Source organism: Micavibrio sp. TMED2 (assembly GCA_002168225.1).
In the GTDB taxonomy this organism is placed as follows: domain Bacteria; phylum Pseudomonadota; class Alphaproteobacteria; order TMED2; family TMED2; genus TMED2.
This window is the reverse complement of record NHBH01000001.1, coordinates 1-113152: the sequence shown is the minus strand read 5'-3', so window position 1 is coordinate 113152 and position 113152 is coordinate 1. Positions and strand designations below refer to the sequence as shown.

Here is a 113152-nt window from a genome sequence, read left to right as displayed (position 1 = left end):
GCAGTTCATCAGCTGCGTTAGCAACCGGGGTCAGCGCAAGGCTGGCGGCCATGAATCCGCCAATAGCGAATGCAGCCATGCCCTTGGCTTTCAAAGTCTTGGTAAGATGGGTCATTATTGCTTCCTTTTAAAATTTATAGGGCTGAACCGGTGGGTTCAGGTCGTTCTGTTGCTGGTCTGAAGTTGATCCCTCTGGCTGTGGCACGTCTTCGTGGATCATCGGTCATCCTGATCTGGCCGCAGACCAAAGTCGGCGATCAGGTTATTCCTTGGTTATCGGCTCAGGTCGCCGGTTTGGCGGCACCTGTATCGGGAGTCGCATCCTTGCCTTCATCGATCACCTTGTTACGCATCAGCAGCAGACGCCCGATAAACTCGACCGGATCCCAGCGCGATGGCGTGCGGTTCAACTCGCCCATGCCCTGGGTGATGCGATCGAGAATGATGGCGAGCAGTACGATGCCGAGACCACCGACGGTGGCGGCACCGATATCGAGGCGGCCAATGCCCTGAAATACCCGCAGGCCGAGGCCGCCGGCACCAATCAGGGCCGCAATCACGACCATGGACAGGGACATCATCAGGGTTTGGTTCAATCCGGCCATAATGGAAGGCCAGGCAAGCGGCAGCTGGATATCGACCAGCATCTGGTGCGGTTTGGCACCGAAGGCGCGACCGGCCTCGACAATCTCGTTGGGCACCTGCCGAATGCCGAGCGTCGTGAGGCGCACCAGCGGTGGCAGGGCAAAGATGATGGTGGCGATCACACCGGGCACGAGGCCGACGCTGAACAGCATTACGACCGGCACCAGATAGACAAAGGCCGGGGTAGTCTGCATGACGTCGAGGATCGGGCGCAGGATGCGGTCAAATGTTTTGGACCGGGCCGCTGCAACCCCGAGCGGGATGCCGATGATGGCGCAGAACAGCACCGAGGTCAGGACCATGGCCAGTGTGGTCATGGTCTCGTCCCAGACGCCCATCATTTCGATGGCACAAAGTGCGATGGCGGTGAAAATGGCCGTGCCGACGCTGGCATAGCGCAGGGCGAGCAGGACCAGAATGATGGTGAAGGCCAGAAACGGTGTGGCCAGTAAGCCGTCATTGAGGGTCGTCAACACCCAATCAATCGGCTTTTTCATTTCCTGAAAGACATAGCGGTAGTCACGGACAAGGCCGCGCACGGCATCCTGCACCACATCATCGACGGGGAGGCGTCCGAACAGTTCGGACGGCCGGTATAGGAGTTGATCAGCCATTTTGGCTCCAGTTGGTTATGCTCGTTCTGTGTCTGCGTGCTGAGGCCTGCATCAATCAGGCGGCCAGTTCTGGGTCGCTCTCTTCCAGCTCGGCCAAGCGCTGGAACAGCTCGAACGGCTTGACGATGCCGCGCATGGTGCCGTCCGGGTCGGCCAGCACAATCGGCCGGTCATCCCGGCAATGGGCAAACAGGTCGACGAGCAGGGCGTTGCAGTCCACAGGGTCAATATCTGTCTTCATGACCTCGGCAACAGGCGCAGCCATGTTGGCACCGCTGTCATGGACGGTTCGTTTCTCAACCACGCCGATCGGCTTGTTATCCGCATCGGTGACATAGGCACCGGTCGCGCTCAGTCCGTCGATTACCTCACGAGCCTGACCGGCGGTCATGTCCGGGGTCAGTGTCGGCTGGTCCTTGTGCAGGGTCCATGCCTTCAGCACCCGGGCGCGGTCCACATCCTTCACAAAGTCGGCCACATAAGGGTCTTTGGGTTTGGAGACGATGTCTTCCGGTGTGCCGATCTGAACGAAGCGGCCTTCTTTCATGATCGCGATACGGTCACCCAGTTTCAGCGCCTCGAGCAGGTCATGGGTAATGAAGATGATGGTCTTCCGCAGTTTCTTCTGCAGGTCGATCATCATGTCCTGCATATCGCGGCGGATCAGGGGGTCAAGCGCACCAAACGGTTCATCCATCAGCAGGATTTCACTGTCGATGGCAAGGGCACGGGCAATGCCGACCCGTTGTTTCATGCCGCCGCTGAGATTGGACGGCTTCACATCGGCCCAGCCGGTCAGGCCAACCTCGTCGATTGCCTTCTCGGCCCGTGCATAGCGCTCTTCCTTGGAGATGCCCATGACGTGCAGGCCATAGGCAACGTTGTCACGCACGGTCTTGTGCGGCAACAGGGCGAAATGTTGGAACACCATGCCGAGCTTTTGCTGACGCAGGTCACGCAGGCGCTGAGTTGAGGCGGTAACGATATCTTCGCCATCAAGCGCGATCGAGCCCTGGGTCGGCATGATCAGGCGGTTGATACAGCGGATCAGGGTGGATTTGCCGGAGCCGGAAAGGCCCATCACGACAAAGGTCTCGGCCTCGTCTACTTCAAAGCTGACTTGATTAACGCCAATAACGCAATCTGTCTTCTGCAATACTTCTTCGCGAGAATAGCCGCTATTTAAATATTCCAGAGCTTTTTGTGGCTCTTTGCCGAATATCTTGACGATTCCTTCGGCCTTGATTTTTGGTTCAGGCTTTTGCGGCATGTTTCCATATATTTGTGATTATCTTTGAGGTTTGCGAACAATATATGTTCGCTGGTTGCTAATACAACCCCGTATGTCCGGTATGCCGCAAAAAAGACAAAATTTTATTAACGTAAGCGTATGAAATTATTGCTCACGGCAGCCGTTTGTACCCGCTGTTTTAGGGGCTGCGGGCAGCAGGGAATGGCGCTCTGATCGGCGGATTTAGCGGAACAGCAGGACCGGCACGAGGCAGGCGCGGATCATTTCCGTGGTGGTCGATCCGATCAGCAGGTTACGGATGCGGGAATGGCCATAGGCGCCCATGACCAGCAGGTCGAAACCCTGCTCATCGACAACGCGGGCAATGGTCTTGTCCGGGATGCCGGGGATGATCTCGCCGCTCGCCTTGTGGCCACCGGCCTCGATCAGTGCCTTGGCGTCGGCGAGACGCTGCTGGTTCTGTTTGCTGTCCTCGCCAACGATCAGGATGTGACATTCGAGATTGGCGAAGAGCTTGGAGCGACCGATATGGTCCACTGCCTTCATGGCACTTGGTCCACCATCATAGGCAATCAGGCAGCGCTTGACCGGTTTGAAGGCGCGGGATGCGACAAAGACCGGCTTCTTGCTGTGCCGGGCGATGCGTTCGAGATTTGAACCCAGATGCAGCTTGGCGAAATCGGCTGCCTCACCGCGCTTGCCAATCACCAGCAGGTCGGCATCGGCTTCGGTTTCGGTAACCGCCTCGACCACATCCTCGATCCGCAGCTTGGTGGAGACGTTCTCGATACCGGCCTCATCCATCACCGCCTTCGCATCCTCAAGGATCGCGCGGCCATGGAGCTGGGCGAGGCGTGAGCGTTGCTCGTCAAGGTTGGAGAGTTCCTCCAGCAGCGCAGAACGGGCACCGAGGGAAATGCTGCCACTGAGGTCGCTCGGTGGGCTTGCCAGCTTGCGCCGGTCAATCACATGCAACAGCTCGACCGAGGCACCGGTATGTCTGGCAATCCAGGCGGCATGATCGCAGACACTGCGCGAATAGACCGAGCCATCGACAAACACCACGAGTTTCGGCGCATAGGCTGGGGTATCGGTAGTTGTGGCTGTGGTCATGGCGGGCATTTCCTTCGGGCGGGATCGGCGGCTTGATGCCTTGTTGTTCTAGTGGTTCAGCAATGCGTCCATTGCACCGGGTTTATCATGGATGGCAAGTTTGTCGACGATAGTTTCGCTGGCTTTGTTCAGGCCGATCAATTCGACCTGTGCACCATCCCGGCGGAATTTCAGGACGATCATATCAAGGGCGGCAACGCTGGAAATATCCCAGATATGCGCCCGGCTGACATCGATGGTGACCTGCTCCAGCGCTTCCTTGAAATCAAAGGCGGCGGTGAAGGCCTCGGCTGAGGCGAAGAACACCTGACCCTCGACCACATAGGTACGTGACTTGCCATCCTCGGACAGGGTCGAAGACACGCGCATGATCTGGGCGATTTTCCAGGCGAAGAAGATCGCCGAGAGCAGGACACCGATCAGCACGCCGATGGCCAGATTGTGGGTCAGGACGACACCGACAACGGTGGCGACCATGACGATGGAGGAAGAGCGGGGATGCTCGCGCAGGTTCTTGATCGAGGACCAGCTGAAGGTACCGACCGAAACCATGATCATGATCGCGACCAGCGCCGGCATCGGGATGCGGGCAACCAGATCGCCCATCACCACGATCAGGAACAGCAGCAGCACCCCGGCAATGAAGCAGGACAGACGACCGCGACCGCCTGACTTCACGTTGATCATGGACTGGCCGATCATGGCGCAACCGGCCATGCCGCCGATAAAGCCGGTGGCGAAATTGGCCAGACCCTGACCGATGCACTCCTGATTCTTGCTGCTAGTGGTGTCGGTGAGGTCATCGACGAGGTTCTGGGTCATCAGGCTCTCGAGCAGACCGACTGCGGCAACGGCGGCGGAATAGGGCAGGATGATCATCAGGGTTTCGAGGTTGAACGGCACCTGCGGCAGCAGGAACACCGGGAAGCTCGATGGCAATTCGCCCATATCGCCCACCGTGCGCACGTCAAAGCCGAAATACACGCTGAGCGAGGTCAGCACGATGATGCAGACCAACGGCGAGGGGATCGCCTTGGTGATATAGGGGAACAGATAGATAATCGCGAGACCGGCGGCGACCAGCACATAGGTCAGCCAGGTCACATTGATCAGTTCCGGCAGCTGGGCCATGAAAATCAGGATCGCGAGCGCGTTTACAAAGCCGGTCATGACCGAGCGCGAGACAAAGCGCATGACGGCGCCCAGTCGCAACAACCCAGCGGCAACCTGCAACACCCCGGCCAGAATGGTGGCGGCCAGCAGGTACTCTAGGCCGTATTCCTTGACCAGCGTGACCATGAGAACCGCCGTCGCGGCGGTGGCGGCAGAAATCATGCCCGGACGTCCGCCGGTAATCGCCGTGATCACCGCGATGGAGAACGATGCATAGAGCCCGACCTTGGGGTCAACCCCGGCGATGATCGAGAAGGCGATTGCTTCCGGGATCAGGGCCAGTGCCACAACGAGGCCGGAAAGAAGATCGCGGCGGACATTGCCGAACCACTGGTCGCGATAGGTCGTGTAAAAATCCATGGCGGTACTGCCAGTTACGGTAAGCCGATTGTCATGAGGATTGCCCGTCACTGACAGGCGCGCGCTTTCATACCCTGTTGCGCCGCAAAAAAACAGGGCTGCCGCCTATAAAACTGCGTGCCGGACATATCCGGTCAGCCGGTTATGCTTGTGTTGAAACTGATTGCAGCTACACTTTACCCGGATTTTCACACGGTATCTTGGATGCTGCATCACAGGCGGGGAAAGTGAAATGCTTGATATCTTTGTTATTCTGGTCGTTGCGTCGAATTTTCTTACAGGCCCGCAGATGGAACATTGGGCAGGCGAACCCTCTGCCTTTACCTCGCTTGAGGCCTGTGAGACTGAACTGAACCGCCGGATCGCAATCGAGGTCGAGCGCTGGCCGGATGCACAGGAGGCGATCGACAAGAAGGCGGTGGTCTTCAACTGTGTCCGTCTTTCCGATGCCGATCTGGACTGGGCGCGCAAATACCCCTATCCCGGCGACATGCCGATGGAAGAGGGTGAAGAGAAGCAGGACTGATCAGAACATATCCTGATCGATAGAACCTTTACTGACTGGTACCGGCATGAAGAACATTGCCCTCGAGCTCGATGATGACGAGTACGAAGATCTGGAGGCGGCGGCGAAGATTGCCGAGCGCGACATTGATGATTTTATCCTTGAGGAAATCCTCTCGCTGGCCCGGATCATCAACCTGCACGGCAATCTGTCGGCGGTGAAGCTCGACCGGCACCGTCAGTCAAAAAACCGCGCTTTGCTCGATGCGGTGCGCCGGGCCGGTGAGGGCGATACCGCCATTCAGGACTGGGCGCGCGCCAATCCTGATCTGGATACAAAGGAATAGACGGCTGAATAAGCCGCTTTTGGTAAAATTTTTTGACTAAAAAATCTTGTGATTCAAACCCCGTCGGGTACTCTTGTTAAAGGGAACAAGGGATATGGGGTAATTTATGGTCGATCCCAAAGGGTTTGACGTTAGTGAAATAAGGTATGAAGAGCTCTCGAAAAAGCATGATCGCGAGGGTTTCTCATCTGGCAATGACCGGATCGACAACTGGCTGAAAAAGACCGCCAGACAATCCGCAACACGCGGTGACAGCATCACCTTCGTCGCGGTCCGGGACAATCCAGACCAATCGAAAACCAAACCGGAAATTCTCGGCTATGTGACCATGGTGCCGGGTGCCGAATACCGGGAAGGCAGCGCGCCTGCCGAGCTGCTCGGTGTTGAGGGCCGCGATGCCAAGGGTTTCCTCGTGGCCCAGATGGGTGTCGATGAGAAATATGCCGGCAAGGGGCTGGGCAGTGCCCTGCTCGCCTCGGCCATGCACCGCGCCAAGGGAATGGGTCAGCAGATCGACGGCATGACCATTGATCCGCAGGACAATCAGGGACATCTGCGCAAGCTCTATGGCAACGCGCAATTCGAGAGCAGCCCGACCGTGGATCAGGCCGACAAGGAAAGCTGGACCATGGCGATCAAGCGGGACGATATCGGCCCGGCGCTGGACAAGATGGCTGCCAAGCAGCATGTGGTCGATCTGGGAGGCTGGCGTGCCGCCCATCAGGCCAAAACCGCCGCGACGGCAGAGGTGACCCAGGAAGCAAAGACAGAGCAGGCCGGGCCAAGTATTGTCCGCAAACTTTAACCGGGATGCTATTTCTGTTGTGTTGTCTTTCGGATAGTATGGGTATCAACCAGATTGTCCCCGGTCACGGGTAAGGCTTTCGATACTCTCCCACCCCACGCATGAATAGCTGAATGAAAAAGCTGACCATCACATTATCGGATGAGGATCATCAGGCGCTTCAGGAAGCGGCTGAGCTTGCCGGTCGCAAGCCGGAGGAGTTCTTCGCCGAGGAGATGCTCGATCTCGCCCGCCGGATCCAGCTTCGTGGCTCGACCGCCGGTATCTCGCTTGCCGGTGATCGTGCCAAACAGCGCCGCTCGCTGATCGAACAGGTGCGCAAGGGCGGTGATGCCGATCATGCAGTGGCCGACTGGGCTGCTGGTCGGCCATTGGGCGGCGGCAATGCCGGGCAGATCCCGCAACTGCCGCTAATGTCCCTGCCATCAGGGCCGCGCAGTCTGGTTGACCTCAGTAACCGTGATGGCGATCGCCGCACCGCACCGCGTCGTGCCATCGGCGATCCACGCCCCACCGAAACCCGCAAACCGCCGCGCTGACCCGCGCCTATTCCTCGCCCCGGCGATCGGGGAGGAGGACGTCGCGTTTGCCCACATGGTTGGCGGCAGAGACCATGCCCTGTTTTTCCATATCCTCGATGATCCGCGCGGCACGGTTGTAGCCGATCTGCAAATGACGCTGGATAAAGCTGGTTGATGCCTTGCGCTCACGGGCGACGAGGTCAACCGCGCGGTCGAACAGCTCGTCACCGCTGTTGCCATCATCACCGCCGCTGCCCTCACCGATGGCGGCGGCGAGCATTTCACTGTCCTCGAAACCGCTGTCATCGGTAACCGCATCGATGTAATCAGCCGGGCCGAGCATCTTCAGATGCTTCACGATGGCCTCGACCTCTTCATCCTTGACGAACGGGCCATGGACCCGGTTGATCCGGCCACCGGCCGCCATGTAGAGCATATCGCCCATACCGAGCAGCTGTTCCGCACCCTGCTCGCCGAGGATGGTGCGGCTGTCGATCTTGGACGTGACCGCGAAGGAAATCCGGGTCGGGAAGTTCGCCTTGATGGTACCGGTGATCACGTCGACCGATGGGCGCTGGGTTGCCATGATCAGATGGATACCGGCGGCACGGGCCATCTGGGCCAGACGCTGGATCGCCGCCTCGATCTCCTTGCCTGCGACCAGCATCAGGTCGGCAAATTCGTCGACGATCACGACGATATAGGGCAGCTCGTCGAGGGCGATTGGTTCCTCTTCGATCACCGGTTTGCCGGTATCGGGGTCAAAGCCGGTCTGTACCTTGCGGGTCAGCACCTCGCCCTTCTTGCGGGCTTCGGTCACGCGCTGGTTATAGCCGTCGATATTGCGCACCGACAGCTTGGACATGGCGCGATAGCGGTCCTCCATCTCGCGCACCACCCATTTGAGCGCGACCACGGCTTTCTTCGGCTCGGTCACGACCGGGCAGAGCAGATGCGGAATATCGCCATAGATGGAGAGTTCCAGCATCTTCGGGTCGATCATGATGAAGCGGCACTGCTCCGGCGACAGCTTGTAGAGCAGGGACAGGATCATGGTGTTGACCGCGACCGACTTACCGGAACCGGTGGTACCGGCGACCAGCAGGTGCGGCATACGCGCGAGGTCGGCAATAACCGGCGCGCCGCCGATATCCTTGCCAAGCGCCAGTGGCAGCTTGCATTTGGTGCCCTGATAGCTGCGGTCGGCGAGGACTTCGTGCAGCCAGACGGTCTGGCGCGTCTCGTTCGGCAGCTCGATACCAATGGCGTTCTTGCCGGGCACCACCGCGACACGGGCGGAAATGGCCGACATGGAGCGGGCAATATCATCGGCGATGCCGATAACCCGCTGGGATTTGGTGCCGGGGGCCGGTTCCAGCTCATAGAGCGTGACCACCGGGCCGGGGCGTACCTTCTGGATCTCGCCCTTCACACTGAAATCGGCGAGCACACCTTCAAGCAGACCGGCATTGGCCTGCAGCGCATCCTCGGTCGGCTGGTCGGCGAGTTCCTCAGCGGTCGGGGCATAGAGCAGGGACAGCGACGGTTCCTCATAATCGCTGTTACTGTTGTTGCCGCTGTTGCCACTGCCTTTCAGGCCAAGGCTCGGCTGGGCGGTCTGACGTGCTTTTGCCTGACGTTTGGGCGCTTCATTGGCGTCGATTTCGATAGCGGCAGGCTTCTTGCCGGGCAGGTCGAGCCGTGGGCCGCGCGGGCTGGTGGCTGCCGGTTCCTCAACCATGTCCTCATCGTGGTCGATATCCATGCAGGTGTCGGCATCGGCATCGTCCTGCGCTTCCGCGTCTGCCTCGTCGCGGTCCGGGCGGCGGAAGCGGCTGATGATACCGGCACCGGCACTGCCGATACCGCCAAGAACCGGCTGCAGATAGGCCAGATGATGATGGCGGAAGCCGAGCAGACCGACAAAGCCGACAACACCGATCAGGGTCATGAGGATGGCAAGGCCGGTAAGACCGTAGCCACCGAGCAGGCCATTGACAAATGGTGCGATACTGGCGGCGACAACCTGCCATGGTGCGCCCAGTGACAGGCTGCGCGAGGAGATCAGCTCAGCCGGTTCCATGAGCGCCACGCCAATCGCGGTCAGCAGTGCCAGCACGGTAAACAGCGGCAGCACCAGCGCCATGCGTGACGGGGTCTCCGGCTTGCGGCGGATATGGCGGAAACCGGCAACGATAATGCCGAGGCCGACCATCCAGCTCGCCGCTGCACCCAGCCACTGCATCGCCAGATCGGCAATCAGGGCACCGAAGCCGCCGAGCCAGTTCTGGATTGCCAGCGCGGCATTGCCATTATCGCTGACTGAAGTGTTGATCGACGGGTCATTGGGATTGTAGCTGAACAGTGCCAATACCAGCGCCAGGCCGAACAGCATGATCACCAGCCCCTGAACCCAGACGCCGAGGCGTTTCAGATGCGCCACCAATGCCGGTGGCAACAGCGGAAGGCGGGGTTCATCAATGGTTGCCCGATTGCGGACTGAAAACTGCACCATGGCGTCAATATCACTCTCGACAGAACGACCGGATAATCTCTTTTTGCGAGGCCACAGTATAGGCCGATTTGGCAAGCCCATGCGCGCAGATTTCGTATCAGCGGTAAAACCGGTCCCGCGATGATGCCTATTGGCCAATTATTTGAATTTTTGCGGTTACTGAAAATGCAATAGCAAAAACTAATATTTTCGCCTGAAACATGGCGCAACTGGTGGTACGATTTCAGTCATGGGAAGTGCATTGATCATTGATCTGGCCGCCCATCGACGCCTGCAACGTGTCGCTGCGGTTGGGCCATCGGGTGCCGCTCTCCGATCCGGAACGGAACGGCTCGACGCGGCACGGGTCTGGTCGAGCGTGATGCGGCAGAGCCTGCATAATCCGCTCGATTTCATGGCCGCCACCCAGATGGGTGAGGATATAACCCATAATGACGAACTGACCCGTGCCTTGCACAAGCTGGTCGCCGGTGATGAACAGGCGGCGGGGATTGCGACGGACCTCGTCACCAACCTGTCACTGGTTACCGGTTTCGAGGATGTGGATGCCGTACCCTATCTGCAGTTGCTGCAGGTATCGGTGACGGCGAGCCGCCTCTGGTATCTCCATGATTGGGTTTGCAAGGGCGATCTGGTCAGTCTGATCGGCTGGCTTGAGGGCGTGTTCTGGGGGCTGGTGCAGCCGGAAGAGTTGGAGCTTGCCTCACGTATCGGCAGCAGCCGGACCGAGGAGATACTGGCCGAGTTGCGGATCATCAATCCGCGTTTCGGCATGGTTGATGCCAAACAGCTGGTACGCCAGGGCGATCTTGCCCGCTCGCGGAGATGAGTTACAGCCCGTGCTGCATATTGGTGGCCGGGGCAATAATGTCCTTGCCGATGGCATCCTGATAATGCTGCAGGGCCCATGAGACCGTTGGGAAGGCAAGGTCTTCCCACGGTATGTCATCCCAGTCGAACAGCCTGACCTCCTGACTTTCCGGGCCGGGGGCAATGTCCGGATCGGTCAGTGTGGCGCGATAGATCAGCTGTACCTGACTGACATGGGCGATGCTGTAGATCGCCAGCAGGTCTTGCGTTTCAATTCTGGCGCGGGCTTCCTCCCATGCCTCACGCGCCGCACCGGCATCCGGTGTTTCGCCCAGCTCCATATAGCCAGCGGGCAGGGTCCAGTAACCGATCCGCGGTGCAATCGCGCGTTTGCACAACAGGATTTTATCCTGCCAGGTGGTGACGGATCCGACCACGATCTTGGGGTTTTCGTAATAGATGAAGCCGCAATCGTCACAGACCAGACGCTCAAGCTCGTCGCCATCGGGCACCCGGCGGTTGACGGGGCCTTGCGCAGCTTTACCTGTTGCTGGTCGGGTATCGGGTGTGTCGGTCATGATGATCCATCAATAGACCAGAACAGGTCCATGACCAATAGCCGTGAGCCGTGGCGTACAGTCATCCACTCGGGTATTTCGGGTATCAGATCACCACATTGACGAAGGTGCCGCGCGGAACAACCCGGTTTTCGGCGAGCAGTGCCTGAATGACTGATTCATCTGAATCATTGTATAGCCGCTCAGGGCGGAACTGGGTCTCGCTCTGGTCCCGTTTGGCGCGGGCATTAGGGCGATCGTCATTCTTGACCTCGCCGACGGCAATATCGAGCAGCCGTTTGACGGGTGCAGCAGGGCCGGTAAAGTTTGAGGCCTCACCACGCACATCACCGGTACGACCGCTGTTCGGACCGCTGGGTGTTACGCCCTGTCCGGTAGCTGCGACCTGATTTTGCGATGGTTGTACAACCATGACCGTTTTGATCCCGATGGTTTTTCAGTGACTTTTCTGTCGTTATCTAACCCTTAATATAACGCGTTCGGGGCCAGATTCCCATGATTTGTCAGTATTATTCTCCAGTATAGCGGATCTGCCAGATTTCCCCGCCGGTATCATCGGAAACCAGCAGGCTGCCGTCAGTGGCTACGGCAATGCCGGTTGGGCGGCCCCAGACCCGTGCGCGCTGGTCGCCCGACTGCCACCAGCCGCTGGCGAAGGTTTCATAGCTGCCGGTCGGCTGCCCGCCGGAGAACGGCACAAACACCACCTTGTAACCGGTCGGCGTTGCCTTGTTCCATGACCCGCGTAGGGTCACAAAGGCCCCGCCCTGATAGCGGTCAGGAAACTGGTCGCCAGTGTAGAAGGTAAGGCCGATCGGTGCCGAATGGGCCTCGAACATCAGGTCGGGAATTTTGCTGGCGGCGACCAGATCAGGCCGTTTCTCAGCAAAGCCGGGTTGCGGATTCGATCCGCTATAGGCATAGGGCCAGCCGTAGAAGTCATCCTGCGCCACCCCGGTCAGGTAGTCGGGCACCAGCCCGTCGCCGAGGCCATCGCGTTCATTGACCACGGTAAACAACCGGTCACTGCCCGGATAGAAGGCAATGCCGACCGGATTGCGCAGGCCGCTGGCGAAGGTCTGCTGGCCGCTGCCATCAGCATTGAACTGCTGGATCGTGGCGCGGGGCACCGGTTCCTCACCGATATTGCCTGCCGAGCCGATGGAGACATAGAAATGCTCGCCATCCGGGGCAAAAACCACATTCCTGGTCCAGTGGCCATTTTCCGGGCCAAGGGCACCGCGCTCGGTTATCGCTACTGGTCGACTGATGCGGGGTGACCCGTCAATCATCGGCAGACGCCAGACATTGCGCATATCGGCGATATAGAGGTCGCCGTCATGGAAGGTCAGCCCATGGGGGCGGTGCAGCCCGGTGGCGATTTCGGCCTTCCGGTCGGCCCGGCCATCACCGTCGCTATCCCGCAGGACGATGACCCGCCCGGCGCGGCTTTCGGCAACATAGACATCGCCGCTCTCCCCGACCGCCAGATACCGCGGGTTGTTCAGGCCAGTGGCGAAACTGATCGCCTCAAACCCCTCCGGCACCGCCAGCGTCGCGCGCAGGGGCCGGTCGATTTTCAGCGGTGAATTGCTGACACTCGGGCTGGCATAGGGGGCGGGCAGATCATTGGGCGTTATCCGATGGACGCTGCCCGGTCTTTGCGCCTCACGGGCGGATTGCGCCAGTGCTGCAGATGGCAGTATCAGGCAAATAATGGCAGCCATGATGATTGCGTGCGGGAATATGCGGTCTTTTGCCATATGTCGTGCCATCTCATTGATTTTTTTGGGCATTGGCACCAACATAGTGCCTGAGGTGGGGAATCCTAGATTTTTAACTGATATATTCTGAATACTTGTATCTGCAACCAATCTCGGAGTAGGTATCCCTGCCTTTTTTGGTTAGGATGTGCCGGGTCGTTATTCGGCGATCATCATATTGCATTATGCTAGGCTGGCCCTGCCTGCCTCTACGGGTTGAGTTACATGCAAGTTCTTCGCGAGTTTCAGTTGCTGCACGAGATGGCGCGTGACCGGACGGTCGAGGGCCGTCTGAAACTCCTGAAAAGCTGTTCCGACTTGCTGGATAAGACGCTCAATGATGCTGAGCGTGAGCTGATCGCCGATATTCTGGTCTCGCTGCTGGATCAGGTGGATTTGCCTGAACGTCAGTCACTGGCCGGTCGCATTGCCGCCAATTCCGTCGCCCCCCATCGTCTGGTTGTGGCGCTGGCCCATGACAAGATCGATGTGGCGCGTCCGATCCTGTCTCTAAGCAAACGCCTGACCGATCAGGACCTGATCTATGTGATCGAGCATCGCTCGACCGACCACCGCAAGATCATTGCCCGGCGGCCCGATCTGACCACTGCCATTGCCTCCGCCATTGTCGATACCGGTGATGCCGATGCGGTGGCGAGCCTGCTGTACAACCCGCAGATACAGATTCCGGAGAAGCTGCTGACCAAGGCTGCTGATCTGGCCAAGGATCAACCGATTGTACAGCGCCCGCTGCTGCAGCGGCAGGAAGTGCCGCCGGACCTCGCGCTTGATCTCTACTGGTGGGTGTCGAGCGAGCTGCGCAACCATATCCATCGCCGGTTCGAGATACCGGATGAGGTGCTCGACCGGGCACTTGAGCAGACCTTTACCGAGATTTCCAAGCGTCGGAACGGGGCCAATACCGTTGATCTCGACGATCTCGCCAAGCGGTTGTCGGAAACTGGCAAACTGTCGCCGGGCATGCTGATCATGACCCTGCGCAACTACAATCTGACCGCCTTTACCGCGCTGTTCATGCAGCTGACCGGGCTCAATCATGATGCGGTGACGGCACTGATCAACCATGAGAGTGCCCGCAACATGGCGATTGCCAGCAAGGCAACTTCGCTCGATCGGGAATCCTTCTCCACCATCCTGATGCTGACCCGTTCTTCACGGTCCGGGGAGAATCTCAGCAATCCCAAGGAACTGGCCAATGCGCTTGAGTTCTATGAGATGCTGAAACCGGAAACGGCAAAGCATATCCTGGCCAACTGGCAGCAGGACCCAAGCTTCCTCATGGGTGGATCAAATCCGGTGGCGGAAGCCGCCCGCGGGCATCACTGATTATTGTAATTGCCGTGGCAGGCCGGTTCAGGCCGCGTCCTGCAGCGCCTTGACGCCAGGCAGTTCCTTGCCCTCGAGCCATTCGAGGAACGCACCACCTGCAGCCGAGACATAGGAAATGTCGTCCTCGATCCCGGCATGGGCGAGGGCGGCAACCGTATCGCCGCCACCGGCAACGCTGAGGATGCTGCCATCCTTGGTCAGGGCGGCGACGGTCTTGCCGACCCCGATGGTGCCCTGATCGAACGGTTCCATCTCGAACGCGCCCATCGGACCGTTCCAGACCACGGTTTTGCAGCCTTTGATGGCCTCGCTGATCTCGGCAATGCTGTCCGGGCCAATATCGAGCATCATCAGACCGTCGCCGATATTGTCGCTCGGACCGGTTGTGGTTTCCGGGTTGGCGGCGAACTCGGCTGACATGATGCCATCGCTCGGCAGCAGGATGCGGCAGCCGCTGGCCTCTGCAGCCTTTTCCACCTCACGGGCGGCATCCAGCTTGTCCGGCTCATACAGCGAGGCGCCGACGCTGCCGCCACGGGCGGCCACGAAGGTATTGGCCATACCGCCGCCGAGTACGAGAATATCCACCTTGGTCACCAGATTGGCGAGCAGGTCGAGCTTGGTCGAAACCTTGGCCCCGCCAACCAGCGCCAGCACCGGACGTTTCGGCTCTTCCAATGCTTTGGCGAGCGCGATCAGCTCGGCAGCCATCAGGCGACCGGCATAGGCTGGCAGGCGCTGGGCAAGGGCGGTGGTTGAGGCATGGGCGCGGTGGGCGGCGGAGAAGGCGTCATTGACATAGATGTCGCCGAGGGCGGCCAGTTGGTTGGCAAAGCCATCATCATTGTCGGTCTCGCCCGCATGGAAACGCAGGTTCTCCAGCACGATGATGTCGCCAGCCGCCATGTCGGCAATTGCCTGTTCGGCAGCGCTGCCAATGCAATCAGTGGCAAAGCCGACCGGACGGTTCATGGTCTTGCCGAGGGCTTCGGCAACCGGGCGCAGGCTCTGCTCGGGATCAACCTTGCCCTTGGGGCGACCGAAATGCGACATGACCACGACCTTGGCACCGGCACTGGCCAGTTCGCTCAGGGTCGGTGCTAGGCGGGTCAGGCGGGTGGCATCGGTGACCGCGCCATCCTTCATCGGGACGTTCAGGTCACCGCGCACGAGTACGGTCTTGCCGGCGAGGCCATGAGTATAGGCCAGCAGGTCATCAAGGGTTTTGAAGGCTGTCATAATTGATCCGCTGCCACTCTTGTGGTGGCTTCAGCTTAGAAGATTGATCCGTCGAGCGGGATGTTCAGATAGAACGTAACATGTTCGGTGCCGGGATTGCGATCACCGATGCTGGCATTCGACATGTGGTGCAGGGCGAGACCGGCCTGAACCTTGTTGTCGAAGCGATAGGCCAGCTCGATACCGGAGCGGAATTCGATTGCATGGCCGAGATCACGCCCGTCGCCGCCATCGGTATAGAGACCGACCGCGGTGTTCGGCATGATGATGAAATGATCGTCGATCACAAACTCAAGACCGAAACCGACATAGCCATAGGCGCTGCTGTCGGCACCGACATAACCGCCGACAAAGGGTGCGACACCGAAGTCGAAGCCGTCATTGTCGGTATAGCTCAGATAGCGGTGGCCCGGACGGTATTCGATGTTGAACAGGACGGTTTCCTCACCATCTGCTTCCGCCAGAACCGGGGAATTGCCATAGGCGATACCGAAGGCGAGTTGATCAACGCCGCTGGTGGAGCGGACGGTTTCGAAACCGCTGCTGTCGGCAATCTGTACCGGTTCCAGCTCGATGCCGATCAGGTCATCTTCTGCGTGGGCGACGGGTTGAACGGCAGCAATCATCATGATGATGCCGAGGGCGGTCGTCAGGGGGCGGGCACCCAGACCATTGAAAATGTTGCGAAAAATCTGTGTCATGATGCCGAGCCGGTAGTCTGGTCAGGTGATGGATGCCATCGCCTGAGATGTTGTTGCCGTCGTATCCTGCTGTTGCAGAACGTTATTTCAGTGCAAGCTCATACAGTGACAAACCGCTAATGTGAAGCATCAACCGCCCTGAGAGCGATTTTCTTATAATGATTTGAACATTTCGGTTGCGGCGACAAGTGACGCGCGTATCCCCGGCTCCATGGCCGAGTGGCCGGCATCGGGCACGATGGTGAACAGGGCTTCCGGCCATGCCTCATGCAACGCATGGGCCGTGACAGGCGGGCAGATCACATCATAGCGGCCCTGAATGATATGGCTCGGGATATGCCGGATTCTGTCGACTCCTTTGAGCAGGGCATCTTCCGGCTCGAACAGGTTGTGCAGGAAATAATGCGCCTCGATCCGGGCAAGGCCGAGGGCATGGGCCTCATCAATCAGGCTGAGGGCTGCATCATCGGCTGGCAGCAGGGTCGAACACACGCTCTCATATTTGCTCCATGCGCGGGCGGCGGGCAGCCAGATGCGCCGGTCGCTATCGGTCAGGCGGCGGTAATAGGACCCGAGAATATCCGCCCGCTCATCGACCGGCAGAAATCCGGTGAATTCCTGCCAGTGCTCGGGGAAAATTGCGCGCATGCCGTTGAGGAACCAGTCAATTTCCCCGCGGGTCATCAGGAAGATACCGCGCAGGACCAGACTGATCACCTGATCCGCATGGGCCTGGGCATAGGCAAGGGCCAGCGTCGATCCCCATGATCCACCGAATACATGCCAGCGGTCGATATGCAGGCGTTTGCGCAGAGCTTCGATATCGGCGACCAGATCGGCGGGCGTGTTGTCGAGCAGCTCGCCGAGCGGGCGCGATCGGCCGGAGCCGCGCTGGTCAAAGATGATGATGCGGTAATGTTCGGGATCAAAGAACCGGCGGTGATTGGGTGAGGCACCGGCCCCCGGCCCGCCATGCAGGAATACCACCGGCACGCCGTCGGGATTGCCGGACTGTTCCCAGTAAATCCGGTGCCGGGTGACATCGGGTGTTTTCTGGCCATCACCGGCGGTTTCGGTATAGAGATCACGGCCAACATCAAGGAACCCGGTTTCATAGGGTTCAATCGGCGGAAACAAATCGGGTTTTATCCGGTCGCGGGGCACGGGTGTGGCTGTACTCTTGAATTCTGTAAATGACTGTTGATTCTAGGCTAGGCCGGATTGCACATACAAGGCCAAAGGCTTTCACCCGACCGGGAATTTAACGCGCATGACATCATCCCATCCATGGCATAACCGCCGCAGTTTCATGAGCGCGGCACTGGCAGCCGGGGTTATGGCAGGGCCGGGTATTACAGGCTCAGGTATCGCGAGGGCTCAGGACATGTCGGGTAATCAGGAAGCTGCGGTCGGCATGGTCGAGCCGCCGGAAGACCTGCAGATCGTCGGTGAGGCCGAGGTGATCAAGGTCATCGACGGCGATACGGTCCGGTTGAGCACCGGACAGGAAGTTCGCCTCGTCGGCATTCAGGCGCCGAAGCTCAGCCTCGGGCGCAGGGAGGTGGCGGACTGGCCCTATGGCAATCAGTCACGCGAGGCGCTGCTCTTTGACCTGATCAATCGCAATGTGCGCTATGGCCATGCGGGTAATCTGATGGACCGGCACGGGCGCGGGCTGGCGCATCTGGTGCGCGACGATGGCAACTGGGTACAGGGCTGGATGATCGCCAATGGCCATGCCCGGGTGTACAGCTTTCCCGACAACCGGCTGTTTGTCCGTCGTTTGCAGGAGCTGGAGATTGCCGCGCGGGCAGCGCGTCGCGGGTTATGGGCGCTCAACCTCTATGCCATCCGTCAGGCAACGGACAAATCCATCAAACCCTATTCGTTTTTCCATCTGATCGAGGGGCAGGTGCAGGCCACGGGTGATGCGCGGGGCTGGCGCTACCTCAATTTCGGGCCGGATTGGAAAACCGATTTCACCGTTGCCATCAAGGCCGACGACCAGCGCCGTTTCAGGGATGAATGGCCGGATTGGGAAACGCTGGTCAACCGTCAGGTGCGGGTGCGCGGCTGGGTCTATTACCACAACGGTCCGGCCATCGATGTGACCCATCCGGAGCAGATCGAGGTGATCGGCTAGCTGGCACCGTTTTCCAGCAGCAGGTCGGTATGCCGGTTCACATGCTGTTCGATGGAGGCGCGGATTTTCAGCATGGCACGATGTTCGAGCTGACGCACACGTTCCTTGCTGACCCCCAGCTCGGTGCCGAGCTGTTCCAGCGTCGCGCCATTATCGACGAGGCGGCGCTTGCGGATGATCCGCCGCTCGCGCTCCGAGAGGTCGCTCAATGCCTTGGCCAGCCAGCGGGAGCGGGTCTCGGCATCGCGCAGGCCGATCACCACGGTTTCCGGGCTGGACCGGTCATCGGACAGGAAATCCTGCCACTGATCGTCACCGCTCTCACCGACCGGCGCGTTCAGTGACTGGTCATTGCCGGACAGGCGCTGTTCCATATCCTGCACATCTTTCAGTGAGACGCCGAGCTCATCGGCGACCATCTCGCGCCCGGCATCGGTCAGCCCGTCGGTCGCCATGGCCTTCTCGATCTTCGAGCGCAGGCGACGCAGGTTGAAGAACAGTGATTTCTGGGCGGCGGTGGTACCGGTGCGGACAATCGACCAGTTGCGCAGGACATAATCCTGCATGGCCGAGCGGATCCACCATGTTGCATAGGTGGAGAACCGGACCTCGCGGTCAGGCTCGAACCGTTCCGCCGCTTGCATCAGCCCGACATTGCCTTCCTGGATCAGATCGCCGAGGGGCAGACCGTAATTGCGGAACTTGGAAGCGGTTGCGACCACCAGCCGGGTGTAGGAGCGGACAAATTCATGCAGCGCGTCCTCGTCATGCTCGTCGCGCCATTTGCGCGCCAGCATTTGTTCATGATCGCGGCTGAGCAGCGGCTCACTCATCGACGCCTTGATATAGGCGAGGTTGGCACGCTGGGTCTGGGGGTCATCGAGATGGGCCATGGGGGTACGTCCTACTCGCTGTAAAATTCTGCGCTTACGATCAATTAACGCGTGATTGTGCTAAAAGTTACGTAGCGATCCGGGGATTTGGATCACCAATTCGTGATTTATCCGAGGCAGGGGTAATATTCTGCTTGACGTATTGGAATATAATCCTATTATTTGCTCATCAACTCCCGAATTGTGCCCGGTTCAGATAGTGACCGGGTCATGGTTCCGGCGGCTCCTTCCTCCCTTGCTGCAATCCTGTCCTGATCCGTTCGGCGGCCCGTGTTTTCCGGATATACCGCTATTCTCATGGATCGCATCGGGTTGCCGGATAAAGGTCGAGCCTCGTCCGTAATTGCTGGCGGCGTCATGCCATAACCTGTGGATCGGACCACATCCCGGTGCGGGGATTACCCTGCACAATCATCAAAATTAGGAATGAGGTCTTAAATCAATGGTCACAACCATCGATCAGGCGTTCGTGCGTCAATTCGAACGCGAAGTTCATGCCGGTTATCAGCGCATGGGCTCGAAACTGCGCCAGACAGTTCGCAGCAAAGGCAATGTGGAAGGGGCGAGCACCGTCTTCCAGAAGGTCGGCAAGGGCATCGCCGCCACCAAGGCCCGCAACGGGCAGGTGCCGGTCATGGATCTCGCCCATGACAACGAGACCTGTTACCTCGAAGACTTCTACGCCGGTGACTGGATCGACAAGCTCGACGAACTGAAAACCAATATCGACGAGCGGCAGGTGATTGCCAATGCCGGTGCCTATGCCCTCGGTCGCAAGACCGATGAGCTGATCATCCGCGAACTCGACAAATCCACCAATTATGCCGGCGGCAACACCACCGGTCTCGATCTGGAAAAGGTACTCGAAGCCTTCGAGGCGCTGGGTGACAAGGACGTGCCCGATGACGGCCAGCGCTTTGCCATTGTCGGCTGGAAGCAATGGACTGAGCTGCTCGCGGTCAAGGAATTCGCCAGTGCCGATTATGTCGGTGCCGAGGATCTGCCGTTCCGGGGCACACAGGCCAAACGCTGGCTCGGTACCACCTGGATTCCGCATTCCGGGCTGACCCTGACCAGCGGCGATGTCCGCCTCTGTCACTGGTATCACAAATCCGCCATCGGCCATGCCGCCGGGTCGGATGTGGAAACCGATATCAGCTGGCACGGCGATCGCGCCGCCCATTTCGTCAACAACATGATGAGCCAGGGCGCGATCATTATCGATCCCGAAGGCATCGTCACCATGCGTTGCGACGAAAGCCCGGCTGAATAACCGCCAACACGTAACCCCTCTATCACATCCATAATCCAAGGAGACTGACGATGGCCCTCGAAGCCACCGATTGCAGCGTGCTGGCCTATTCCAACGGCTTCACGCTCTGGCACTACACAACCACCGACGCCAGTGTCACCAGCAATGACTACTTCAACAATGCGTCACCGATGATGAAGGTTGGTGATCTGATCATCGCCAATATCGATACCGATGGCACGCCGTCTACGGACCTGCTCTCGGTCACCGATATCACCGATGGCGATGTCACCGTGGCCAGCCTGCTGTCGTCATAAGCCGACGGCAACCAACCAACCCGATACCACCGGCGATATGCCCGCCCGCGCTATCCCCTCATAGCCCGGTTCCCTCGTCGCCGGTGGTGATCGGCTGACCGCCAACAGCCGATCCCTGCCGCCCGCGACAGCACTCATGCGCCTCCTCCCGCTGCCGACTGCTGTCGCGGGCATCCGGCGGGCACGTCCTTGTTTCCAACCTTTCAGTCAGGAGTACCCCACATGGCGCTTTCCGCCGTCGATATTGCCAGCCGTGCGCTGATGCGCCTTGGTGCCGCCTCAATCAACGGTTTCGATGATGGCTCGACCGAGGCCGCCCTCGCCGGGACGCTCTATGCCACTGCCCGTGATGCGCTGTTATCTGCCCATCCATGGAGTTTCGCGACGGCGCAATCGGCGCTCTCGCTCCTGACCGATCAGCCGATGGCGGATTTTGCCCATGCGTTTCAGCTGCCGGGTGATTTCCTGCGCGGTCTCAGCGCCGGTCAGGCCGGACGCGGGCGCGGCCTGCGCTATCGCATCACCGGTCAGCAGTTGCACAGCGATGCCGAGACCCTGACCCTGACCTATATCTTCCGCCCGGATGAGGCGGCGATCCCGCCATTCTTCGATCAGGCGCTGATTGCCCGGCTGGCTGCCGAACTGTGTATCCCGATCACTGAAAGTTCGAGCCGGGCCGACCTGATGTTCCGCCTTGCCGAGGATGAATTCCGGCGGGCCAAATCCATCGACGCCCAGCAGGACACACCAACCCGGTTCGAGGATTTCAGCCTGATAAAGGCACGCCGATGACCCGGATCACCCAGACCAAAACCAACTTCACCTCCGGCGAGGTCAGCCCGGACCTGCACGGTCGCGGTGATCTGCGCGCCTATGAGAACGGTGCCAGCAATCTGACCAATCTGTTCATCCACCCGACCGGTGGCGTCACTCGCCGCGCCGGTCTCTATCACCTCGCGCCGGTTGCCGGGGCCGGGCGGCTGGTGCCGTTCGAGTTCAATACCGAACAGGCCTATCTGCTGGTCTTCACCGATCGCCTCGTCACCATCTTCCGCGACGGGGTCGAGCGCGCCAGTATCGATACGCCGTGGACCACGGCATTGCTCGGCCAGATCGCCTGGACCCAGAGCGCGGATACGCTGCTGATCTGTCACCCGGATATCGAGCCGCGGGTGATCCTGCGGCAGGGCGATACCGACTGGTCGATCGAGACATGGCCATTTGTGGTCGAGGATGATGCCGAACGCGCACCTTTCTACCGCTATGCCGGGCCGGATGTGACCCTGACCCCGTCGGCCACCACGGGGAGTGTCACCCTGACCGCTTCCGCCGATATCTTCGTACCCGACCATGAGGGCGCACGGTTCCGCATTACCGGCAAGCAGGTCGAAATTACCGCCGTGGTCAGTGCCACCGAGGCGACCGCGCTGGTGCATGAGGAACTGGCCGGCACAGATGCCACAAAGAGCTGGTCCGAGGCCGCCTTCTCCGATGCGCGTGGCTGGCCGATTGCGGCGGCGTTCCATCAGGACCGACTGGTGATCGGCGGGTCTAAATCCCTGCCGAACCGGCTGTGGCTGTCGAAAAGTGGCGATATCTGGAACTTCGATCTGGGCGATGGTCTGGATGATGAAGCCATCGAGTTTGCCATCCTGTCAGATCAGGTGAATGCGATCCGGGCGCTGTTCTCCGGTCGTCACCTGCAGGTCTTTACCTCTGGTGGTGAGTGGATGGTGACCGGTGATCCGCTGACCCCGACCACGCTGCAGATCCGGCGCCAGACCCGGGTGGGCAGCGCCACCGACCGCTGGGTCTCACCGGTCGATGTGGATGGTGCCACCCTGTTTGCCGCCCGCAATGGCCGGGAGATACGGGAGTTTCTCTATACCGATATCGAGCAGGCCTATCAGTCCAATGATCTGGCGCTGGTTTCCCGTCATCTGGTCAACCAGCCATCCTCGCTGGTGTTTGATCAGCGTCGCCGCCTGCTGTTCTGCGCCATGGCCGATGGATCGCTGGCAGCACTCACGGTCTACCGTTCGGAACAGGTGGCAGCATGGACCCGGCAGGCGACCAGCGGCAAGGTGCTGTCGGTGGCAGTGGTCGGCGATGATGTCTTTGTCCTGACCGAACGTGACGGTGCCCATGCCATTGAGATGTTCGATGATACGGTGTCGAGCGATGCCGCCCTGACCGGCACCGACAGCACGCCGCGCGCCACATGGTCGGGCCTCGATCACCTCACCGGACAGTCGGTGGTGGTCAAGGCCGATGATGTGGTGCTGCCTGCCATCACGGTCAGCGAGGGCCAGATTACCATTGATCCGCCCGCGACTGCGATCGAGGTCGGGCTGCCCTTTACCCATGTGATCGAACCCCTGCCGCCGAGTGCCATGACCAATGTCGGTGCCGGGCGGGCCTATCGGGTGGTGGAGGCAACCTACCGTCTGCAATCAACCCGGAGCCTGCGGGTCGATCTCGGTCAGGGCCTGCGCGAGGTGCCGTTGCGTGATCTCGACCCCGGTGCCGTACTCGGCGAATTGCCGCCGCCGGTATCGGGCGATGTGCGGGTTCGCGCCCATGGCTGGCGGCGGGATTTCTCAATCCCGCCCTGGCGTATCGAGCAGTCGGCACCGCTGCCGTTCACACTGCTTTCCGTTTCCCTCGAGATAAAGGTGAATAACTGATGGGTTCGCTCGTTTCCGCCGCAGACATCATCCCGACCGTAACCACCGGCGTCGGTCTCTATCAGGACATCCGACAGCAGGAGCAGGAGAATGCCTATCAGCAGGCGCGCTACCAGCAACAGCAGCAACAGGCGGACCTCGCCTATCAGCAGGCATTGCAGCAACGCGAATGGGAGTTGCAGCGCCGCGCGCTGGAGGAACAGTACCGCCAGCAGGAACTGGCTCAGCAGCAGGCGCGGCAACAGCAGGAATACCAGTTCGCGCTCCAGCAACAGCAATGGGAGCTGGAGCAGCGCGCCTATGAGGAACGCCTGCGCGACTGGGAACTGAACCGCCTCGCGCTGGAACAGCAGAACAGCTACGACGCGCTGGTCGCGCAGCAGGACCTCGGTTTCTCGCAGGCCCAGCAGGAATTGGCCCAGCAGCAGGCCGAATGGCAGCAGAGCAGTGCGATGGCCGAGGAAGAGCGCCGCAATGATCTACGCCGGGCGCTGGCGAGCCAGCGGGTCAGCCTTGGCGCGCGCGGTGTCGATACCGCCAGCGGCTCCGGGCAGGCGGTCTTGCGCGGGCTGATCGAGGAGAGTGAGAGCGAGGGCGAAACCCGCCGCCGTACCGATGCGATCCGTGAGGCCGGGCTGACCCAGGACCTCGCCAATTTGCGCCAGAACAACCTGCTTGAACGCACCCGTCTGGCCGAGGCCCAGCGCTTCCAGCTGCTGACCTATCTCGGCTGATCCATCGCCGTCACCCGCGTCATTCCTTCACCCATAGTCAGAGCAAATCCATGTCCGACAGCCATATCAAGCTGAGCGGTGTCTCGCCGCGCATCCAGTATGCCGCCGATGGTATCCAGACCAGCTTCACCTATCCTTTCGCCATCTTTGAGGCCGCCGACCTGTCTGTGGCGCTCAACGGTGCGCCGCAGGTCACCGGCTTTACCGTCACCGGTGCCGGGAACAGCAATGGCGGCACGGTGGTATTCGATGCGGTGCCGGACGGGGGGACGCTGGTGACCCTTGAACGACGCCTGCCGATTGCCCGGGTCACGGATTTTCAGGAGGGCGGAGACTTCGCCGCCCGGACCCTGAATAACGAGCTTGATTACCTGACGGCCTGTATCCAGCAGGTCGATGCCGGGGCGAAACGGGCGCTGAGCTATGACAGCACCGACAGCCCGGCATCGAGCGCCCTGCCGGGTCGCGAACAGCGTGCGGGCAAGCTGCTCGGTTTCGACAGTGGCGGCAATCCGGCGATCTATGACCCCGCAGTTGGCGGCGAGGGTGGCAGCGGGGGTGGTGCGCCCGAAACCGTTACCGCCGATGGTGCCGGTGCCGTGTCCCGCGATCTGACCGACAAGCTCAAGGACTGGGTTTCGGCGCGCGATTTCGGGGCCAAGGGCGACGGCGTGACCAACGACACGCTGGCGATACAGGCGGCACTCGCCAGCCACAAATCGGTGCTGCTGCCTGCCGGTACTTACATCATCACCTCGACCATCGAGGTCAGCGACAATCGCGGTCTGTTCGGCATGGGGCAGGGCACGATCATCAAGGCCACCACCAACAGCTTCCCGCTGATCGAGATGCCGGGCAATTACGCCACCGTCGCCGATCTGCAGCTTGATGGCGGGTCGGCGGGTATCGTGATGCGGGGCCGGGTCAGCCCCTGCGTGCAGAATGCCGTGCGCGATGTGACGATCTGGAACGCCACAGATGGCCTCGTCCTCGATGGCTATACCGACAGTGGCAAGCCCTGCTACTGGAACAATTTCGCCCGTGTGCTGGTGGTCCGGCATGGCCGTCACGGCATCCACCTGCTCAAATCCGGTGCCGGTGATACGCCCAATGCCAACCGGTTCAGCCAGTGCCGGGTCTATGCCCTCGGGGCCGGATCGACCGGCTACGGCCTCTATCTGGAGGCCGGGCGGTTCAACAACAGCTTCACCGATTTCGAGGTCAATCTGGGACCAGAGGGGGCGGGCTGTATCCGCATTGGTGCCGATACCGACAAGACGCTGCTGGTGAATTGCTATACCGAGGCATCGGGCGGTCTCTCGAACATCATCCTCGATGACGGGTCGGTGGAGACCTCTATCGTCAACCTGCTATCGGCCAGTGACGGTGCGGCGATCGAGGATCACAGTGGCGGCGAATACACCGCCTATAACGCCGGCTACCCGGACAAGAACCGCATCGGCAAGACCCGGATTACCGATCTCACCACCGAATTGCTGCGCTTTGATACCGAGTTCCGGGAGTTTGCCGACAGCGCTACGTTCGATGTCGATCTGAGCACCTCAATGTATCTGGTCAGTGCCTTCAACGGCGAGGTGACGGCGCGGCTGCCCGCTGCCGTCGATGCCAATGGCGCGGTGGTGACGATCAAGAAAACCGATGCCTCGCCCAACCAGATCGTTATCAGCGAACTCGGCGGTCCCGGCCCCGATGGCCGGGTGCTGCGTCTCGGTGCCCGTTATGATTACGCGACGGTGGTGTCGAACGGTGCCGACTGGTGGGTCATTGCCCATAACAATATGGCGGCTAATGCCGATTTCCATGGCGATCCCGGTGTCTTTACCCCGGACCTGACCCGCCGCCTCTATCTGGTTGATGCCTATAGCGGCGATGTGGAGGTGCGCCTACCCGCGCCCTCGGCGATCTCTGCCGTTGGGCGGCTTGTCACCATCAAGCGCAATGACAATTCCGGCAATGACCTGACGGTGACCAAGGAAGGTGGCAGCGGGCCGGACAATCAGGTGATCAGCCTGACCGGCAAGGGCCATGCGCTCACCGTCATGTCGAACGGTGCCGGGTGGCAGATCATCAGCCAGCACAGCTGATCACGATTTCAAAACAGAACAGACAGACGGGATACGGGACTTCGTTTATGCGGAACAGCGTTCTTCTTGCGGCACGTCAGGAATTGCTCGCGGCCCTGCCGCAGGCGATCCAGCGCGCGCTGGAATCATATACGGATTTTGCCAGCAATCCGGGTGATGATGCGGCGGGTGATGCCAAATCCTATGCCGCCCATCATGCCGGGCTGAAAGCGGCGATCTCGCATCTCGAGGCACTGCTGAAACTCGGTCGGTTGGTCATGGCCGAGGATCAGGCGGATCAGGATCGGATCGATGACGGTGCCGATACCCTGCCGAGCCTGATCGAGAAGGCACAGGCGACATTGCAGGTGCTGGATCAGGACAGTCCGCCGGTTACCGATGCTGATAGCGGCAACTACGCCACATGATCCCGCTCGACCTGTTCATCGCCACCTGGAACGAGGTACAGGCGCAGCAGACACCGGCCATTCACCGCGATATTGCTCGCTGGCTCAACGAGCGTCTGGTTCAGGGCGACCGCCGCTTGCTGATCATGGCATTCCGTGGCTGCGGCAAGTCCACGCTCACCGGCCTCTATTGCGCATGGCGGCTGGCGCTCGACAACAATCTGCGCATCCTCGTGCTGTCGGCGGATGAGGCGCTGGCCGGCAAGATGGTGCGCAATATCCGCCGGGTAATCGAACGCCACCCCCTGACCGCCGACCTGATGCCGGTGGGATCGCGCGATCAATGGGCCAATGACCGGTTCACCATCCGCCGCGAACTGGAATTGCGCGACCCCTCGGTCATGGCGCGCGGAATCGAGGCCAATATCACCGGCAGCCGGGCCGATCTGGTTATCTGCGACGATGTGGAGGTACCCAACACGGCGGCGACGGCAGAACAGCGCGAACGTCTGCGCGAGCGGCTGGCGGAAATCGACTTCGTGCTGACGCCCGGCGGTACCCAGCTCTATCTTGGCACGCCGCATCACCGGGACAGCCTCTATACCGATGCCGGTGAGGACGGGTTTCTGGCCCGGTTCAAGCGGCTGGTGCGTCCGATTGTGACCGCTGAGGGCAACAGCGTCTGGCCCGAGCGGTTCCCGGCAGCGGCGATTGAGGCATTGCGGCGCAAGGCCGGTCCGGCACGGTTTGCCGCGCAGATGCTGCTGCGACCGCTGACCATTGAGGCCGGACACCTGAACCCGGCGCAGCTCAAACGCTACGACACCGAACTGGCCTATCAGGAAGCCCATGGCCGCCCGGTTCTGCGGCTCGGTGAACAGCGGCTGGTGTCGGCTGCCTGCTGGTGGGACCCGGCCTTCGGTCAGGCGGTATCCGATGATCTGTTGCGCACACGGGCCAAACGTGACCGCAGCGTGGTCGCCTGTGTCTTTACCGGCGAGGACGGTCATTACTGGCTGCACCGTATCCGCTATCTGACCATTGCGCCGGGTGACCAGACCGATGAGGCGACCCAGCAATGCCGACAGGTGGCGGGCTTCCTAGCCGACCATCACTTGCCCGCCGTATATCTGGAGATCAACGGCATCGGGCGGTTCCTGCCCGGCTTGTTGCGACAGGTTTTACGCGAACAGGGGATCGAGGCTGCCGTGGTGGAGGTTTCCAGCCGCAAGCCGAAGGATCAGCGGATCATGGAGGCCTTCGACGCCGTGCTCGCCGCCGGTGCCCTCTCGGCCCATGGGCAGGTGCTGGCCAGCCCGTTCATGGATGAACTGACCGACTGGCGACCGGGCATCACCGGCCCGGCCCGCGATGACGGTCTCGACGCCGTTGCCGGATGCCTGTCGGTGGAACCGGTCCGCTTCATCCGTCCGACCCGCAAGACCAAACCAACCCGCCCGCGCCCCGACTGGCAGGGCGGTTAGTGCCGGAGTACCTGACCATGACTTTTTCCGATGACCTGATCTGGTGGATCACCATTGTCGAACTACCCGCCCTGACGGCGCTGGCGGTGCTGATCTGGCGCAACCGTCTGGATGCACACCGGGCCAATAGCGACACCGCCGACCGGGCCAAGAACATGCTCGACGAACTGCGTGCCGAACTGGCCGGGTTCAAGTTTGATGTGGCCCGATCCTATGCCTCGGTGGCGCTGCTGAAGGATACCGAAAAGCGCCTGACCCACCACCTGCTGCGGATCGAGGCCAAGCTCGACAGCAGTGTGTTCCAGCGTGCCGAAGACAACCTGCAACTGAAAGGCTGAGCCGATGATTACCAAACCAAGACTGGTGCCCGTTGATGGTGCCGCATCCCCTCCCGAAACCGCTGATGTCGCGCCTGCATCGGATGTTCATGTCAGCCACGCGGTCGATACCCTTGCGCGCACTCTCTGGGGGGAGGCGCGGGGCGAGGGCAGGCTCGGCATGGCGGCGGTGGCAGCGGTGATCATGAACCGCGTGGCGGTGGCCCGGCAGCATGGCAACCGTTTCTGGTGGGGCCATGATGTCACCAGCGTCTGTCGCAAGCCGTGGCAGTTCTCCTGTTGGAACGAGGATGATCCGAACCGGGCGAAACTGGCGGCGGTGACCGCGGATGATCCGGCCTTCGATACGGCGCTGCAGATTGCCCGGCAGGCGGTGAACGGCATGCTGCGCGATCTGACCGCACCACCCGATGCGCTCGGCGCCACCCATTACCACGCGCAGGGCATCACGCCGGGCTGGGCGGTTGGTCAGCGCCCGATAGCCGCCATCGGTCGGCACCTGTTCTACCGGCTTGCGGCGTAGGGGAATGTGGTCATGATCCCGGCAATACTGGCGCAACTCGGCATTCCCCTGCTCATCAAGCTCGTGGGTGAGGGCTTGCGCAAACTCGATAACCCGATAGCTGACGGGGCCGCCGATGCCCTGTCACAGGTGGATGACGCGATCACCGCTGGCAAGATCACGCCCGAACGGGTGGCCGAGGCCAACCGCCATACCGAGCGCATGGCGCAGATTGCAGCGGATGAATACCGCACCACCATCGCCGAGGTGAATGCCAGCCTGCGGACCGAGGTTGCCTCTGGTGATGCCTATGTTCGCCGTATGCGGCCAACCTTTGGCTATGTGATGGCGCTGACATGGGCCGGGCAGATGGGCGCGATCGCCTATGTCATCGTCACCGATCCGGGCAAGGCCGGTGCGGTAATCGCCGCCATGGCGTCACTGGGCACGATCTGGACGGTCGGCCTCTCGGTGCTTGGCATCTATGTCTATAAACGTAGTCAGGAAAAGCAGACGCTGGTTAGCGACAGCACGGGTTTTGCCACCGGCACCGACCTGCTCAACCGCCTGTTCCGCGCCGACAGCGCGCCGATACCGGGGCGCAAACCCGGCTCCTGATGACAGTTTAAAAATCACCTATGCACAGGAAATGCCCGCCCCGTGGTCTTGCGACATCCGGTTGACCATCGTATCAGGGATGAAACAGAGGATTTCAGGGTGGTTTATGCAGCAGGAAGATTGGTGGCGCGGCGCGGTGATCTATCAGGTCTATCCGCGGTCCTATCAGGATAGCAACGGAGACGGTGTCGGCGATCTGCCGGGCATCATTGAGCGGCTGGATTATATTGCCAGTCTCGGCGTCGATGCTGTGTGGGTTTCGCCATTCTTTGCCTCGCCGATGGATGATTTCGGCTATGACGTTGCCGATTACCGGCAGGTCGATCCGCTGTTCGGCAGCAATGATGATGCCGACCGGCTGATTGTCGAGGCACGCCAGCGCGGGCTTGGTGTGGTGCTCGACATGGTGCTGTCCCATACCTCGGACCAGCATGCCTGGTTCATCGAGAGTGCATCGAGCCGCGATAATCCACGGGCCGACTGGTATGTCTGGCATGACGGCAAGCGCGGTGCCGATGGCACGATGCAGCCGCCCAACAACTGGCAGAGCGTGTTCGGTGGCAGTTCGTGGCAATGGCATGAACCGCGCCAGCAGTTCTATCTGCACAATTTCGTGGTCGGGCAGCCGGACCTCAACATGCACAATCCGGACGTACAGGATGCCGTGCTGGCCGAGGTCGAATTCTGGCTCGCCAAGGGCATCAGCGGCCTGCGCCTCGATGCCATCAACTATGCCTTCCATAACGAGGCCTTCCCCGATGCGCCGCTGAAGCCCGGCACCGATGGCAGCTTTTACGAGGACCTGATCCACGTCTATGACAAGAGCCAGCCGGAAGTACTCGATTTCCTCCGTCGCTTGCGGGCACTGACTGACCGCTATCCCGGCACCTTCATGGTTGGTGAGGTGCATGACGAGAACGACATGGCGCTCGCCAAGCAATACAGCGCCGACGAGACCCTGCTGCATACCGCCTATAATTTCGCCCTGTTCGCGCGACCGCAAAGTGCCGCCACCCTGCAGGCGATTTTCCAGACCTATGACAATCTGCCCGGTGACTGCTGGCCGTCATGGGCGATGTCGAACCATGATGTGAGCCGGACGGTCAGCCGCTGGTCCACCGATGGCGACCGCTATATCGCCGACCCCGAACGGGCCAAGCAGCTCAATGCCCTGCTGGCGCTGCTGCCGGGTTCCGTATTCCTGTATCAGGGCGAGGAGCTGGGCCTGCCGGATGGGCCGATCCCCGATGACCGGATTGTTGATCCGGCGGTCGGGCGTGGCTCGGTGGTTGAGGGACGCGATCCGTGCCGGGTGCCGATGCCATGGGAAGCGGACAGACCGCAGGCCGGTTTCACCGCTGCCGATGATGCCTGGCTGCCGATCCCTGACAGCTATCCGCCACTCAGTGTCGACCGACAGGAGGATGATGCCTTCTCCACCCTCAATGTTACCCGCGCGCTGATTGCCTGGCGCAAACTCAACCTTGATCTGACCCGTCAGCCGCTGGAATTTTTCGAGCTGCTGCCAGACCCGTTATTTGCCTTCCGTCGCAGTGACGGACACAGGCAACTGACGGCATTGTTCAACCTGTCGGATACCAGGATCAGCCTGCAGATCGACGATGCCGGATTGCTCGCTGCACTTGGCCATGGTCCGGATGAGAGTGCGCTTCTCACCATGCCTGCCTATGGCGTGCTGGTGCTGGGTGATGACTACTCACCATTCCCGAGCTGGGGTGAGGCAACCGAGGGCTGGCACTGGGTCAATGCGGCAGAAGTGCTGGCCTAACCCTGCTTGGGAGCTTTCTTGCCCATCCTCTATTCTCCATTGTCATAAAAATGAAACCTGAAGACAGGTTCCCGGCGGCGAATTGTTGCCGGTTAAAAAACACTGGAGGAACCTACCCTTGGCGGCTCAAGAGTCCGGCAATTCAACGCCCGTCCCTGCATCCGATAGTTCATTCGATCCCGACTGGTGGCGTGGTGCCATGCTCTACCAGATTTACCCGCGCTCGTTTCAGGACAGCAATGGCGACGGTGTCGGTGACCTGCCCGGTATTATCGAGCGGTTGGATTATGTGAAGGGCCTCGGCGTCGAGGGCATCTGGATTTCCCCGTTCTTCGCCTCGCCTATGGCCGATTTCGGCTATGACGTATCCGATTATCGCAAGGTCGACCCGATCTTCGGCAATAATGACGATGCCGACCGGCTGATTGCCGAGGCGGACAAGCGCGGCCTGCCGGTGATTGTCGATATGGTCATGTCCCATACCTCGGACCGCCACAAATGGTTCGAGGAGAGTGCGTCGAGCCGCGATAACCCGAAGGCCGACTGGTATGTCTGGGCCGATCCCGAACTCGGTGAGGATGGCGAGCGGCAACCGCCGAACAACTGGAAGAGCGTGTTCGGGGGCAGCTCATGGCAATGGCATGAGGGCCGCCAGCAATATTATCTGCACAATTTCGACAAGGCCCAGCCGGACCTCAACATGCACAATCCCGATGTGCAGGAAGCGATGCTGGGCGAGGTAGAATACTGGCTGAAGAAGGGGGTCAAGGGGCTGCGCCTCGATGCCATCAACTTCCTTTGCCATGATCTCGAACTGCGTGACTGTCCGGTCAAATCCGGTACGGCTGGCAACAGCTACAGCGAGCTTGAGCATATCTATGACAAGAACCGGCCAGAGACGCTCGACTTCATACGGCGTTTGCGCAAGCTGACGGATCAGTATCCGGGTGCCTTCATGGTCGGTGAGATCGGCGACGATAACGGCATGGGAATCGCCAAATCCTATACCAATGGTGATGACCTGCTGCACACCGCCTATAATTTCTCGCTGTTCGATCGCAGCCTCAGCGCCGGATATATCAAGGGCGTGTTTGAATATTATGACGGCCTGCCGGGCGATGGTTATGCCTCATGGGCGATCTCGAACCATGATGTGCCGCGCGCTGCGAGCCGCTGGGGCGGGCCTGATCCCGATTCGGCGCGGGCCAAGCAGCTGAATGCCCTGCTGGCGCTGCTACCGGGCACCGTCTTCATGTATCAGGGTGAGGAGCTGGGCCTGCCCGATGCCCCGATCCCCGAGGATCGCCGCGTTGATCCGGCAGCCGAGCGTGGTTCGCTGATGGAGGGACGCGACCCGAGCCGGGTGCCGATGCCATGGGAGAAGGATGCCAATCAGGCCGGTTTCTCGACCGCCGATGACAGCTGGCTGCCGATCCCCGAGAGCTATCACGAGCGCGCGGTATCGGTGCAGGACCCCGATCCGGATTCCACTCTCAACTATACCCGCCGGGTCAATGCCTGGCGCAAGGCCAACCGCGACCTCGCCGATGCACCGATCGAGTTCTACCAGAAGCTCGATGAGCCGCTGCTGGCGTTCAAGCGTGGCAAGGGCGACAATCAGGTAACCGCGCTGTTCAATACCACCGGCGATGAGGTGACCTACAAGATCAGCAATTACGATCTGGTCGAGGATATTACCGGCAACCGCCTGCTCGGTCCCGGTGAGTTCGTCGAGGTCACGTTGCCGCCCTATGGCATGTTGGTGAAGTCCGGCAAGGACAAGGCGCCGTTCCCGCTGCCATCAGGTGATCAGGGGCACTGGCTCAAGACCGATGGCAAGCCCGTGATGCCAAAATCATCCGGCCCGAACCCGAACTGGGGTATGACTGCCAAACGCTTGCTTGGTGATACGGGCGAACAGCGCCTGCCGAAACTGCGGGTACCGCCGAATGCAAAACCGGACAGCCCCGGCGCTGGCGGCTTACGCCTCTGACGGGACGGTTGCCGGCAGGGCTGATGGCCCGCGGTCGATCAGGGTGTCGATCGAGATAAAGCTCTCGGTCCGTACCACGCCGCGTATGGCGAACAGCCGTTTCAGGAATGCGCCCAGCTCATCGGCATTGCGCACCCGCACCTTCAGGATCATGCAGGTCGAACCGGCAATGGCGTGGGCTTCCTCAACCGCCGGTTCGCCGCGCAGCACGTCGGCGATCTCTTCCTTGTTCCAGCCGCCCTCCGGCGGGGTGCTGGTATCCACATGAATGAAGCTGCACAGGCCGTAGCCAAGCGCATCGGTATCCATCTCGATGGTGGTGCGTTTGATGACGCCGCGCGCCTTCAGCTTCTTGACCCGCTCATGCAGTGCCGGGGCCGACAGGCCGAGCCGTTCGGCGAGATCGGCATAGCGCTGGCCCGCATCCTCCTGCAGTGCGGCTAATAATTTTCGGTCCAGATCATCCATCGCCAGCCCTCCTCGCAGGTTTCGCCGAATGTCATTGGTTTTTGAATGAAACCGTAAAAAATTACAATACAGCCGTATAAAATTCGGTCAATTTCCATATATCAGAATTTTGTATTGATTGAGCGATGGTGCGGTATGAGCGATTTTCACACGGTTATAGCCCATGATCGGCAGGCTGCGTGGTTGGATACGGTCCAGCGGCTGAAGCCTGCCTTTGACCTCACCATACTGGTGCTCACCGTCGCGATTGTCGGCTCACAGTCGCTGATGATGTCGCCCCTGATCCCCGATCTTGCCAAGGGCTTGTCGGTGGGTGCGGGCGAGATTGGGATCGCCATTGGTGCCTATGGCGGGGCGACTGGGTTGTCGGCGGTGTTGCTCGGCCCGCGCCTCGATGGCTTTGCCCGCCGCCGGGTGCTGACCCTTGGCCTGCTGGTACTGGCCGTCGCTCTTGCCCTCGGTTCGCAGGCCGATCACTGGCTGCTGTTTGCGCTGGCACAGGTCATGGGCGGTATGGCGGCGGGGGTATTGCTGCCAATCACCTATGCCGCTGCCGGTGATATGGCCCCGGTCGGTCGCAATGCCGCCTTCATGGGCAAGGTGCTGATGGGCTGGTCGATTGCCATGATTGCCGGTGTGCCGCTCGGCGGCTGGCTTGGTGACTGGTTCGGCTGGCGCGGTGCCTTGCAGGTTATGGCCGGTCTGGCGCTGGTGATTGCCATCGGCACCTCATGCCTGACCCGTCATCGTAAGGGCATGGTCGCCGAAACCCGCAAGACCATGGGGCTGGCACAGCTGCGGGCAGCGCTCGCCGTGCCGATGGTCCGGCCACTGCTGGCGATCTGCTTCTGTATCATGCTGGCCTTCTATGCCGCCTATGGCTTCCTCGGTGCCCATGCCCGCGCGCTTCACGGCGGCGGTTCCGGCACGGTCAGTATGCTGGCGCTTTGCTATGGCATCGGTTTTGCCATTACCGGGCTGGTCAGCGGTGTGATCGACCGCCTCGGCACCGCGCGCAGCAGTGTGTTCAGCAATATCGTGATTACCGCGGTCTATCTCGCCATGCCGGTGATGGCGGCGCTTGGCATGATGCCGCTCGCCGGGCTGATGGTGGTGTTCGGCCTGCTCAACCATATGGCACTGAATGCCGTGGTCTCCGGCCTCAGCGGTGTCGATCCGTCCCGGCGTGGCACCATCCTGTCGATCAATACCGGCGTTACCTATGGCGGTTTTATGGTCGGTTCGGCCCTCGGTGGCGCACTGTTCGACAGTCTGGGGTATGGCGCGGTATCGGTGTTGAGTGCGTCGGCGCTGGTTGTCGCCATCGGGGTTGGTATCCGCCTGTTGCCACGTCGCTGAACCGGCTATCACCGTACATGACTGGCATTCCTGTTACATTCGCATCATTTGGAGTATGGTGACGCCAATCAATCCGGCGGAGATCGGATGACACAGGAGCACGACAACGATGAGTACCACACCGAAGCCGATTTCAGGCACGGCCCGACCACGGCGCATGACCATCCCGGATATCCGGTCGATGAAGGGCACGGCACCGATTGCATGCCTGACCGCCTATACCGCGCCGGTGGCCAAACTGCTCGACCCGCATGTTGATCTGCTGCTGGTCGGCGACAGCCTTGGTATGGTCATCTATGGTGAGGAGACCACGCTCGGCGTTGATCTCGATACCATGATCCGTCATGGCCGGGCGGTGGTGAATGCCTCCAGCCAGGCGCTTGTCGTCGTCGATATGCCGTTTGCCAGCTATCAGGAAAGCCGGGCACAGGCATTCCGCAATGCCGCACGGGTTATGGCCGAAACCGGCTGTGCCGCGGTCAAGGTAGAGGGCGGGGCCGAACTCGCCGACACCATCCGCTATCTCACCAGTAACGGTATTCCGGTCATGGGCCATGTGGGCCTGATGCCCCAGCGCCTGCACGCCATGGGCGGGTTCAAGGCACAGGGCCGCGATGACGAGGTGGCCGAGAGTATCCGCGCCGATGCGGTTGCCGTGGCCGCCGCCGGTGCCTTCTCCATCGTGATTGAGGGCACCGTTGAGCCGCTCGCCGCTGCCCTGACCGAGGAACTGCCGGTGCCGACCATCGGCATTGGTGCTTCGCCGAAATGTGACGGGCAGATATTGGTGATCGACGATATTCTCGGCGTGTTTCAGGATTTCACCCCGCGTTTCGTCAAACGCTATGCCGATCTCGCGGACCAGATTTCCGATGCTGCCGCCACTTATGCCGATGAGGTGCGCCGCGGGCTGTTCCCGACCACCGAGCACACCTTCGGCGGCAAGCCGAAACCCGCGGGCACCGGAACCGGCACTGGCGGTTGATCGCCCTGCCGGTTACAGTTCAGGTCTTTCGTTTTACCATTACCCTCAATACCTTGGGCCGATACTGCCATGACCGAGATTCAGTCGCTGTTTGTCACCCGCCTGTACCGGGCGGCGCTGGCCGAGTTCAAACCGCATATTGACGGTGACGAGCTTGAGGCCTCCTGCCTGTCAATCGCCGAGGATGACGAGGCCGGGCAGGAATGGTGCGAGCAGAACGACTATCCGGGCTATACCAGCTATGCCTCGCTCACCGATCTCGACTGGCGGTTTCCGATCTTCAAGGATCTGATCGCCGCGCTCGATAAGCATGTCGCAGCCTTTGTCGAGGATCTGGAATTTGACCTCGCGGGCAAGAAGATCGCGCTGGACTCGCTCTGGATCAATATCCTCGAGCCGGGCGGGGTCCATACCTCGCATCTGCACCCGCACAGCGTGATCAGCGGCACCACCTATGTCACCATGCCCGAGGGCGCGAGTGCCATCAAATACGAGGACCCGCGCCTGCCGATGATGATGGCGGCACCGGGGCGCAAATCCGATGTGCGGCCCGAGCTGCGCAACTTCATCTATGTGACGCCGGAGGCCGGTGACGTGCTGCTCTGGGAGAGCTGGCTGCGCCATGAGGTGCCGATGAATATGGCAGATGAAGAGCGGATCAGCGTCAGCTTCAACTACAGCTGGGTCTAGGCGGGCAGGGCGATACCATCCATGCAGCCCGGCGATACCATCACCGTCCATGTGACACCCAAGGCCTCACGCGCCCGCATAATCGAGGGGCCGGAGGGCTTGCGGGTCTATGTCACCGTGGTGCCGGAGAACGGTAAGGCCAATGCCGAGGTACAGAAACTGCTCGCCAAACATCTGGGCGTGCCGAAATCATCCCTCACCCTGATCCGCGGCGACAAAAGCCGGGACAAGACGTTTCAGTTCGGGTGAGTTCCGTATATTTCTTTTATATATTTTATAAAATTTTCAGTTCCGGGGAATACACTATGTGGCTTGATGCCCAATGTCTCTAGTTGTTCTAAAATTTTTTGTTTATTTTTTATTGTTATTTTTTTTACTTCCATTTGTTCTTGCTCTTCTGGGGAGATGAATGCGTCTTTTCCAAAAATAAAAAATGCCCCAGATTGTGATGATATTCTATCATTCTGATTTCTCCCCCTTGTCGGTATGACTTTTTCTATATCATTTGGGTCTATAATTTCTTTAAAGTATGGTTTTTCGTTTTTAATTAAGTGATTAAGCTTTTTTATTGGCTCTGATTCATTAAACTTTTCTTTACTTAATCTGGTTTCTATTTTTTCTTTGTCTTTGTGCGGCAGCATTGATAAATTTGCAATGCAGCTGACAGTGTCTGAATTATAGAATTTAATACTATCTTTTCTTATATTGAAAATTATAATTTCTCCGTCTTCATCTTTTTCTTTATAGCAGCTAAAATATAAAGCAATTAATGGGCTTGATGTTATGTCTAGTAGTCGGGTTGGCATCCCGTAATGTTGCATTCTTACTAATTTATCAATTGTATATTTGTCATTTGAAAAATCATGTGGATTTTCTGTTAAAAGTTCTTGTATCATTAAGTCTTCATTTATTAAATAAACTGGAGATGAGTTAGTATGTTTTCGAAATATTGATGGCTCTAAGTCATATCCTTTTTTATCGTGTCCTCTATAGTATGATGTGTGAGTATTTTCTATTTTTAATCTGTATTCATTTATTTTTTTAATGAATTCTGATATATCATTTATTTCTACTTGTGTATTTTCTTCTTTTTGTATTTTTAATTTATCATTTTTTTCAATTTTATTTATTTTGAAAATTTTTGTTATTTCTGATATTTCTTTATTTTTAATCGCCCAGTGTGTCCTGTTTAACTCCCATTCGTGCAATCCAAAAATTTCATTAATTTCTTCATTTTTGTTAAATTCGTATCGTCCATGTTTTGACATCAATTTTGGTTTGTATATAATATTATTTTTATTTAATTCTACATATTCTATTTTGTATATATCAAAATTAATATAATAATTTTTTGATTTTGCTCGACTTTTTTCGCTCATTATTATGCATGGAATTTCTGTTAATATTTTAAGTGATTTTTCATCTTTTGGTTTTAACTGTTTGATTGTGGCTTCGTCTGTGTACTCCAGAAATCGCGCCATTGGGAATTCATAAGTCTCTTCTTGATTGAACTCAGTGTTTTCGTAGTGTTGTATCATTAATAAGCTATACATTATTAATGCTCTAATTTTTTACTGTGAGAGATTTGGCTGCTGTGGGGTGCCGGTGGCGGGTGCGGTGGTGCCGTGCGTGCTGATTGTGACCGGGCCGCAGGCCAGTATGGAGGCGCCGCTCGGCAGCTTGAATGCTGGCGGGTGCCCGGCGGTACGTTCTGCCGCGCGCTGGGCGGCGATCTTTTCGGCCACTGCGTCGGGGCCGCTTTTCAACCGGACGGCGTTGCGCAGGCGGGGCATGGCATCATCGCGCTTGCGTGCCTGAGCTTGTCGATCGGCCGGATGCCGGTAATTGCCGGTTGGGTTGCCCCTTGAATTGCCGGCTGACTGTCCGGTTTCGCCTGCTATTGCCGTCTGGCTCATATCATCCCTTTTGCTGCGTCACCCGGATATGGTGACGGGATCAGGGTGTCATATCAAGCGTAAAAACTATTTGATCCGCGATAATTAGCCATGTGGCGATGATTTCGGCATTGCCAGCAGCGGTCCAGATGGTGCAGATGTTGCGCGCTGCCTGTTCTTAGTCGTCTGCCCTTAGCCATCTGTTCTTAACAGTGTCCGCAAAACCCCCAATGTCCGAGATGAGCATTCCCCCAATCACCGATGATCCGCGCGATCTGCGCAGCCGTATTGCCGATTGGCGACGGGCCGGTGAGCGTATCGCGCTGGTTCCAACCATGGGCGCGCTCCATGCCGGGCATCTGGCGCTGGTCGAGGAAGCGGCGAAGCATGGCGAGCGCGTAGTGGTCAGCATCTTCGTCAATCCGACCCAATTCGCACCGCATGAGGATTTCGACCAGTATCCCCGCGATCTCGAGGGTGATGCGGCCAAGCTCGGCACCATCGGCGTCGATCTGATCTATGCCCCGACCATTGATGCGATGTACCCGACCGGCCACCAAACCACGGTATCGGTCAAGGGGCTGACCCAGCCGATGGAGGGCGCGCATCGCCCGCATTTCTTCGATGGTGTCACGACCATTGTGTCCAAGCTGTTCATTCAGGTAGCGCCCGATGTGGCGGTATTCGGTCAGAAGGACTACCAGCAGTTGCTGGTGATCGGCCAGATGGCCCGCGACCTCGATCTGCCGGTTGAGGTGATTGGCCTGCCGACCGTGCGCGAGGCGGATGGTCTCGCCCTGTCATCGCGCAATGCCTATCTGAGTGAGGATGAGCGCCGGATTGCGGTTGAATTGTCCCGTACGCTGATCGGTATTTCTGACCGTCTCGCCGGTGGTGCGGCATTTGGTGAACTGGGTGAGGCGGCGAAAGCGCGGCTTGAAACGCTCGGCTTCGATGCGCCGGACTATCTCGATTTCCGGGATGCGGAGACATTGCAACCAATGGAACGGGCCGATCGTCCGGGGCGTCTGCTGGTCGCGGCCCGGCTCGGCAAGACCCGGCTGATCGACAATATGCCGGTGCCGGTTGCGGTTTGAAAAACCTAGAAAATTCTCACATTCGCTGAAAACCCGTGCTAGGCTTTCCCAATGAGTAAAGGGATGCCGTAACGACTGCGTGACTGATGGGGTTTGATCGCGAGAAAATTACACCGGAGCTGATGGAACTGGCACGGCGCATGGGCGACCGTCTGGCCGAGCACCGGCTGCTATCCCCGACCTGGCAAACCGACCATGGTTTCCTTGCCTTTCTGTCCGAAACACTGCCGTTTTACCCCGGTGCGCGGCTGCTGATTTTTCCCATGGCCGGTGCCCGTCTGGGCCAGCCGCAGGAACGCACGGTCATCGAACATAATGATTTCCTCTATATCCTCGCCGGTGGCCTCGCCCCGGTGATGGAGGCCAATGCCGCGGTACCGCTGGCGCTCAACAAGGGCAATGTCGCCGATTATCTGCGCTTCTACCTCACCTATGTCAGCGACAAGGCGGGTGGCATCAAGCTGGTCGAGGAGCCGTATCAGATCCCGTGGATCGAGGCCGAGGGCGAGTATCAGGAACCGGCGGTGAACAAGCTGGTCCGTCCGCTGCGTCTGATCGATACCGATGATGACGGCTATGTGCTGAACGGCACCGGGCTGTATCAGGACGCCATGTTCCGCGCCACCTTCCGGGTCGGCTATGACGGCACGCTGATTATCGAGGATGAGGAGCAGATCGCCAGCGACCTCAATATCCGCCATGCGGGCAATATCCCGCAGCCCTTTGCAACAACGGGTTGAGGGGCAGTATGGCAGGTTATCTCGACCGGATTTCACGCAATGGCGGCCAGGGGCTGCGGGATGACTTGCGCAGTGATCTGGCCGGGTCCGGCTATACCGGCGAGCACCACACCAACACGCAAATGAGCTTCCGCTCCCAGCGGCGGCTGAATACCACGGTGAATTTCGGCCTGCGCGACTTTGTTGCCAGTACCCCGTGGGAGAACCCGGGCCGTATCGCCAGCGGCATTGCCGATGGGCAGGCGCCGGATGCCTATCTGACCAATATGGCGCGCTCACAGGCGCGGGCCATTGTCGCGATTCAGGACGAGGTCTCGAAAAGCCAGCTCGGTCGCAAGATGATGCGCCTTGCCCATCAGGGCGGGGTGCAGTTCAGCTTTGGCATGCTGCCCGAGGAGGGCATGGTGGCGGGCTATCTCAACCGTCAGCGGCAGGTGGTCTACAACATCAATGGCGATCTGCTTAATGCCCCGGACAGCAAGCGGTTTCTCGCCAATGCCGCCGTTGATACCGCCCATGAGCTTGGTCATGTGGTACAGGACAAGGCGGTCGGGTCGGATTTCGACATCGGTGACTACACGATCAGCCATCAGGACCGGCTGCTCTCGCTCCGCCATTTCGAGGCCGGGGCAACCGCCGCCTCTATTCAGGTGGCATGGGAGATCGGTCAGAACGGCAATGATGGCGCATGGCAGGCCATAAGCACCGAGGGGCCGGATACCGATTGCGCCGCCGCCTTCGCCGCGATGGCGGAGGCTGACCCGGCCTCGGTCCGTGACGGCCGGGCCAGACGCGCTGCCCATGATGCGTGGTTTGCCAATGCCGGACGCCTGAACGATTACGATGATTCCATCACCAGTTCCTATCGCCAGATACTTGTCTGCCTTGCCGAACAGCAGGCAGTCGGGTTCCCGCGCAAGGATGCGGCCATGCTGGTCGGCAAGCTCGGTCATGACACATTGCCCGATGAGCGGTTGCTGGCGGCAGCCGAGACGCCGGACGGGATCAACCATTTGACCCTGCCCGGTCACCTGCCGGTACGGGCACCGGCCTATGCCGCAACCGCCAATCCACGGATTGCGGAGCAGATCGCGTTTCTGGACGGTATCGCCGACCGGTTCCGCAAGGGCGAGACGATCTCGCCATTCATGCTCAACGGCTATGACCAGATTGCCGCCCGATATGACGGCACGCCCCATGCGCAGGATTATGATATCCAGCCGATCGGCGACGGGGTTCCCGGTGAACCTGACAATCCGCTCGACCGGATCAGCAAGCGTGGGCTGCTGGGCAAGTGGCGGGACGAGCGCGGTGCGGCGGCTGAACCAACCGCACAGCAACAGCAAAAACCGGCCCCCGGCCCGTCACCCTTGCGGCGGATGGGGTGACGCGAATGGCTTATACCGGTATCGATTTCAGCGATCTGAAGAACAGCATCTTCTACCAGCAGGCGCGTGGGGAGAAGATCGGCTTTGAGCTGCGGCGGTTCACCGACCCCGGCAACTGGAACAACCCCGGCGGTATCCTGAGCAATATCGGCCCCGATGGTCTGGTCAATGGCCAGCAGCCCTACCTACAGCGGATGCCGCGTGAGCAGGCAACGGCGGTGCGGGCGATCCGGGACAAACTGGCGCAGAGCCGCCTCGGTCGCCAGTTGCTGATCATTGCCGATCAGGGTCATGTGCAGTTCGGGTTCAAGGCTGCGGGCAAGGGCGAATACGAAGCCGCCTATTACAGCGGTTACCGTCAGGTTGCCTTCAACACCGATGCACAACTGTTCGAGACCAAGTCGGCACGGGATTTCATCGCGCGCGCTAGCCTGTTCGGTGCCCATGAGCTCGGTCATGTGCTGCAGGACTATACCTTCGGTGAGGGTGAGGGCTATATGCAGCTCGATACCACCACCTCGTTGCAGGACCGGATGCTGGCGGTGCGCCATATGGAGGCGGCGGCGGTTGCCTGTTCCATTCAGGTTGCCTGGGATGTGCGACAGGCCGGTGATGACAGCCTCTGGGGTATCGCACTCAAGACATCGGGGGAAACCGCGGCGGCGCTGGCGTTCGGGCGGATGGCCTATGCCGATCCGGATGCTGTTGCCGATGGGCGTGCGCGCCGGGCGGCCCATGACAGCTGGTTCAACGATCACGGACGCATGGCGGCCTATGACGAGAGCAGCGTCGAGCGCTTCAAGCGGGAGCTTACAATGCTCGCCCGGCAACAGGCGTCGGCTTTTCCCGATCCCGATGCCCGGATTGTTGCCAGCAATGCCGGACGCATGATGATCGGCAGTGCCGCCATGATGGATTATGCCTCGATGCCCGATGGTACCGAGCATATGCGCCTGCCCGGCGGTAAGGACATCTGGGACGAACATTATTGCGCTCTGCCCAACCAGCGGATTGCGGCACAGATGGCGCATCTGCAGAAGGTGGCGAAGAAGTTCCGGGAGAATGAGCCGGTTACCCAAGCGGATTTTGACCGCTATGACCAGATCGGTGCCATGTTCGAGGGCACGAAAGATGCCAAGCCGCGTCTGCAGCAGGATGATAACGGCCATCCGGTCGGTGCTGTCTCTGCGCTCGGCAGCTGGCGCAGCAAGCGTGAAGGCACTGCCCCCAAACCGGTGGCCAGACTACAGATGTAGCAACGGCATTCGTGCTTTCGTCTCTAGGTCATATCATCAAATTGACTATCTGATACCCCATCAATGCGTGGGGGTGGCAAGCGGCTTTGAAGGGGCGTCACTTGGGCTTCGGTCAGGCGGAATACCAGCAGTTGCTCGACAGTATCGAGACGCAGCGACAGACGCGCAGTCTGTCGTACCTGCCTGCGCGCCATTTCGAGACGCCGCATAAATGGGCCAATCCGGGACAGGCCGCGGGGCATGTTGTCGGCAATCGGCTGGTAACAACGCCACCACCACGCGCGCCGCGTATCCAGCAGGAAGCCATCCGCGCGATCCGCGATTATATCCGCAAGACCGAGATCGGGCGCAGCCTGCTTGGCGTTGCGGATCGCGGGAAGATTGCTGCCGGTTTTGAGATCAGCGACCGCGATGGCACGCAGGCGAGCTATTACTACACCCGTCGTGATATCCTGTTTAATGGTAACAGCGCCCTGCTGCGAACACCGGATGTCGAGACTTTTATCAGCCGCGCTGCCTATTACGGCATTCACGAACTCGGCCATGTGGCGCAGGACCAGAAATGCGGGCGCAATTTCTGCAATCTGGACCTGACCGTACCCCTGTCGCAACGGATCATGGCGGTTCGGCATTTCGAGGCTGCTGCCGATGCCATTGCCATTCAGGCGGCATGGGAGGCGAAGCAGGCGGGTGATCCCGCGCTCTGGGAAATCGCCAACAGCCCCATGGGTGATCCACCACTGGCGCAGGCCTTTGAGCGGTCGGTGCGTCGCAGGCCTGACAATGCCCAGAATGGCAAGGCGCGCCGGGCAGCCCATGATGCCTGGTTCAAGGCCGGTGATGGTGTGCACCGTTATGATCAGGCGACGATTGACCGCCACCGCCTCGAGCTTGACTGTCTCGCCGTGCAACAGGCCGAGGGCTATCCCGATCCCACCGCACGGCTGCTTGCCACCGATGCCGGCAAGCGCAAGTTCCGGCTCAACGACTTCCGCGATTTCGGTGTCATGCCCGATGGCGGCGATCATTTGCGTCTGCAGGGCCATGCCGATGTGCTCGACCCTCGCTATACCGCACCTTCCAGTGATGCCATCACCCGTCAGGTCAAATATATCGAGGCGCTGGTCGAGCGGGTCTCGGAGGGTCTGGTCATTCATGCTGCCGACTTTGATAATCTCGACAAGCTCAAAGCTGGGGCGGTCTTGCCCAATAGTGCGCTTGATACTGATGAAGATATGTTTGAGCCGTTGGTAACCAGCAGCACTGTGGGACATTGGCGCGCGGAGCGCCGTTTGTCTGGTGATCCTGATGCTCACAGGCCATCACCCGCACCGTAACCCGGTTGATTGAACGCGGTCGGGCGGGGTTATTTTATTGCTCCCGGCTCAGTGGTTTTTGAAAGATTTTTCCGCTGCTTTCGTTTGTTTGTGTGAGAATGATAGTGTTCAATTCAAAGCTGAAAGGGTCTATTGTTGTCATCCATTAAACGATTGCTTGCGATTTCTGCCGGGGTCACGCTGGCTGTTTCCTCATGTAAGTCTGATTGGGGAAAGGCGGGTGACGAGTTCGAGGATGATGATGATCCCAATCGCACGACAGTGGTTGTTGATGATCCCGATGCCGAGGTTGATCTCGGTGTTGTGGATTTCAACGAATGGCGGCGGCAACGGGCTCAAAAAACGCTCCATGTGGCGGAGGAGCCGGATAGCCCCGATGAATTCCGTATGGCGGAAATTCGCGACAAGCTGAAGTCGATCGATCTTGGGCGTCGTCTTTTCAATGATCTGTCCGATACCCAGACCACCATGGGTGGAGGCAGCGCGTTGGAGATCACGGATGAGAGCGTTCTTGCTGCCTATCTCTATAACATTGATGCAGTCATTCTGCGTGATGACGCGCCGCCCGGTCGGTTGTTGCTACATGCGGCCCATGAATTACGTCATGCCTGGCAGGACCGCGCTGGTCTGATCAGTGATGGCAAGGACATGACCTTGCAGAACCATGCTGCCAACCTGTTTATGTCGGAAGCCGATGCCCGTGCATTTGCCGTGGCGGTGGCGTGGCAATTCAAGCAGGCTGGTGACAGCTCGGTCTGGGATGCTGCCAAGAACTTTCCGCCATACAGATTGTCGGTTGAGCGGTTTGAAGACCGGATGAAAACGCTGGAAATTCTCGACGGTACCGATCTGGCAAATTCGGATGATGGACTGCGCAGTGCCATGAATGCAGCCTATACCGCGTGGTTTGAGCCAGAGGATGTACGCGCTCCGTATGTTCAGGGCATCATTATTGACATACTTCGCAATGGCGGCAGCTGGTCTGGTGATGGCGATATGCCAACGGATATTGCCGGTCGCCTCGGTCGTCTGCCGGGTGAGGGGCTTGACGGCGCGGATAAGAGTTATCTTGGTGGTCTCGATATCGGATTGGCAAAGTTCTATGCCAAAAACAGTTTTCCAACGCTTGAGCAGTTGCGGAAACTGAAGGCGGCCGCTCAGGAAGCGGCGCTTGGGAATGCGGCCAATAACAACGAGGAACCAGCCTCTGTGCCGCAAACATCACCAGCCGTGACACGTCGGGCCATGCGTCCGTAGCGATGCACAAAATTTGTGCAAACAACATATTTGCCCTGAAATTAACGGCAGCAAGCCTTACTCATTGCATTGAACGCATGTCGGCTATGCAATATCACATGCCTTAAATTTGCGCACTTTCGTCAAGCGGGATTACCAGTGGTTGGCATCCGGACGGTCACCCTGATTGACCGTTCCCCATGAACGAAAGGCTCTCCCCATGGCACCAGTTCAGCAACCCCAAACGACGCCGGATGCTCCCCAATCCGGTAAATCCCGGACCGGACTGATTTTAGGTGGTCTCGCTGCCACTGCCGGCATTGCCGGTATCGGCGCGCTGGTGCTCTCAAGTGGTCCTGACACGCCTGCTCAGGATCGCACACCAATTGTCAGCGTCAATCCGCTGGCAGCCAACGCGCCGGTACAACAACTGGGTGATGCCGCGCCGGAAGGGTCGTGGCAGCGCGGTCTGGTGACCTTGTATAGCTTCACCAATCCTGTCGAGTTTCCGCCCCTGCGGATCGAGGCGGCGGATATTGAGACCGGGCGTTATACCTATCCGGGTGAGTTGACCATTGCCGGTGACCTGACCACACCGGGTGTCGAGATCACTGCCGGTGCCCTTACGGTCGATGGCTCGATCACAGCTGATCACGTGACCCTCGGTACCGATTTTGCCGCACCGGAACAGCGCGACCATCAGGTGATGATCATCAGTGGCCTCGATCATCGCGAATTCCTGATTGCCTTTGAACAGTATTACGCCCGTGGCGACCTGTCGGTTACCGGTGGTGTTAGCGGCGAAAACATTGCCCTGTCCGGTGGTCAGGTAGAGATCGGCGGCGATGTCAGCGGTGGTGTCACCATCACCGGTGCGACCGGTGAGGTCGCCCGTGCCTCGATGAAGCATGAATATTACGATGTCTACCGCTTCCCCGGCGACTGGCGCGACGGCGTACCAGCCGAAGCCTTCAACGAGAAAGAGCGCACACTCGCCCCTGCCGGTGATCAGCCGCAGGTGCGCATCGCCGGTCAGGTCGGCCCGACCGTAGTTCTGGAAGAGCGCGCGGCAGTGCCTGAAGTGGCGGCGACACCAGCCCAACTGCATCGATAACCAGATCAGACCAGACAGGACCCGGATATGCCTGAGAAAAAATACGTCACCGACATGTTCGATAACCCTGATCAGAAGTCACCTCGTGGCGGTCTGATCGCCGGTGGTCTGGTGGCGGTTGCTGGTATTGCCGGGATCGGTGCGCTGGTGCTGACCAGCGGGCCGGAGGCACCGCGTCAGGAGGCCGCCAATGATACTTCTGTATCCGTGGTTGATCCATCGGTGGTGGCGCCCGATGCACCGGTTTATGAACTCGGTGTCGGTGAGGATGGCGACTGGCGTCGCGGGACACAGACCCGTTTCGTGGTCGGTAATTCCAAGTCCCGCCCGGAAATTCAGATCCCGGCGGCGGATTTCGAGCCGGGCCGTTATCACTATGATGGTGATCTGGTCATCACCGGCGATTTCGCCCAACCCTATGTGGAGATTACTGCGGGCAGCATCACGGTCACCGGCAGCATCAATGCCGATAATGTCTGGCTGAACGGCATCGAGCAGGCAGCCGAGCGCAAGGAGCCGGACTTCCTGTTCATGGCGCGCGATACCATTGTCGTGCTCACCGGCTGGGAACATCATTACGAACGCGGCGATATCGCGGTGCGCGGCTCGGTCCGTGGCGACAATATCAACATGGTGGCTGGCGAGATCAGCATTGCCGGTGATGTGACGGGCGCGGTCACCCTCTCCGCATCCGGCGGCGAGGAGGCCGATGTGATCGTTGGTTCTGCCCATGGTCAGGTTATCGAAAGCCTCGGCGATTGGCGGAGCGATGCCATCACCCCGGACATGTACCGCGAGACGGTGCGCTATCCGCTGATGAAGCCGGATGAGGCAATCTCGATCACCGGCATGGTCGGCCCGGCGGTGGTGCAGCAATCCACCCGCGATCTCGCCCGCCAGATCGAACGCGATGCCTTTGCCGCCAGAATCCGCGAACGCCAACCGGCAGAAGATGGCGCAACCCCGCCCCGTCCGTGATTGCATGGGCCGATGGCCTCTATCAGCAGTTGTTGATATAAGTGCCTGATTCATCAAGCGCCGTGGCGCTTTCAAGCTGGGGGTGTATCGTCAATTTGCTTGATCCCGAAGGCATTGTTTCGTGGCCGTTGCCGCCGCTCGAAGTCCGGGACAGGTGATTTGACCAGGATACAGCACCGGAACCGCAGGATCAGATAATGTTGATGGGACTTCGCAAGCATCGGGATTTGCAACTGGCAATCGGTGCTCTGCTGTCTCTCGGTGCTTCTGCCTGTGGTCCCAGGCCGGATGATGCCAACCTCACCAATCAATCAGCGCAGACGCAGGATGCCGACCTTGTCGAGGCCTTGCGCAATGGCACTCTGTCCAGTTTTCGCAAGGGGCACGCCGAACAGTGCCTGACCATGCGCGAAGCGCCGTCGAATAATGTTGAGCAGCATCTGGCCCGGTATCGGGAAATCTTTCGCAGCAGCAGCCTCGGTGCGCGAACCGTTCAGGCGATTGAGGATCAGGGGGTCTCGATCTGTGATCCCTGCAGCGGCATTCTCTCCAGCGTGACCCAGGCTGGCGTGTTCCGCGGTGGTGACCGCACCATCGGGTATGGTGCGGGCCTGCGTGAGGGCGTGCGACAGGTAGCAATTGCCCATGAACTGCGCCACGCATGGCAGAACAGCCATGGTCTGCTGAACAGCTCCGGTCTGTCAAAAGAAGCGCGGGCTGCCCGTGTCTTCATGACCGAGGCTGACTCACGAACCTTTACCGTTGCCTGGTCATGGCAACAGAAACAGGTCGGCAATGCACTGCCATGGAATGCGGTAACCTCCATGTGGACCTACCAGCCGATTGCCGAGGCGTTTGAAAACCGGATGAATGAACGGCAGGCTGCCGGGCTGTCGACAAGCAGTGATCAGGCACTGTCGGATGCCATGGGGCATGCCTTCAAGGGCTGGTTTGCCGACCCACGTATTCGCGGCGGCTATATCGACGGTATTGAGGATCTGTATCGCAATGCCGGTGACAACTGGACCGGCGAGAATGCGTTACCGGCCAATTTTACTGACCGTCTTGGTGGTATTCCCCATTCGGATCTGCCGCGTGGCAGCAGCTATCTGAACCAGCAGGCGGTACGCGATGTGCTGGCGATTGTCCGCGCAGATGTGAACTTCAATCCCGATCCAATCCCGACCGGCCCCGGTATTGAACCGCCACGCCGACATCAGCGGCCTTCGACACCCGCCTGCGCCCTGCCTGCACCGGCATAGGCTTTTGTACCGGCGCTGACGGATGTGCTAGGTTGAGCAAGGGTAATCAAGGGGCTGGGCGATATTGGATAAGCAACAGGAAGCAGGTACAGGCGGAAAGTCGGGCATTGCCTGGCTGAGTCTTCTGGCCTTGCCGGTTATTGCCGTGGTCCTGCTGTTTGCGGCGGTGCTATTTTATCAGCCGATCATTCTGGATCCGCTCGGGTTTCAGGTCTGGGCCGCCCGGCCTTGGCTGATGCAGCCGATTGCCGTTGCCATGGGTGTGCTGGCGCTGCTTGCCCTGTTCCGCCTGCCATGGCGTCGTCGCTCACCGCAAACCACATGGGGCATGTTGCCCGCCGCCCTGATACTGCTGCTCGCCTGCGGTGTTGGCTATGGCGGTGCAACACTCAGCTATGGTGCCACGCCGTATACGCTGAACTATTGGCAGCTGGCCTATCTCAATTCGCTCAGTACGAATATGACGGCATCTGCGATGTCCTCGCTGTATGCGCGGGAATGTATCAATGAGCATTTGAGCGGGCTGCCGGATGACAACGCAGCCGGGGTGACGGATTTTGAGCGCTACCGGTCTGTCGTGCAATCAAATTGCGCCTGTCCGACGGCCAATGCTGCAGACAGTATCGCGCTCTGGATGCAGCGCGACCAAGCGCTCACACGCGGCGATCTGGCGCTCGACTGGCGGGTGGTGGATTGCGAACATATCGCGCTTGATGTCAGTTTCAATTCGGCTGCCGCTTGTGCCTATCTGATCTATCGGCGGGTTGATGCGCTCGATATCAGGCTGCAGCGTGGGGAGGTTGCACTGGATCCGGCAAGCAATCCCGATGGTATCCGCGAGTTCTGTTACCGCGATGATCTGCCAGACGCATTCTCCATGATTCATCCAGTGAGAACCCTGTCATGAGTACAAAGGCGCGTCCTGTCTGGCCCCGCCGGCTTCTGACCTTGGCCATATTGGCGGTAATTGTGGGCGGAAGTCTGTGGTCGATCCGCCAGCTGGCGCTGTATTGGGTCATTGAGCGCATAAACTATATGACCAATCTCCATGCGGATTATGAGGCCGTGGAGATGTTGGCGGGCAGGTTGTCCTATGAGGTGTATCTGGAGCGGCTGCCAACGGAAATGTATGATGCGGCTGATGGATCAGGGCGTGGCTATGATCATGCCGGGGCGCTGTATGACAGGCAGGTTGATGCCCTGTTGTATAATCGCGCCATGAATTTTGAAGTTTCAACATCGGCCCCTGATACCTACAGCCTGACGATTGAAATGCTGCGCGATCGTGATTGTGCGCCAGTGTTGAATGTCCTGCTCTATGAGGAGACCGATTTCAGCATGATCGGGCAGGTTGCGCGGCCAGCGCTGAGTGATTTGTTCCAGCCGCTTGATCTTGATTACAACTTTATCTCCGGTCCGCGACTTGCCGAATTGCAGGCGCTTTCGCTCGACGGTCAGGTGATTGATATTTCGACCGGTAATGATGCCGCACCGTTCGATGCTTGTGCTGCATTGCTTGACGGGCGCGGCCAAGCGCGCCGCAGTGGCCATAATCAGGAGCCGATCGAGGTTGTTGCCCGGTTCTCGGCTCTCGATGAGTTGCCGGGATCTGTGCGCGATCTCTGGGCGCATCTGGTCGAGAGAAAGCAGCGTTCCGGTCCGGCTCCGGTGCAATGACGGGCGTTCCCTGCCTGTTTATTTCACGCCGCTAATAAAAACCTTGCCGGAAATTGCGAAGTTCATGTTGCGGCGCAAAAAGCTGTTGGCGGAAAGCAAAAGCGCTGGCAGCCTCGAAATTGTGCTGGCGCGATTGCCAGCAGCTTTGCAACTCGAACGCAACCGACAACAGAAACTGATGAGGAGAGTGTTGATGCTAGTCACTGTATCACCCTTTAAGCCCTCCACCGGTTTCGGTTCGGTCCCATCCTCAGCGATAAAATATCGCCATTGACGATGGTTCCGGTCCGACCTGGAAGGCGAAACGACCAACCGGGTTTGGATTATCTCTTGGGCACCCAGTCAATATGCCCGCACCATAAGAGAGCTTCGGCAGCGTTCGGTTACTTACCGAATTTGCGATCATAACAATCAGTACAACAGGCCATTTCTGCGCCTGTGCGCCGGGTACATCTGTGCCCGGAATATGTCGCAAAACCGCTTTTCGAAAACCCATTCCCGGCCATGGAACAGCCCGCAAACTGCGCTCTGTATGACCCGTAAGGGTATCCATGGTCACGGTCGAGCCCGCGATCCCACACCGTTTTCCGGCCTTAGGAGCGGACAACTCCACGATAAGGCAGGTGCGGCATGGTTCGTGTTTAATCAATTATATTGACGACATATAGAATGGAGTACGGCCAGTCCCTTGATAAAAGTGCAGGCGGACCGGCCGTTAAAAATCATGAACGAGGATTTTCAAAACCAGAATACCAATACCGGCCAGCGTCGTGCGACCCACGACAAAGGCCGCCAATCGGCCCGGCTCTACGCCAGAACCTGGGCCTATTCATGGAACTACTGGCGCCGCCACCCGAAACTGGTGATAGGTGTTCTGGCAGCTTCCTGCCTGATGATCGCGGCTGATGCGATCTCGCCCTGGCTCGCCGGGCGGGTCGTCGATGCGATTACCGTGGAGAAGAGCTTTACCGCCGGTCTCTGGGGTGTCGCTGGCTATGTCGCCATCATGGCGATGTTCCATGCCTCGAAGCACGTGACGGAACAGTTATGGATCCGTCTGGCGCCGAAATGCATGGAACAGATCGTCAATGACGCGTTCCGCCGGGTCCAGCGTTTCTCCTCCGACTGGCATGCCAACAGCTTTGCCGGTGCGGTGGTGCGCAAGATCACCCGGGGCAAATGGGGTTTCGACCTGTATGGCGATACCCTGCTCTGGGGCGTGTTTCCGGCCTCGGTCATCCTGATCGGCTGCAGCGCCATGCTGTTGGTCCAGTGGTGGCAGGTCGGCCTGTTTGTGGCGGTGATGGGCAGTGTCTATGTCGGTGTCAGCATCCTGCTGGCGACCAACTGGATCGGTCCCGCCAACCAGAAACAGGTGGCACAGGACAGCAAGATCAGTGCCCTGCTCGCTGATGCGCTCAGCTGTAATGCCGTGGTCAAGGCCTTCGGGTCCGAGACGCGGGAGGATCAGCGGATCGCCAAGGCGGCGCGGCTCTGGCACCTCCGGGCGCGTCGCTCCTGGGGGCGGGCTGTCGGGTCAGGCGGCTTTCAGGGTGTCATGGTGACGGTCATGATGGCCGGTGCCCTGACGCTGGCGATGTGGCTCTGGCATACGGGTCAGGCCACGACCGGTGATGTGGTGGTGATCATGTCGACCATCCATGTGGTCAACGCCTATCTGCGCTTTGTCGGCCAGCATGCCGAACAGTTGCAGAAGTCGGTGAACGAGATGGAAGACATCATCAACTTCATGGATCAGGAGATTACCATCCGTGACGTACCGAACGCGCCGCCTTTCCAGGCCGCTGTCAATGACAGTCTGGACGGCGCTGCCAACGGTGCCCGCGGTGGTATCGCCGGTGGTATCGCCGGTGGTGGGCGAGGAGGCGATATCCGGTTCGAGAATGTCACCTTCCGCTATGGCGGGCAGAAACGCGCACTCTATCGCGACTTCAATCTGGAGATCGCACCGGGTGAGCGGATCGGTCTCGTCGGGCCTTCCGGTTCTGGCAAGTCGACCTTCGTGAAGCTGCTGCAACGGCTTTACGATCTGGATGAGGGGCGGATTCTGATCGATGGTCAGGATATCGCGCTGGTCCAGCAGTCGAGCCTCCGTCGGGCGCTGGCGATGGTGCCGCAGGAGCCGATCCTGTTCCACCGCTCGCTCGCCGAGAACATTGCCTATGGCCGGCCCGGTGCCAGCCGCAGTGCAATCGTCGAGGCGGCGAAGGAGGCACTGGCCCATGACTTCATCATGCGCCTGCCGGACGGGTATAATACCCTGGTCGGCGAGCGCGGCGTGAAGCTCTCGGGCGGGGAGCGGCAGCGGGTCGCCATTGCGCGGGCCCTGCTGGCCGATGCCCCGGTCCTGATCCTGGATGAAGCCACGGCGGCACTCGACAGTATCGCCGAGGCGGAAATCCAGCGGGCACTCGATCGCCTGATGGCCGGACGTACCACGCTCGTGGTCGCCCACCGTCTGGCAACGGTTCAGAACATGGACCGGATTCTGGTGTTCGATCAGGGTCGCATTGTCGAGGAAGGCAGCCATACCCAGCTGCTGCAACGTGAGGACGGCCATTATCGCGCCCTCTTCGCCGAGCAGGCGCTGGGCCTGATGGATGGCCTCGACGAGGCCCAGAAAGCCGCCCTGCTCGCCGCCAAGGAGGCGGGCATCCAGAGCGGCAAGGTCGCCAGACTAAACAACGGCGCCGCGTGATAAGGCGTGGTCGTTAAATTGAAAGCGGCTCCTTGCAAAAGGGGCCGCTTTTATTTTGAGTTTATCAGCGATGATAGCAAAATTTTGCTGTGAGATCCTGAAACTATAGACTGTTTATATATTTTTAGATTTATTTTTCTTATGTAGTCGTCAGTATGTGGTGGGAGTATTGTGATTTTGTTATTGCTATGCAAATATGTTATGCAGTATTTTGGTGAGATTGGAACCCAAAAACCAAGTCCATTTCCGTATATTATTTCAGCTATTGGTTGGCTTCCTATAATATAAGATTTATTGTTTTTTATAATAGGTGATATTCCAACAGACATTCGATTAAAAAGTTTGACCGTCATGCTGTTTTTTTGGCTTCTAGCTTGAACTTTTGCATTTTGCTGAATCCGTTTTTTGGTTTTTTCGCTCTTAATTTCGGCCTCTTCCAAATCGCTTATTTCAATGCCACTTTCTCTATCTGCTTGAATGCTATCATCAATAAATTTTTCATATACATTATCGGTTAAAAGATCATCAAAGGCCTCTGGTGCTCTTGATCGTTGTTGATACATAAATAAATCGAGTGATTTTTTTTGTTGGTCTGATATTTCTGGGGTCAGCCCTTTTTCCATATTTGGTATAATTATTTTATTGAATATGATGGAAATTTCGTCATCCAGCGTTGCAAATTCATGCTCTAAAGAGTGATCTTTATTTTCATGATCATCAATGTAAGAATTTAAATAATTTTGTGAAAATGCTTCTGTTATTGAATAATCTCTTATTTCATTTAATGCATCCCTTTTGTTCCATAAAAATATTTTTTCTGAATTATTTGTAAAATTTTTTAGCCAAAATTTGGGTATATAATGTTGTTTTTTAGGGGTATTCATTGTAAATTTACTTATTGCGAAGTTGGGATAAAGGGTTGTTCAGCAATTTTGCCTTCGGGCACTTTGATTCAAGCAGCACTCGTCAACGGTGTCACATTCTCTGCATCTGATGCCGCATCCCGCGCCAGTTCGAGTTCATAGCTTTTTTGCAGGTTCATCCAGAATTCGGGGGTGGTGCCGAGGGCGGCGGCGAGGCGGAGGGCGGTGTCGCCGGTGATGCCGCGATCGCCCTTGACGATGGCAGAGATGCGATTGCCCGGCACGCCGATATGTTTGGCGAGGGCATTGGCGCTGAGGTCCAGCGGTTCCAGAAACTCGGCATAGAGGATTTCGCCCGGATGGATCGGGGCGATATGGCTGCCGCCTGTCTTATGCGCGGTCTTGCGGCTCTTTTCAGTGGTAGTCGCAGATTTCGACATCGTGGGCATCTCTTTCTATCCAGCGAAAACAAATCCGGTACTGGTCATTGATGCGGATCGAATGCTGTCCGACGCGGTCGCCTTTCAGCGCTTCCAGCCGATTGCCGGGCGGCACCCGCAAATCATCCAGCACATGCGCCGCCTTGATCATCTCCAGTTTCCGCAGCGCAATCCGCTTGACATGCCGATATTTCCTGACCCGTTCACGCGCGGCGAGTTTCCCGGTATCCCTGTCGGCATAGCTGCGTATCATATCTTATACGTATAACGTATTAGATGCTTTTTCACAATATGGCGTGCGCTGCTTGATCTTCAAGCTGAAAGCTGCTGCTCTCACCCCCAACCATGATTGGAAGAGGAAACCCCATGACCATCAAACTCTATGACCTTGCGGGTGAGGATGCGGCGTTGCGGTTCAGTCCGTTTTGCTGGCGGACCAAGATGGCGCTGAAGCACAAGGGGCTGCCGTTCGAGACCGAGGCTTGGCATATCACCGAGAAGGAAGCGATTGCTGATAGCGGGCAGGGGCGCGTGCCGGTGATTGTCGACGGCAACCGGTCACCGGCGCCGTGGGTGTCTGATAGCTGGCAGATTGCGGAATATCTCGACGCGACCTACCCGGATCGGCCAATGCTGTTCGCGTCGGATGCGGTCAAGGCGCATATCCGGTTTCTGAGTTTCTGGGTTGATCGCTCACTGTTTCCGGCCATGGCGCCGCCGGTGATCCTGCACCTCATCGAGGTGATGACCGAGGCGGACCGCGCCTATTTCCGGGAGAGCCGGGAGGCGCTGTTCGGCTGTACGCTGGAGGAGTTTGCGGCCCGTGACGGTGGCTCGCTCAAAAAATTCAATGCGGTGCTGGAGCCGCTCCGGCAGACCCTGTGTAAGCAGGCTTTCATTGGCGGCGATGCGCCGGATTACGGCGACTACCTGACCTTTGGCGTGTTCCAGTGGGCTCGCTGTGCCGCGCCCGATGATCTGCTTGAGCCGGGTGATGCGGTCTATGACTGGCGGGCGCGGATGCTCGATCTGTTCGACGGCTATGCCCGTGCCGCGCCCTGCCGTTGTGCGGCCTGAGTATAGAACAGATCAGCAGGCGCAGGCCGGTTGCAGCAGGCGCTGTTTGCGCTCGAGCAGGAACATAACCAGCCAGATGGCGAGACCGCCGAGGCTCAGCATGACGCCAACCAGACCCGGAGCACCCCAGCCCCAGCCTGCCGCGAGGGCGAGACCGGCAAGCCATGGCCCGAAGGCATTGGCGAAGTTGAAGGCGGCGTGGTTCATGGCGGCGGCCAGTGTCTGGGCATCGCCTGCCACATCCATCAACCGGGTCTGCAGCGGTACGCACATGCCACCGCCTAGGCCCATGAAGAACAGCACGGCAGCCATGGCGATCGGATCTCCGACAGCCGCGGCATAGAGACCGGCACCAACGCCGAGAATGATCTGGAACAGGGCGGCGGTGGCGAGCAGACGACCGCTGGCAATCAGGCCCGATGCCCAGTTGCCGATGGTGCCGCCGAGGCCGAACAGGATCAGGGTCGCCGAGACGCCCCATTCCGGTGCATTGGTGGCTTCCAGATAGGCGGCGCTGAAATAGCCATAGACAGCAAACATACCGCCGAAACCGATGGCTCCCATGGCCAGCGTCAGCAGTACATCACGGTTCTTGAGCGCGCCCAGCTCGGCCAGCGGGTTTGCATTCGGGAATGGTCCCCGATAGGGTGCGGTACGCCAGATCATGGCAATGGTCAGGAAAGCAAGCAGGGTGACGATGGCAAAGCCGACACGCCAGCCGAGTATCTGGCTGATTGCGCTTGCCGCCGGAACCCCGATCACCGTGGCGATGGCAATGCCGAGCAGCACCTGGCTCACCGCCTTCGCACGCTTGCCCTTACCGGCAATATCGGCGGCAAACAGCATAGCGATACCGAGATAGGCACCGTGGGGCAGGCCGGACATGAAGCGTGCGGTATTCATCAGCCACATGGAGGGGGCGATGGCGGTCAGCAGGTTGCCGAGGGCAAACACGGCCATCAGGACCAGCAGCACATATTTGCGTGGAAAGCGGGAGGCGAAGACGGCAATCACCGGCGCACCGACCACCACACCGAGGGCATAGGCGCTGATTGCATGTCCGGCGACCGAGCTGGTCACGCCGAACTCGGCGGCGAAATAGGGCAGCAGGCTCATGGCGGCGAATTCGCTGACGCCGATGGCAAAGGCACCGGAGGCAAGCCAGAAGGTAATCACGGCAAGGCTGTGGCTTCGCGGCGCTGCTGTGTCGTCCGTCATCGAGGGTGCATCGGTCATGGAATATCCCCGGAAGGCCACGCGCATATCGCGACGGCCCGTGGTTATGGGTCAGGATTGCTGACTAACATGGGCACTTGTTTGCGTCCATACAAGATGCTGCACTTGCGAAATTTATCTCGCTGCTGCACAACGCCCGGCACTGCGGGCGGCTGAAGACTATCTGGAAGCGCTGCGTCAGGAGGGGCCGTTCATCGCTGTCGACCGGGTTGAGTAACTGGTGCGCGCGGCATTTCACAAGGGCTGGATGGTGCGCCACGAACTCCGGGCACCGGATGAGAATGATGTGGCCAATGACTGGGTTGTCTCAAAAGCGCGCAAGACGCTGACCGCTATGCTCGATTAGTCGTGCTGGATATTGTGTTCGCAGGTCAGGCGGCGACGGACTGGCTCAGTGTCTGGACCCGCTCCAGCAGCTTCTTGGATGACAGGGGCTTGGTCAGCAGGGATGAAATCCCGGTATCACGGGCATTCTGCACCAGCTCCGGAGATGGCGATCCGGTCAGGCCGATAATCGCCAGCCGCTGGTGGCGGCCATCCTCACGCAACTGACGCACTACGTTGAAGGCCGGGAAGGTTTTGGCGTCCAGATCGATGATGATCAGGATGCGTTTGCGCTCTCCGGTATTGAGGACGATGGTCTGACGCACGGATTCAGACACGGTGGAACGATATTCCACATTGCGGCAGCCGGCATCGCGAAGGCGATCTTTCAGGGGACGCAGAATAGCGCTTGCCTCCCCGATGATCAGGATATTGTCGAAGTTGCTGGGCATCAAAGCCTGTTCTGAGAAGTTTATACGTCTACCAACCAAGCCTAATCATAACGGCAGAAGCTGCCAAGCATATTAGTAAATTGCCGTGACAAAGTGACTTTGGGTTCTGAGTACTGGCCGTGTGCCTATCCCTGCATCTGGGCCTGAAAGATCGCGACATTGACGAGCAGGCCGGGCAACAGCCACTGGAACAGCCGGACCGTATCGGTGATCTGTTCTTTGGCACCATCGGCCTCGGCGGCGGCAATCAGCGCGGCGGAGGTCAGTCCGTTCGGATTGGGCAGGCTCTCGATCAGGCTGACGGTTTTCGCATGGACGGTTGCGACAGCGGCGGTGTGATCGGGTGTATCTACCTGGTCGCGCAAGGCGCCCCAGGCGGCATCGAAATAACTCGGCCAGCGGGCCAGCGCCCGGTAGTCGGTATTGACGAAAGGCAGGCCGAGGGTCGCCTCGATGTCATCATAGAGCGCATGAATGCCCGCATTGCCGTGATGGCGCTCCATCAGCACCAGTTTGGTCAACGGCTCCGGCCCGTGGGTTGTGGTGTTCGGTGTTACGCTGCTGCCGGTGCCGATCTCATGGCCCTCAAGCAGCAGCCGGGCTGCTGTGGCGATCAGGATATAGGGCATGTTGCCATGGGAGAAAATCTCGATCATGGCATTGATCTGGTCGATCTCTACCGGGCCATAGCCCATGTCGCGGAATTGTTGCAGCAGGCTCGGCTGATCCGCGATTGCCGCCTCGGTGACGTCGCGCAGATCGGCACAGGCAGCGACAAATTCCGCACTGGCGCAGAGCGGGCGCAGCCCCTGCCATAGGGTTCGGTAGAAGGTCGGGTAGTGGGAAAACGCCATGGTGACCACACCCATCCACGGCACCTGCAGCACGGCTTTTGTATCCTCATACATCTCCAGCCGCTCGCCCGTCGCATCACGCTCGGGCAGGGGGAAGATGGCGGGCACGGGGTCGGGCTTCCGCCGCGCAATGGTGGGCGTCAGGTCTGCCATGACGGGTCGTTTCCTCTGATGTTGGTTAGATGGTTTTTGTTTTTGGTTGGGCTGATATGGCGGGCATGGGGCCACCGGTCGCGGGCAGGTCAGCCATGGCGCGCCGGTGTCTGAGTGTGTTGCCGGTATCGGCGATGAGTGCAGCCGCCTGATCCGGCGGTGTGTCATTTGCAGCGGGCCTGCCAAGCAACTGATCGAATGCGCCATCCCTGAAAGCGGTAGGTTGGTTGGCGCCGTGATGACCGCGCCGGGGATCAGGCGCCGCGTATTTCTGCAAGATACGGCTGCTGTCACTATAGCTGACATTGGCTTCGAGCGCGGCGGCTTGAACGCGGTTCATGCTGTAGCGTTCCGGCCGGTCGGTGATGGTCCGGATGCCATGGCGTATTTTCTGTTCATGGAACTGGTCACCAGCCGCCGGGTGCCGGGCTGTATCCCGCCAGACCGATTGTGTCGGCATCGCGCCGGGTTTCTCATCCGCCCAACTCAGGGTCAGATCCCGGAGCGCGGTTGCCTTGACCCCCGGCAGCTTGTTGCCGACACCGATGGCGGACTCGGCGATACAGTGATCGGACATACCGCCCATGAGCAGGATTTCCGACGGCTTCTGATCTTGTACATACCGGGTCAGGGTCTTGCCCGGAAAGGCGCCGGGTTCGGGCACCGGATGCGCATTGCCGAACTGTTCCTGTATGGTGCTTTTGAGCGCGGGTTTATCGGCATAATCCTCCGGCTCCATGAACGGGTCCTTGAAGTACTTCACATGCATCGCTTCATTGGTGCGCGGGCCGTGATCACGGAGAAAGTCGGTAAAGATTTTCAGCCGCTCGTCATCGACAGAGCCTTCGGCATGATTGAGGAAGCCTGCTGACTTAAGGTCGTGTTCGGATCGGGCACTGGCAACCTTGTTTACCGGCTCGAACAGACGGCTGTTTCGACCCATGGTTTCCCATACGACCGGTATGCCACTGGCGCGCATGTCATCAAGGCGCTGGCCCAGCTGGGTGAAATAGGCACGGGCATCGCCGGAAGCCATTTTCGGCAACTCGGCGGATTGCAGATCAATGACCATGGCCATGGGCTGGCTAGCAGCTTTGCCAGCCTGCGCCGTGGCGGCGGCATTGCTGCTTGCTGCATTCCCGTGCGCTATGCCCGATCCCGCATCCTTCATGGGGACACATATTATTGGATTGTGGCCCGATGGTCGAGTAACGGCTGCTTGATGTTATTGCGGCAGTCGTGCGGTCTGGTCGACGATTGTGCTGATCGAGCTGGCAACAAGGGTGCTGTCCTCGAACAGCCCGTCCTCGAGATTGCCCGATACCTTCACAAAATCGCCCTGTCTGATCCGCATATAGCCTTTGTCGTCGAGCGGGTTGTATGCCAGCTCAGAGACATTAACTGCGACCTCGTCATAACCGGTATCGACGGTAAATTCCTCATCATCCACCTCGGTGACAACACCGGTCATGGTCAGCATGGCCGGGGCATCGGCGATGGTCAAAACCTCGTAGTCGCGGGTTTCCTCATCATCGGCGCTGGCCTCGAAATAGGCATTCAGCTCCTGCACAAACACGGTTTCCGCCTCAATCGAACCGGCCTCGTACTCATCATGGTCGATCAGGCCGAATACGGTCACATGATCCCCGTCCATGAGGGCACGGGCTTCGGGGTAGCTGTCCCAGTCATCCATCTCCACGACAATCTTGCCAGGACCATAATTGAGGACAAAGAGATCATCCGATGCCTGTTCGACAATGCCGCTGATCTGGATGGCGCTGCCATTCATTGCGGGTGTTGTGTTCTGTGCCATGGCTGCCACCGGCAGGCTCAGTGCCAGTGTTGATCCAAGCAGGGCCGATCCAAGCAGTGCTGAACGCAGTGAGTACATCATTTCAAGCCTCCTTCGGCTTACCGTGTCTGGCAATCGCCTATCCCCGCGGATTGCTTTGCTGTTGCGTAAATAACGTTCCTGCTGCCGGTTTGTTCATTTTATGCCGATACCATGATGAAAAACCGCACAAATGAGCCGTTTTTGATTGCCTCTTCCGGTTTGGCGCTTCTAAATGACTGTTGATTGTCACGGGTTCGTGATCGGTGATCCGGGTAGGGTCATTGCCGGTCGGCATGTGGCAATGCGTATTGGGGCAAAAATCAGGGGGCGGTATGGGCCCGTTTCGTCGCGTGGTTTTCGGGATCACGGTTGAGTGGCCAACCTGGCTGGCGCTGTTCTGCTGCTATGCTGCATGGGTGGCGCTGACGCTCGGTTATCATGTGATCGGACCGTGGCTGTTCATGCCGCTGGCGGCCTATGTGGTCGGTCTGCATTCTTCACTCCAGCATGAGGCCCTGCACGGGCATCCGACCAGAAACCGGCGGATCAATGAGGCGCTGGTATTCCTGCCGATCGGGCTGTTCTATCCCTATCGTCGGTTCCGTGACACCCATCTGGCCCATCACCGCGACGAGCGGCTGACCGACCCTTACGAAGATCCCGAGAGCTGGTATCTGGCAGAAGGCGACTGGTTTGCCATGTCCGGGCCGGTGCGCCTGCTGCGCAAGTTCAATGCCACCCTGCTTGGTCGTCTGCTGATTGGTCCGGCCATCGGTTTTGTCGGCTTTGTCCGCCATGATTTCGGCCTGATCCGGGCGGGCGATAAACGGGTGGCAAAGGCGTGGTTCCTGCACCTGATCGGGCTGGCCATGGTGCTGGGCTGGGTTCAGGCTGTCGCCGGGATCAACCCTTTTGCCTATCTGATGCTGGCCGCCTATCCCGGTGCCAGCCTGCTGATGATCCGTACCTATGCCGAGCATCGCGCGGTAGAGGAGGTCGATGGCCGCACGGCGATCATCGAGAGTGGCCCGGTGTTCAGCCTGCTGTTCCTGAATAACAATCTCCATGCCGTGCATCACAAGCGGCCACGCCTGCCATGGTATCGACTGCCCCGGCATTTCCGGGAACAGCGCGCGCTGTTTGCCGATCAGGTCGGTGTCGATCTGGTGCCCGGCTACGGCACGATCTTCCGGCAATACCTGCTGCGTGCGCGTGAGCCGATCGTGCATCCCTTCATGCAGCGCAAGGAGTCAGGTGACTGACGGGGCAGGCAGCAGGGTTTTCAGTGGCTTGCTGCGGATATGCTCGGCCAACTGGCTATATTCATCGGCGCGGGCCGATCCCTGCCGCCAGACCAGCATCAACGTCCGGTACGAGTTCGGGCCGTCATAAGGCACCAGCACGATATCGGTGCCACGGGTGACACCGGCCTTGGCGGCGATGCTCGGCAGCAGGGTAGCGCCGAGACCGAAATCCACCATCTGCACCAGCGTAATCAGGCTGGTTGCCAGCACATCGTCCTGTCCCTGAATTGGTCCGACCGCTGAGATCACGTGGTTGCGCAGGCAGTGGCCAGATTCCAGCAGCAGGATATGCTCATGCTCAAGGTCTTTGGCACTGACCCGTTTGCGGCCTGCCAGCGGATGTCCCGACTTGACCGCGAGCAGGAACGGGTCTTTGCCCACCGATACCCCGGTGATGCCGTCGAGGCTGTAGGGATGGGCGATCAGGGCCACATCGAGCTTGCCTTCCTGCAGCCCGTCAATCAGCCGTCGGGTCAGGCCCTCGCGCAGGCACAGGCGCAGTTCCGGGTAGCTCTCACCGATGCTCGGGATAAGTCGGGATAGGACGAAGGGCGCGATTGACGGGATCACGCCCATGCGCAGCTTCGAGGTCAGGGGCTGACCGGCATCGCTGACCAGTTCCGGCATGGCGCTGACAGTGGCAACCACCTCCTGCGCCTTGGCCCGGATTGCCTCACCTGCGGGGAGCAGGCCGGCGCGTCTGCTGCTGCGGTCGATCAGCAGCGTGCCGAGCTCGTTTTCCAGTGCCGAGATGGCAGCGCTCAGGGTCGATTGCGTAACGCCGACACGCTCTGCCGCCCGGGAAAACGAACCGGTATCGGCGAGGGCCAGCAGGTATTGCAATTGGCGGATCGAGATATTGGCCATGGCGATGATCGTTGCGGTTTTTCTATCGATAAAATCGATAAGATTGTACAGCAATAATCGGTTGGAACAATCGGTATGGAGTCTATATCTTGCCCTTATCAGGACATGGTGCGTTGCAGCAATTTTCGTGTCCGCCCCTGTTTTCAACCATATTTCACAAGGATCGATCAGACATGCTCGGCATTGGCGATAAACTCCCCGAATTCTCCGTCACCGGCGTTAAACCAGGCTTCATGGAGCACGAAGAGAACGGCGTCAGCGCGTTCGAAGAACTCACTGAAAAGAGCTTTGAAGGCAAGTGGAAGATCATCTTCTTCTATCCAAAAGACTTCACCTTCGTCTGCCCGACCGAGATCGCTGAATTTGCCCGTCTCGCCGATGAGTTTGAAGATCGCGATGCTGTTGTCATGGGTGGTTCCACCGATAACGAGTTCTGCAAACTCGCATGGCGCCGCAGCCACCCCGATCTGGCGAAGCTGAACATGTGGTCATTCGCCGATACCAACGGTTCACTCGTTGATGGCCTCGGTGTTCGCTCACCAGCCGGTGTTGCTTTCCGCTACACCTATGTTGTTGATCCACACGGTGAGATTCAGCACGTCTATGCCAACAACCTGAATGTTGGCCGCGCACCTAAAGATACCCTGCGGGTTCTCGATGCGCTGCAGACCGATGAGCTGTGCCCATGCAACCGTGAAGTCGGCGGCGAAACCCTGGCTGCCTAAGCGCGCCGGGCCGCTTTTTCAATCAAGGGAAGGCGGGTTTGCAAAAGCCCGCCTTTCTTTTCACCCATACCCTATTCAACCGATCAGACCAGAAAAGTGATCCCGATGTCGATTGCCGAACTCAAATCCGAAATCCCCGATTTTGCCAAGGATGTGCGCCTGAACCTGTCTTCCATGGCCGGTGATGACAGCCTGTCCGCCGACCAGAAATATGGCCTGTTCGTTGCCTGCGCTATCGCCAGCCGTAACGCCAAGGTGCGCAATGCCCTGCTCGCTGAGGCTGCCGAGCATATTGATGAGGCGACCATCACTGCCGCCAAATCCGCAGCCGCCATCATGGGCATGAACAATGTCTATTACCGCTTCGTCCATCTGGCGAAGAACAAGGAATATGCCGCTCTGCCCGCCAAGCTGCGGATGAATGTCATCGGCAATCCCGGCGTCGATAAAGTGCTGTTCGAGTTCTGGTCGCTTGCCGTTTCTGCCATAAATGGCTGCGGCATGTGCATCGATGCCCATGAGGCTGTGCTGCGCAAGGCCGATGTGCCGGTTGAGCAGATCCAGACCTCCGTGCGTTTCGCATCAATCATCCAGTCGGTCGCCATCGCATTGGAAGCCGCCGAAGCGGAAGCGGGTGCCGCGGCAAGCGCTGCGGCCTGATTGCTGAGCTGAAAAACCTTAAAACTATACGGCCCGTGGTTATCCGACTGCGGGCCGTATTTTTATGTATCGGCGGTGAACTTTTCCGGCGGTCAATGCGTTGGTTGTAAAAAGGGCTGTCGGCAATTTGTCTGGCAGCGCTGAATACTCCCTGTCCCGCAGTGATGAAAGTACCTGCTATGGTCGCCAAGACCGCCATTCTCTACCGTATGAAAACGCCCGATCACATCTGTCCTTTCGGGTTGAAGTCAAAGGACCTGCTGAAACGAAACGGCTATAACGTCGAGGATCATCCGCTGACCTCCCGCGAGGAAACGGACCGGTTCATGGCTGAGCACGATGTCAAAACCACGCCACAGACCTTTATCGATGGTGAGCGGGTCGGTGGCTATGACGACCTGCGCAGCTATTTCAGCATGCCGCCGGTCGAGCAGACCGGCTCGCGTTATCAGCCGGTCATTGTGGTGTTTGCCGTTGCCTTCCTGATGGCAGTTTCCGCCAGTATCGCGATACTCGGCCAGTTCTCGATCATCCGGGTACTGGAATGGTTCATTGCCTTTTCCATGTGCATCCTCGCGATCCTGAAACTGCGTGACCTGTTCAGCTTCACCAACCAGTTTCTGGGCTATGACCTGCTGGCGCAGCGGTTTGTGCCCTATGCCTATATCTACCCGTTTGCGGAAGCCTTCGCCGGTATTGTCATGCTGGCCGGTGTGGTAACGGCACCGGTGGCAGCCCCGGTGGCTTTGTTCATCGGTACCGTTGGCGCGGTCTCGGTCTACAAGGCGGTCTATATCGACAAGCGTGACCTGAAATGCGCCTGTGTCGGCGGTAAAAGCAACGTGCCGCTCGGCTTCGTCTCACTGACCGAAAACCTGATGATGGTGGCCATGGGCCTCTGGATGATCATCAAGTGGCTGATCCTGATCGGCTGATGGGTACTGCCGCCTGATCTGTAACCAATAAAAAAAGCCCGGCACTGTGTCCGGGCTTTTTGGTGTTGCAAGCTGCGGCTTAGAAGGATGGCAGGACCGAGCCTTCATAGGTGTCGATGATGAACTGACGGACCTCATCGGAGTGATAGGCATTGATCAGTGCCTTGGCCCAGTCGGTATCTTCATCGCCGCGACGCACGGCCACCAAATTGGCATAGGGGCTGCCGGTCGGGTCTTCGATCGCCAGTGAATCCGCAACCGGGTTCAGACCAGCGCCGATGGCGTAGTTGGTGTTGATGGACGCGAGGTCCACGTCACCCAGTGCCCGTGGCAGCTGTGCGGCATCCAGCTCGATGAAGCGGAAGTTTTTCGGGTTCTCGGTAATGTCGATGATGCTGATATCGATGCCGAGGCTGTCATCGAGTTTGATAAGGCCGGCCTGTTGCAGGACCAGCAGGCCGCGTGCGCCATTGGTTGGATCATTCGGGATGGCGATGGTTGCGCCTTCCGGCAGTGCATCCAGATCCTCGTACTTCTCGGAATACAGACCCATCGGCGTCAGGAAGTTCATGCCGATCACGACCAGATCATAACCGCGGGCAGCGGCTTGCGCATCCAGATAGGGTTTGTGCTGGAACGAGTTGGCATCGAGATCGCCATCGTTCAGGGCCTGGTTCGGAATGACATAATCGCTGAAGGCAACGATTTCGATCGTGTGCTCGGATTGTTTGGCGATCACCTCGGCGACCTTTTCCATCACCTCTTCATGCGGCCCGGGGGTAACGCCGACGAGGATGTTCTTGGCAAGTGCCGGGAAGCTGGCAAGGCTCAGGCTGGCAGCGAGAGCAAGGCCGGTCAGAAAACGTGCTTTCATGTTGGTTTCCTTTTGGTTTCGGGGATGGTTTCGAGTTGGATTTCAGGTTCGGGGACGGGAAGAACGATGTGCTGATCAATCAGCGGTGCCGCTTGTCAAACCGGGCGGCGAGGAAGTCCCCGGCCAGCTGGACAATCTGGACAAGTGCGATCAGGACAATAACGACGGTCAGCATGACATCGGGGCGGAAGCGCTGGTAACCGTAGCGGATACCCACATCGCCGAGCCCGCCGCCGCCGATGGCCCCAACCATGGCCGAATAGCCGATCAGGGAAATAGCGGTCAGGGTCAGGCCATTGATAATGGCGCTCATGGCTTCCGGCACCAGAACCTTGCGGATGATCTGGAACGGTCTGGCACCCATGGCCTGTGCGGCCTCGATCAGCCCCGGTTCCACCTGACGGATCGCGCCCTCGACGATCCGCGCGATGAACGGAATGGCCGAGATGGTCAGCGGCACCATGGCGGCGGTGGTGCCGATGGACGTACCTGCCAGCGCGCGGGTGAACGGCACAATGGCAACTGCCAGAATGATGAAGGGAATGGAGCGTGCGGCATTGACGACAATGCTCGATACCTTGTTCAGCCATGGCGCGGCAAACAGCTCACCGCGACGGCTGGTGGCGAGAAAGATGCCGATCGGACCACCCACCAGCGTGCCGAGCAGCAATGATACCGCCACCATGTAGAGGGTATCCCAGGTGGCATTGAGCAGCAGGTTAATGAGTTGCTGGGACATGGCCGATTACCTCATGTGGCTGGTTGTTACTGTTCAGAAATGCGGTTGCCGCACTGGTCTTATCCGGTCCGCCGATGATCTCGACGAACAGGATGCCGAGCGGCTTGCCAGCGATGTAGTCGATGCGCCCGGCGATGACATTGATGTCGGCATCAATGCTGCGGCCAAGCTGGCTGATGACCGGCGAATGGGCGGTATTGTCGGCAAAGGTCAGTTTCAGCAGCGCATTGCGTTCGGCAGCCGGTTCCGATTGCAGTCGGACGGCAATTGCCTCGGGCAGGATGTTTTCGCCGTCGCCCTCAACCATTGCCCTGGTGGTCGGGTGCTGTGGGTGGGCGAAGATATCGAAGACATGGCCAAGCTCAACCACATGCCCGCCATCCATCACCGCCACGCGGTCGCAGACCTGTTTGACCACTGACATCTCGTGGGTAATCACCACTGTCGTCAGGTTGAGGCGCTTGCTGATGCCTTGCAGCAGGTCGAGGATTTGCTGGGTGGTTTCCGGGTCGAGCGCAGAGGTGATCTCGTCACAGAGCAGCACTTCCGGCTCGACAACCAGTGCGCGGGCAATGCCGACACGCTGTTTCTGGCCACCGGAGAGTTGGGCCGGGTAATGGTCGGCCCGCTCTTCCAGGCCAACAAATGCGAGGATTTCACTGACCCGCTTTTTGATTTCGGCCTTCGGGGTTCTGGTCAGTTCCAGCGGCAGGGCGACATTATCGAATACCGTGCGGGTCGAGAGCAGGTTGAATTGCTGGAACACCATGCCGATGCGGCGGCGGAATGCCGGCAGGGACCGATTGCCCAGTGCGGTGACATCCTCGCCATTCAGCAGGATGCGTCCGCTGCTGGGTCGCTCCAGCAGGTTGAGGGTGCGCAGCAATGTGCTTTTGCCTGCGCCGCTCTTGCCGATAATACCGAAGATTTCGCCCTGTTTTATGTCCAGAGATGTGGCGGCGAGGGCAGTAACATCCGCATGCTTCTTGCTGCCCTTGTAGATCTTCTCAACTGCTTCCAGCCGGATCATATGTCTGGTCCTCAACTCACAAAAAAATCCGCTGCGGCCAAACCGAGCGGATCATTCATGAACCCTCGCTTTAGCTGCATTTTTAAAGCGCCCGCAAGCTGATAGAGATCAAATCGGCGCTGTCTGTAGGTATGCAAACAAGTCTGGGTGAGGCTGTCAATTACAACGCGCGCATATCAGGAATCCCTTTTGCGCAGATCAGGCAGCTTTGCTGACCTATTCCTTGTCGCTTGTCGTGTTAAGCAATTTGTCGGCCCCGGCACCGCCGATCAGTTAGCCGGTTTTGATGCCAAATATCCGGTTATTTTGTCGTGCTTTGTCAGTTTGGCTGAAACTGATTGTGGCCAAGGGGCGCTAGGCCTATTTTGCCAAGGCTGGTTAAGCAACATTTTATTATGCGCTGTGAGTACAGTGTCTGGGTTGATTGATATTGAGATGAAAGACCGCTTTTCCGCCGTTGCACTTGAGTTGGCTCAAAAACCGATAATGCCGGTCGAGGAATATCCGCTTCTGTTCAATCCCCCGGAGGATTTTCAGCGCAGATATTGTGGATCATCAATGCGTCATGCATTCCTGTTTGCTGCCGGCTTTTGTAACATTATGATGACTGAGACCGAGGAATTGCTTGGTCCGTCGGAAATCGAGGCTTTTGCCCAAGGGTGGAAGTTTCTTGATTTCGGTTGCGGCTGGGGGCGCATAACCAGGTTGCTGGCGCTGAAATACGGGCAAAAAGGCATATACGGTCTTGATGTCAACCAGACGGCGCTGGCATCTGCATCTGCAGCCATGCCGCAGGCAACTTTTGCGCTTCTGGAGAATGCCCCGCCATCGCCGTATCGGGATGCGCTGATTGATATTGCCATCAGTGTTTCGGTTTTTTCACATTTAAGTATGGAATATCAACGCAGCTGGGCCACCGATATCGGCCGTATGGTCAAGTCTGGGGGCGTGGTGTTTGTGACATATCACGGGCCGTGGCTGCTGGATATGATCGAGGATTTTGGCAATGGCAATCGCCAGCCAGGCAATCCCTGGGAAGTGGCGCTCTCAAGAATGAGCGGAGAGGTATCGGCTTATCGGGAAAGCTGGGCAGATGGTCGCTTTACCTTCATGTCCACAGGCGGTGAAGCCATGGGCGATCAGAGTGCTTATGGCGATGTACTTGTGCCGCGACAATGCGCAGAAGAAATATGGGGTGAAGCCGGATTTTCCCTGATCAAGTGGATTGAGGACAAGGAGCGATATCCCCAATGTATCGCGGTACTGCGCAAAGGATAGGGTATGATTACACGTGAGCAAGTTGATCTGCAGGAAGAACGATTAATGCAGGTCATACCCGATCTCTCAAAGCATCTGGCGCCACTTGCAGAGAGGGGGCTGGGGCTTGACGTCGGGCGGTATTCATACGGTACCCCAATGGTCTATTATCAGGGCGATCCCAATCGAAAGCTGAGTATCGGGAAATTTGTCAGTATTGGGCCGGATGTGAAGATATTCTGTGGACGTCAGGGGAGTCATCCCCTTGATCTGCTGTCCACATTTCCGATGAGCATGCTGTATCCGGGATATGCCGGTGGCAATCCGGATAATGTCAGCCGGGTATTCATGAAAAGCCTTGATGTGGAAATCGGCAATGATGTCTGGATTGGTGCAAATTCCGTAATTTTGGCAGGGGTTACCATTGGCCATGGCGCTGTTGTTGCCGCAGGGGCTGTCGTTTCCAGTTCTGTTGAGCCCTATACGGTTGTGGGCGGCGTGCCTGCCAAACCGATAAAGCTGAGATTTGATCAGTCGGCTATTGACCGGTTGTTACAGCTAGCCTGGTGGGACTTGCCCATCGAACATCTTATAAACAATCTGCAATCTGCATTTTTTGAAAGCGATCCTGAGAAATTCATCCGGATTCTGGAACGCCTGCGCTCAACCGGCGAATAGAAAATCATCGCTGATTATTGCGGCCCTGAAGCAATTTGTCGGCGATGTATCCGGCGATTGGAATGGCCGAGGTTGCGGCCGGTGAGGGGGCATTGCCCACATGCAGCATGCGTGCGGTTTTGACGAACAGGAAGTCGTCTATGATCCGGCCATCCCTTGCCACCGCCTGCGCCCTTACCCCCGCCGGATAGCGGGTGAGGTCTGCCAGTCGGATGCTGGCACAGTATTTCTGTACCTTTTGCAGATAGAGCCGCTTGGAGGCTGAGGCGGTGAGTTCTGTCAGTGCCGGTCCGGCATTGGCCGCCAGCATGCGCCAGAAACCACCATAGCCTAGCGTGCTTGCCAGATCGGTCAGGCTGATATCCCGGAAGCGATAGCCTTCCCGTTTGAACGCCAGTACGGCATTGGGACCAACGGTAAAACCGCCATCAAGTTTGCGGGTCAGGTGCACGCCGAGGAAGGGCCGTTCGGGATCGGGTACCGGATAGATCAGGTGCCGGACGAAATCGGTGGGTTGGTTCTGCACCCGGTAATATTCCCCACGGAACGGGACAATACGATAGTCGGGTTCATGGCCGAATGCCCGGATCAGCCGATCCGAGTGCAGCCCGGCACAGGCAACCGCATGAGCGGCCTCAAACCGGCCCTGATCGGTATCAATCACGACGCCGTTTTCGCTCTCCCGGCCCGAGAGGACGGTGATGCCGGTGATGATGGTGCCGCCCTTGGCTGCAAAGACCTCGCCCATTTTCCGCGCCACCCGACCATAATCGACAATGCCGGTGGTCGGGGAATGCAGTGCCTTTACCCCGGCGATATGCGGCTCGAGCCGGTGCAGTTCATCACCGCTCACTGGCTCAATGCGGATACCGTTTTGGCTTGCGCGGTCATGGAGCGCATCAAGCCGTGTCGCCTCTGCCTCATCGGTTGCCACGATCAGCTTGCCGCAGATGCTGTAAGGAATGGCGTGCTCGTCACAGAACGCGGTGGTCGCGGCGACGCCCTCACGACAGAACCGCGCCTTCAGGCTGCCCGGCGCGTAATAGACCCCGGCATGGATGACGCCTGAGTTGTGGCCGGACTGATGGCTGGCGAGTTTCGGTTCCTTCTCCAGCACTGCAATGGCGGCATCCGGGTTGCGGTTTTGCAGTTCCAGTGCGGTTGCCAATCCGACAATCCCGCCGCCGATGATAATGACATCATAAACCTGTTTCATGGGGGGAGTTTAGCCGACTTTACGGCTTGGGTCGGGAAAAATTATTGTTCGCTTAAAAAATACAATTAGCGCCTTTCATATTTTATTGTTAAATATAATAACAACAATTCACCACATGAAGATACCAGCTTTCAGGCTCTCCCAACGCCTGCTTTTTCCGTACCTGAAAACAAGGAGTAACCCGTTTATGCATCCCTATCGTTACGATGGTTCCCCCGGTCCCTATCAGGCCCTGCTGGAGCGTTTGTCGGTGATGGGGAACAAGCGTGAACGCGGCGCCGATGCCATGCCCGGCTGGCGCGACCCGCTTCCCTATATGGCGGAAGACCAGCTCAAGGCGCATCTCGTCGATCTGCAGCGTATGGCCGAGCGCGACAAGCCGGCCCTGCATGAGGAAGACAATCTGCAGCAGACCATGGGTGGGCTGGCGATCACCGGCGCATCTTCGACCATGCACAGCCTGCGCGGTCGTCAGGAAGCGCTCGAAATTCTTGAAGAGCGTGCCAAATGGCTGGCGACTTACCTGACACCGGAGCGGCTTGATCTTGCCGAGCAGTGGCGCGACCAGATCGCCCGCCGTGGTGTTGTTTCGCGCCAGAGTGCCGATAACCGGATGCGTGCCCATAGTGCCAAGCGTGACATGCGTTGGACCGTTCAGTTCTGTTATGAGGATGGTGAGGCTGCGAGTGACGCCTGGTTCAAGCTCATCGATGATGAGCGCGGTGTCGGCTATATGGAAGCGGCCAAACAGGTCGCGGCCCAGCCGGAAATCCTCGGCAAGCTCCGCGGTGGCAAAACCTGGCTTGGTCTTGGACAAGACAACAAGGAGCGTCAGGACGCCCGTGACCGTCTGGCCCAGCTGCCGCGTCTGGCGATGCAGCAGTTCAACCATACCCGCCTCGCGGACAAGGCTGAGCGTCAACTGAACGCCATGGAGAAGCCGGAGCGGGCATCGGGCGAGTTGTCCGAGACGCTTGCTGCCATCCGTGACGTCAAGAAGATCGACCTTCACTACATGCTGGCGATGAAGGACAAGGTGATCCGTACCCGTGCCCTGATTGCGGGCCAGAAGGATGATCCGGTGCAGACCATGGTTGCGGCTGACAAGCTCTATGCCGAGCTGATGGAAGGCTACAATCCCGGTGAGCGGATCACGGCCGGTCAACTGAAGCGCGGTTTGACGTTCACGCTCAATGAGATGCGCAACAACCCGGCCCAACGGTCGGCTCTGGAAGCTGCTGGCCTGAACCCCGATGCAGTGTTCAGCGATGATCGCAAGCCGACGCCGCGTCCGGGTGCTGCACCGAAGCTGGATGCGCCTGCGCCATAGTGAATTTCAGGTGAAATTGTCAATCAGGCTGACGGGTTCAAGTGTTTGAGATTGTTGAATAAAAACACAACAAATCTTTAATGTTTGCTTTCCGTCAGCCCGGCTATCCTGAAACTGTAATAAAGGTTATACAGGCAGCCACATGGAACATATCCGCAGTTTAAGGGAAGGTGCGACAGCCATCGATCCGACACCGGATCTGCGCATGGTTGTTGCCTTGCCGCGCAGCGGGTCAACCATGACCATGTGTGTGCTGGCCGAGCACCCGGATGTCGGCGTGACCAGCCGTCTGACCCTGATGGGCAAGATGGGCAAGCGTACCGGCCCGCGCGGCACACCCCGAGAGTTCGAGCCTGATCACAGCGTGTTCAACGGCCCCTGGGCCGATAATGCCCATCCGATCTATGCCAATGCCATGGCACAGCAGCACAAGGTTGTGATCTCGAAGGAAGAGGTCGGCAATGATCTGGCAACCGGCACACCCGAACTCAATGAATGCAACTTCCCGGTCTTTCCCGATGATGACGCGATCCGTCAGACCAAACCGGTCTTCCTGATCCGTGAGCCGAAGGCGGCTTTCGACAGCTGGCTCGCCAAGGGCTGGGACGATATCGACGCCTTTATCACCGCCTATCGCAATGTCGCGCGCATGTATGATCATGCTAAATCGGTCGTGCCCGGCACGCCGATTGTGACCTATGACATGATGGTCGAAAGCCGCGACAACCAGCAGATGGTATTCGAGGGCATGTGCAAGCACTGGGATATGCCCTTTGATCCCAAGATGCTGAATTATGACAATGAGAGCTTTGGCGAGAAGTTCGTCTATGCCAACCCGCGTGAGCGCGACATCTATGTCCACCAGAACCCCAAGGGTCTGTTCACTACGGTCAAGCAGCACAATGAGATCAAGGCGAGCGTGCCGGGCCATGGTAAGCTGAGCGCGGAGCAGGCGCAGAAACTCGATGATGAGCTGGGTGATCTGTTCCAGCGACTTGACAGTGAGTGCCGTCTGCAGGCTTATCGTCAGCGACGCGCCAGTGCCGAACCGATCAGGGCATTGCCGCAGAAACAGACAGCCACGGCCCGCGCGACGCTGGACCTGAGGCCAGCCTGATAACAGCGTTGGTTTCTTGCCAGTCCCGGATAGCGGGATTGGTCCGGTAAGCAGGTTGGTAAGTAAGTTAATGCAAGATTTTCTGACCCGGCTGGATTGCCAGTCACTAAAAGCCATCAGCTTCGATCTCGATGATACGCTCCATGCCTATCGCAATGCGGCGAGTGCGGCGATGGATGCGGTCTATGTCTATATCGCCGAGGAATATGGTCGCTCGCCGGAGAGCCTGCACAGCGCCTATGCCGATATTCTGGCCAATGCCCAGTCCCTGCATTTCACCGAGGACAAACCGGCACGGGAATATCGCCGGTCGCGCTTTGATGCCCTGCTGCAGCATTTCTCCATCGTCGGCCTGCATGACACCGAGAACTGCCTCGACATCTATCAGGATGCCCTTGATGCCAATATGACGCCGCTGCCGGGCGCGAAAGAAGCGCTTGTCGCTGCCAATGATGCCGGACTGACCACGCTCGTCGTCACCGAGGGGCCGACCGATGCCCAGCAACATGCGCTGGAGCTGCTCGGCATGGCACCGCTGGTGACGCATCTGAAAACCAGCAGCCAGACCGGCTTATGCAAGGAAGGCGGCCTCTATCAGCATGTAGCGTCCGAGCTGAAAATCCCCGGCTCACAGATCCTGCATGTGGGCGACAATCCCGAACGTGACGGACGCGCGGCCAAGAAGGCCGGATGGCATGCGCTGATTGTTGGCAAGGACGACAACCGCTACGGCCTGCCGCATATTGCCGAGCTTTCGGAACTGACCGAATGGCTCAACAAAAATCCCGCGCCGGCTGCAATGCGACGCGGGATTTGAGAATACCGTTTCTCTGATCGACCGATCAGAAGTCCCAGTCATCATCCTCGGTAGCGACGGCCTTGCCGATCACATAGGACGAGCCGGAGCCGGAGAAGAAGTCGTGGTTCTCACTGTCCGGTGACAGGGCGGCGAGAACAGCCGGGTTGACCTGGCATGCCTCTTCCGGGAACAGCGCTTCATAGCCGAGATTCTGCAGCGCCTTGTTGGCGTTGTAATGCAGGAAGGCTTTGACGTCTTCGCTCAGGCCAAGCTCGTCATACAGCTCCTCGGTGTATTTCGCCTCGATCTCATAAAGCTCGAACATCAGGCCAAAGGCATAATCCTTGAGCATCATGCGCTCGGCTTCATTGCGCTTCTCGAGACCGCGCTGGAACTTGTAGCCGATGTAATAGCCATGCACCGCTTCGTCACGGATGATCAGGCGGATCAGGTCGGCAGTGTTCGTCAGCTTGGCCCGGCTTGACCAGTACATTGGCAGGTAGAAGCCGGAATAGAACAGGAAGCTTTCGAGGAATACGGAAGCGATCTTGCGCTTCAGCGGATCGGCGCCCGGTGCGTAATCCTTGAGAACCGTGCGAGCCTTCGCCTGCAGATGCGGGTTCTCTTCGGACCAGCGGAATGCCTCGTCCACTTCCTTGGTCGAGCACAGGGTCGAGAAGATCGAGGAGTAGGAGCGTGCGTGCACCGCTTCCATGAAGGCGATGTTGGACAGCACCGCTTCCTCATGTGGGGTGATCGCGTCGGGCATCATGGATGGTGCGCCGATGGCGTTCTGGATCGTGTCCAGCAGGGTCAGTCCGGTAAAGACGCGGATCGTCAGTTGCTGTTCATGGGGACGCAAGGTCGCCCATGATGGAATGTCATTCGACAGTGGCACCTTCTCCGGCAACCAGAAATTCGCGGTCAGACGGTTCCAGACCTCAAGGTCCTTGTCATCCTGCAAGCGGTTCCAGTTGATCGCTTTGGGTGTCATTGTCATTGACGGGTCTACATTCAGGCCATCCATTGTTCTTTACCTCACAGCGAGCAGGAAACACAGCCCTGAACCTCGGTGCCCTCAAGGGCAGCCTGGCGCAGGCGTATGTAGTAGATTGTCTTGATGCCACGCTTCCAGGCATAGATCTGGGCGCGGTTGATGTCCCGGGTGGTTGCCTCGGCCGGGAAGAACAGGGTCAGGGACAGGCCCTGATCCACGTGCTCGGTGGCCGCCGCATAGGTATCAATCAGACCTTCCGGACCGATCTCATAGGCATCCCGGTAATATTCGAGATTCTCGTTGTTCATGAACGGTGCAGGGTAATAAACCCGACCGATCGCACCTTCCTTCCGGATCTCGATCTTGGAGACGATCGGGTGGATGGAAGAGGTTGAGTTGTTGATGTAGCTGATCGAACCGGTTGGCGGTACGGCCTGCAGATTGCGGTTGTACAGCCCGTGCTTCATGACATTGTCGCGCAGCTCGGCCCAGTCATCGCGGGTCGGCAGGTTGATATCTTTGAACAGACGCTCCACGTCCGGCATGGTCGGCAGCCAGTCACGATTGGTATATTTGTCAAAGAAGCTGCCATCGGCATATTTGGAATCGTCGAAACCGGCGAATTTATGTTTCTTCTCACGGGCCAGTGCGTTTGAGGCGCGCAGGGCGTGGTACAGCACAGTCGCAAAGTAGACGCTGGTAAACTCGACCCCTTCCGGGCTGCCGTAGTGGATATGCTCACGGGCGAGGAAGCCATGCAGGTTCATCTGGCCGAGGCCGATGGCGTGGGCTTCATCATTGCCGCGACGGATTGACGGCACAGAGTCGATGGCCGACATTTCCGATACGGCGGTGAGCGCACGAACCGCGGTCTCGACGGTCAGGCCGAGGTTCGGGCTATCCATGGTCTTGGCGATATTCAGCGAGCCTAGATTACAGGAGATATCGGTGCCGGTATGGTCGTAATTCAGGTTGTCATGGAAGGTTGACGCTTCGTTGACCTGCAGGATTTCCGAGCACAGGTTGGACATGTTGATCCGACCGGCAACAGGGTTGGCCTTGTTCACCGTGTCCTCGAACATGATGTACGGATAACCGCTCTCGAACTGGATTTCGGCAATGGTCTGGAAGAAGTCGCGGGCGTTGATCTTGGTCTTGCGGATACGCTTGTCATCGACCATTTCCGCATATTTCTCGGTGACCGAGATTTCGGAGAATGGCATGCCGTAGATGCGCTCAACATCATAGGGCGAGAACAGGTACATATCCTCGTTGCGCTTGGCCAGCTCGAAGGTCACATCCGGGATCACGACGCCCAGTGACAGGGTCTTGATACGGATTTTCTCGTCGGCATTCTCGCGCTTGGTGTCGAGAAACTTCATGATGTCCGGGTGGTGGGCATTCAGATAGACCGCACCGGCACCCTGACGCGCACCCAGCTGATTGGCATAGGAGAAGCTGTCTTCGAGCAGCTTCATTACCGGAATGACACCGGAAGACTGGTTTTCGATGCCCTTGATCGGCGCACCGGATTCCCGGAGATTGGTCAGCAGCAGGGCAACACCGCCACCGCGCTTGGACAGCTGCAGGGCCGAGTTGATGGAGCGACCGATGCTCTCCATGTTGTCTTCGAGACGGAGCAGGAAGCAGGAGATCAGCTCGCCGCGGCTTTTCTTGCCGGCATTGAGGAAGGTCGGGGTGGCTGGCTGGAAACGACCGGACAGGATCTCTTCCATGAAGCGCATGGCGAGGTTCTTGTCGCCATTGGCGAGGGTCAGGGCAACCATGACCACGCGATCCTCATAACGCTCAAGATAGCGTTTGCCGTCGCGGGTCTTCAGCGTATAGGCGGTGTAATATTTGAACGCGCCGAGGAAGGTCGGGAAGCGGAACTTCTTGGCATAGGCCTCGTCCCAGATACGGTGCAGGAACTTCTTGTCATAGAGACCAAGAACCGCAGCGTCGTAATAATCCTCATCGACGAGATAGCCCAGCTTCTCGTCCAGGCTGTGAAAGAACACGGTGTTCTGGTTCACATGCTGGAGAAAATACTGTCTGGCGGCTTTACGGTCCGCATCGAAGCGGATTTTGCCGTTCTCATCATAGAGATTCAGCATGGCATTCAGGCCATGGTAATCCAGCGTTTCCGTTAAGCTGTCATCGAGCATTCATGCCTCCAGAATTTCTCTAATCCAATTTTGACGTTGCGAATATCAGCATCTGTTCCCGCAAGCTCAAACCGATAGAGCACAGGAACGTCACATTTCTTGGTGATAACATCACCGGCGCAGGCAAACAGTTCGCCGAAGTTTCGATTGCCACTGGCAATTACCCCGCGCAAACCGGCGCGTCGTTTGGGATCATTGAGAAAGTGGATGACTTGCTTGGCTACAGCGCCACGACCTTGACCATCAGCATAGGATGGGCAGATCAGGATATATGGTTCGGTCGGTTCCGGCATCGGTTCTGATGGCGATATCGGAATCCGCATGGCGGGCAGGCTCAGCCGTTCGACAAACCGAACGGTATTTCCCGATTGCGAGGAATAATATACGAGCCCACCCATCTTTCTTCTCTGTCTTTCCGGCTATCAATCCAGACGTATCAGTCCAGACGGCTTAGTCCAAGCGGCCGATCATGTCGGGACGGAAACCGGCCCAGTGCTCTTCACCGGCGACCACGACAGGGGCCTGACGGTAGCCAAGCTCTGAAACCTTGGTCATGGCGGCGGCATCTTCCGTCAGATCAACTACCTGGTAGCTGATACCTTTGGCATCAAGCGCACGGGTTGTCGCGGTGCACTGAACGCATGCTGGTTTCGAATAAACGGTGATGGTCATTCTGGTATCCTCGTCTTGGAACATGCCAACGGCCTGCAAAACACAATATCTTGTATCTATGCGCTCGTTAGCCCGGTTTTCTGTAAAAACCGCTCTATGTCGAAACCTGCGCTCACGCTGGCTCTCAGAACGTTCAGGAGAGCTATCATGACGTGATTGATATGGTCAATATATAGTATCCAAAAAACATATTAACACCCCATATAGTGTGTTTCGTTATGCACACCGTTGCGCAAATGCATGAGCAAAAACTACCCGTTTTTGGGGCATTTCCGCCGCATTGAAGAGTTTTCCCGAGGGGTGGGGAAAACTGTGAATACAATATATAGGGGATTTGTTTCGGTGGTGTGGGGTTTTGGTGCCACCAGATATAGGGGCATGGGCCTGTATGGGCCACAACCCGCGCCACAGGTGCCGTGACGCGGGTTGTGCCGTGTTGGGTGGAGCGGATCAGGGAGCGATTCCCGGATCAGTTGCCGTATCGGCGCTGGAATCCCTGAGTCACCTGATTGATGAAGGCCGGGTCCTTGTCGCGCCAGTAGCGCGGATCGCGAATCATGGCATCCAGATCCTGTGCCTCGCCCGGTCCGGTGCTGGCATTCGGGCGGGCGGCAATCGGGCCGCTGCCTTCACCCTGCATCATCTGATACATGGCGAGGATGCCGGCCTCGGTCGAGGACAGGGCCGCGACGACCGGTTTGGGCAGTTCCTTGTCGGCCCAGGCGAGCAATTGACGCGAGACCTCACGCCATTTGGCTTCGCCGCCGAACCGCTCGACGAGGCGTTCCAACTCGCGCTCGGCTTCCAGCTCGGTTGCCATCTCGCTGATCAGTGGCAGCAGATATTCCGCTGCCATATCATAGACGAGCTGTGCCTGTTCCGGGCTGAACCCGGCGCTGAACAGGCGCTGGTTGATTTGCGGATCGGCTTCGAACAGGCCGTTGGGTACCGTGATCGCATATTCATCAATGCTGGCCGGTGCGCGATAGCGGCTGGTGGCGGAGAGTTTGCGCTCCAGCTCCTGATAGGATTTGAGCAGCGCCTCGACACGGATTTCGCCTTTCTCCGCATCCCAGAACTTGGCCGGAACGCCCGGCGGCGGGGCATTGCCCGGCAGGATGGGATCAGGCGCGGTCTCGTCGATGGCCTGCGGTTCGGTGGGGATATAGCCGCTCGGCAGGCCGGTGGCGGTTTGCTGGTCGATGGTCAAAAGATTCTCAGACATGGGCTTCAAGCACTCCTTTGGGTGGTGGCTGAGGACGGGAATGGTTCAATGGGGGATAATTCAGTCGGGGGTAATGGGCCTGTCGCTGGTGGCACAGGGTGCGGACCCGGTGGCCTTGGTGGGAACACTGGTGGCGATATTGGTGCCGGGGTGTCGCGCATCAGCTCGGGCGGTACACCGAGGGTCTTGCCGAGCCAGCGGGCGGCGGCGGCGCTGTCGACAACGCGCTGGGCATCGGGGCCGAGCGCACTGGCCGCTTCCAGCCAGCTGAGCGTGGTCTGTACCTCACGCTGGGCCTGCGCCTGTGCCAGTGGCGAGCGGTGGTCGAGGCTGACCATGCGCCCGTCAATCGGGATATCCGGTACCTCGCCGCGTTTGCGCAGAATGTCGACCGCACGCAGCACCAGCGGGGTCAGCAGCTCCGATTGCAACCGGCCATAGGTGGCACCCAGTATCCGTGCCATCTCGGCCGAGCGTTCGACCACTTCGGTCGTGGTCATGGTGCGGTTGCTGATCGCCGCCATACGGTCGATCAGCAGGCTGTGCCGGATTCGACCGCGCAGATCGTCGAGCACCAGCTGGGACACATCAAAGCGGCCTGGCATATCCAGTGGCGACAGGCCGCCGGAGCCGACTGCCTTCGGGATGATCGCCCCCGGTACCAGCTCGACCGTGGCCGGGTTGAGGACGCCGTCATCTTCCGCCTGCCAGATGCCGGTGACGGCGATGGAGGCGTTCTTCAGGATCAGCTCCACCACCTTGTTTGCGGTCTTGATATCCGGCAGGGCCTTCATCACCGGCGAGCGGCCATAGGTCTCCCCCGGTGCCTTCAGCCAGCGGAAATTGATGAACGGACTTTCCGCCTGTCGCTTGCTGGCGAGCAGCATCGGGTCGCTGTTTTGGCTGCCCTCGCTCATGATGATGTCGTGGCGATAGGCGGGGCCGTCCGGGATCACCGCTTCGATGACCGTGACCTTGGCGGTGCCGGTCTTGTCATTCTGCAGCTCATCCGGCAGGGGCTGGTCGGGGAACCGGTTGCGGAACTGTTCGGCGGTCAGTTGCAGGCGGCGGAAGGTAACATCGAGCCGACCGGTCGGCCCCTCGTCGAGCACGATGTCGGCGAGCGGTACCGCGGTGAAGCGGAAGGCCGACATTTCGCCCGGCTGTTCCGGTTCAAGCCCGAGGCAGGCCGTGCCGCCGGTGACGAGATCGAGATAGCACTGGTGCATTTCCACAGCGAAGTTTGACCGGTCGAAATGCGCCTGCAGCTTGGTGGAGATTTTGGCCAGCACTGGGCTGATGCGCTCGGCGGCGGCCTCGTCGAGATCGGGGCCGGGGACGAGGCCGAACCAGCGCGACCATGGTGGCGTCAGGTTGGCGAGCAGGCTGGCCGCCAGTTGGTCCACCGCATCGGCGGCGGTGCCGTCATAGACGTCGTCATGCAGGCGGCCACCGGCAGAGCTGGTATCGCCGAACCCGGCGCGTTGCGGCAGGGTCAGGTCATAGCATTCCTGCCAGTGGCTCTCCCAATGCTGGCGGCGGGACAGGGCAGCGTCGAACTGTGCCTTGAGTGCCTTGGCCCGGCTCGCGGTCTGATCCGGGTCGTCGGTCATGCCGGTGTCGGTACTGTTTATGAGGTTCTGCATGGGCATCACTCCCCGAGCAGGGTGCGGCGGGTGGGGACCAGATCATTGAGCGCCAGCACGCCTGTCGATCCGGTCAGGATGGTGCCGAACCGGCTGCGGCGCCGGTCGAGCAGCCCGGCAACCTGTGCACTGTCCGGGTCGCTCGCGGTGTCCTCACTGCTGTTGCTGTTGCCGGTGCTTGGCGCGGGGGCTGATGGTTGAGTGGAGGGCGGTTGGGTGGGGGCGGTTTGCGGTCGAGGTGCAGCGGATGACTGGCGCTGTTCAAGCTCGGCAATCCGGTCCTGGAGCGACTTCTGCGGCAGGCGCGGCAGTGGCTGCGGGGTCGGTGGCGGCAGGGGTGCCAGTATCGGTGCGGGCCGTGCCGGTGGGGTTGGCATCACCGGTGGCAATGGCTCGATCACCGGTTGTTGCGGTGGCAGTTGCGGTGCCGGTGTCGGGGCGACTAGCTCGACAATCTGTGGTCGGGAACTGGAAAACAGGCTGCCCATGGGTGCTCCTATCTCTGTGGTGCGGGGAATGATGGTCGGGAAGACAAATGCCGGTAGAGCTGATGCGGGGTCAGGATCAGTGGGGCGTGGAGGCCGATCAGGCGCTTGATCGCCTCAACACAGGTGAAGATGCCGGGTGGGGCCTGTCGTACCGGCTTGCTGGCGCTGGTCTCGATGACCGTATAGCCCTGATCGCGGTACCAGCCCGGCAGGTCGAGATGGCTCGGCAGGGCGAGGGTTTCGATCTGCAGATGCCCGGCCAGCGGATCGATCAGCAGCCATTGCCGGTCCCGTGGCAGCAGGGCAAAGCAGTGCCGGAATCCGGGCTGCAGCCAGTGCAGCCAGCGCAGTTCGGTCTTGCCGGTGAACAGGATGAATATTCTCTCCTGTGCTGGCATTGGAACTGGCGCTGTAGATGGCTGGCTGTCGGCGGTCACTGGAGGATGCCCTTGCTCTGCAGCGCCGGTTCGATCCGGGCGAGCGCATCATGCCAGATGGTATAGGCCTTCTGTTCCTTTGGACGGCGCGGGTCCGGTGGGCTGCCGCGTTTGCCGTAAAAGTTGAGTACACGAAGATGGTCGATGAACAGGCGTCGCTGGCGGTACAGCCGGTCAACCACGCGCAGAATATCGAGCGGTTCGCAGGGGCGGGGCAGGCTGCCGATCCCGGCGACGATCTTCGCGCCGCTGTGGCGGGCTTCATAGGCGGTAATGAACCAGAACCAGGCGGCCTCTACATCAGTGAAGGCCATGGTCTCTGCTGGGATTTCTGTTGGAGTTTCCACATGCTCTTCTGGTTGCGGTCCGGTGCGGTATCGTGGGGCGGGGCTATTCTGGGGGATGGGACAGGCTGTCATTGCGTCTCTCGTTATAGGAATATATACCCTTATGTCTTTGTGTGATTGCGGTGTCAAGAATAAATTAGGATTATATACCTATATGATTTCGCGCTAATGTATGAGAAAATATTCTTATGATGAAGCATGCCGACATATGGCGCGGTATTGACCGGCTAGCCGACAGTCGGGGCCTGACACCATCCGGCCTCGCCCGTAAGGCTGGGCTTGATCCAACCACCTTCAACAAATCCAAACGCCAGACCCCGTCCGGCAAGGCGCGTTGGCCATCGACCGAAAGTCTCGCCAAGATTCTGGAGGCGACCGGTGCCACGCTTGAGGAACTGGTCGGGCTGATCGAGCAGCGCCAGACCGCCCGCCAGCAGATCCCCCTGATCGGGTTTGCCGAGGCTGGTCAGCAGGGCTTTTTCGATGATGGCGGATTTCCTGCCGGGGCAGGCTGGGACTTGGTTGAAGCGCCCAATATCAATGATGAAAACGCCTATGCTCTCGAGGTCAGTGGCCAGAGCATGGAACCGGCCTTCGGGCCCGGCGACATTCTGATTATCTCACCGGCGGCGAGTGTGCGGCGCGGTGACCGTGTGGTGCTGAAAACCAAGGGCGGTGAGGTGATGGCCAAGGAACTGGTGCGCCAGACCGCCACCAAGATCGAGCTGAAGAGCATCAACCCGGATCATGATAACCCATGCTTCAACATCGATGATGTGGAGTGGATGGCGCGTATCCTCTGGGCCAGCCAGTAATTCCCTGCAGATAAAAAGTTATTGTGAAAATAATCCTATAATTGCTAGGGTTACCTTTTGCATCCGGAGAGTCTGCATGGTGCCCAAGATTGAAGATATAATTCCTATCTGTGGTGAGCTTCACAAAGAACCTGTCACGACCGATATTGCCCGCCGCTATGGCCTCGGGGAAGACGGGCTGTCGGTTCGGGAACAGATACGCGAACAAATGATCGCCCGTTTCATGCGGGCGATCCGGGCCCATCGTCGCCGGTTGTCCGCCGCGCGGAGCATGAAGGACCCGGAGCTGCGCAAGCTGACCGAAGGGCTGCGCTTCTATGTTCTGGAGGCACGGGGCGTGCAGGGTAGTGCCGGTGAGGACTGGCAACCGCAGGTTGTGTCCAAGTAGCGGCCTAATGTGGAATAGGATTTGCAAACTCTTGGCGTAGGCATAAAAATGTGCCTCAGCAACAAACAGAATGTATTGCCCATGCAAGGATATGCAAAAGACACCGGCAAAGTGATGAACCGCCAGTTCTATCCGGCGGGCACACTGATCTTCAGCGAAGGCGATGTCGGGGATTATCTCTATGTCGTGCGTTCCGGCCGGGTGGAGATTTTTCAGGAACGTCCCCAGGGCAAAATTGTCATCGGTACGGTTGGCAAAGGCGAACTGTTCGGCGAAATGGCGCTGGTTGACGGCGAGCCGCGCATGGCCTCGGCCCGAACGCTGCAGGATTGCGAGCTGATGCTGGTTTCCGGCATGACGTTCCGGGATCACATGAAGGAATCCTCCTCCTTCATTCAGGCGGTTATGGGCATTCTGGTGAAGAACCTGCGCAATGTGGATCGCTGGCACAATCAACGCATCGTCACTGCCGAGGAAGACCCGCTGATCCTCGATGCTATCGCCGTCGATGAGGACGAGAAGTAACCTCTTACGGTTTGCGCGCGGATCACAATCCGGTGGGGATGGGTGAAATTCTCACCTGTCTGCCCATATCAATAGTCATGAGACGTTTATGTTTTTCACGACCCGGACTGATACCGGCGGTGGCGCTGTCTGTATTGCTGGCCCTGCCAATGCTGGCGCATGCGCAGTCGCGGATACCGACCCATGACGGGCGCGACCCGCAGCTGCAGCAGCTGAATCGGCAGCAGATAGAGCAGCGCCGGGCAATCGAGAGTTCACGCGCCGCACGGGAGAATCAGCTGCAGCAGCAGCGGAGATTGCGCGAGGAAAGCGAACAGCGGCGTGAGGACCTGCGCCAGCGTATGGAAGATGTTCAGGAAGATATCCGGCGTCAGCATGAGCAGTCGATAGACGAGAACCGCCACCGCATGGATTTGCAGCGCGAGCGCTATCAGATCAATCGGCGTGAGGTATATCGCGACCAGACACGCGCCCGCACCAGCGGCAACTCATCAGCGCAGAACCAACTCCGCAACCACATTGATGCCGAGCAACGGCGCAACAATAACCGGCTGCGCTCCCAGCGCGAGGCGACATCAAACCGCTTTCTGAGTAAGCGTTACTTCCAGAGCCGCGAACGTCGCTGAGCCTTGCATGGGTTAGCTAGAGCTGTGCCAGGAATATCCAGCAGGGCAGGGTCATCAGTCCCAGCATGGTGGATTGTGCTGTAATCGTGGAGACCCGCCCACTGTCGGCACCGAAGACGGAAGCCATGATATGCGCAACCGTTGCGGTCGGCAGGGCGGCGAAGGCAACAAGCACGATGGTATATTCCTTCGGCAGATTACAGACATAGCCGATAATCAGGGCCGCCAGTGGCAGCGCGATCAGCTTGATCGTGTTGAGCGCCACCTCGATCCCGCCGAGGCGATGCAGTGCGCGCCAATCCATATTTGCACCCAGTGACAGCAGCGCCAGCGGTACTGCAATCCCGGCAAGTTTGCCGATGGTCTGCATTGGCACAGTTGGCAGGGTGATACCGGACATGGACACGATCAGCCCCGCCATGCTGGCGAGCAGGAACGGGTTCATGGCGACCAGCTTGAGCGTGCCCAGATGCCCCTTGCCCGTGCCATGGGACAGCACGCCGACCGCGAGCAGATTGGCCATGGGCACGCCGACTCCGATGGCAGCCGACATGAGGGCGGCGGAGGCCGGTGGCAATGAGGTCATGACCACAAAGGCGAGCGCAGAATTGAACCGCCATGAGGTCTGCCAAATGCCGGCGAAGTCGAGGAACTTCTCCGGTCCCAGTGACCGCGTCAGCAGTCCGAGTATGAAGCCGATACCGAGCAATGCCCAGACAGCAAGGCCAATGGTCAAGACGTCGGACGCCGAAATGGCGTGGCCCGATGCGGCATGGAACAGCAGGGCCGGGAAGAATATCCGGTAGCTGAGCCGGTTGATGTCGCGCCAGGTATCCCACTTGACCCAGTTGCGGGCAAGCCCGCCAAGCAGGATCAGTAACAGCTCCGGTAAGAACATCATGAACGGGTCGGTCATCTGACAGCGGTCCAGCAATCCGGGTGGTGACTATGGATAGCGGCTCCCGTGAGCCTCTCTTGACGCAAGGTTCTCAGAATAAAAATGCATATACCAATAACCTTGGGTTATAATTGTGCCGGTTCATTGATAACCACGTCGATAACGAGCCGCTGATGCCTGACAATGCCCATGTCTCAACCGCGCTGAATGCCCTGCGCCATATCGAGGATACCGGCAGTCTGACCCAGGCGGCGCAGTTGCTCGGCATCAGCCAGCCAGCGGTCAGCAAGGCGATTGCGGCGGAGGAACGGAACCTCGGTGTGACCCTGCTGCGCCGGGGAACGCGGCCATTGCGGTTGACGGTGGAGGGGGAGATTCTGGCGCGCTATGCCGACCGTTCGGCAGCCATGTTGCGCGAGGTGCTGGATGACATCGATGCGCGGCGACGTCACCAGTCCGGGCTGATCCGCATGGGCTCGTTTGGTGCCTCTGCCTCGACCCGGGTATTGCCGGCCATGCTGCAGGATTTCCGCAAACTGCACCCGCAAATCGGGGTCACCATCATGGAAGCGCCGAATGTGGATATCATGGCGGCCTTGCGCGCCGATCTGGTTGACTTCGCCGTGATGATCGAGGCGCAGGGCGAAGAGTTCGAGAATATCGCCATGCCATCGGACCGGTTGGTGGCGCTGGTGCCGACCGCCAGTGCCTATGCCCGTGAGCAGGCCATTGATGCGGCATTATTTCAGGAGCAGCCGTTTATCATGAGCAAGGGCGGCAGCGAGCCGTTGATCCGTGACTGGTTTGCCCGCTCCAATATCCTTGAGCCGCGCATCGATCATGCGGTGTTGCAGATCACCTCAATACTGGCGCTGGTCGGTGCCGGGCTGGGGCTGTCGATCATGGCGGAAATGGCCCTGCCGCCGCTGCCGGGTAATGTGAAGGTTCTGCCACTGGCGCCGGAGATGCCGCGTCAGATCACTGTCGCCCGCCATCATGGTGCCATGCGGTCGGCGGCAGCGGAGGCATTCTGGGACTTTGCCGAGCGTCGCTACAGCTTTGCGTGAGCCGGAAAATCGTCAGGCGGATGAACTATCGTTATGGGTTTTCATGCACAGGCGCGATAGTCGGGTTTGTTATATTTAAAACGCCTGAAATCCGGGCGTGGACTAAAGTGCTTGATCATGTCGCTCTCACAACGCCGTTTTGGTGTCGAACTGGAAGTCATTCTGCCGTTCTGTCCGAGCAAACTGCCGCGCGGAACGACCCGGTTTGACAAGGTTGCCACACTGTTGCGCCAGAACGGTATCCCGGCCATGACTGAAGATGAGGCAAAGGCCAATCCCCGCTCGGTTGGGCCGGATGTCTGGATCGTCAAGGATGATGAAACCCTTGGTGGTTCCTGTGTCGATTTCGAGGGTGTTGAGATCGTCTCGCCGATCCTTGCCGGGGAGCGTGATTTGAAAAAGCTGCTCAACGTCACTCGCCTGCTTAAGGACACCGGCTTTACCACCAATTTTCAGACCGGGCTGCATGTGCATCATGAGGCCGATGATCTGGAAATGGAGGATTGGCGGCGTCTGATGGTCAATTACTACCTGACCGAGCCTGCCTTTGACCGACTGGTACAGCAGGATCGGCGGGGTGATGAAAACTCACACGCCATGTCCACCCGCCGCGATGTTGATATCGAGGCTCTGGTCGAGGAATTGGAAGAGGCGGAAACCGTCGAGGATATTTCCAACCAGCTGTTCCCCGGCGTGAACCAGACCCATGAGCTGAAAATGAACGTGGATGCGTTTATCAAGCACGGCACGGTCGAGTTCCGACAACATGAGGGCACGCTTGAGGAAGAGGAAGTCGAGCACTGGGTGCGTCTGACCCAGGCCTTTGTCGACCATTCTGTCGACAGCCCGGAACTGCTGGCGGTCAATGACGGTATCACCGATCCACTGGAGGCGTGGGAAGAGGTCGAGGATGATGGGCCACGAGTGCAGGATCCGCTGCTGAAGCGATTGATTTCCCTGCCCGGACCGAAAACCCGCGATCATTATATCGGCGTAGTTCAGCACTATGAGGGCAAGGTATCGCCGATGCTGGCCGGTATTCCCCGCGGCCCCCGAACAAGGCAGCCAGTGCCGGGTGGGTGGTCATGATCCGCTATCAGGACCGGGATGGTGAGATTTTTGAGGGCCGCGATGCGGTCGATGTTGTCGACCAGTTGCGGTTGGCATCAAAAACCGGTCGCGGACAGACCAGTGCGACCTTCATGAAAGCCTATGCCCGGCGCGCGGGCATGATGGCTGGTCATGACATACGAACCGCCACAGAGGCCCGGTTTGTCGAGGACCTTGTGGCGGTTGGTTTGCTGACGGCGATTGCCTATCAGCAATAATCACAAGCACATGATCAATGCAGTGATTTGACGATCAGGCGTTCGACCTCATCAAGCGGATGGTTGGTGAAGTCCTTGCTGATTTCTGCCACGAGACAGGCCTGCACTTCCTTGTGCAGTTGCGGACGGAGATTGCCGAGCACTTCCGGCGCTGCTGCAATGATCAGCCGGTTGAAGCGGCGCTTGTGCGCCATCTTGTACAGCTGGGCTGCGAGATCATCGGCAAAGCGTTCCTTTTCCAGCTGGTGCCAGTCAGTATCGTCGACCGCTGAACGGTGGGCCGATGGGCCGTCATTGAAACGGCCGGGGTGGTTGGCGGCCTGTTCGCGTGTTGGCGGATTATCAATCTCTTCCTTTTTCACCACGCTGAAGAACGGTGCTTCCTCATCACCCTGATTGCGCAGGAACAGAGCCTTTTCGCCATCGGCGACGAGAACCCATGTATCGGGTGCGAGTGCTTCGGTTCTGGACATAAAATGTCTCCCTTTGGGTTGGTTATTGTTGTCTTTTAAGCGGGCAACATACGCGCATCGTCGCCTTCCTGGGCAGCATTGCTCACGGTTTCCATCGGTGCCGGATGCTCGACCGCCTTGACGATGGTCTTGCAAAACGCATCAAGGTCATCGGGATTTCGGCTGGTGATGATGCCTCGGTCGAACACGACCTCTTCGTCCCGCCAACGGGCACCGGCATTCTCCATATCCGTTCGGATGGATTTATAGGAAGTGGCGGTCACGCCATCGATCAGCTTGGCCTCAATCAGCAGCCACGGGCCGTGACAGATGGCGGCGATCGGTTTGTTCTGGGCGCTGAATTCGGTGATGACTTCCAACGCATCATCATTGACGCGCAGCAGGTCGGGGTTTATCTGGCCGCCGGGCAGAACCAGCACGTCGAAATCATCGACCTTGACCTTGGCAATCGCAAGATCGCTGGCAACCTTGTTGCCCCAATCGTTCGTATCCCAGCCGGTGACATCCTCACCATCCGGGGTGGCGATTTTAACATCTGCCCCGGCTTTAGCGAGCGTATCCCGCGGCACTTCCAACTCCGATTGCTCGAAGCCGTTGGCAGCCATAATCAGGACTTTGGCATTGGTGATACTAGGCATGGGAACATCCTCCGATCTGTCCGGTTGATTCAAGTGTCATGAAATCAACGGACAGACCGGGGACGGCGTTCCAATTTTCCGATGCAGAAGCGGTCGGATCAGGCGGGTACGGTTGCGGTCAATTCACCGGCAAGCGCCTGATTTATCAGGGCTTTGGTTTCCTTGATGCCGTAGAGTGCGACAAAAGAACCAAAGCGCGGGCCCTGATCCTGACCGAGCAGGGTCTGATACAGCGCCTTGAACCAGTCACGCAGGTTCTCGAACCCGTGGTCCTTGCCGATCGAATAGATCGCGGTCTGGATGTCCTCGGCCGAGGCATCGGCAGGCAGTTCGTCCAGCGTTTTCACCAGATCGGCAAGTGCCGCCCGTTCCTTCTCATCAGGCGCACGATAGGCTTTCTCGGGCTTCACGAAGTCCTGATAATAGGTGACGGCATATTCGGCCAGCCGATCAAGGAACGGTGCGGTTTCCGGCGTTGCCTCGGGTGCATAGCGGGTGATGAAGCCCCAGAGTACGCCTTTCTCCTCGGCATTCACCACGGAGGCGAGGTTGAGCAGGATGGCAAAGCTCAGATGATTGCTGGTCTTTGGCGGGTTACCGTTATGAATGTGCCAGACCGGGTTTTCGATCTGTTTGTCCGCAGGCTCTTCCGGGAATTTCTCACAGAAGGTGAGATATTCATCGACCGCTTTCGGGATCACATCGAAATGCAGGCGTTTTGCCTGTTTCGGCTTCTGGAACATATAGAGCGCAAGGCTCTCATCCGGGGCATAGCGCAGCCATTCCTCGACCGAGAGGCCATTGCCTTTCGATTTTGAAATCTTCTGGCCCTGCGCATCGAGGAACAACTCATAGCTGAGGGTTTCCGGTGGTTTGGCACCCATGACGCGGGTGATTTTGCTCGACAGGCGCACGCTCTCGATCAGGTCCTTACCGGACATTTCGTAGTCGATGCCGAGGGCATACCAGCGCATCGCCCAGTCGGGCTTCCACTGCATTTTCACCTTGCCGCCGGTGACCGGCAGCTCGACTTTTTTGCCGTCGACATCTTCAAAGACGATGGTGCCAGCAGACGGATTGGTTTCCAGCATCGGCACCTGCAGAACCTCACCGGTGGTTGGTGAGATCGGCAGGAAGATCGAATAGGTCTCCCGTCGCTCCGGCCCAAGGCTCGGTAGCATCACGCCCATGATCTCGTCATAGCATTCAAGTGCCCGACGCAGGGCGTCATCGAACATGCCGCTCTTGTAGCAGTCGGTGGAGGAGTAGAAATCATACTCGAAACCGAACTGGTCGAGGAACGACTGCAGACGCGCATTGTTATGGCGACCGAAGCTGTCATGGGTGCCGAACGGATCAGGCACCACGGTCAGCGGCTTGTTCAGGTGCTGACGCAGCAGGTCCTGATTGGGCACATTGTCCGGTACCTTGCGCAGGCCATCCATGTCATCGGAGAAGCAGATCAGCTTGGTCGGCAGATCGGAGATGCGCTCGAAGGCACGGCGCACCATTGTGGTACGAACCACTTCGCCGAAGGTGCCGATATGCGGCAGACCCGATGGACCGTAACCGGTTTCAAACAGGACCTTGCCGCTCTTCGGCGGGTTCTTCTCAAACCGCTTGGCCAGCTTGCGGGCTTCCTCAAAGGGCCAGGCACGGGCATTCAGGGCGAGATCTAGGTCAATTTCGGTCATGATCATTCAGATGGTTGATAGGGTTGATTGGAAAACGCGATATTCCGCTGCATTGCTTTACCGGTCAGCGGGCCTTAAGGCTAGCGCTGTATTTACTCTTCGTTTGGTGTTTCGTCCATGGGGCAGCTCACAACAGACAATTCGCTTGCGGATAGTTCGCTGATGACAGCGCTGGCTGCCCTGCCTGCGATCATGCTTGGCGCGCGTGATGCCTGGGTACGGGAACCCGACGGCAGGATCGCCACCATGCCGGTGCCACAGGCCCGGCAGCGGCTGGCCAAGGCACCGCATCTGCTCTGCCACCACAAGGCGATGGCCCGCCGCCTGAACATACAGGCGGTGGAGGGTTATGATCTGCTTGAGCTGTTTGCCTTCATTCGCCCGGCGCAATTCTGTCTGCCGACGGTGAAGGGGCTGGCGGCGGCGGCGGACATTGTGCTCGACGACCCGCAATCGGTACCGGCGCAACTGGCCGCGATGCCAGAGATTGCTGCCAGCCTGATTGATGAGCTGGCCGCACCCTTGCGCGCCGACCGTGAGGATGCCGCTGCGATTGCCTTTGCCATGGCCGAGGGCGGTTGGCCGTGGGGCAAGCTGATCCTCGACCATCTGGAGATGACCGCACCGCCGGACGGGCCGACGCTCTATCGTGCCTTTGCGGTCTGGCAGAAGGCCCCGGAATGGGAAGACCTGTCGCCACCGCCACCACCGGGACAGGAACCGGTGGACCCGCCTGCTGCCCGTACCCAGCTCGACCGGTTGCTGGCCGCACGTGGCGGGGAGCGGGAAGCCAGACCGCAGCAGGCGGATTACGCCAGTGCCGCCGCTGCCGCCTTTCGCCCGCGTGAGGCCGAGGGACGACCGAACATGATCCTCGCCGAGGCCGGGACCGGGGTTGGCAAGACGCTCGGTTATCTCGCCCCCGCCAGCCTGTGGTCGGAGATCAATGACGGGCCGGTCTGGATCGCGACTTATACCCGTAACCTGCAACGTCAGATCGATGATGAGCTGACCCGGCTGGATAGTGTGGTGCCGCCCGAGAGTGTGGTGGTGCGCAAGGGGCGGGAGAATTTTCTCTGTCTGCTCAATTTCGAGGAAGCGATCCAGCGGATTGCCACCACCCCGCGAAATGCCGTGCCACTCGGCCTGCTGACCCGTTGGGCGGCGGCCAGCCGGGATGGGGCGATCATTGCCGGTGATCTGCCGGGCTGGCTCGCAGACCTCGCCGGGCGCGGACGCACGCAGGGGCTGGCCGACCGGCGCGGTGAGTGCATCTATGCCGCCTGTCAGCACTACCGGCGCTGTTTCATCGAACGCAACACACGGGCGGCGAAACATGCGCGGCTGGTGGTCGCCAATCATGCGCTGGTGCTCTATCACGCCGCTACAGCGGCGGCGGAGGCGAGCGATGCCGGACCAACCCATCTGGTTTTTGATGAAGGCCATCACCTGTTCGATGCTGCCGACAGTGCCTTCGGTATTGCCCTGACCGCACAGGAAGCGAGCGAACAGCGGCGCTGGCTGCTCGGGGCAGAAACCGGGCGCGGCAGCCGGGCGCGTGGACTTGCCAAGCGGGTCGAGGATCTGCTCGCCGGGGATGAGGAAGGGCTGGCCGCTCTCGAAGATGCGCAGCAGGCTGCCCGTGCCCTGCCCAGTCAGGGTTGGCAGAAGCGCCTCAGCGATGGTGGGCCGAAAGGTGCCGGTGAGCAGTTCTTCGCCACCCTGCGTGAGCATGTCTATCGCCATGCCGGTGGCAATGACAGCCATTACGACCTTGAGGCTGCACCCTTGCCGATGGAGCCAGTGGTGATCGAACAGGCACGGGGCTTTGCCGCGTCACTCGGACGGCTGGTTGATCCGCTGAATACGATCAAGCGGCGGTTGTCGCGCCTGCTTGATGAGCGCGCCGAGGATTGGGACAGCGACACCCGCCAGCGGGCCGAGGCATTGGCGCGCAGTATCCAGCGCCGGGTGGAACAGACCTATCGTCCGTGGCGCATGGGGCTGATGACCCTGATCGATCTGGCCGAAGCGGCAGCACGGATCAGCAATGACAACACCGCGAGTGGCGATACCGCCCTTGAAGCCTCAATGGCCGAGGAGAAGTTCGTCGACTGGTTTGCCGTAACCCGCCGTGATGGCAATGACGTGGATATCGGCTATCACCGGCACTGGGTCGATCCGACCGAGCCGATGGCCGAGGCAGTGCTTGCGAACACTCACGGTGTGGTGGTGACCTCGGCCACGTTGACCGATCCGGGTGCCAGACCGCCGAAGGATGCGCAGGAAAGCGATGATGAGGCGGATAGCCGCTGGGCCAGTGCTGCACGGGTCAGTGGGGTCAATCATCTGCCCGGTGAGCCGGTCAGGGCGCAGGTGCGCTCACCGTTCAATTACCCGGAGAATACCCGCGTCTATATCATCACCGATGTAAACAAGAATGACATGGCACAGGTGGCAACCGGCTACCGCGCCCTGTTCGAGGCATCGGGCGGTGGTGCGCTCGGCCTGTTCACCGCGATCCAGCGGCTGCGGGCGGTGCATCAGACGCTGGCCCCGGCAATGGAGGCAGCGGGACTGCCGCTTTATGCGCAACATGCCGACGGGCTGGACCCGGCGACGCTGGTGGATATTTTCCGGGGTGAGCGCGATGCCTGCCTGCTCGGTACCGATGCCATTCGCGATGGGGTCGATGTGCCCGGCGATGCCCTGCGGCTGGTGGTGTTCGACCGTGTGCCATGGCCAAGACCAAGCCTGATCCATCGGGCACGACGACAGCGGTTCGGCGGACAGGCCTATGATGACGAGTTGATCCGCCTGCGGTTGCGGCAGGCGTTCGGGCGGCTGGTGCGCCGGGCCGATGATCGCGGTGTCTTTGTCATGCTCGACAGTGCCTTTCCATCCCGCCTGCTCAATGCCTTCCCGGAAGGGGTGGAGCCGGTCCGCAGCGGTCTTGCCGATGCCATTGCCGGAGTGCGGGAATTTCTGGGGACTGGCAAGGCTGTTGCGAACACTTCCGGTAGCAATGCCAATAACCGGGCATAAAAAAACGGGCCGCAACCGAAGTCACGACCCGTGATTTTTAATGAAACCGTTAAGGCAATCAGTTGAGGCGCAGGAACTGCGCAACAGCGGTTGCGGTATCTTTCTGGCGCAGCAGGCTGGCAATGCGGGTCTTGTCCAGTGGCAGCCATTCTGAAGGCTCGCCATGGCTCAGCATTTCCATCGTTGCTTCACCGGCATTGTCACCGCCGATGGCGATGATGAGACGGCACTGCATACCGGTGGTCTGGCTGCCGATAACCATGGTCTGATGATCGGCATCGTCGCCGGACAGATCAAGGCGGGCAACCCAGCCATAGGACTTGCGCAGGGCGTCGTTCAGCGCGCTGCCGAACTGTGCCCACATGTCTTCGGCTTCGCCGTTGTTGCGGGCATCGTTTGCTGCGGTTTGCATTTCGACGACAAATTCGCGAACCGGCTGTGGCTCGCCGACCTGTTGCCAGGTACCGGCTTCGCTGCGGCGCTGGACGGTGATGGTCCATGGCTCTAGATCACGCCGGAGGGTCAGACGGGTATCGTCACCACCGAGGCGATAGAAGGTTACGGCGCTGTCATTGGCTGGCTGGTAACCGTTCTCGGTACCGGGCAGATAGCCTTGACGGCGGAGGAAACCAGCGAGTGCGGACATGAACTGTCCGGTTTCGTTGGTCGTGGATTCGAGGGGGCGTGCTAGGTTCATCATTTGCCGCGGTTGGGTGTTCCGGTCAGAGCGACGATTATACGGGCGTGCAGGTTCGGGCATGCGCCGCTGGGGAGCGTGAAAGTAGTTCGGGAGAGTTTGCATTGTTCTCTGTTTCTGATAGTGCGCGTCATTACCTTCCCTTCATCCCTTTCGGGAGTTGCAAATAGCGGTTGGGGAGAAGGTTGCCGCTTGTTAATTTTTTAGTGTGACGGTTTCATTGCGTCCCATGTGAGACAGCGTTTTATTAGCGGTTCGTCAAGAAAGTTGCGACAGCATCTCGTAAACTTTTCCACACTGTTGCGATAGTTTTACCACTTGATGCGCGAGATGGTGTTTTTAAGAAACTTTTGAAATATTTTTCGGCATTTTCGTCAATTTTATTGGCAAACAATTCTGACAGTGAAACGCCGTTTACAAAGTTTCCGTCTTCCAGAAGGTGACAGCGCTGGGTCGTGCGGTTGACCCGCAACTTCCGGCCATCAAGAGTCGGATCGAGTGATGAGACGCGCAGCACCATGTTCTGTGCCGGTGCCTGTTCGCTGTTGCCATCCCAGTGGCAGAAGGTATCCGCACGGGACTGTTTCAAGCGGGTCAGCATGAGGCCGAGTTGGCGTACCGTGTGCTTGACCGGGCTGACGCTGTCAACATCGGGACCGTCGCACAGGAAGCCGGCAATCGAGCCGTGCCACATGATGCGCCAGTCGGTGCCGTCATGGCGCTCGACGGACAGGACATTGCCCTGCTCGCCCTGCTCCCAGCGGGACCAGACAAGCCGGTGGCTGGCATCGCCAACCAGATAATAGGTGTCGTGGCCGTTGTTGCCGACCAGCGTGCGGGTATCGCAGAGATAACCGAGGGCGGCGATACGGGCTTCGACAAGGTCCTGATCCCGGACATTGTCGTTTACATTGATATGAGTGGTCGTGGTGCGCGTGTTCGCACTGCTGCTGTCGATGTCCATTCCGAACATCGTGAACTGATCCGGCGACGCGTCGACTGCTACGGCTGGCATGGAAGCCATCGTTTGGGTCTCCTTGACTGTTGTTATACCGGTTCTGCGCCATCGACGGGGCTGCCGCTTAAATCGGGGCGGCCCGGGGGAGGGATAAACGCAAAACCAAGTCTCTGTTTATTTCTTGGTTCTTTTTATCGTGGCGACCCGCGTTGGGGCCGCCTTGTTGAGCGTCACCCTGCCACCGCTTTTTGAAAGACGGGAGCCAAAGCTATCAAAATTCCCGAAAGAGTCATGATTGATAGCACCGTGGACACAAGGATTGCGGTCGATGTTTCGCCCACATGTATCTGATAACGCTGGGCAACCACGAAGGTGAGCGCCCCTGTGGGTAAGGCGGCGAGCACCAGCGCCGAGGCCCGCCAATAGGGGTCCATGGGGAAGAAGCAATCGATCAGCACCAGTGTCACGATCGGTTGCAGCGCCAGTTTCATGACCGAAACCCAGAAGGCATTGCCGAGCCCTTCCTTCAGGTTCTGACCGGCGAGAAACAGGCCGATGGCAAACAGGGCGCAGGGACCGGCAGCAGCCCCCATCAGGTCACCGAACCGCTGGATCGGGTCCGGTATCGGCAGCTTGATAAAGGCGGCAATCAGACCGGCGACCGAAGACATGATCAGCGGGTTTTTGATCAGCGACTTGCCGATGCCGAGGGCGACCTTGAGCTTGGAATGATCGCTCTTGCCCAGTGCTTCGAGCATGATGATGGCCACTGCGACCATCACCGCGCTCATGATCACTGTGGCGATGATTACCGGTGCAAGGTTGCTGTTGCCGACCAGCGCGATGAACAGCGGAATGCCCATATAGCCGGTGTTGGAGAAGCTGGCATTGAGCGCCATCATGCTGGCGTTCTGGCCGGTGGTGCCGGGCAAGTCCGGTTTGGTGGTGCGGGGCCAGACGACCCAGCCGATCGCCAGCGTCACCAGATAGGTCAGGAATAGCCCGCCGAGAAAGGCGGCCAGAAACGGTCCGTTGAAAATATCGCTGAGCGGTGCACGGGCAAGGCCGAGGAACAGCACCGGCGGCAGGGAAAACCAATAGACAAACTGGTTCAATGCCGTACTGCCGTCGCGGCCAAGCAGACCGGCACGGGCGGCAATCCATCCGGCAATGATAATGGCGAAGACCGGGGCGACAACGTTGACGACTACATCCATGATGCGAAGGGGTTACGTCGCCGCGGGCCATCCGGTCAAGAGCATATGTGCTCATATGAACTTGCCTCGATAGCTCGCAAGGTGTCGGTTTTGCAGCATGAATCATGATTTGCTGATTGAAACCGGTCATTACGGCTCATATCTGTTGTTAAAGCGTGCTATGACCATTCGCGTCCGGCTGCTTTGTCCAGTTTGGTTTTATCCCGCCTTTATCATTGTTCAGGACCGTTTCCCCAATGTCAGACAGCTCAACAATCGGTATCCACCGCGCGCTCATCTTTATCATGGTTGTCACATCGGCAGCCGATGGCGATATGAGTGACCGTGAATTGTCGGCCATCGGAGAGAGCATCCGCCTGCTGCCGGTTTTTGCCGATTTCGATACCGACAAGATCGCGCAGATCGCCAATGAATGTGTCGACCTGCTGCAGGAGGAGAGCGGCCTCGATACGGTTCTGGGCCTTGCCAAGGCTGCGCTGAACCCATGGCGTTTCCGTGAGACGGCCTATGCGCTTGCCTGCGAGATTGCGGCCATGGACGGTCCGCTGACCAATGAGGAAAACCGTCTGCTCGAACTGATCCGGATTGAGCTGGAGCTTGGCCGCCTGTCCGCGGCAGCCATCGAGCGTTGTGTTCGTGCGCGCCATACAACGGTCGAGAACGCCAATCGCTGAGGCGATACTACGGTTCTATAAAATCCTTGCCACAGGCGCGTTTCAGCCTGTCCAGAGCCGTGCCCTGATGCTGGCTGCCTGATCGGCACAGCTCCCTGAAATCCGCCTTGGTATAGCGCCGCTGATGCCAGTCAACGCCTGCCGGTGGCATGGGCGCGTCGGACGTGGCGCAATGGGCGGCGACGGTGGCGAAGACCTCTACCGCCTTGCTGTAGATCAGGTCGCCGACATTGTAGAGATCGGGCATATCCGGCAGGGCAAAGCGCGAGACGGCAACAATGGTGCCGGTATCGACGCTGGCGGCCATTTCATGGGCGGTAATGCCGTATTCCCCGGCTTCATCCCAGATCGCGAAGCTTTCGGGGTAGGAGCCGGGATATTCTGGCGGGCCGGGATGGATATTATAGGGCGCGGGGCCGAGCCGATCGAGTATCCGGGCCGGCACGATAATGTCGGTCAGGAAAGCAATGATCCGGGTCTCCTGTTCCCGCCCGTCCAGCGCCCGTTCCGCATCGCCAAGGGTCAGGGCATGGCTGACCGTCAGGCCGGGATTGCGGCTGGTCAGAAACTCGGTGAAGAAGGGTGCCTCGCGATTACCGGTCAGCAGCAGGATATGGTCGGGCATCTGGTAAAGAAATCAGGCGGTCGATATGCGGTTGATGGTCTATGAGACTGTTTCACCATGTCTGACATTGTCCTGAAGGGAACGCAAATGACTAACGCTGCCAAACCTGCCCGCCGCCGTATTTCCTCCGGCTCCACATTCGAGACGCAGATCGGCTATTCCCGTGCGGTGGTTGAGGGCGACTGGATATTTGTCTCCGGCACAACCGGCTTCGATTACAGCGCCATGACCATTGTCGCAGATGCCGCCGGACAGTGCGAACAGACCTGCCGGAACATCGAATCGGCCCTGCGGGAAGCGGGTTCGAGCATGGATGATGTGGTTCGTGTCCGCTATATTCTGCCCGACGCTGCAGATTTTGAAGCCTGCTGGCCGGTGCTTGGCCGGTATTTTGGCAAGGCGCTTCCGGCGGCCACAATGTTCGTCGCCGGGCTGCAAGACCCTAGAATGAAAATAGAAATCGAGGTCACGGCTATTCGCCAGCAGGGCGAATAGGGTTCCCGGACGTGGCTGACTGCTCGCTGCCTGTGGATGGTCTGGCGGTCTGGTCACTGGCTTTGCCGGTTTCGGCCTTGCTACCCTGACGTCATTGGTCGGGTGCCCTTTGGTGCCCGCATATGATTTTCCGCAGTCAGGTCACAGCAGTCACTTCTATGGCAAACCTTATCAATGGTCTCGGCGGCGTCGCCGGTTTCGGATATGGCACTCTGGGGCGTGTGGATGACCGGTCCAGCATGGCAATCGATCTTACCCCGATCGCGCCGAACGGGCTGAAATACAACAACACGCTCTATTACAGCCTGTTTGTGAACGCCAATGGCTCGGTGACCTTTCAGGAGCCGCGCCCGGACTACACGCCGGAACCGCTCGGCGACAATCTGGCCAATCCCGAAATCACGCCGTTCTTCGCCGATGTGGATACGCGACTGGCCGCCGGCATTACGGATCGTGGTCCGGGTACGGTCGCAGCGTCACCCGGCGGCACCTCGACCGGCAGCAACCAGATCTGGTTCGATTACGATGTGCCCGGCACCCGGTTCATCGTTACCTGGGACGATGTTGGCTATTTCTTCAACAACAGCGGGAAGGTGAATGCCTTCCAGCTGATCATCGACGCCAAGGGTGGCCAGAACTTCGATTTCGAGTTCCGCTATGAGGCGATCAACTGGACCACGGGCGATGCCTCCGGTGGTGTTGATGGTCTTGGTGGTACCCTTGCCCGTGCGGGCTATGCCACCGGTCGACCAGACGGGTTTCTGGAGCTGGTCGCCTCGGGCAATCAGGAAAACCTGCTGAACCTCGACAGCGATCCCGGCAATTTCGGTGAGCTGGGCGTCTGGCGCTTCAGTGTCCGGGATGGGGCGGTTGAAACCCTTGATGACCGGATTGAGGGAACCGAAGGCAGCGATTTCATCGAGGGCGGTGCCGGGTCGGATACCATCTTCGGCGGTGGCGGTGCCGATATCATCTATGGCAACACCCGTGAGGACATGATTTACGGCAATGCCGGCAATGACCAGCTGTTCGGTGGTCAGCAGGATGACACCATCTTCGGCGGGCAGGGCAGCGACGTGCTGTTCGGCGGCAGTGAGGATGATTTCCTGTTCGGCAACAAGGAGAATGACGCGCTCTTTGCCGGGGATGGCGATGACACCCTGCATGGTGGGCAGGGGACCGATACCCTCATCGGTGGCAGCGGTGCCGATGTGTTCATGCCTAGTATCGACATCGACATCATCGCCGATTTTGAGCTTGGCGTAGATGTGATCATGACCAATGGTCTCAGCCTGCCTGATCTATTCCGCCTGATCTCCGCCGGTCCGACCGGGGAGACCCTTGTACAGTTCGACAATGGTGGCGGTTTCCTGATCGAGAATGTGGCCTATCAGGACGCCAGTATCCTGATGTTCGTCTGACCCTGCCCTGTAGCACCCGACAGTAGCCTTGATAACCGGTGTTTCCACCGGTTTTTGCCATGCCCTGCCGCAAGGAAGAATCCTGCATTCCGCTTAAATTTCACGTGTTTGCAATATCTCTGACATCGAGTTTTCCCATAACTTTCTTACACCGGTGTTACAAAAGACCTGAGCAATGTTGTTGCCAGGCGCCATTTGGTCAAATTCGTTGTCGATAAACGTTTTCGTCTCTGCTCCTTCTGGTACCTGACAACAAGATCGCATTCCTGTCTTGATATTGAGTAACCGGCGGTTCGATCCGGTTATGGTTGTCGGAGCATTTATGAAGGATGTCATTGTCGCCGGTCGCGTACCGGAAGGGGTAACGGAAAAGGATCTGTTTGGCGGTGTCTCGCACAAACCGCTGCTCGATCTGCCCCACGACTACGATATGAAAACCGCGCTGGCCCCGCATATTGAACGGGCTGACGGTTTTGTTGTCCTCCCCGGTTCCGACCCGCTCCTGACCACGTCCCTCTTGATCGGCTACCAGTTCCAGAACCCGGAAGTGCGCGGCAAGCCGATGGTGATCTATTCACCCGATGACAAGCCGAGCCCCTATGTCGAACTGATCCAGACCCTGCGCGAGCGTGGCTTTGTCCACCAGCCGGAAGAGCAGTTCTATACCGTTGCCAAGACCATCGCCGAGATCCCCGAGAAGCTGAATAACGGCTTCGGTGTGCCATCCGGTCCGAAGGTCGAGGGTCATGAGGATGACCCGGTCTATAAGGACCTCGTTGATCGCATCAACCGCGAGGGTGCCAGCAAGACCCGGCCCGAGCGTAATGTCGCCGTGTTCTGCTCGGCCTCGAACAAGAACCCGCATTATCTCAACATGGCCCGTGAAACCGGTCAGATGCTGGCTGATAACGGCTATGGCATGGTGTTCGGCGGTTCCAACGTCTCGATGATGGGTGAGGTTGCCGCCGGTGTACACGATCGCGGTGGCTATGTGACCGGTGTGACCATCCCGCTGTTCTTCGGCAAGGAAGTGCAGGCCGATCAGGACAAGATCGACATCGACAATATCCGCATCGTCTCAGACATCTATGAGCGTATGCACACCATGATCGATGAGTCCGATGCGCTGGTGGTCCTGCCCGGCGGTATCGGCACTGCGCAGGAAATGCTCGCGGTCATGCATATGCGCGATCAGGACCCGGAACTCGCGGCCAAGCCTGTCGTGCTCTACAGCGAGGGCGGTTTCTGGCATGGCCTGCAACAGATGATGGAAGAGTACGGCTATAAGGAAGGCGTGCACTTCAATGTCGTCGATAACCAGAAAGACCTCAACAAGGTGCTTGATGACGGCATTCCACCGGCAAATAATGCGAAACCGGCTGGGGACACCCCGCCAACGGCCAAGCGTCTTGCCAGCGGTCCCGATATTGCGCCGCTGCGGCCCCGTAATCCGTCAGCCAATGGCCGTCAGCCCAAAGATCCAAAAGCGGACCGCCGGACATCGGCCCGTCCGGTCGAGGCTCCCCGTCAACGTCGGGCGCCTTGATCTTCTGTAACAGAGTGATACCATTCCAATATGGCTAACGTCCTGATTTCCGGTACCAAACCAGAAGCCATCACCGCCGGACAACTGACCGGTGAGCGGCGACACAAGCTGATTGGCGATCTCCCGGAAGACTACAAGTTTGAAACCGAACTCGAGCCCTATATGCGCTCAGCCGATGCCTATGTGTTCATGCCCGACGCCGACCCGTTGCTTGCCATGTCGGTGCTGGTCGCCAAACGCATTGAGCCTGACACCTATTGGAACAAGCCGGTGGTGTTTGTCGAGGAGGACGGCAAGCGTCATCCGATCGCGGCATTGTTCGAGGATCTCTCGGCCCGCGGCCTCGCCAAGGAAAAACCGGCAGAGGTGTTCACCATCGCCAAGGGCATCGATCAGGTGCGCGATGTGATCGGCAAGGTAACCGAAGCGCCCAAAGCTGCTGCTGACACTTCAGCCAATACCGGTGATCTCGCGACCATCCAGTCGGATGAGAAACGGCCGGATACCATGATTGCGGTCTATTGCTCGGCCTCAACCAAGAAACCGGCCGATCTGGCATTGGCGGCGGAGGCTGGCAACAGCATCGCCCAACGTGGCTGGGGCATTACCTATGGTGGTGCCAATGTCTCGATGATGGGCGCAGTTGCCTCGGCAGCGCGCAATCTTGACGGCTATGTGCTCGGCGTTGCGACTGCCAAGGTGTGGAAGCACAACCGCGAACTTGATCCTGACAACACCGATATTCCGATGAGCGAGTTGAAGCTCACCGATGACATCTATCTGCGCATGAAGGAAATGTTCATGCCCGAGGCTGGCAAGCCGGTGAAGGGCGTCATGGTGCTGCCCGGTGGTGCCGGATCGGCGCAGGAAACCCTCGCCATGCTCCAGCTGCGCAAGGCAGAGCCGGTGTTCAAGGATGTGCCGCTGGTGCTCATCAATGCCGATGGTGTCTGGGATGGCCTCGCCAAGGCAGCCAAGGCCTATGGTCTCGAGGAAGGCAAGGACTTCCACGTCTATCCCGATGTCAAAAGCGCCATGCCGTTTTTGGATAAGGCCGTGGCAGCACTTGATGCCCGTCCCGACTGGCCGGTCAGCGATATTGATCAGGCCGCAAAAAAGTTGGGGGGCTGGCGCTCTGACCGTCGTCCGGCGGCTGGCCCTGCATCAGACATCGACGCACCGGCAGCCAAGCCCGGCGATCAACCGGCACCCTGAGCGTTACAGCTTACGTTTCATAAACAGATGGTGATTATGCCTGCCGCCCGGGCTTACGCGGGCCGGGCTGGTCATTGGCGACCGGGGCCATTTTCGCCGGTGCATCGGCTGCGGGCGGGATATAGCCACCCTTGCCCAGCGCCTGCAGCTCGGCCTGTGCCCGCACGCGGGCAAAGTGATCGACCGTGGGGTCGGCCCATTTGAACTCGCCCTTGGCCGCCTGTGTGAGGCTGGAGTCGAGGGTCAGCAGATGGGTTTCCACCGGGCCGCCGATCTCCGGCTTGCGGCTGTCGAGGATACGCTTGCCGAGCATGGTGTCGCTCGACCAGTTCTTGGCAAACCGCCCGAACATCGGTGACGGATCATCCGGGTCGAGGGAGTTGGTGGTCGAGACGAACAGCCCCACCCCCTGTTCGGAGATTTTCCGGGCACAGCGTGGGCAGCAGAAATTGGTGGCATAGACGCCGAGATGTTCCGGCGGTACCGCAGGGGCCTCACCCTTCAGGACCGAACGGGCGTAACCGTCCAGCGCTCGCTCCTCGGCATGGGCGACACTCTTGTCCTTGAGGTCGCGATCCTGTGCCATTTCCGCCTTGCTCATTTCGACACCGGAGGCGAACTGGTTGCTTGCGACCGAGAGGATGTCGCCATTGCGGCGGTCAAAGACCACGGCGGAGAATTTCGAGGTGCGCTGGGAACTGGTCTCGCGCTCGGCCTCGGCGGCAGCAATGATCGCGGACATGTTCGGGATTGTTTCGGGCTTCTTGCGCCGCCAGCCGTCGAGATCGACCGGCACATCATCATCACGTTTGGCGGAACCGCTCGCACCGCCATCGGGTGCATTGCGCAAGATCACAGACTGTAAGTACCGAATGATCATAATCACTCTTACTGTGGGTGAGGCAGGGCCTCGGGAAACAGATGATACCTTAAAAATGTTTCAAATTCGTGTCGGTTCACGCGAAAGGGTTGTTTTTATTAGCCTTCTATTATCAATCTGGTGTCATCGGGTGAAAGCGGCAACCAGTTCCGTCTCCACCGACCACTGGAACTGGTCCACCGGTTGCACGCTGGTCATGTGGTAGCCGCCCTCGATCAGCAGTCGGGCGTCGCGGGCGAAGGTGACGGGATTGCAACTGACGGCGATCACCGTCTGCACCGTGCTGTCGGCCAGCGCTTCTGCCTGTGCCTCGGCCCCGGCGCGTGGCGGGTCGAAGATCACGCAATCGGTGCCTTTCAGCTCGTCGGCATAGAACGGGTTGCGGAACAGGTCGCGCGGCTCAACCATCAGACGGCTGCCGTAATCAACAGCGGCCTGCCGCAGGGCGGTCAGGCTGTCACCGGCCATATCGCAGGCGCTGACCTTGCGGTTCCGGTCCTGTGCCAGCAGCGGCAGGGTGAAGGTGCCGAGACCACAGAACAGATCATGGCAATAGGCGTTCTCGCCGGTAGCGGTAACGATGCGCATGACGGCGTCGATCAGGGCATCCTGTCCGGCGCTGGTCGCCTGTATGAACCCGGCGGCGGGCATGGGTGCCTGATGACCGGCGATGGTGATTGTCGGCGTTGTGAAGGCGGTGACGGTCTCCGGCGGTGCTCGGTGGCTTGAGCGCCATGACAGGCGTGGCCAGCCCTTGCGTTCGAGAAACTCCGGCAGATCGAGGCGCTCATCAAGACCCGGCTCACGCTTGCGGGTCAGGACAATGTCGAGGCCGTTATTGGTTGCCGTGACATGGCAGTCGGCCTGCTCACCAGCCTTAAGCGCAAGCGCAGCCAGTTCACGCAGATCGGGCAGGGCATCCTCGATCGCGCTCGCGGCAACCGGACATTCGGCAATATCGATCAGGCGATTGCTGCCCGGCTGATGCAGGCCGAGTTTGATATCCTGTCCATGGTGCTGAATGGCAAATTCCATGCGCCGCCGACCATGCTGGGCCGGATCATTGTCGCCCCACGCGGTTATGGCCGGGGCCAGAACATCCGTCGGCAAATCCTGCTGGATCAGCGCCCGGCGGACACGCTCTGTCTTGAATTCGGCAATGGCGGTCGGGGCTGCATGCTGCAACTGGCAGCCGCCACAGAACTCGAAATGGCGGCAGGCTGCCTGAACACGTTCGGGCGATGGCTCGATCACCCGGATCAGTTTGGCATTGGCAATGCGGGCCTCGCTGTTGCTGGTCTCAACCGCAAACTCCACCACCTCGCCGGGCAGCGTGCGCGGCACATGGCAGCGTATCTCTTCCCCATGGGCGTCGACCACAACATAGCCGTCACCACGGTCGCCGATATGGCTTACCGTGCCGATGACCGGATCGGCATAGGTCGGGTTATGGGTGGATTTGTTGCCGGATGGCTGGCGGTGTTTCCCGGCGGCCCGCGTTTTGTGACGCTGCCGCTGGGAACGGTGTTTGGGCGATTGTCGCACAGGGTGTCATGCCTCACCTGTTACAGGCCCCGGTTGCGGGGCAGGTAAGGTTAACGTGGTTGCAGAACCATGATGGCCTGACGCCCTTCCATTTTGGGCATCTGTTCAACCTTGGCGATTTCTTCCAGATCGTCGCGGATACGCTCCAGCACCTGAATGCCGAGATCCTGGTGCGCCATTTCACGACCACGGAACCGCAAGGTGACCTTCACCTTGTCGCCGCTGTCGATGAATCGGCGGGCATTGCGCATTTTGACTTCGTAATCATGGTCGTCAATGTTCGGGCGAACCTTGATTTCCTTGACGTCGGTGATCTTCTGCTTCTTGCGTGCTTCGTTCTGGCGTTTCTGCTGTTCGTAACGGAATTTACCGTAATCAAGCACCTTACAGACCGGTGGATCAGCCTGAGCGGCGATCTCGACCAGATCCATGCCTGCCTCATCAGCGCGGCGCATTGCTTCTTCTATATCGACGACACCAACCATTTCACCGTCGGCATCAACCAGACGGACCTTGGCATTGTCGATCATATCATTGACCCGCGGGCCGTCATGGCGCGCCGGGGCTTCATTTGAACGTGGTCGGCGGATGGATGTATCTCCTCTACTCGTGTGTACGACCGGAATTGTCTGGTCGGGTGCCTGTCACCCGGTTCCGGCCGGTTGCCCATAATGGGCTGAAAGGCCAGTGCATACGCGGAAAACCGCCCATACACCAGCCAAAGTTTGCGGACAATTTGCCCGCAAGGTTCAAAATCGCATTATACCAGTCTTAACGCTGCAATCCACGACTGGTTGCAGAATCAATCATTGGCCCCGTTTTTCCAGCGGCGACTTCGCCGCTTCGGTCAGGGCATCAAGCGCCTCATCGAGTCTCATGAACTTCTGGCCCTGTTCACCGAGTTGACGGAGAGCGACGGTACGCTCCTCGACTTCACGGCCACCGACGGCAATGATATTCGGTACCTTTTGCAGCGAGTGTTCACGGACCTTGTAGCCGATCTTCTCGTTGCGCAGATCGGTTTCAACCCGCAGGCCGCGTGCTTCGAGCAGCTTTGCGACTTCCTGTGCGTAGTCATCGCCCTCGGAGGTGATGGTTGCCACCACGACCTGAACCGGAGCCAGCCACAGCGGCAGCTTGCCGGCGTAGTTCTCGATCATGATGCCGATGAAGCGCTCAAGGGTACCGAGAATGGCCCGGTGCAGCATGACCGGACGGTGCTTGTTGCCATCCTCGCCGGTGTAATTGGCATCGAGGCGCTCCGGCAGCACGAAATCGAGCTGCAGGGTACCGCATTGCCATGATCGGCCAATGGCATCCTTCAGGTGAAACTCCAGCTTCGGACCGTAGAACGCGCCTTCACCCGGCGTGATCTCGTAAGGAAGGTTGGCAGCAACCAGCGCATCTTCAAGGCCGCGCTCGGCACGATCCCATGTTTCGTCGGTACCGGCCCGAACATCCGGACGGGTTGCCAGCTTGACCACGATATCGGTAAAGCCGAGATCTTCGTAAACGCTCTCCAGCAGGCTGCAGAAGGCAACGCTCTCGGAGGTAATCTGGTCCTCACGGCAGAAGATATGGGCATCGTCCTGGGTCATCTGACGCACGCGCATCAACCCGTGCAATGCGCCATGGGCCTCGTTCCGGTGGCAGCAGCCAAACTCGGCCATACGCAGTGGCAGATCGCGATAGCTCTTGATGCCCTGATTGAAGATCTGCACATGGGCCGGGCAGTTCATCGGCTTGATTGCCATGACCCGGTCGCCCTCGTCATCGACCGTAAACATGTTTTCGCGGAATTTCTCCCAGTGGCCGGAAGCCTCCCAGAGTGCGCGGTCGATCAGTTGTGGGGTTTTGACTTCCTGATAATCCGCTTCCTCCAGACGGGCGCGGATATAGTTCTCCAGCAGGCGATAGATGCGATAGCCCTTCGGATGCCAGAAGACGGAGCCCTGTGCTTCCTCCTGCAGGTGGAACAGGTCCATTTCCCGACCCAGCTTGCGGTGGTCGCGCTTCTCCGCTTCCTCGAGCATGGTCAGGTGCTCGGTCAGCTCGTTCTTGTCACGCCAGGCGGTGCCGTAAATGCGGGTCAGCATGGCGCGGTTGCTGTCACCACGCCAATAGGCACCGGCAACCTTCATCAGCTTGAAGCCTTCGCCGATATCGCCGGTGCTGCGCATATGCGGGCCACGGCACAGGTCGAGCCAGTCGCCCTGTTTATAGACGGTGATGGTTTCGGCATCGGGCAGGTCGCGGATCAGCTCGGCCTTGTAGGCCTCGCCCTTGTCCTCGAAGAATTTGATCGCCTCATCGCGGTCCCAGACCTCGCGCTCGAACGGAGCGTTGCGCTTGATGATCTCGCGCATTTTCGCCTCGATGGCGGGCAGGTCGTCAGTGGTGAACGGCTCGTTGCGGGCAAAATCGTAATAGAACCCGTTCTCGATCGCCGGGCCGATGGTGACCTGGGTGCCCGGGAACAGTTCCTGCACTGCTTCGGCCATCACATGGGCGGCGTCGTGGCGGATCAGTTCCAGTGCTTCATCGGATTTGCGGGTGATGATCTCGACATTGGCGCTGTCGGTGATCGGCAGATCGAGGTCGCGGATTTCGCCATCGAGCTTGATCGCCAGTGCCGCCTTGCCGAGGCTGGTTGCGATAGATTTCGCAAACTCACCGCCGGTAGTGCCTGATGTGATCTCCCGGGTTGCCCCATCGGGCAAGGTCAGGGTGATCATCGCGCCATTGCTTGCGGAAGCGGGGGCGGGTTTTACATCGGCAATCTCGGCCATAGGACTCAATCCGGTTAAAGTTCTGTCTTTGGGTTCAGGGGTCGTTGCCCGTCCGGCAATGCAACCATCCGGGACGACAGTGACACATAACGCGCCAGCGCCTGTATGGCTAGGGGGCTAGTGCATGGTTGTGTTGCAGATTCTTGTGGTATTGCGCCGCAGAATTGACAATCGGGCAGAAAACCCAACCTAGTATATTAGAAGACTGTAGTTCTGCCTGTTCCGGCGGACACCATTTCAGGACTGTATCATTATGCGCCTTACCCGCCTTGCCGCCCTGTTCTTCGTGGCGCTTCTGTTTGTTTTCACCACGCAACCTGCCTTTGCCCAGCAGAGCTTCCGAGGCGGTGATCCGGGTGATCTGCAGCAGCAGTTTCAGGTGCCGCCCCGGACCAATCTGTATAACCGCAATCAGGTGGTGACCTGTGTTGCTATCCGTGACGTGAAGAGCGTTGGCAGCCGGACCTGCACATATCGGTGCGAGGATGGCAGCTTCTATGACCGCGAGCAGTCCAGAACCAATGATTGCAACCCCTCTATTAGTGTCACGCTGGGGGAAATCCAGCGTCAGGCAACCGGTGAACCGCTGGAGCGATGCCGCCTACAGCGTCTCCGCCTTACCTCTGCGGATAAGATCTGCATCTATCGCTGCGGCGATGAAACGATTACACGATCCATTCCGACGACGCGCAATTGCGACCGCAATCTGCGTTACTGAGGATTATGGCGTCAGCGGTGCCAGTGTATCGGCCTCGGCATCGGGGTCGAGAACGCTGATAACCGCTTTCCAAACCTTGTCGACGCTGAGGCGCTCCAGATTGCCTTCCTGCAGGCTGGTGACCGATGGGCCGATCGGAGCACTCAGATAGGGTGACGAGGAGCCGGAGAACAGCACGATCGAGGGTGCACCGGCGGCACCGATCAGGTGCATCGGCCCGGTATCATTGCCGATAGCCACGGTTGCCAATCGACCGATGGCGGCGAGGTCAAACAGACTGGTCTTGCCGGTCAGGTTGATTGCCTCTGGATAGGCGGCGGAGATCTGGTTGGTGATCACCCCTTCCGAGGTGGTGCCGAGCAGAACCGGGGTCAGTCCCTCTTTCAGCAGACGATCACAGAGCGCGATATAGTGCTGTTGCGGCCAGCGCTTTTCCGGGCGGTGCGGGGCGCTGCCGGGCACCAGCAGAGCCATGCGCTCCGGCAGCTCAAAGGCCGAGATGTCGGTATTCATCCAGCTGACATCGGGCAGGGGAATGGTGTCGATACCGACCCCGGCCAGTTGCGTGCGGTGCCGGTCAAAGGCATGGCGGCTCGGCGGGCGCGGGTCTTCGAACGGGAAAACGGCGTTATAGGCCGAGCCCGACCACATGGGCGTCCGGCTGGGCCAGAACAGCCGGAAATAGATCGAGGTGCGGTCGTTGTTCTGCAGGTCATAGACCATATCGAACTGGCCGTTTCGCAATTCCTTGCGCAGGGTCAACCAGCGTCCCAGCTCATGCCAGTTCGGGCGGCGGTCGATCAGTATCTCGTCGAACAGACCGCAGCGGCGACCGATTTCGGCATAGGCGCTGGTGGTCATCAGCGTGATATGGGCGTCTGGATGCTTCTCCCGGATCGCCTTGAACGGGCCGAGGGCGATAATCATGTCGCCGAGCGCGCCGAGCTTGATCACCAGTATTCGCTTGGCCTGACCGAGTGCTTCCAGCATGGCCGGATCAGCGGGCGGAACACCGGGTTGTGCCGGGTCGACGGACGGGTTGTCGCCATGCGGGTTGCGGGGAATATCAATCGTGGCCATGGATCAGCAGTAAAAACAAACAGGATAAGGGGTGCAAATGACTAGCCGATAATGCACCGGAATGCCAAGCATGAAGCCGAATGGCTTCTACACGTCACTGTCATAGAGCATGGCGACCAGCAGCTCGTCATAGAGCGACAGGGTGGCATTGCACATATGGTCCTTGGTGTAGCGGTTCTGGATTGTCGCGATGCCGCGCTGGCCCATTTCCCGGAGCAGATGATCCGGCAGGGCGAGGGTGCGGGAGATGGCATCGGCCAGCGCATCCGGGTCATTGGCGGGCACAACCCAGCCGGTCTCGCCATGGGCGACCAGTTCCGGTGGTGCGCCGAGATCGGTGACAATAACCGGCTTGCCCATTGCCATGGCCTCGGCCACCGTGCGGCCAAACCCTTCGGGTACCAGTGACGGGCAGACCACGATATCGGCGAGGCTGTAAACCGCCGGCATGTCATTGGTGGCACCGACCAGACGGATGGTCCATGACAGGCCCAGCCGCTCGATCTGTTTGTTCAGTTCCCTGGCATAGCTCTGCTTGTCCTCGGCATCGCCGACCATCAGCACGGTCAGGTCTTCCCGACCGAGGCGGGCAATGGCATCAATCAGTACGTGATGCCCCTTGATCCGGCTGACCCGGCCGGGCAGCACAATGACCGGCATGTCGCTGGCAACCGACCAGTCCTGCACCAGTGTCTTGACCCGTTTGCTGCCAACCCGGTCCGGGTGGAAGGCACTGGTATCGACGCCGCGCGGGATGGTGCGCAGGCGGTGCGGGTTGATCTCATAGGTATTGGCCACATGCCCGGCGATATAGTCGGAGACCGCAATCACCAGATCGCCTTTGGCCATCACCGCGTTATAGGCGCGTTTCAGGGCCGAGGCATGGCCGTATTCGGCGTGGAAGGTGGTGAGGAAATGCACGCCGGTTTGCTGGGCTGCCTTATAGGCGCTCCAGGCCGGTGCCCGGCTGCGGGCATGGACGATGTCGACATTGTGCTTTTCGATCAGCGCCACCAGCCGCTGGATATTCTGCCAGATGGTGATCGGGTTCTTCGATTTCAGCGGGAGGGTGACATGCTTGACCCCGGCACGGCGCAGCTGCTTGACCATCGGTCCGCCGGCGGAGGCGACGATTGCCGTACCGCCTGCGGCACGCAATGCCTTGGCCACTTCGATCGTGCCGCGCTCGACCCCGCCCGAGGCCAGAGACGGCAATACCTGCAGCACTACCGGGCGGCCACTGCCGGACGGGTCCGGTATCTCCGGCGCCCGCCGCCGCCGGCGGCGCATCTTTGCCTGTGGCCGCTTGGGCTTCTGATTGCTGTCAGAGGAGAGTTGCCGGGCGTGGCGCATGAAAACGAAGCCGATGTTTGATGACGGTTGCGAGATCGGCTAGGACACATGGGCAATGATTTCCAAGTGCCGGATGACCTCAGCCTGATATTGGTTTTTACCATGAACCGGCGGCTGATGGCGGTGCAATTATACATTTTCGGCGGCTGGCGGTTTGCGCGCCGCTGTTGACATAAAGGACATACCGACCGTGACCAGCATTTCCGCGCCCAACTATCTGGAATTGGATGACAATCGCCGGATTGCCTATCATTCCCTTGCGGCCGATCCGGCCAAAACCGGCGGCAAAACCTTGCCGGGCGTGATCTTCATGGGCGGGTTCCGCTCGGACATGACCGGCACGAAAGCCGTGTTTCTGGAAGATTTCTGCCGGGCGCAGGGGCTTTCCTACCTCCGATTCGACTATACCGGCCATGGCCTGTCGAGTGGCGATTTCGCCGAGGGCAGCATTGGGGACTGGAGCCGGGATGCGATTGATGCGGTGGACCGGTTGACCGAGGGACCGCAGATCATTGTCGGCTCATCGATGGGCGGCTGGGTCATGCTCAATGTGGCGGTGGCGCGCCCCGATCGCCTGCATGCGCTGGTCGGTATCGCCCCGGCCCCCGATTTTACCGAGGACCTGATGTATGCCGCGATGAGTGAGGCGGAACGTGAGGCGCTGGTGCGCGATGGCCGGATCGAGCAGCCCAATGACTACAGCGACGAGCCATACCTGATCACCGAAAAGCTGATTGTGGATGGGCGCGCGCACCTGCGCTTACGCGAACCGTTACGGCTGACCTGTCCGATCCGGCTGATACACGGCATGCGGGATACCGATGTGCCTTACGCGATCAGTTTACGGCTGATGGATCATGTGGACAGTGAGGATGTTGAGGTCACGCTGATCAAGAGCGGCGACCACCGCCTCTCCGATGCATCCCCCCTGAACCGCCTGTCGCAAGTGATTCAAACTCTTCTACCTTGATCTTCGGCTTTTTGAACATCAGGGCCAGCAGCCAGAAAAAGATCATCAGGCCGAGCGGGGTGAACAGGGCCGGTGAACCAAGGAAGGGTTCGCCGTAATCGCGCCAGCTGCGTACGCCAAGTGTCGTGCGTCCCCAGTCGATACCGGCCAGCAGGCTGTCCTGACCGAGCATGATTTGCCAGAGCTGGGATACCGAGACCAGATCAATGGTGTCGGTTTCCAGATAGTACAGCAGGTCGAATGCGCCCACCGCTCCGGTTGCGAAGAAAAAAACCAGCCCCAGAAGGAAGAAGAATATCGCCATTTCGCCAGCGCCCGATGCGAATTAGGAATGCAGAATGTTGCAGTACGGTATGACGGTGCACGGTGTAACTGCAAGTGTTTGCTGGTACAACCGATAAAATCTGCAATTCGCGGTTGCCAAAAACACGCGCCGCGCATAGTGTCCCCACGCTTCGGCACGGACGGGCGCGCATTTGTTGCGAGTAGCGCCCGCAGATGACCGATTGCGCATGGTGAGGTGGCCGAGTGGTTTAAGGCGCACGCCTGGAACGCGTGTATAGGGGAAACTCTATCGAGGGTTCGAATCCCTCCCTCACCGCCATCAACCCACAGATACGGTCTTTGTAAATCTGGGCGCTCTGTAAGCAGCGGTTTTGCCGTGCTTATTCTGGCTGATACCTGTTCATGTACCGCTGTTTCTCATCCGGTCAGCCGATCTTGTGGCCGTTTGTGCTGCCCGGTCTCTGGCGCGTCTGCTGGTAGATGAGTTTGGGGCTTGTGCGCACGTTAACAGGGTAAATTTTTTATTTTGACCTGTTTAACGGCGATTTGGGTGGGTTTTTGACCCGGTTTCTGAGGTCATGCCCTTGTATTCATTGAATAATTCGGAACGGCCCTGTTTTAGGGTGTTTTGGGGGGCATAACAGGGACATTTTCCACCCATAACAGGGAACATGGTCGGGCATAACAGGTGCATATTGGGTATTTAATTTC

The 113152-nt window shown here is 59.0% G+C and carries 114 protein-coding genes, 1 tRNA gene and 1 riboswitch (1 of these 116 cut by a window edge); of the genes, 63 read left to right on the top strand and 52 right to left on the bottom strand.

Annotated elements, in window-relative coordinates; translation table 11 throughout:
- The 5 genes from CBB62_00575 to CBB62_00555 form a co-directional block, all read right to left on the bottom strand.
- A protein-coding gene (locus CBB62_00575; protein OUT40900.1) for a glycine betaine ABC transporter substrate-binding protein crosses the window boundary here: on the bottom strand, positions 1-115 show its 5' portion. It extends 947 nt beyond the left edge of the window; the window shows 115 of its 1062 coding nt (coding positions 1-115); it begins with the start codon at positions 113-115; the stop codon falls past the left edge of the window.
- Positions 116-281: 166 nt separating this feature from the next.
- Positions 282-1259 (bottom strand): glycine/betaine ABC transporter permease, encoded by a 978-nt coding sequence (locus tag CBB62_00570; GenBank protein OUT40899.1) that lies wholly within the window; start codon positions 1257-1259, stop codon positions 282-284.
- Between the two features lie 55 nt (positions 1260-1314).
- Positions 1315-2529: a hypothetical protein gene (locus CBB62_00565; GenBank protein OUT40898.1), complete on the bottom strand. Its 1215-nt coding sequence runs from the start codon at positions 2527-2529 to the stop codon at positions 1315-1317.
- A 204-nt stretch (positions 2530-2733) separates the two neighbouring features.
- Positions 2734-3624 (bottom strand): universal stress protein UspA, encoded by an 891-nt coding sequence (locus CBB62_00560; GenBank protein OUT42564.1) that lies wholly within the window; start codon positions 3622-3624, stop codon positions 2734-2736.
- A 48-nt stretch (positions 3625-3672) separates the two neighbouring features.
- On the bottom strand, positions 3673-5157 hold the full coding sequence (locus tag CBB62_00555; protein ID OUT40897.1) for a sodium-independent anion transporter: 1485 nt from the start codon (positions 5155-5157) through the stop codon (positions 3673-3675).
- Between the two features lie 232 nt (positions 5158-5389).
- On the opposite strand from CBB62_00555, the gene CBB62_00550 reads away from it, so the two are divergent.
- The 4 genes from CBB62_00550 (at position 5390) to CBB62_00535 (ending at position 7352) form a co-directional block, all read left to right on the top strand.
- Positions 5390-5683, top strand: a complete 294-nt coding sequence (locus tag CBB62_00550) for a hypothetical protein (protein ID OUT40896.1) — start codon at positions 5390-5392, stop codon at positions 5681-5683.
- A gap of 46 nt (positions 5684-5729) precedes the next feature.
- On the top strand, positions 5730-6008 hold the full coding sequence (locus CBB62_00545; protein OUT40895.1) for a hypothetical protein: 279 nt from the start codon (positions 5730-5732) through the stop codon (positions 6006-6008).
- A 106-nt stretch (positions 6009-6114) separates the two neighbouring features.
- Positions 6115-6813, top strand: a complete 699-nt coding sequence (locus tag CBB62_00540; protein OUT40894.1) for a hypothetical protein — start codon at positions 6115-6117, stop codon at positions 6811-6813.
- 113 nt (positions 6814-6926) lie between these two features.
- Positions 6927-7352, top strand: a complete 426-nt coding sequence (locus tag CBB62_00535; GenBank protein ID OUT40893.1) for a hypothetical protein — start codon at positions 6927-6929, stop codon at positions 7350-7352.
- A gap of 7 nt (positions 7353-7359) precedes the next feature.
- Here the strand turns inward: CBB62_00535 and CBB62_00530 are convergent, their stop codons facing one another.
- Positions 7360-9930 (bottom strand): hypothetical protein, encoded by a 2571-nt coding sequence (locus CBB62_00530; protein OUT40892.1) that lies wholly within the window; start codon positions 9928-9930, stop codon positions 7360-7362.
- A 148-nt stretch (positions 9931-10078) separates the two neighbouring features.
- Between CBB62_00530 and CBB62_00525 the strand changes: the two genes are divergently transcribed.
- Positions 10079-10678, top strand: coding sequence for a hypothetical protein (locus tag CBB62_00525; GenBank protein ID OUT40891.1), 600 nt, complete (start codon positions 10079-10081; stop codon positions 10676-10678).
- Between the two features lies 1 nt (position 10679).
- Here the strand turns inward: CBB62_00525 and CBB62_00520 are convergent, their stop codons facing one another.
- From CBB62_00520 to CBB62_00510, 3 genes are all read right to left on the bottom strand, one after another.
- Positions 10680-11237 (bottom strand): NUDIX hydrolase, encoded by a 558-nt coding sequence (locus CBB62_00520; protein OUT40890.1) that lies wholly within the window; start codon positions 11235-11237, stop codon positions 10680-10682.
- A gap of 85 nt (positions 11238-11322) precedes the next feature.
- Positions 11323-11649 carry a hypothetical protein gene (locus tag CBB62_00515; protein ID OUT40889.1) on the bottom strand — a complete coding sequence of 109 codons (327 nt, stop codon included), beginning with the start codon at positions 11647-11649 and terminating at the stop codon, positions 11323-11325.
- 97 nt (positions 11650-11746) lie between these two features.
- The gene (locus CBB62_00510; protein ID OUT42563.1) at positions 11747-12964 is read right to left on the bottom strand and encodes a sorbosone dehydrogenase; all 1218 of its coding nucleotides are present in this window, start codon (positions 12962-12964) and stop codon (positions 11747-11749) included.
- 261 nt (positions 12965-13225) lie between these two features.
- On the opposite strand from CBB62_00510, the gene CBB62_00505 reads away from it, so the two are divergent.
- A complete protein-coding gene (locus CBB62_00505) occupies positions 13226-14347 on the top strand; it encodes a hypothetical protein (GenBank protein OUT40888.1) in 1122 nt (373 codons plus the stop codon).
- 27 nt (positions 14348-14374) lie between these two features.
- On the opposite strand, the gene CBB62_00500 is transcribed toward CBB62_00505, so the two are convergent.
- The 3 genes from CBB62_00500 to CBB62_00490 all read right to left on the bottom strand — a co-directional run bounded on the left by CBB62_00500 (position 14375) and on the right by CBB62_00490 (position 17454).
- Positions 14375-15589, bottom strand: a complete 1215-nt coding sequence (locus tag CBB62_00500; GenBank protein ID OUT40887.1) for a phosphoglycerate kinase — start codon at positions 15587-15589, stop codon at positions 14375-14377.
- A 35-nt stretch (positions 15590-15624) separates the two neighbouring features.
- The gene (locus tag CBB62_00495; protein ID OUT40886.1) at positions 15625-16290 is read right to left on the bottom strand and encodes a hypothetical protein; all 666 of its coding nucleotides are present in this window, start codon (positions 16288-16290) and stop codon (positions 15625-15627) included.
- A 153-nt stretch (positions 16291-16443) separates the two neighbouring features.
- Positions 16444-17454 (bottom strand): prolyl aminopeptidase, encoded by a 1011-nt coding sequence (locus tag CBB62_00490; protein ID OUT40885.1) that lies wholly within the window; start codon positions 17452-17454, stop codon positions 16444-16446.
- Between the two features lie 106 nt (positions 17455-17560).
- Here CBB62_00490 and CBB62_00485 point away from each other — a divergent pair, with 106 nt between their 5' ends.
- Positions 17561-18433 (top strand): hypothetical protein, encoded by an 873-nt coding sequence (locus tag CBB62_00485; GenBank protein OUT40884.1) that lies wholly within the window; start codon positions 17561-17563, stop codon positions 18431-18433.
- Here the strand turns inward: CBB62_00485 and CBB62_00480 are convergent.
- Positions 18430-19326, bottom strand: coding sequence for an RNA polymerase factor sigma-32 (locus CBB62_00480; GenBank protein ID OUT40883.1), 897 nt, complete (start codon positions 19324-19326; stop codon positions 18430-18432). The genes CBB62_00485 and CBB62_00480 overlap by 4 nt on opposite strands.
- 442 nt (positions 19327-19768) lie before the next feature.
- On the opposite strand from CBB62_00480, the gene CBB62_00475 reads away from it, so the two are divergent.
- From CBB62_00475 to CBB62_00415, 13 genes are all read left to right on the top strand, one after another.
- The gene (locus CBB62_00475) at positions 19769-20599 is read left to right on the top strand and encodes a hypothetical protein (protein OUT40882.1); all 831 of its coding nucleotides are present in this window, start codon (positions 19769-19771) and stop codon (positions 20597-20599) included.
- 50 nt (positions 20600-20649) lie between these two features.
- Complete coding sequence (locus CBB62_00470; protein ID OUT40881.1) at positions 20650-20895, top strand: hypothetical protein; 246 nt, start codon at positions 20650-20652, stop codon at positions 20893-20895.
- A gap of 222 nt (positions 20896-21117) precedes the next feature.
- Positions 21118-21687: a hypothetical protein gene (locus CBB62_00465; GenBank protein ID OUT40880.1), complete on the top strand. Its 570-nt coding sequence runs from the start codon at positions 21118-21120 to the stop codon at positions 21685-21687.
- On the top strand, positions 21684-23582 hold the full coding sequence (locus CBB62_00460) for a hypothetical protein (GenBank protein OUT40879.1): 1899 nt from the start codon (positions 21684-21686) through the stop codon (positions 23580-23582). Before CBB62_00465 ends, CBB62_00460 begins: the two co-directional genes overlap by 4 nt.
- Positions 23582-24316: a hypothetical protein gene (locus CBB62_00455; GenBank protein OUT40878.1), complete on the top strand. Its 735-nt coding sequence runs from the start codon at positions 23582-23584 to the stop codon at positions 24314-24316. Before CBB62_00460 ends, CBB62_00455 begins: the two co-directional genes overlap by 1 nt.
- A gap of 50 nt (positions 24317-24366) precedes the next feature.
- Positions 24367-26421: a hypothetical protein gene (locus CBB62_00450; protein OUT40877.1), complete on the top strand. Its 2055-nt coding sequence runs from the start codon at positions 24367-24369 to the stop codon at positions 26419-26421.
- 47 nt (positions 26422-26468) lie between these two features.
- Entirely contained in the window at positions 26469-26828 is a 360-nt protein-coding gene (locus CBB62_00445) for a hypothetical protein (protein ID OUT40876.1), read from the top strand.
- On the top strand, positions 26825-28291 hold the full coding sequence (locus CBB62_00440) for a hypothetical protein (protein OUT40875.1): 1467 nt from the start codon (positions 26825-26827) through the stop codon (positions 28289-28291). The genes CBB62_00445 and CBB62_00440 overlap by 4 nt, the downstream gene beginning before the upstream one ends.
- A 17-nt stretch (positions 28292-28308) precedes the next feature.
- Positions 28309-28629, top strand: a complete 321-nt coding sequence (locus CBB62_00435; GenBank protein OUT42562.1) for a hypothetical protein — start codon at positions 28309-28311, stop codon at positions 28627-28629.
- Positions 28630-28633: 4 nt separating this feature from the next.
- A complete protein-coding gene (locus tag CBB62_00430) occupies positions 28634-29152 on the top strand; it encodes a hydrolase (GenBank protein OUT40874.1) in 519 nt (172 codons plus the stop codon).
- Between the two features lie 12 nt (positions 29153-29164).
- Positions 29165-29749 carry a ribokinase gene (locus tag CBB62_00425; GenBank protein ID OUT40873.1) on the top strand — a complete coding sequence of 195 codons (585 nt, stop codon included), beginning with the start codon at positions 29165-29167 and terminating at the stop codon, positions 29747-29749.
- A gap of 106 nt (positions 29750-29855) precedes the next feature.
- A complete protein-coding gene (locus CBB62_00420) occupies positions 29856-31538 on the top strand; it encodes a hypothetical protein (GenBank protein OUT40872.1) in 1683 nt (560 codons plus the stop codon).
- 199 nt (positions 31539-31737) lie between these two features.
- A complete protein-coding gene (locus tag CBB62_00415) occupies positions 31738-33531 on the top strand; it encodes a hypothetical protein (protein ID OUT40871.1) in 1794 nt (597 codons plus the stop codon).
- On the opposite strand, the gene CBB62_00410 is transcribed toward CBB62_00415, so the two are convergent.
- Positions 33520-33999: a hypothetical protein gene (locus tag CBB62_00410; protein ID OUT40870.1), complete on the bottom strand. Its 480-nt coding sequence runs from the start codon at positions 33997-33999 to the stop codon at positions 33520-33522. The two genes, CBB62_00415 and CBB62_00410, sit on opposite strands and share 12 nt — an antisense overlap.
- Positions 34000-34134: 135 nt before the next feature.
- Between CBB62_00410 and CBB62_00405 the strand changes: the two genes are divergently transcribed.
- From CBB62_00405 to CBB62_00390, 4 genes are all read left to right on the top strand, one after another.
- On the top strand, positions 34135-35358 hold the full coding sequence (locus CBB62_00405) for a hypothetical protein (GenBank protein OUT40869.1): 1224 nt from the start codon (positions 34135-34137) through the stop codon (positions 35356-35358).
- Positions 35359-35467: 109 nt separating this feature from the next.
- Complete coding sequence (locus CBB62_00400; GenBank protein ID OUT40868.1) at positions 35468-36343, top strand: 3-methyl-2-oxobutanoate hydroxymethyltransferase; 876 nt, start codon at positions 35468-35470, stop codon at positions 36341-36343.
- Positions 36344-36412: 69 nt separating this feature from the next.
- Positions 36413-37033 carry a hypothetical protein gene (locus CBB62_00395; GenBank protein OUT40867.1) on the top strand — a complete coding sequence of 207 codons (621 nt, stop codon included), beginning with the start codon at positions 36413-36415 and terminating at the stop codon, positions 37031-37033.
- A 21-nt stretch (positions 37034-37054) separates the two neighbouring features.
- Positions 37055-37282 (top strand): hypothetical protein, encoded by a 228-nt coding sequence (locus CBB62_00390; GenBank protein ID OUT40866.1) that lies wholly within the window; start codon positions 37055-37057, stop codon positions 37280-37282.
- Here the strand turns inward: CBB62_00390 and CBB62_00385 are convergent.
- Together CBB62_00385 and CBB62_00380 are read right to left on the bottom strand one after the other, a co-directional pair.
- On the bottom strand, positions 37270-38586 hold the full coding sequence (locus CBB62_00385; GenBank protein ID OUT40865.1) for a hypothetical protein: 1317 nt from the start codon (positions 38584-38586) through the stop codon (positions 37270-37272). The genes CBB62_00390 and CBB62_00385 overlap by 13 nt on opposite strands.
- Positions 38587-38604: 18 nt before the next feature.
- Positions 38605-38949 (bottom strand): hypothetical protein, encoded by a 345-nt coding sequence (locus tag CBB62_00380; protein ID OUT40864.1) that lies wholly within the window; start codon positions 38947-38949, stop codon positions 38605-38607.
- A gap of 209 nt (positions 38950-39158) precedes the next feature.
- On the opposite strand from CBB62_00380, the gene CBB62_00375 reads away from it, so the two are divergent.
- From CBB62_00375 to CBB62_00320, 12 genes are all read left to right on the top strand, one after another.
- Entirely contained in the window at positions 39159-40025 is an 867-nt protein-coding gene (locus CBB62_00375) for a pantoate--beta-alanine ligase (GenBank protein ID OUT40863.1), read from the top strand.
- 86 nt (positions 40026-40111) lie between these two features.
- Positions 40112-40765, top strand: a complete 654-nt coding sequence (locus tag CBB62_00370) for a hypothetical protein (protein ID OUT40862.1) — start codon at positions 40112-40114, stop codon at positions 40763-40765.
- A gap of 8 nt (positions 40766-40773) precedes the next feature.
- Complete coding sequence (locus tag CBB62_00365) at positions 40774-42153, top strand: hypothetical protein (protein ID OUT40861.1); 1380 nt, start codon at positions 40774-40776, stop codon at positions 42151-42153.
- Positions 42154-42158: 5 nt separating this feature from the next.
- A complete protein-coding gene (locus CBB62_00360; GenBank protein ID OUT40860.1) occupies positions 42159-43409 on the top strand; it encodes a hypothetical protein in 1251 nt (416 codons plus the stop codon).
- A gap of 101 nt (positions 43410-43510) precedes the next feature.
- Positions 43511-44746: a hypothetical protein gene (locus CBB62_00355; GenBank protein OUT40859.1), complete on the top strand. Its 1236-nt coding sequence runs from the start codon at positions 43511-43513 to the stop codon at positions 44744-44746.
- 153 nt (positions 44747-44899) lie between these two features.
- Complete coding sequence (locus CBB62_00350) at positions 44900-46003, top strand: hypothetical protein (protein OUT40858.1); 1104 nt, start codon at positions 44900-44902, stop codon at positions 46001-46003.
- A gap of 199 nt (positions 46004-46202) precedes the next feature.
- Positions 46203-47096, top strand: a complete 894-nt coding sequence (locus CBB62_00345) for a hypothetical protein (GenBank protein OUT40857.1) — start codon at positions 46203-46205, stop codon at positions 47094-47096.
- 27 nt (positions 47097-47123) lie between these two features.
- Positions 47124-48074: a hypothetical protein gene (locus tag CBB62_00340; protein ID OUT40856.1), complete on the top strand. Its 951-nt coding sequence runs from the start codon at positions 47124-47126 to the stop codon at positions 48072-48074.
- A 203-nt stretch (positions 48075-48277) separates the two neighbouring features.
- On the top strand, positions 48278-49336 hold the full coding sequence (locus tag CBB62_00335) for a hypothetical protein (protein ID OUT40855.1): 1059 nt from the start codon (positions 48278-48280) through the stop codon (positions 49334-49336).
- A 64-nt stretch (positions 49337-49400) separates the two neighbouring features.
- A complete protein-coding gene (locus CBB62_00330; GenBank protein OUT40854.1) occupies positions 49401-50243 on the top strand; it encodes a hypothetical protein in 843 nt (280 codons plus the stop codon).
- Positions 50240-51013, top strand: coding sequence for a hypothetical protein (locus CBB62_00325; protein OUT40853.1), 774 nt, complete (start codon positions 50240-50242; stop codon positions 51011-51013). The genes CBB62_00330 and CBB62_00325 overlap by 4 nt, the downstream gene beginning before the upstream one ends.
- 724 nt (positions 51014-51737) lie before the next feature.
- Complete coding sequence (locus CBB62_00320) at positions 51738-53732, top strand: hypothetical protein (GenBank protein ID OUT40852.1); 1995 nt, start codon at positions 51738-51740, stop codon at positions 53730-53732.
- Between the two features lie 50 nt (positions 53733-53782).
- Here the strand turns inward: CBB62_00320 and CBB62_00315 are convergent, their stop codons facing one another.
- The 3 genes from CBB62_00315 to CBB62_00305 form a co-directional block, all read right to left on the bottom strand.
- Complete coding sequence (locus tag CBB62_00315) at positions 53783-54616, bottom strand: hypothetical protein (GenBank protein ID OUT40851.1); 834 nt, start codon at positions 54614-54616, stop codon at positions 53783-53785.
- Positions 54617-54684: 68 nt separating this feature from the next.
- The gene (locus CBB62_00310) at positions 54685-55035 is read right to left on the bottom strand and encodes an addiction module antidote protein, HigA family (GenBank protein OUT40850.1); all 351 of its coding nucleotides are present in this window, start codon (positions 55033-55035) and stop codon (positions 54685-54687) included.
- Positions 55010-55288 carry an excinuclease ABC subunit A gene (locus tag CBB62_00305; protein ID OUT40849.1) on the bottom strand — a complete coding sequence of 93 codons (279 nt, stop codon included), beginning with the start codon at positions 55286-55288 and terminating at the stop codon, positions 55010-55012. Before CBB62_00305 ends, CBB62_00310 begins: the two co-directional genes overlap by 26 nt.
- Positions 55289-55401: 113 nt before the next feature.
- On the opposite strand from CBB62_00305, the gene CBB62_00300 reads away from it, so the two are divergent.
- The gene (locus CBB62_00300; GenBank protein ID OUT40848.1) at positions 55402-56112 is read left to right on the top strand and encodes a hypothetical protein; all 711 of its coding nucleotides are present in this window, start codon (positions 55402-55404) and stop codon (positions 56110-56112) included.
- 12 nt (positions 56113-56124) lie between these two features.
- Here the strand turns inward: CBB62_00300 and CBB62_00295 are convergent, their stop codons facing one another.
- From CBB62_00295 to CBB62_00285, 3 genes are all read right to left on the bottom strand, one after another.
- Positions 56125-57330: an MFS transporter gene (locus CBB62_00295; GenBank protein ID OUT42561.1), complete on the bottom strand. Its 1206-nt coding sequence runs from the start codon at positions 57328-57330 to the stop codon at positions 56125-56127.
- A gap of 389 nt (positions 57331-57719) precedes the next feature.
- Positions 57720-58124: a hypothetical protein gene (locus CBB62_00290; GenBank protein ID OUT40847.1), complete on the bottom strand. Its 405-nt coding sequence runs from the start codon at positions 58122-58124 to the stop codon at positions 57720-57722.
- Positions 58125-58249: 125 nt separating this feature from the next.
- Positions 58250-59437 carry a hypothetical protein gene (locus tag CBB62_00285; protein ID OUT40846.1) on the bottom strand — a complete coding sequence of 396 codons (1188 nt, stop codon included), beginning with the start codon at positions 59435-59437 and terminating at the stop codon, positions 58250-58252.
- Between the two features lie 19 nt (positions 59438-59456).
- Here CBB62_00285 and CBB62_00280 point away from each other — a divergent pair, with 19 nt between their 5' ends.
- Positions 59457-60002 carry a hypothetical protein gene (locus CBB62_00280; GenBank protein OUT40845.1) on the top strand — a complete coding sequence of 182 codons (546 nt, stop codon included), beginning with the start codon at positions 59457-59459 and terminating at the stop codon, positions 60000-60002.
- A 354-nt stretch (positions 60003-60356) separates the two neighbouring features.
- Here CBB62_00280 and CBB62_00275 read toward each other — a convergent pair whose 3' ends face one another.
- Positions 60357-61025 (bottom strand): hypothetical protein, encoded by a 669-nt coding sequence (locus CBB62_00275; protein ID OUT40844.1) that lies wholly within the window; start codon positions 61023-61025, stop codon positions 60357-60359.
- Positions 61026-61258: 233 nt separating this feature from the next.
- Between CBB62_00275 and CBB62_00270 the strand changes: the two genes are divergently transcribed.
- Positions 61259-62227 carry a hypothetical protein gene (locus CBB62_00270; protein OUT40843.1) on the top strand — a complete coding sequence of 323 codons (969 nt, stop codon included), beginning with the start codon at positions 61259-61261 and terminating at the stop codon, positions 62225-62227.
- Here the strand turns inward: CBB62_00270 and CBB62_00265 are convergent.
- Positions 62216-63136 carry a LysR family transcriptional regulator gene (locus CBB62_00265; GenBank protein ID OUT42560.1) on the bottom strand — a complete coding sequence of 307 codons (921 nt, stop codon included), beginning with the start codon at positions 63134-63136 and terminating at the stop codon, positions 62216-62218. The two genes, CBB62_00270 and CBB62_00265, sit on opposite strands and share 12 nt — an antisense overlap.
- A gap of 173 nt (positions 63137-63309) precedes the next feature.
- Here CBB62_00265 and CBB62_00260 point away from each other — a divergent pair, with 173 nt between their 5' ends.
- From CBB62_00260 to CBB62_00250, 3 genes are all read left to right on the top strand, one after another.
- The gene (locus CBB62_00260; protein ID OUT40842.1) at positions 63310-63861 is read left to right on the top strand and encodes an alkyl hydroperoxide reductase; all 552 of its coding nucleotides are present in this window, start codon (positions 63310-63312) and stop codon (positions 63859-63861) included.
- Positions 63862-63966: 105 nt separating this feature from the next.
- Positions 63967-64521, top strand: a complete 555-nt coding sequence (locus tag CBB62_00255) for an alkyl hydroperoxide reductase (protein OUT40841.1) — start codon at positions 63967-63969, stop codon at positions 64519-64521.
- Between the two features lie 179 nt (positions 64522-64700).
- On the top strand, positions 64701-65456 hold the full coding sequence (locus CBB62_00250; GenBank protein ID OUT40840.1) for a hypothetical protein: 756 nt from the start codon (positions 64701-64703) through the stop codon (positions 65454-65456).
- 79 nt (positions 65457-65535) lie between these two features.
- On the opposite strand, the gene CBB62_00245 is transcribed toward CBB62_00250, so the two are convergent.
- From CBB62_00245 to CBB62_00235, 3 genes are all read right to left on the bottom strand, one after another.
- Positions 65536-66330: a metal ABC transporter substrate-binding protein gene (locus CBB62_00245; protein OUT40839.1), complete on the bottom strand. Its 795-nt coding sequence runs from the start codon at positions 66328-66330 to the stop codon at positions 65536-65538.
- A gap of 79 nt (positions 66331-66409) precedes the next feature.
- Complete coding sequence (locus tag CBB62_00240) at positions 66410-67069, bottom strand: DL-methionine transporter permease subunit (protein ID OUT40838.1); 660 nt, start codon at positions 67067-67069, stop codon at positions 66410-66412.
- A complete protein-coding gene (locus CBB62_00235) occupies positions 67050-68099 on the bottom strand; it encodes a hypothetical protein (protein ID OUT40837.1) in 1050 nt (349 codons plus the stop codon). The genes CBB62_00240 and CBB62_00235 overlap by 20 nt, the downstream gene beginning before the upstream one ends.
- A gap of 52 nt (positions 68100-68151) precedes the next feature.
- Positions 68152-68229: riboswitch (SAM riboswitch) on the bottom strand.
- Positions 68230-68519: 290 nt separating this feature from the next.
- Between CBB62_00235 and CBB62_00230 the strand changes: the two genes are divergently transcribed.
- Both CBB62_00230 and CBB62_00225 read left to right on the top strand, forming a co-directional pair.
- Positions 68520-69377 (top strand): hypothetical protein, encoded by an 858-nt coding sequence (locus CBB62_00230; protein ID OUT40836.1) that lies wholly within the window; start codon positions 68520-68522, stop codon positions 69375-69377.
- A gap of 3 nt (positions 69378-69380) precedes the next feature.
- Positions 69381-70034, top strand: coding sequence for a hypothetical protein (locus tag CBB62_00225; GenBank protein ID OUT40835.1), 654 nt, complete (start codon positions 69381-69383; stop codon positions 70032-70034).
- Positions 70035-70038: 4 nt separating this feature from the next.
- Here CBB62_00225 and CBB62_00220 read toward each other — a convergent pair whose 3' ends face one another.
- The gene (locus CBB62_00220) at positions 70039-71250 is read right to left on the bottom strand and encodes a hydroxyglutarate oxidase (protein OUT40834.1); all 1212 of its coding nucleotides are present in this window, start codon (positions 71248-71250) and stop codon (positions 70039-70041) included.
- A gap of 187 nt (positions 71251-71437) precedes the next feature.
- Here CBB62_00220 and CBB62_00215 point away from each other — a divergent pair, with 187 nt between their 5' ends.
- The 3 genes from CBB62_00215 (at position 71438) to CBB62_00205 (ending at position 74514) form a co-directional block, all read left to right on the top strand.
- Positions 71438-72580 carry a hypothetical protein gene (locus CBB62_00215; protein OUT40833.1) on the top strand — a complete coding sequence of 381 codons (1143 nt, stop codon included), beginning with the start codon at positions 71438-71440 and terminating at the stop codon, positions 72578-72580.
- Positions 72581-72722: 142 nt separating this feature from the next.
- Positions 72723-73697, top strand: a complete 975-nt coding sequence (locus tag CBB62_00210; GenBank protein OUT40832.1) for a hypothetical protein — start codon at positions 72723-72725, stop codon at positions 73695-73697.
- A gap of 70 nt (positions 73698-73767) precedes the next feature.
- Positions 73768-74514, top strand: a complete 747-nt coding sequence (locus CBB62_00205; protein ID OUT40831.1) for a hypothetical protein — start codon at positions 73768-73770, stop codon at positions 74512-74514.
- Positions 74515-74539: 25 nt separating this feature from the next.
- On the opposite strand, the gene CBB62_00200 is transcribed toward CBB62_00205, so the two are convergent.
- The 9 genes from CBB62_00200 to CBB62_00160 all read right to left on the bottom strand — a co-directional run bounded on the left by CBB62_00200 (position 74540) and on the right by CBB62_00160 (position 82443).
- A complete protein-coding gene (locus CBB62_00200; protein OUT40830.1) occupies positions 74540-75523 on the bottom strand; it encodes a class 1b ribonucleoside-diphosphate reductase subunit beta in 984 nt (327 codons plus the stop codon).
- An 11-nt stretch (positions 75524-75534) separates the two neighbouring features.
- Positions 75535-77661 carry a ribonucleotide-diphosphate reductase subunit alpha gene (locus tag CBB62_00195; protein ID OUT40829.1) on the bottom strand — a complete coding sequence of 709 codons (2127 nt, stop codon included), beginning with the start codon at positions 77659-77661 and terminating at the stop codon, positions 75535-75537.
- The gene (locus CBB62_00190; protein OUT40828.1) at positions 77643-78059 is read right to left on the bottom strand and encodes a class Ib ribonucleoside-diphosphate reductase assembly flavoprotein NrdI; all 417 of its coding nucleotides are present in this window, start codon (positions 78057-78059) and stop codon (positions 77643-77645) included. The genes CBB62_00195 and CBB62_00190 overlap by 19 nt, the downstream gene beginning before the upstream one ends.
- A gap of 52 nt (positions 78060-78111) precedes the next feature.
- Positions 78112-78333: an NrdH-redoxin gene (locus CBB62_00185; protein ID OUT42559.1), complete on the bottom strand. Its 222-nt coding sequence runs from the start codon at positions 78331-78333 to the stop codon at positions 78112-78114.
- A gap of 469 nt (positions 78334-78802) precedes the next feature.
- Positions 78803-79477: a hypothetical protein gene (locus CBB62_00180; GenBank protein OUT42558.1), complete on the bottom strand. Its 675-nt coding sequence runs from the start codon at positions 79475-79477 to the stop codon at positions 78803-78805.
- An 86-nt stretch (positions 79478-79563) separates the two neighbouring features.
- Positions 79564-81171: a phage tail protein gene (locus tag CBB62_00175; protein ID OUT42557.1), complete on the bottom strand. Its 1608-nt coding sequence runs from the start codon at positions 81169-81171 to the stop codon at positions 79564-79566.
- Positions 81172-81209: 38 nt separating this feature from the next.
- Entirely contained in the window at positions 81210-81692 is a 483-nt protein-coding gene (locus CBB62_00170) for a hypothetical protein (GenBank protein OUT40827.1), read from the bottom strand.
- 8 nt (positions 81693-81700) lie between these two features.
- Positions 81701-82090, bottom strand: coding sequence for a hypothetical protein (locus tag CBB62_00165; GenBank protein ID OUT40826.1), 390 nt, complete (start codon positions 82088-82090; stop codon positions 81701-81703).
- Positions 82091-82125: 35 nt separating this feature from the next.
- The gene (locus tag CBB62_00160) at positions 82126-82443 is read right to left on the bottom strand and encodes a hypothetical protein (GenBank protein ID OUT40825.1); all 318 of its coding nucleotides are present in this window, start codon (positions 82441-82443) and stop codon (positions 82126-82128) included.
- Positions 82444-82664: 221 nt separating this feature from the next.
- On the opposite strand from CBB62_00160, the gene CBB62_00155 reads away from it, so the two are divergent.
- From CBB62_00155 to CBB62_00140, 4 genes are all read left to right on the top strand, one after another.
- Positions 82665-83291 carry a DNA-binding protein gene (locus tag CBB62_00155; GenBank protein ID OUT40824.1) on the top strand — a complete coding sequence of 209 codons (627 nt, stop codon included), beginning with the start codon at positions 82665-82667 and terminating at the stop codon, positions 83289-83291.
- Between the two features lie 76 nt (positions 83292-83367).
- Positions 83368-83679, top strand: a complete 312-nt coding sequence (locus CBB62_00150; GenBank protein ID OUT40823.1) for a hypothetical protein — start codon at positions 83368-83370, stop codon at positions 83677-83679.
- 48 nt (positions 83680-83727) lie between these two features.
- Positions 83728-84204 (top strand): hypothetical protein, encoded by a 477-nt coding sequence (locus CBB62_00145; GenBank protein OUT40822.1) that lies wholly within the window; start codon positions 83728-83730, stop codon positions 84202-84204.
- 134 nt (positions 84205-84338) lie between these two features.
- On the top strand, positions 84339-84830 hold the full coding sequence (locus tag CBB62_00140) for a hypothetical protein (protein ID OUT40821.1): 492 nt from the start codon (positions 84339-84341) through the stop codon (positions 84828-84830).
- A gap of 16 nt (positions 84831-84846) precedes the next feature.
- On the opposite strand, the gene CBB62_00135 is transcribed toward CBB62_00140, so the two are convergent.
- The gene (locus CBB62_00135; protein OUT40820.1) at positions 84847-85746 is read right to left on the bottom strand and encodes a hypothetical protein; all 900 of its coding nucleotides are present in this window, start codon (positions 85744-85746) and stop codon (positions 84847-84849) included.
- A gap of 113 nt (positions 85747-85859) precedes the next feature.
- Here CBB62_00135 and CBB62_00130 point away from each other — a divergent pair, with 113 nt between their 5' ends.
- The 3 genes from CBB62_00130 to CBB62_00120 all read left to right on the top strand — a co-directional run bounded on the left by CBB62_00130 (position 85860) and on the right by CBB62_00120 (position 88123).
- A complete protein-coding gene (locus CBB62_00130) occupies positions 85860-86795 on the top strand; it encodes a hypothetical protein (protein OUT40819.1) in 936 nt (311 codons plus the stop codon).
- A gap of 117 nt (positions 86796-86912) precedes the next feature.
- Positions 86913-87884, top strand: coding sequence for a hypothetical protein (locus CBB62_00125; GenBank protein ID OUT40818.1), 972 nt, complete (start codon positions 86913-86915; stop codon positions 87882-87884).
- Positions 87881-88123, top strand: coding sequence for a hypothetical protein (locus tag CBB62_00120; GenBank protein OUT40817.1), 243 nt, complete (start codon positions 87881-87883; stop codon positions 88121-88123). The genes CBB62_00125 and CBB62_00120 overlap by 4 nt, the downstream gene beginning before the upstream one ends.
- Positions 88124-88137: 14 nt before the next feature.
- Here the strand turns inward: CBB62_00120 and CBB62_00115 are convergent, their stop codons facing one another.
- The 3 genes from CBB62_00115 to CBB62_00105 all read right to left on the bottom strand — a co-directional run bounded on the left by CBB62_00115 (position 88138) and on the right by CBB62_00105 (position 90928).
- A complete protein-coding gene (locus tag CBB62_00115; GenBank protein OUT40816.1) occupies positions 88138-88596 on the bottom strand; it encodes a Host attachment protein in 459 nt (152 codons plus the stop codon).
- 35 nt (positions 88597-88631) lie between these two features.
- A complete protein-coding gene (locus CBB62_00110) occupies positions 88632-89234 on the bottom strand; it encodes a protease (GenBank protein OUT40815.1) in 603 nt (200 codons plus the stop codon).
- 98 nt (positions 89235-89332) lie between these two features.
- On the bottom strand, positions 89333-90928 hold the full coding sequence (locus CBB62_00105; GenBank protein ID OUT42556.1) for a lysine--tRNA ligase: 1596 nt from the start codon (positions 90926-90928) through the stop codon (positions 89333-89335).
- A 162-nt stretch (positions 90929-91090) separates the two neighbouring features.
- Here CBB62_00105 and CBB62_00100 point away from each other — a divergent pair, with 162 nt between their 5' ends.
- Positions 91091-93973, top strand: a complete 2883-nt coding sequence (locus CBB62_00100; protein ID OUT40814.1) for a hypothetical protein — start codon at positions 91091-91093, stop codon at positions 93971-93973.
- A 58-nt stretch (positions 93974-94031) separates the two neighbouring features.
- On the opposite strand, the gene CBB62_00095 is transcribed toward CBB62_00100, so the two are convergent.
- From CBB62_00095 to CBB62_00085, 3 genes are all read right to left on the bottom strand, one after another.
- Positions 94032-94673, bottom strand: coding sequence for a hypothetical protein (locus tag CBB62_00095; protein OUT40813.1), 642 nt, complete (start codon positions 94671-94673; stop codon positions 94032-94034).
- A 244-nt stretch (positions 94674-94917) separates the two neighbouring features.
- On the bottom strand, positions 94918-95694 hold the full coding sequence (locus tag CBB62_00090; GenBank protein OUT40812.1) for a hypothetical protein: 777 nt from the start codon (positions 95692-95694) through the stop codon (positions 94918-94920).
- 164 nt (positions 95695-95858) lie between these two features.
- Entirely contained in the window at positions 95859-96845 is a 987-nt protein-coding gene (locus tag CBB62_00085) for a transporter (protein ID OUT40811.1), read from the bottom strand.
- A gap of 236 nt (positions 96846-97081) precedes the next feature.
- Here CBB62_00085 and CBB62_00080 point away from each other — a divergent pair, with 236 nt between their 5' ends.
- On the top strand, positions 97082-97519 hold the full coding sequence (locus CBB62_00080) for a hypothetical protein (protein OUT40810.1): 438 nt from the start codon (positions 97082-97084) through the stop codon (positions 97517-97519).
- Positions 97520-97526: 7 nt separating this feature from the next.
- On the opposite strand, the gene CBB62_00075 is transcribed toward CBB62_00080, so the two are convergent.
- Positions 97527-98144: a hypothetical protein gene (locus CBB62_00075; GenBank protein OUT40809.1), complete on the bottom strand. Its 618-nt coding sequence runs from the start codon at positions 98142-98144 to the stop codon at positions 97527-97529.
- Between the two features lie 87 nt (positions 98145-98231).
- Between CBB62_00075 and CBB62_00070 the strand changes: the two genes are divergently transcribed.
- The 4 genes from CBB62_00070 (at position 98232) to CBB62_00055 (ending at position 102821) form a co-directional block, all read left to right on the top strand.
- Positions 98232-98639: a hypothetical protein gene (locus CBB62_00070; GenBank protein ID OUT42555.1), complete on the top strand. Its 408-nt coding sequence runs from the start codon at positions 98232-98234 to the stop codon at positions 98637-98639.
- Between the two features lie 122 nt (positions 98640-98761).
- Positions 98762-100060, top strand: coding sequence for a hypothetical protein (locus tag CBB62_00065; GenBank protein OUT40808.1), 1299 nt, complete (start codon positions 98762-98764; stop codon positions 100058-100060).
- 304 nt (positions 100061-100364) lie between these two features.
- Positions 100365-101606 carry a Rossman fold protein, TIGR00730 family gene (locus CBB62_00060; protein ID OUT40807.1) on the top strand — a complete coding sequence of 414 codons (1242 nt, stop codon included), beginning with the start codon at positions 100365-100367 and terminating at the stop codon, positions 101604-101606.
- A gap of 30 nt (positions 101607-101636) precedes the next feature.
- Positions 101637-102821, top strand: a complete 1185-nt coding sequence (locus CBB62_00055; GenBank protein ID OUT40806.1) for a hypothetical protein — start codon at positions 101637-101639, stop codon at positions 102819-102821.
- A 34-nt stretch (positions 102822-102855) separates the two neighbouring features.
- Here CBB62_00055 and CBB62_00050 read toward each other — a convergent pair whose 3' ends face one another.
- The 4 genes from CBB62_00050 to CBB62_00035 all read right to left on the bottom strand — a co-directional run bounded on the left by CBB62_00050 (position 102856) and on the right by CBB62_00035 (position 107981).
- Positions 102856-103701, bottom strand: coding sequence for a hypothetical protein (locus CBB62_00050; protein ID OUT40805.1), 846 nt, complete (start codon positions 103699-103701; stop codon positions 102856-102858).
- Positions 103702-103824: 123 nt separating this feature from the next.
- Positions 103825-105246 (bottom strand): hypothetical protein, encoded by a 1422-nt coding sequence (locus tag CBB62_00045; GenBank protein OUT40804.1) that lies wholly within the window; start codon positions 105244-105246, stop codon positions 103825-103827.
- A gap of 50 nt (positions 105247-105296) precedes the next feature.
- Entirely contained in the window at positions 105297-105836 is a 540-nt protein-coding gene (locus tag CBB62_00040) for a translation initiation factor IF-3 (GenBank protein OUT40803.1), read from the bottom strand.
- A gap of 216 nt (positions 105837-106052) precedes the next feature.
- Positions 106053-107981 (bottom strand): threonine--tRNA ligase, encoded by a 1929-nt coding sequence (locus tag CBB62_00035; protein ID OUT42554.1) that lies wholly within the window; start codon positions 107979-107981, stop codon positions 106053-106055.
- A gap of 307 nt (positions 107982-108288) precedes the next feature.
- On the opposite strand from CBB62_00035, the gene CBB62_00030 reads away from it, so the two are divergent.
- Complete coding sequence (locus CBB62_00030) at positions 108289-108753, top strand: hypothetical protein (protein ID OUT40802.1); 465 nt, start codon at positions 108289-108291, stop codon at positions 108751-108753.
- A 3-nt stretch (positions 108754-108756) separates the two neighbouring features.
- Here the strand turns inward: CBB62_00030 and CBB62_00025 are convergent, their stop codons facing one another.
- Positions 108757-109833 carry a hypothetical protein gene (locus CBB62_00025; protein ID OUT40801.1) on the bottom strand — a complete coding sequence of 359 codons (1077 nt, stop codon included), beginning with the start codon at positions 109831-109833 and terminating at the stop codon, positions 108757-108759.
- Positions 109834-109920: 87 nt separating this feature from the next.
- Positions 109921-111186 carry a hypothetical protein gene (locus tag CBB62_00020; GenBank protein OUT40800.1) on the bottom strand — a complete coding sequence of 422 codons (1266 nt, stop codon included), beginning with the start codon at positions 111184-111186 and terminating at the stop codon, positions 109921-109923.
- 199 nt (positions 111187-111385) lie between these two features.
- Between CBB62_00020 and CBB62_00015 the strand changes: the two genes are divergently transcribed.
- Positions 111386-112156: an alpha/beta hydrolase gene (locus tag CBB62_00015; GenBank protein ID OUT42553.1), complete on the top strand. Its 771-nt coding sequence runs from the start codon at positions 111386-111388 to the stop codon at positions 112154-112156.
- Here the strand turns inward: CBB62_00015 and CBB62_00010 are convergent.
- Entirely contained in the window at positions 112077-112460 is a 384-nt protein-coding gene (locus CBB62_00010; GenBank protein OUT40799.1) for a hypothetical protein, read from the bottom strand. The two genes, CBB62_00015 and CBB62_00010, sit on opposite strands and share 80 nt — an antisense overlap.
- A 210-nt stretch (positions 112461-112670) precedes the next feature.
- Between CBB62_00010 and CBB62_00005 the strand changes: the two genes are divergently transcribed.
- Positions 112671-112760 (top strand) — tRNA-Ser (locus tag CBB62_00005).
- The last annotated feature ends 392 nt before the right edge of the window (positions 112761-113152 follow it).

What these genes read in the sequence shown, in the direction of transcription:
- CBB62_00570 (OUT40899.1), bottom strand. Translation starts at nt 1,259, where the DNA reads ATGGCTGATCAACTCCTATACCGGCCGTCCGAACTGTTCGGACGCCTC.
- CBB62_00565 (OUT40898.1), bottom strand. Translation starts at nt 2,529, where the DNA reads ATGCCGCAAAAGCCTGAACCAAAAATCAAGGCCGAAGGAATCGTCAAG.
- CBB62_00560 (OUT42564.1), bottom strand. Translation starts at nt 3,624, where the DNA reads ATGACCACAGCCACAACTACCGATACCCCAGCCTATGCGCCGAAACTC.
- CBB62_00555 (OUT40897.1), bottom strand. Translation starts at nt 5,157, where the DNA reads ATGGATTTTTACACGACCTATCGCGACCAGTGGTTCGGCAATGTCCGC.
- CBB62_00550 (OUT40896.1), top strand. Translation starts at nt 5,390, where the DNA reads ATGCTTGATATCTTTGTTATTCTGGTCGTTGCGTCGAATTTTCTTACA.
- CBB62_00545 (OUT40895.1), top strand. Translation starts at nt 5,730, where the DNA reads ATGAAGAACATTGCCCTCGAGCTCGATGATGACGAGTACGAAGATCTG.
- CBB62_00540 (OUT40894.1), top strand. Translation starts at nt 6,115, where the DNA reads ATGGTCGATCCCAAAGGGTTTGACGTTAGTGAAATAAGGTATGAAGAG.
- CBB62_00535 (OUT40893.1), top strand. Translation starts at nt 6,927, where the DNA reads ATGAAAAAGCTGACCATCACATTATCGGATGAGGATCATCAGGCGCTT.
- CBB62_00530 (OUT40892.1), bottom strand. Translation starts at nt 9,930, where the DNA reads ATGGGCTTGCCAAATCGGCCTATACTGTGGCCTCGCAAAAAGAGATTA.
- CBB62_00525 (OUT40891.1), top strand. Translation starts at nt 10,079, where the DNA reads ATGGGAAGTGCATTGATCATTGATCTGGCCGCCCATCGACGCCTGCAA.
- CBB62_00520 (OUT40890.1), bottom strand. Translation starts at nt 11,237, where the DNA reads ATGACCGACACACCCGATACCCGACCAGCAACAGGTAAAGCTGCGCAA.
- CBB62_00515 (OUT40889.1), bottom strand. Translation starts at nt 11,649, where the DNA reads ATGGTTGTACAACCATCGCAAAATCAGGTCGCAGCTACCGGACAGGGC.
- CBB62_00510 (OUT42563.1), bottom strand. Translation starts at nt 12,964, where the DNA reads ATGGCTGCCATTATTTGCCTGATACTGCCATCTGCAGCACTGGCGCAA.
- CBB62_00505 (OUT40888.1), top strand. Translation starts at nt 13,226, where the DNA reads ATGCAAGTTCTTCGCGAGTTTCAGTTGCTGCACGAGATGGCGCGTGAC.
- CBB62_00500 (OUT40887.1), bottom strand. Translation starts at nt 15,589, where the DNA reads ATGACAGCCTTCAAAACCCTTGATGACCTGCTGGCCTATACTCATGGC.
- CBB62_00495 (OUT40886.1), bottom strand. Translation starts at nt 16,290, where the DNA reads ATGACACAGATTTTTCGCAACATTTTCAATGGTCTGGGTGCCCGCCCC.
- CBB62_00485 (OUT40884.1), top strand. Translation starts at nt 17,561, where the DNA reads ATGACATCATCCCATCCATGGCATAACCGCCGCAGTTTCATGAGCGCG.
- CBB62_00480 (OUT40883.1), bottom strand. Translation starts at nt 19,326, where the DNA reads ATGGCCCATCTCGATGACCCCCAGACCCAGCGTGCCAACCTCGCCTAT.
- CBB62_00475 (OUT40882.1), top strand. Translation starts at nt 19,769, where the DNA reads ATGGTCACAACCATCGATCAGGCGTTCGTGCGTCAATTCGAACGCGAA.
- CBB62_00470 (OUT40881.1), top strand. Translation starts at nt 20,650, where the DNA reads ATGGCCCTCGAAGCCACCGATTGCAGCGTGCTGGCCTATTCCAACGGC.
- CBB62_00465 (OUT40880.1), top strand. Translation starts at nt 21,118, where the DNA reads ATGGCGCTTTCCGCCGTCGATATTGCCAGCCGTGCGCTGATGCGCCTT.
- CBB62_00460 (OUT40879.1), top strand. Translation starts at nt 21,684, where the DNA reads ATGACCCGGATCACCCAGACCAAAACCAACTTCACCTCCGGCGAGGTC.
- CBB62_00455 (OUT40878.1), top strand. Translation starts at nt 23,582, where the DNA reads ATGGGTTCGCTCGTTTCCGCCGCAGACATCATCCCGACCGTAACCACC.
- CBB62_00450 (OUT40877.1), top strand. Translation starts at nt 24,367, where the DNA reads ATGTCCGACAGCCATATCAAGCTGAGCGGTGTCTCGCCGCGCATCCAG.
- CBB62_00445 (OUT40876.1), top strand. Translation starts at nt 26,469, where the DNA reads ATGCGGAACAGCGTTCTTCTTGCGGCACGTCAGGAATTGCTCGCGGCC.
- CBB62_00440 (OUT40875.1), top strand. Translation starts at nt 26,825, where the DNA reads ATGATCCCGCTCGACCTGTTCATCGCCACCTGGAACGAGGTACAGGCG.
- CBB62_00435 (OUT42562.1), top strand. Translation starts at nt 28,309, where the DNA reads ATGACTTTTTCCGATGACCTGATCTGGTGGATCACCATTGTCGAACTA.
- CBB62_00430 (OUT40874.1), top strand. Translation starts at nt 28,634, where the DNA reads ATGATTACCAAACCAAGACTGGTGCCCGTTGATGGTGCCGCATCCCCT.
- CBB62_00425 (OUT40873.1), top strand. Translation starts at nt 29,165, where the DNA reads ATGATCCCGGCAATACTGGCGCAACTCGGCATTCCCCTGCTCATCAAG.
- CBB62_00420 (OUT40872.1), top strand. Translation starts at nt 29,856, where the DNA reads ATGCAGCAGGAAGATTGGTGGCGCGGCGCGGTGATCTATCAGGTCTAT.
- CBB62_00415 (OUT40871.1), top strand. Translation starts at nt 31,738, where the DNA reads ATGCTCTACCAGATTTACCCGCGCTCGTTTCAGGACAGCAATGGCGAC.
- CBB62_00410 (OUT40870.1), bottom strand. Translation starts at nt 33,999, where the DNA reads ATGGATGATCTGGACCGAAAATTATTAGCCGCACTGCAGGAGGATGCG.
- CBB62_00405 (OUT40869.1), top strand. Translation starts at nt 34,135, where the DNA reads ATGAGCGATTTTCACACGGTTATAGCCCATGATCGGCAGGCTGCGTGG.
- CBB62_00400 (OUT40868.1), top strand. Translation starts at nt 35,468, where the DNA reads ATGAGTACCACACCGAAGCCGATTTCAGGCACGGCCCGACCACGGCGC.
- CBB62_00395 (OUT40867.1), top strand. Translation starts at nt 36,413, where the DNA reads ATGACCGAGATTCAGTCGCTGTTTGTCACCCGCCTGTACCGGGCGGCG.
- CBB62_00390 (OUT40866.1), top strand. Translation starts at nt 37,055, where the DNA reads ATGCAGCCCGGCGATACCATCACCGTCCATGTGACACCCAAGGCCTCA.
- CBB62_00385 (OUT40865.1), bottom strand. Translation starts at nt 38,586, where the DNA reads ATGTATAGCTTATTAATGATACAACACTACGAAAACACTGAGTTCAAT.
- CBB62_00380 (OUT40864.1), bottom strand. Translation starts at nt 38,949, where the DNA reads ATGAGCCAGACGGCAATAGCAGGCGAAACCGGACAGTCAGCCGGCAAT.
- CBB62_00375 (OUT40863.1), top strand. Translation starts at nt 39,159, where the DNA reads ATGTCCGAGATGAGCATTCCCCCAATCACCGATGATCCGCGCGATCTG.
- CBB62_00370 (OUT40862.1), top strand. Translation starts at nt 40,112, where the DNA reads ATGGGGTTTGATCGCGAGAAAATTACACCGGAGCTGATGGAACTGGCA.
- CBB62_00365 (OUT40861.1), top strand. Translation starts at nt 40,774, where the DNA reads ATGGCAGGTTATCTCGACCGGATTTCACGCAATGGCGGCCAGGGGCTG.
- CBB62_00360 (OUT40860.1), top strand. Translation starts at nt 42,159, where the DNA reads ATGGCTTATACCGGTATCGATTTCAGCGATCTGAAGAACAGCATCTTC.
- CBB62_00345 (OUT40857.1), top strand. Translation starts at nt 46,203, where the DNA reads ATGGCACCAGTTCAGCAACCCCAAACGACGCCGGATGCTCCCCAATCC.
- CBB62_00340 (OUT40856.1), top strand. Translation starts at nt 47,124, where the DNA reads ATGCCTGAGAAAAAATACGTCACCGACATGTTCGATAACCCTGATCAG.
- CBB62_00335 (OUT40855.1), top strand. Translation starts at nt 48,278, where the DNA reads ATGGGACTTCGCAAGCATCGGGATTTGCAACTGGCAATCGGTGCTCTG.
- CBB62_00325 (OUT40853.1), top strand. Translation starts at nt 50,240, where the DNA reads ATGAGTACAAAGGCGCGTCCTGTCTGGCCCCGCCGGCTTCTGACCTTG.
- CBB62_00320 (OUT40852.1), top strand. Translation starts at nt 51,738, where the DNA reads ATGAACGAGGATTTTCAAAACCAGAATACCAATACCGGCCAGCGTCGT.
- CBB62_00315 (OUT40851.1), bottom strand. Translation starts at nt 54,616, where the DNA reads ATGAATACCCCTAAAAAACAACATTATATACCCAAATTTTGGCTAAAA.
- CBB62_00310 (OUT40850.1), bottom strand. Translation starts at nt 55,035, where the DNA reads ATGTCGAAATCTGCGACTACCACTGAAAAGAGCCGCAAGACCGCGCAT.
- CBB62_00305 (OUT40849.1), bottom strand. Translation starts at nt 55,288, where the DNA reads ATGATACGCAGCTATGCCGACAGGGATACCGGGAAACTCGCCGCGCGT.
- CBB62_00300 (OUT40848.1), top strand. Translation starts at nt 55,402, where the DNA reads ATGACCATCAAACTCTATGACCTTGCGGGTGAGGATGCGGCGTTGCGG.
- CBB62_00295 (OUT42561.1), bottom strand. Translation starts at nt 57,330, where the DNA reads ATGACGGACGACACAGCAGCGCCGCGAAGCCACAGCCTTGCCGTGATT.
- CBB62_00290 (OUT40847.1), bottom strand. Translation starts at nt 58,124, where the DNA reads ATGCCCAGCAACTTCGACAATATCCTGATCATCGGGGAGGCAAGCGCT.
- CBB62_00285 (OUT40846.1), bottom strand. Translation starts at nt 59,437, where the DNA reads ATGTCAGCTATAGTGACAGCAGCCGTATCTTGCAGAAATACGCGGCGC.
- CBB62_00275 (OUT40844.1), bottom strand. Translation starts at nt 61,025, where the DNA reads ATGATGTACTCACTGCGTTCAGCACTGCTTGGATCGGCCCTGCTTGGA.
- CBB62_00270 (OUT40843.1), top strand. Translation starts at nt 61,259, where the DNA reads ATGTGGCAATGCGTATTGGGGCAAAAATCAGGGGGCGGTATGGGCCCG.
- CBB62_00265 (OUT42560.1), bottom strand. Translation starts at nt 63,136, where the DNA reads ATGGCCAATATCTCGATCCGCCAATTGCAATACCTGCTGGCCCTCGCC.
- CBB62_00260 (OUT40842.1), top strand. Translation starts at nt 63,310, where the DNA reads ATGCTCGGCATTGGCGATAAACTCCCCGAATTCTCCGTCACCGGCGTT.
- CBB62_00255 (OUT40841.1), top strand. Translation starts at nt 63,967, where the DNA reads ATGTCGATTGCCGAACTCAAATCCGAAATCCCCGATTTTGCCAAGGAT.
- CBB62_00250 (OUT40840.1), top strand. Translation starts at nt 64,701, where the DNA reads ATGGTCGCCAAGACCGCCATTCTCTACCGTATGAAAACGCCCGATCAC.
- CBB62_00245 (OUT40839.1), bottom strand. Translation starts at nt 66,330, where the DNA reads ATGAAAGCACGTTTTCTGACCGGCCTTGCTCTCGCTGCCAGCCTGAGC.
- CBB62_00240 (OUT40838.1), bottom strand. Translation starts at nt 67,069, where the DNA reads ATGTCCCAGCAACTCATTAACCTGCTGCTCAATGCCACCTGGGATACC.
- CBB62_00235 (OUT40837.1), bottom strand. Translation starts at nt 68,099, where the DNA reads ATGATCCGGCTGGAAGCAGTTGAGAAGATCTACAAGGGCAGCAAGAAG.
- CBB62_00225 (OUT40835.1), top strand. Translation starts at nt 69,381, where the DNA reads ATGATTACACGTGAGCAAGTTGATCTGCAGGAAGAACGATTAATGCAG.
- CBB62_00220 (OUT40834.1), bottom strand. Translation starts at nt 71,250, where the DNA reads ATGAAACAGGTTTATGATGTCATTATCATCGGCGGCGGGATTGTCGGA.
- CBB62_00215 (OUT40833.1), top strand. Translation starts at nt 71,438, where the DNA reads ATGCATCCCTATCGTTACGATGGTTCCCCCGGTCCCTATCAGGCCCTG.
- CBB62_00210 (OUT40832.1), top strand. Translation starts at nt 72,723, where the DNA reads ATGGAACATATCCGCAGTTTAAGGGAAGGTGCGACAGCCATCGATCCG.
- CBB62_00205 (OUT40831.1), top strand. Translation starts at nt 73,768, where the DNA reads ATGCAAGATTTTCTGACCCGGCTGGATTGCCAGTCACTAAAAGCCATC.
- CBB62_00200 (OUT40830.1), bottom strand. Translation starts at nt 75,523, where the DNA reads ATGGATGGCCTGAATGTAGACCCGTCAATGACAATGACACCCAAAGCG.
- CBB62_00195 (OUT40829.1), bottom strand. Translation starts at nt 77,661, where the DNA reads ATGCTCGATGACAGCTTAACGGAAACGCTGGATTACCATGGCCTGAAT.
- CBB62_00190 (OUT40828.1), bottom strand. Translation starts at nt 78,059, where the DNA reads ATGGGTGGGCTCGTATATTATTCCTCGCAATCGGGAAATACCGTTCGG.
- CBB62_00185 (OUT42559.1), bottom strand. Translation starts at nt 78,333, where the DNA reads ATGACCATCACCGTTTATTCGAAACCAGCATGCGTTCAGTGCACCGCG.
- CBB62_00175 (OUT42557.1), bottom strand. Translation starts at nt 81,171, where the DNA reads ATGACCGACGACCCGGATCAGACCGCGAGCCGGGCCAAGGCACTCAAG.
- CBB62_00170 (OUT40827.1), bottom strand. Translation starts at nt 81,692, where the DNA reads ATGGGCAGCCTGTTTTCCAGTTCCCGACCACAGATTGTCGAGCTAGTC.
- CBB62_00165 (OUT40826.1), bottom strand. Translation starts at nt 82,090, where the DNA reads ATGCCAGCACAGGAGAGAATATTCATCCTGTTCACCGGCAAGACCGAA.
- CBB62_00160 (OUT40825.1), bottom strand. Translation starts at nt 82,443, where the DNA reads ATGGCCTTCACTGATGTAGAGGCCGCCTGGTTCTGGTTCATTACCGCC.
- CBB62_00155 (OUT40824.1), top strand. Translation starts at nt 82,665, where the DNA reads ATGATGAAGCATGCCGACATATGGCGCGGTATTGACCGGCTAGCCGAC.
- CBB62_00150 (OUT40823.1), top strand. Translation starts at nt 83,368, where the DNA reads ATGGTGCCCAAGATTGAAGATATAATTCCTATCTGTGGTGAGCTTCAC.
- CBB62_00145 (OUT40822.1), top strand. Translation starts at nt 83,728, where the DNA reads ATGTGCCTCAGCAACAAACAGAATGTATTGCCCATGCAAGGATATGCA.
- CBB62_00135 (OUT40820.1), bottom strand. Translation starts at nt 85,746, where the DNA reads ATGACCGACCCGTTCATGATGTTCTTACCGGAGCTGTTACTGATCCTG.
- CBB62_00125 (OUT40818.1), top strand. Translation starts at nt 86,913, where the DNA reads ATGTCGCTCTCACAACGCCGTTTTGGTGTCGAACTGGAAGTCATTCTG.
- CBB62_00120 (OUT40817.1), top strand. Translation starts at nt 87,881, where the DNA reads ATGATCCGCTATCAGGACCGGGATGGTGAGATTTTTGAGGGCCGCGAT.
- CBB62_00115 (OUT40816.1), bottom strand. Translation starts at nt 88,596, where the DNA reads ATGTCCAGAACCGAAGCACTCGCACCCGATACATGGGTTCTCGTCGCC.
- CBB62_00110 (OUT40815.1), bottom strand. Translation starts at nt 89,234, where the DNA reads ATGCCTAGTATCACCAATGCCAAAGTCCTGATTATGGCTGCCAACGGC.
- CBB62_00105 (OUT42556.1), bottom strand. Translation starts at nt 90,928, where the DNA reads ATGACCGAAATTGACCTAGATCTCGCCCTGAATGCCCGTGCCTGGCCC.
- CBB62_00100 (OUT40814.1), top strand. Translation starts at nt 91,091, where the DNA reads ATGACAGCGCTGGCTGCCCTGCCTGCGATCATGCTTGGCGCGCGTGAT.
- CBB62_00095 (OUT40813.1), bottom strand. Translation starts at nt 94,673, where the DNA reads ATGATGAACCTAGCACGCCCCCTCGAATCCACGACCAACGAAACCGGA.
- CBB62_00090 (OUT40812.1), bottom strand. Translation starts at nt 95,694, where the DNA reads ATGGCTTCCATGCCAGCCGTAGCAGTCGACGCGTCGCCGGATCAGTTC.
- CBB62_00085 (OUT40811.1), bottom strand. Translation starts at nt 96,845, where the DNA reads ATGGATGTAGTCGTCAACGTTGTCGCCCCGGTCTTCGCCATTATCATT.
- CBB62_00080 (OUT40810.1), top strand. Translation starts at nt 97,082, where the DNA reads ATGTCAGACAGCTCAACAATCGGTATCCACCGCGCGCTCATCTTTATC.
- CBB62_00075 (OUT40809.1), bottom strand. Translation starts at nt 98,144, where the DNA reads ATGCCCGACCATATCCTGCTGCTGACCGGTAATCGCGAGGCACCCTTC.
- CBB62_00070 (OUT42555.1), top strand. Translation starts at nt 98,232, where the DNA reads ATGACTAACGCTGCCAAACCTGCCCGCCGCCGTATTTCCTCCGGCTCC.
- CBB62_00065 (OUT40808.1), top strand. Translation starts at nt 98,762, where the DNA reads ATGATTTTCCGCAGTCAGGTCACAGCAGTCACTTCTATGGCAAACCTT.
- CBB62_00060 (OUT40807.1), top strand. Translation starts at nt 100,365, where the DNA reads ATGGTTGTCGGAGCATTTATGAAGGATGTCATTGTCGCCGGTCGCGTA.
- CBB62_00055 (OUT40806.1), top strand. Translation starts at nt 101,637, where the DNA reads ATGGCTAACGTCCTGATTTCCGGTACCAAACCAGAAGCCATCACCGCC.
- CBB62_00050 (OUT40805.1), bottom strand. Translation starts at nt 103,701, where the DNA reads ATGATCATTCGGTACTTACAGTCTGTGATCTTGCGCAATGCACCCGAT.
- CBB62_00035 (OUT42554.1), bottom strand. Translation starts at nt 107,981, where the DNA reads ATGATCACCCTGACCTTGCCCGATGGGGCAACCCGGGAGATCACATCA.
- CBB62_00030 (OUT40802.1), top strand. Translation starts at nt 108,289, where the DNA reads ATGCGCCTTACCCGCCTTGCCGCCCTGTTCTTCGTGGCGCTTCTGTTT.
- CBB62_00025 (OUT40801.1), bottom strand. Translation starts at nt 109,833, where the DNA reads ATGGCCACGATTGATATTCCCCGCAACCCGCATGGCGACAACCCGTCC.
- CBB62_00020 (OUT40800.1), bottom strand. Translation starts at nt 111,186, where the DNA reads ATGCGCCACGCCCGGCAACTCTCCTCTGACAGCAATCAGAAGCCCAAG.
- CBB62_00010 (OUT40799.1), bottom strand. Translation starts at nt 112,460, where the DNA reads ATGGCGATATTCTTCTTCCTTCTGGGGCTGGTTTTTTTCTTCGCAACC.